Here is a 93874-nt window from a genome sequence, read left to right on the forward strand (position 1 = left end):
AATTACAAAAACCAGGTGATGATAATTCTAACCAGCTGAATATGTTTTAGTTATAGTTGGACACTAATGACAAATTTTATTTAATATACTGAGTGCGTAACATCAGTAAATAATTGACTCTTCCACTCAACATAACTTAGCTGAATGTACTTAGCCGGGTAAAGCAAAAGAGGCAGCACCTTTTGGCGCTGCCTCTTTTGCTTTAAGCACGTCAGAAAAATTCTACTACTCTTTGTCTATCAGCTCTACACTGCGCTTCACAAAAGCAGTGAGGGCGGAGCCGGAGAGCATGTTCTGCGAAAGCAGCGCCAGATCAAACGCCTGGCGGGCAATGCGCTCTTTGTTCTCTTCTTTGGCCTTCAGAAGGCGCTGGTGCAGGCTATGGTTTGCATTTACTGTTACGTTGTAAGTGTCTGGCATGTCGCCCATAAACATCATACCGCCACCACCGGCACGGCTCATGTCTTTCATGCGGCGCATAAACTCAGGCATAGTAATTACCACTGGCGCATCGTCTGGCGACATGGCGGCTACTTCTACCTGCATGTGCTGGTTGTTAATGGCCTGCTCGTATACTTTCTTGATTTCCTCTTTCTCGGTATCGTTGAGCACACTCTCCTTGGTATCGTCTTTCTGAATCAGTTTGTCTATTGTTTCAGAGTCTACGCGCTTAAGGGTAGTCTTCTCCAGCTTCTGCTCCAGCAGGCCTATAAAGTGGCTGTCAATTACCGTATCCAGCTTCAGCACATCGTAGCCGCGGTTTAGGGCTGCTTCTACGTAAGCGTGCTGCTTATCGGCATCGGTTGTGTACAGCAATACCAGTTGCTCTGTTTTGTCGGTCTGGTTGGCCTGTGTCAGGGCTTTGTATTCTTCAAAGGTGTGGTTCTTGCCTTCGGTGTTCTGCAGGAGCACAAAGTCTTTGGCTTTCTCATAGAACTTGTCGTCGGAGAGCATGCCATACTTAATAAATACGTTTATGTCGGCCCAGTTCTTCTCAAACGTCTCGCGGTCTTTCTTAAAGATGTCGTTGAGCTTGTCGGCTACCTTTTTCGTGATGTAGGTATTGATCTTCTTCACGTTAGCGTCGGCCTGCAGGAAGCTGCGGCTCACGTTCAGCGGAATATCAGGCGAGTCGATAACACCGTGCAGCAGCATCAGGAACTCCGGCACCACGTCCTTCACTTCATCGGTAATAAACACCTGGCGCGAGTACAGCTGAATTTTGTTGCGCTGCAGCTCAAACTCATTTTTAATTTTAGGGAAGTACAGGATACCTGTCAGGTTGAAAGGATAATCTACGTTCAGGTGAATCCAGAAAAGCGGGGCTTCTGAAAACGGGTAAAGCTCTTTGTAGAAGTTTTTGTAATCTTCGTCTGTCAGTTCAGATGGCTGCTTTGTCCAGATCGGGTTCGGGTTGTTAATAACCTGCCCTTCGAACTCCACCTCTACCGGCAGGAACTTGCAATATTTGTTCAGCACCGTCCGAACGCGCTCTGTCTCCAGGAACTCTTCCGAATCTTCGGCAATGTGCAGAATAATGGTAGTACCACGATCTTCCTTGGTGGCTTCTGTAATAGCGAACTCTGTGCTGCCATCGCATACCCAGCGGGCTGGCTCTGTTCCGTCGCGGAACGATTTCGAGATAATCTCTACTTCGTTGGCTACCATAAAGGCAGAGTAGAAGCCCAGACCGAACTGACCGATAATCTGGTTTTTCTCACCGCCCTGGTCTTTGTAGCGCTCCACAAACTCGGTGGCGCCAGAAAAAGCAATCTGGTTAATGTATTTCTTTATTTCCTCGGCTGTCATGCCGATGCCACGGTCGGTAATAGTAATGGTTTTTGCCTCTTTATCTACGCTTACTACCACTTTCAGGTCGCCTTGCTCTCCTGTAAACTCACCAATACCGCCCAGGCGCTTTAGTTTTTGGGTGGCATCTACGGCGTTACTTACCAGTTCGCGTAAAAAGATCTCATGATCGGAGTACAGGAACTTCTTGATGATCGGAAAAATGTTTTCGGTGTGAATCGAAATATTACCTCTTTCTTCCATGTTTTTACCTTTAGTATATAAAATAAATGCTGTTGCTTAAACTTGCTTTCAGTTATCGCGTTTCAAATCCTGTTCCAGAGCTGCATTTGCTCCTGCTTCGTGACAGCTTGTCAGAATTTAGGATAAATGATTTTTTTTCTGACTCATTCTTCATGCTAAAACCTCCAGAATGGCACATTTATAGCTTATAACAGAGGTACTAGAGCACGAACAGCCGTTTTTAACACTTGTTCGTAAATGCAACAATGGTGAATTTATATTATATTTGCATGGTTTAACCAGATAAGTGCAACAAGTCAAATCCTATATCGCCCTTTTTCTACTGCTGCTCTTCGTGCGGGTATTGCTACCCGACGGACTGTTGCTGAGCCTGCACACCCATGAGCACACCTCACACGAAGTGCCCTGCGACGCTCATAAAGCTCAGGTAGATAAAAAGCACACACACTGCGATATAGAGGATTTGTTTGGGGCTCCGTTTCAGCCCGGCGTTGTGGCTGTTGAGTTTTTGCCACTTATACATGCCAGTACACAGCCCGGTTCGCAAGCAGCTAACTGGCAGCGCTGTGCCGTTTCTCATGCTTACCTGCGTGGCCCGCCTCTTGTTTAGGCGGAGTAACTTCTCCTTCTTTTCCTTCTAATTTTTCCGGGCTGTAGCTCCAGACCTTCTGGTGCCTATGTTGCTGCCCCTTTTCAAATTGTTATGCGCAACCTGTTTCTCTTCCTATTCAGAAGGAGAGGTTCCGGCTGTTGCCACCTGTTTACTATAAATTAGCTTACGTGTTTAAACTACCTGTTATTGGTAAGAACCTGCTGTTGCTGGTGTTGTCGCTCTTTTTGGCGCACGCCGGCCTGGCGCAGGATATGTACCTGGATCCGGAAGCGGACCTGGTGGAGCAGGACTGTGGCCTTACCTTTTCTGGTAAAGTTATAGATCACGATTCGCGCGAGCCGCTGATTGGCGCCACCGTGCTTATAACTGAACTGCAAAAAGCCGTTATTACAGATGAGTACGGCAACTACCATTTTCACCACCTCTGCCGTGGCTCCTATACGGTTACCACTACTTATATTGGCTATGAGGTTATCAGCACCTCGCTCAGGCTTACGTCTTCAGTGGTTCGGAACATGACCCTGCACGTAGATGCCAAAACGTTTGGCGCTGTAGAAGTAGTAGGCGGCAGAATGATAAAGCATACACAGGAAACAGAAACCCTGACCGGCAGAGAGCTGGAAGAGACCAAAGGACTATCGCTGGGCGAGTCGCTCAAAAAGCTGACTGGCGTAAGCTCTGTGCAAACCGGCCCAACGGTTTCGAAGCCTGTCATTCATGGTTTGTTTGGCAACCGGGTACTGATCCTTAACAATGGTGTGCGGCACGAGTCGCAGCAATGGGGAAACGAACACGCCCCCGAAATAGACCCGCTTAATGCCCAGGAGCTAAAGGTAGTAAAAGGAGCCGCCGGCGTACGCTATGGTTCTGACGCGATAGGAGGTATTGTGATGGTAAACCCCAAGCCGCTTCCCGACTCGGCAGGCGTAGCCGGTGAGGTGAACCTGATCGGGAGCACCAACACCCGCATGGGTACAGTGGCCGGTATGGTAGAAGGGCGGCTAAGGCAGGTGCCGCTAAGCTGGCGCCTGCATACTTCTCTTAAAAAAGCCGGAAGTGCCCAGGCCCCAGACTATAACCTGAACAACACTGGTTTTGAGGAGCAGAACCTGGCAGCCACTGTCGGCTATCAGCAGGAGCGCTTCGGAGCAGAACTGTACTACAGCTACTTCCATAGCAAACTTGGCTTTTTATCTTCGGCGCACATCGGCAACCTGACAGACCTGGCCAATGCCATTGGCCGGGAGCAACCCGAAGAGACGGGCAGCTTTACCTATACCATCGCGCGGCCTTACCAGGACGTAACACACCACCTGCTGAAGGCCAGAGGTTACTACAAAACAGGGGACCTAGGGGAATTACAGTTTACGTACGGGCTACAGGACAACAGGCGACAGGAGTACGACAGGCACCGCAACACCGGCGACACCCCGCAACTGGACCTCGACCTGCAAACGCACACCTCGGAGCTGGTGTGGGAGCATGAACCCATAGGTAACCTCTCCGGAACCATTGGTGCCACCACCATCTGGCAGAATAATACTTATGCTCCAAATACCAGAGCGCTTTTACCATTCTTCAAAGGACTTACCGTTGGTGCTTTTCTGGCAGAGAAGTGGCAGAAGAACAGGCTGCAACTGGAGGCCGGGCTACGCTACGACCAGAAAGCGCTCGACATTCAGCGGTGGGATGGTACCCGCGAGCTGCTGAAGCCGTCTTACACCTTCCATAATTTATCCGGAAGCTTTGGCGCCCTGTATGAGTTAGGCTACCATGTAACATTGAGTGGGCAGGTAGGCTATGCGTCGCGGGCACCGCATGCCTACGAACTTTTTGCCCGGGGGCTGCACAACAGCGCCGCCACCTACGAAGTAGGCGACCCAAACCTGGTCTCAGAAGCGGCTGTGAATACCATGGCAACCTTCACTTACCATTCTAACCCCCGGCTAAACGGGGAGCTTAGTCTCTACCACAATACCATTAACAATTACATTTACCTGCAAATTGCTCCGGAATATGCGTTAGGCGTACAAGGCGCTTATCTATATGCCAAGTACCAGCAGGCCGATGCCCGTTTCTGGGGTGCCGATATTATGGCAGATTATGCCCTCACCAGCCGTTTAACACTAATCAATAAAACATCGCTGGTGTATGCCATTAACCGCGAAACAGGAAACTACCTGCCATTTATAACCCCAAACCGAACAGACAATACGCTGCGTTACAGCTTCGATGACAACGGAAGTTCCTCTAAGCTAACAAGCAGCTACCTGGCACTGGGAGGCTTGTACGTAGCGCGGCAGAGCCGTTCAGATGCGCAGTCAGATCCTGTACTGCCCGCACCTGATGCCTACTTTCTGCTGCATGCCGAAATAGGGACATCGATACAACTAGGCAAGCAGCCCGTGGAGCTGGGGCTGGTAGGCAACAACCTGCTCAACACCACTTACCGCGATTACCAGAACCGCCTCCGGTATTTCTCCGATGAGATGGGCCGCATGCTGCTCTTTCGTGTTAAATTCCTGCTGTAGCCTTTGGTGCTAAAAGGCTTAACCTAACGCGCTGTGAGCACCGCTTTAAAAACTATTTTAAACTTAAAACTAAAACCACAACCATGAAAAAGTTATTCAGACCATACCTCGCATTTTTACTGATGGGCAGCCTGCTTGCAACCACCGCTTGTAAAGAAGACGAAGAGCCGGAGCCGGACCATGACCACGAGCTTATCACCACTGTTACGTTAACACTAGTTCCAACAGACACCAGCAAGCCCACCGTAACTGCTACCTGGGAAGACCTGGACGGCGTAGGCGGCACCCCTGCTACCATAGACGACCTGGTGCTCAGCGCAAATACCATTTATACCGGCTCTATTAGCTTCGAGAGCGAAGAAGACCACGGCGACCACAGCCATGGCCACGACCTGACAGACGAAATAAGAGAAGAAGGAGATGCACATGAGCTGTTTTATGTTGTTACACCACAAGGCCTTGTCTCTTTTGAAAAAACAGATGTAGATGACAATAATCGCCCGATTGGTTTAGAGACACGAGTAATTACAACAGGTGCCGGAACCGGTACCGTACGTGTGGTGCTGAAACATCAGCCTGGCCTGAAAAGCAACAACAGCGATATAAACACAGGCGAAACGGATGTAGACATTACCTTCAATACAACTGTGCAATAGCATTTGCTACACTACAATCAACAAAAAAGAGACGTTCTGCCAGAGCGTCTCTTTTTTGTTACAACTGTACCGAGAATGCTCTCTTTTGCACTTTTTTTATTATATTGCTAATAAAACATAGTATTAATCAGTTGTATTAAGCGTTACTTATTTACACAACCTATTCCATATGAACCAGACTTACTTTCTCAGCCGTTTATTCCTGTTTATACTTTCTGGAGTAGTTTTGCTTTCAGGATGCAAAAAAAGCAGCCCGGCGCCAACACCCGAGGATGAAAAAGAAATTATAACAACAGTGGTTTTGCTGCTGGTACCGGAGGGGAAAGGCCAGAATGCATCTGCCACCTGGAAAGATCCGGACGGACCTGATGGACAGGCTCCTTCTATTGAAAACCTTGTGTTGAAAGCGAACACCACCTACCGCGGCACTCTTACCTTGCTAAACGAAAGTAGCCCCAATACCCCTGTAGATATAACTGCAGAAGTAAGAACAGAAGGCCATGACCATGAAGTGTTTTATGTAGTAGATGGTGCCAGCCTTGCCATAACCAAAACTGACCTCGACCGCAATAACCGACCCATTGGCCTGGAAACTACTATGGCCACTACCTTACCAAGTGCAGGCAGCCTGCGCATCGTACTCAAACACCAGCCAGGTCTGAAACGCGGCAACAGCACTATCGAAACTGGCGAAACCGACGTGGATGTAGTTTTCCCTGTCTTAATTCAGGATTAGAACATTTAAGATGTTAGACGCTAGATGTTAGGTACTAGACCCGTTACAGGATCGGAGTCTTACGTAAGTTGATGGTTCATTTAACTTCACCCATTGAATCTCTGTTTTCCAAAGTAGCCATTAAGCAACTTAACAGTTAGAAGCCAGTGATTATTCTAACCCCATTTGTCTGTAGCTACTCCTTCTACTAATTGCGGCAGGAAACCACAAAGCGGACACATCTGCCAGGTGAACAGTTTGGAAATAAAATGGCTGAGCGTTCCGCGAGTGCGGGATGGGGCCCTCGATTTCTATTTTCTTGATTTTTTGGTTCTTTTTTTCTTGATACAAAAAGAACTAAAAAAATCAGGCTATGAAATAACTTTCCTATGCAAGTATGTTAAAAAGTACCTATGCGAACTTAGACTAAACCGCCAGTAGCCTCTGCTAACGGATTTTGCTCACAAGATCTTTCCAAGATGACAAAAAGTGGAGGTAGTACAAGTAAAAACAAGTATTTGTTGGCTGCCGCACTAAACCAATTATTCTAATCAAAACAGCCTTCCAAAGGCTGAATAGGCTATGGAAGGCCAAGGGTAGGAGCCATTATAAACAATATTTGCCTACTCCGGCTTCTCCCGTTTGTCGGAGAAAGGAGCAGGAGTGGTGGTGAGCCATTGCGGTTCGCTTTTGAAACCGTTATTTTCGTTGTGGTCGTCGTAAGGCACTTTTATGCCGTGGTAATAATCCTGCAGCTGGTAATCTTTGCGGAGGGGGTGGCCTTCCCAGTCGGCGGCGCAAAGAATACGGCGCATGTCGGGGTGCCCTGTAAAGCTGATGCCTACTAAATCGAACACCTCGCGCTCGTGCCAGTCGGCGGTGCGCCAGATGTGGCTTACGGTAGGCACCTGCGGCAGCGGCTCTGCCTCCTGCTGGTTGCGTGGCACGAGCACCTTCAGCATCAGGTGGTGGTCGTAAGGAATGGAGTAAAGGTTATAGATAACTTCCATGGTACCTGCTTCAGGGCCATTGTCGAGGCCGGTGAGGCAGGAGAGAAAGTCGAAGTAGGTTTGCTCGTTGTCGTGCAGTTGCAGACATACCTCGGCCAGGCGCTCGGTCTGCAGCACCAGGTAGGGCTGCAGGTTATCCTGCTTCTCAGCCACCACAACCTCCTGCCCAAACAGCTCCACAATCAAATTCCTGATTTCTTCGAACAACATAAGAGACGCTAGATGTTAGATACTAGATTTTAGATTTTTCAAGTGGTTAGAAGTCCCTCCGTATCCAAAAACTAATTTCTAATTTTGAATTTTGAATTTCTAATTTTGAATTAAACGCGTAGCGCCGCCTCCTGCTCCTTGCTTAGCTGGCGTTTTGCCATTAAAGCCTGTACGGCACGTGGAGCGCGTATAGTTTCTTTTCTGATGATCTCCTGCAGCTTCAGAAAGCCTCCTATCAGCGCTTCGGGGCGGGGCGGGCAACCTGGCACATACACATCAACAGGTATAATGCGGTCTACGCCTTTTACCACATGGTAGCCATGCTCCCAGTAGGGGCCGCCGCAGTTGGAGCACGAACCCATCGAAATAACGTAACGCGGCTCCGGCATCTGCTCATAAAGCCGCCGCACCCGGTCTGCCATTTTAAAGGTAACAGTGCCAGCCACAATCATCACATCCGACTGCCGGGGTGAGGCCCTGGGTATTACGCCAAAACGGTCTATATCGTAACCGGAGCTGTAAGCACCCATCATTTCGATGGCGCAGCAGGCAAGGCCAAAGCCCATCGGCCAGAGCGCCGTTAAACGCGCCCAGTTCAGCAGGTCATCTAACTTTGTAATTACAAGTCCGCCTTCTCCTGTCTTCTCTTCCATGGCATATTTTTAGATGCTAGTCTAGCGTAGAGCTAAATTAAAAATTAGAAATGATACCGAGTTTATACTTTAGAATTGCTGTTGGCGACTTATCATAAGCACAAGTACTCGCCCCATTACAAAACTTATGAATTAACCATTTAACCATGAAGCAATTTAACCATTCAGCCATTCAACAATTATTCAAATGAAAATGGCCTTCCGAAGGCTTTTGGGTAAAAAAGGTTACAGGCTCTGCTTATCGTTAAACCGCTGATACATTTCCATTGGTATTTTAGAGCGGCTTTTCGGAATTATGGGGTTCGGTTTAATCCAGTCGAGATGGCCTTTGGCCCAGGCATAGGCCAGCCCCAACACCAGCACCCCGATAAAAATGAACATCTCTATTAACGAAAACCAGCCCCACAAACCATCTGTAGCTGCCATTAAATCGCGACGGCCAAACACCACCGCCCACGGAAACAGAAACGCCAGCTCCACATCGAAAATAATAAAGATGAGCGCCACCACATAAAAACGTGGGTTAAATTGTATCCAGGAGTTCCCGACCGGCTCCTCCCCCGACTCGTAGGTTGCCAGTTTCTCCGGATTAGGGTTGTGCGGACGCAGCAGTTTGGCCGTAAACAAACCGATCACCACAAAAATAGCCCCGCCGATCAGGTATAGTAAAATGGTTCCGAAATCAGAATAGTACGTTTCTGCCATAGTGTTTGCAGCTGTTTGTACAAAGTTACAACGAAATTCTGGTTTCATGCCCAAATCTTACCAGTTGCCCTGGGCTAAGTACGTGGAGGTAAGTAGTATGAAACGAGTTGGAATCGATTCAAGAACCAGATTATGAATTATTCTAATGGAAATAGCCTTCAAAAGGATTTTGCCAAAAATTTCGCCAAGGGTCTTTGCAACAGATTTTATGTGTCTGAACTTAGTAGGCGTACCAATATAAAGCAAGCCGTAAATCGCACGTAACAAGGGCATATAAAACCACGTTCAGCTTGCAGGTTAGCAGCAGCCATAGTTTGAGTTCCCCAATTTTGAAGAGAAGCCACAAGCGCAGAAAAGCTTTACAAGCTGCTCTAATGGCTCGTAAACCCACTTTTCTTAAGAAATTTAATTTTCTCCTTCGCACAAAAAACTGCCATTATTGAATCTTATTTAAAAAGCCGCGTTCTACTTTTAGTTCAACATCCGTAAACAGCCTCATGCAATTATCCGGAGACAGTATAAAAGCAAAAGTAATTATCGGGTTTGGCCTGGCCATATCGGTGGTGGCAGTGGCCGTGTACCTGTTTTACGCCAGCTTTACGCAGCTACTCGGCTCAGTAGATGACCTGGCCAAACCAAATTACAAGCTGGCCAAACTCCAGCACATTCTCGCCGATATCGCCACAGCCGAAAGCTCCATCAGGGCCTACACCCTCACCACCGACGAAAAATATTTCAAGGCTTACATTAAGGAGCTTGAAGGCATAGACAATGAGGTAGACTCGCTGCGCCTGCTCATGAACCACAACCCGGCTGAGTTGGCCCAGTTAGACTCTATTGCGGCCCTCCTGCAGGAGAAGGAACTGAGCATGCAACGCTATGTTGCCCTCCGGAAGCAGGAACAGAAGGCGAGCTACTCCGACCAGGCACTTCGGAAAATAAATTCCAGGGCCAAAGCACAACCTGCTACCACCATTATAAAACGCCACACCACCACCACCATTTCTGATAAAGCTCCAGAGCCAGAAGTAGTTGAAACCAAGCCAGCCCAAAGCAGTAGCCGGCGTGGCCTGTTCAGCAAGATTTTCTCTAAAAAACAAGACGATAAAGAGGAAGAAGTTAAAGAGGAAGTGCCCCTGAAGCCGATCTCGGTGCCGCAGCTGCAGGTTAAAATGGATGTGTCGGTAGATACCAGTTCGGCTGCCTCATCGCAACAGGTGGCACAGGTAACCGAAATCAAGAGCATTCTGCAAACGCTTAAGCAGGAGGTAAGCAAGCAGGAGGCCATGCTTACGGCAAAAGAGCTGGCGATGCTGCAGCAAGACAAAGTGATTATGGACCGCATCAGGACGATGCTCTACAACCTCGAAAAAAGTGAGACGCAGCAGGCAAGCCTTAATGCAGAGAGTGCCAAAGCGGTGGTACACAAAAACTCCATGGTGCTGCTGCTGGTAGGTATATTTGGCCTGATTAGCAGTATTTCTTTTATTCTGATTATTCTGCGCGATATTACCCGCAGCAATGCTTACAAAGCCCAGCTCATTCGAGCTCAGAAAGAGGCCATTCAGCTTGCCCGTGCCAAGGAGGCTTTTGTAGCTAATATGAGCCACGAAATCCGGACGCCGCTGAATGTGGTGCTTGGTTTTTCGGAGCAGCTGCGCCACACGCCGCTCCAAACTACGCAGCAGGAGCACCTGCAGGCCATTAGCAGTGCCGGCGAGCACCTGCTGCATATTGTAAACGATGTACTGGATCTTTCGAAGCTCGAAGCTGGCAAGCTGCAACTGGATGTGGTGCCTTTCTTTCCGCAACAGGTATTGCAGGAGCTGGAGCAGGCCTTTAAACTGAAAGCCGAAACAAAAGGAATTACCTTTAGTTGCCAGACAGACCAGAAGCTACCGCAACAGCTGCTCGGCGATTCGCTCCGCCTGAAGCAGGTGCTCTTTAACCTCGTAGACAACGCCATTAAATTTACACACGAGGGGCAGGTAACCGTGCTGTGCAAGCTCAAGTCTCACCGCCGAAACCGGGTGGCGGTACAGCTGGAGGTGTCTGATACCGGCATTGGCATACCCATGGAACAGGCAGAACACGTGTTCGGAGAGTTTAACCAAGCCGACGGCTCTATTATCAGGAAATACGGCGGAACCGGTCTTGGCCTTTCTATCAGCAAGCAACTGGTAGAGGCGCAGAACGGTGTTCTGTCGTTGCGCAGCGAGGTAGGGAAAGGTACTACGTTTACCGTGGTATTGCCTTTCAGGGAGCTGAAAACCATTGAAGTGCCAGATACTGCTGATGCCACAGAAGATAACGATATACCGCAGCCGGTTCTGAAAGGAAAGCAAGTGCTGGTGGTAGACGACGACCCCTATAGCCGCACCCTCTGCGAACTTATGCTGAAGCGTTGGGGTATGCAGGGGCGCCTGGCCAACGACCCGAAACAGGCACTGAAACTTCTGGAACAATACACCTTCGACCTGGTACTAACCGATATTCAGTTGCCGGGCATGAGCGGCAAAGCGCTCGCCAGGATAATCCGTAAGAAGAATCCTGATCTCCCAATTCTGGCATTAACGGCTAACATTATGAGCCGCAACAAGGAGTTTTTTGCTAAAACCGGCATTTCCGATTACTTACTGAAACCCTATTCAGAGCAGGAACTCCATCAGAAGCTGAGTAAAGCGCTTCAGATAGTGAATCCTGCACACGAGCCGGAACCCGTTGCACAGGAACCTGCACCTGCCAGTATCTTAACTGCTGAAGCAACAACAACTGCTGAAGCAACAACGCAGCCTCTCTTCGACCTAACCGAAATAAAAGTTTTTGCCGGAGACGACAGTGCCGCCATGGCTGCTATTCTGGAAGTGCTTGTCGCTGATAATCGTCAGAATCTGCAATTGCTGCTAGCCGAGGCTTTGGCTGGGAACTGGCAGCAGGTGGGTAATATAGCTCATAAAATGCAGACTGCCTTTAAGCACCTGCACGCGCACTCGGTTACAGGGGCCTTGCAGGAACTGGAACAAGTCTTACACCAGTCTAAGCCAGCACCCGCTAATTGCCAGAAAGCCGTGGAGCATCTGCAGGACCAGGTACCTTTGCTACTGGCGGCGCTGGAACAGGAACTACCGGTTCCACAGGAATAGGTACTAACTACTCGCCATGCAGCTAATCAGGCAGCAGGTGTTCTGCCCGTAATTTCTGCCACTCCTGAAATACAACCAGCATGCAGCTACTTGTATTTCAGGAGAATTGCTTAACTTATGCCGCTAATGCGCATAAGTTAAAAAGTTGCTGCGCCTGCAGAATCCTGGTTTAGCTAACAACAAAATCCGCTATATGAATAAACTGTCAAGAAGATCATTTTTGGGAAGCAGTGCATTTTTGTCGCTCGTCGGCGTTTTTGGCCTTGTGCCCTCTCTGTACAAAACCAGACAAAAAAAGAAAAATATGTTTGTACACCATGTTTATTTCTGGCTTAAAAATCCAGACTCCGCAGCAGATAAGGCCAAGCTAATCGAAGGCCTGAACACCCTGAAAGGTATTAAGCAAATAAAAATGGCGCATATTGGTGTGCCTGCCAACACGAACCGCTCTGTTATTGAACGTGGCTATGCTGTGTCGTGGCTTCTATTTTTCGATAACCAGCAGGAGCAGGATGTGTACCAGGAGCACCCGGTGCATTTGAAATTCGTGGAAAACTATTCGCAGCTGTGGGAGAAGGTAATTGTGTACGACTCAGTAGACGCCTGACACAACATACCCTTGACTCAAAAGGCCTTCCGGAAGCAAAAAATACTTTCGGAAGGCCTTTTTCATTTGAATAATTCGATCGGACTGGCAGCAAAAGATCAAGCTTCTAATGCAGCTAAGCTATCTTTCCTGCTACGCCTCTATGTTATACTGCCGCAGCTTATTGTAGAGCGTTTTACGATCTATGTTCAAAAGCCGGGCTGCTTTCGACTTGTTATATTTTACCCGCTCCAGCATCGCCAGAATCAGTTCCCTCTCGCTTTGGCCGGTAGCGCTGCGAAGGTCGGTAGCCAGTTGCGGCTCTGGTTCTGCTGTAAAAGATGTAGGAGCAGCAGCTACAAACGTAGGAGCCGGCTCTACAATTTCAGGAGGCAGTTGCTGTAAGGTTATCTGATTGGATGTTGCCAGTAATACGGAGCGCCTTACCACATTGCGCAGCTCACGCAGGTTGCCCGGCCACGCATAATTCTCCAGTACAATAGTCGCTTCCGCATCAAAGCCAGTAACATTTCGCTCCAGTTCCTGGTTAGCCTGTTGCAGAAAATGTTCGGCAAACTGCATAATATCCTGGGTTCGTTCACGAAGTGGGGTGGTGTTTATTTTAAATTCGTTCAGCCGGTGGTATAGGTCTTCTCTGAATTCGCCACGGCTAACTGCCTGCACCAGGTCCTCGTTTGTAGCCGCTATTATGCGTACATCTACCTCGGTGTCGGTGGTGCTGCCAATCTTCTTTACCTTCCGCTCCTGCAGTGCCCGTAGCAATTGCACCTGCACCTCATACGACAGGTTCCCGATCTCATCCAAAAACAGGGTGCCGCCACTGGCAGCTTCAAACTGGCCTTCTTTGTTGTTCAGGGCTCCCGTAAAGGCTCCTTTTACGTAACCAAACAATTCGCTGGCTGCCAGGTCTTTAGACAGTGCGCCACAATCTATGGCTACATAAGGTTTGTCGTGGCGTTTGCTGCTAAGGTGTATTTTTCGGGCTACAAATTCTTTACCGGTTCCGCTCTCACCCTCTATTATCACCGACATGTTGGTGGGCGCTATCAGGGCAATGTAGTCTTCTATTTTGGCTGCTTCGGGGCTGCGGCCGCTTACAAAAGCAAAATTACCCGATACGCCTGCACGTGCTTTGCCTGCTGGCTCTTCAGCCTTTTTCTGCAGGGCCTTCTTTATGGTGAGCAGTGTTTCGTCTGGGTTTATGGGCTTTGTAATATACTCAAAGGCACCCATTTTAATGGCTCTCACTGCCGTTCGTATATCGGCATAAGTTGTCATGAGTATAACGGGCACAGTGGTAGAGTAAACTCGTATCTGGCTCAGCAGCTCTATTCCGTCGCGGTCGGGTAACCTAAAGTCGGTGAGCACCAGATCGAAGGGCTGGCCTTTGAGCAGCCGAAGCCCCTCTTCGGCTGTATAAGCCGTTTGAACGTTATATTGCTGCTTCTGCAGAAAAGTCCGCAGCATCAGGCAAAACGTTGGGTCGTCGTCGATTAAAAGTATGTTCGGCATAAATCAGCAGAAATATACGTATATCCGCAGGAAAGGACGTACGAATTTCGGTCTGGCCTAACTTTTTCTATTCAAATAAAGAACTGCTCTCTTCGGCAATAGTATTTTCACCCTTGAAGGAGTACAAGGCGTGTAGGCCCAAAAATGCTTTGGAAGGCCTATTTCATTTAAATAATTCTACTCAGAAACAAGAAGGGGGTGGTACGGCTATACCAGAGGTAAATTAAAAAAACGGATATTATAAAACAAGAAAACCTCCACAGTGGGAGGTTTTCTTGTTAGTTTGGGTTGGCTATTGGTTGGCTTTGGCTAAAAGCTGAAAATTAAGTAGGGTTGGGGCGGTTATTGTTTCGGCTCGTCTTTCAGAACGGCACCAGCTTCGTCTATACGAACGATACCTTTTTCCTGAGCGCTGTTAGTGCAAATCACTTCGTAAGTGTCTTTTTCACCTTCAGCATCGCCGGCTACTTTATATACTTCGTCAACTTTCCACTCCTGGAAGGCTTCCTGTGCTAATACTTCTTTTACTGGCTCTGGAAGTTGATCTTGTGTAACTTTCACTCTTTCTTTTTCCTGAGCTGTAGCAGCTGTTCCTTGCTCAGTAGTTGTCTGTTCTTCAGTAGTTGTCTGCTCCGTTGGAGGAGTCTGAGTTTCTGTCTGGGCGTTTGCATCTATAGATATAAATCCGAAAAGGGCGATTGCGGCTGCTAAAACGGTTACTTTTTTCATGTTTCTTAATTTTTCGTTTATTAAACATTTAAATTGTATTTGCCCTATTGAGATAACTGTGCCAGAAATAAAATTTATTTTAAACACTTGATATTCAGGTATTTAAATAATTTCATGCACCTCTACAGATTGGGGAACTGTGGGGCGGAGTGTAGAATAATTTCCACACTTTGTGGAGCTGGAGCAGAGATCCACAAAAATAGCCTGAAACTGTTTTCTTAAATTCCGTTTCTAGGAGTGCCGCCTTACACATGGTCTTAACATCGAAATCAGCGCTTACCTATAGTTGCAAATATTAACTAAATTGCCGCATGAGCGAACCAAGAAAAAAACTATTCCTGCTGGATGCCCTGGCCCTGATTTACCGGGCACATTTTGCTTTCAGTAAAACACCGCGCATCAACTCCAAAGGCATGAGCACCGGGGCTGCGCTCGGCTTTACCAACACGCTGGTAGAGGTGCTGACCAAAGAACAGCCTACACACATTGGCGTAGCCTTCGACTCACCGGCTAAAACTTTTCGCCACGATAGCTTCCCGGAGTACAAAGCAAACCGGCAGGCACAACCCGAAGATATTTCGATTGCCATTCCGTACTGTAAAAAAATTGTAGAAGCCTTTAACATCCCGGTGCTGATTATGGACGGCTATGAGGCCGACGACATTATTGGCACCCTTTCGTGCAAAGCCGAGCAAGCCGGTTTTGATGTGTACATGATGACACCCGACAAAGACTATTGCCAGATGGTGACCGAACACGTGTACCTCTACAAACCTGCTTTCCTGGGCAACGCCGTGGAGGTGTGGGATGTGCAGAAGGTGCTCGACAAGTGGGAGATAGAGCGGGTGGAGCAGGTAATCGATATTCTGGGTCTGCAGGGCGATGCTGTAGACAATATACCCGGCATACCTGGCATTGGTGAGAAAACAGCCAAATCGCTCATAAAGCAATTTGGCTCTGTAGAGAACCTCGTAGCCAGCACCGACCAGCTGAAGGGCAAGCAAAAGGAAAACGTTATAAACTTTGCCGACCAGGGCCTGCTCTCTAAAGAACTAGCTACCATTCACCGCGATGTGCCGATTGCTTTTAACGAAGAAGCATTGCTATATAACGGTCCGAACGAAGAGCAACTAACGGAGCTGTTTGCAGAGCTGGAGTTCCGGCAGCTGGCACAGCGCGTATTGGGTAAGTCGCTGGCATCGGCTACTGCGGCTGCACCGGCCATTGGTCGTAAGGCAAAAGCGGCAGACGCCTCGCAAACATCGCTATTTGGCGCTCCTGCCGCCTCCGAAACTGCCGAAGCACCTGCACCAGAAGCTGGCGAAGTGCTGCCGGCCCAAATGCAGACCATTAACACTACCCTGCACGACTACCACCTGATCAATACACCGGAGCTGCGCCAGAGCCTGGTGCAGTACCTGAAGCTGCAGGACGAAATCTCCTGGGATACCGAAACCACTGGCATCGATCCTATTACGGCCCGATTGGTAGGCATGTCGTTTAGTTACCGCCCCGGCGAAGCATACTATGTGCCGGTGCCGCACCAGAACCCCGACGAGGCACAACAGCTGGTAGAGGAGTTCCGGGAGGTGCTGGAAAACCCGAATATTGCCAAGGTAGGCCAGAACATAAAGTATGACATTACGGTGCTGAAGAAGTACAACGTGGAAGTGCAGGGGCCGATTTTCGATACTATGCTGGCGCACTACCTGCTGGAACCCGAAATGCGCCATAATATGGATGTGCTCTCGGAAACTTACCTGAACTACAGCCCGGTTTCTATTACAGCGCTCATCGGGCCGAAAGGCAAAAACCAGCTGACCATGGCCGACCTGAAGCCGGAGCAGGTAAGCGACTACGCTTGCGAGGATGCCGACATAACCCTTCGCCTGAAAAACTACTTTGAGCCGCTGCTGCAGGAACAAGGCCTCATGAAGCTGTTCCGGGAGGTAGAAACGCCGTTGGTACAGGTGCTGGCCGATATGGAGCACGAAGGCATTAGTATAGATGCCAATGCCCTGGCCGATATTTCGGTACAGCTGGAGCAGGAGATAGGGCAGATAGAGAAAAGTATTTTTGAAATAGCCGGCGAGAAATTCAACATCGGTTCACCAAAGCAACTAGGCGATATTCTGTTCGACAAGCTGCAGCTGCACGGCAAAAGCAAAATCAAAAAAACCAAAACCGGCCAATATGCTACCGGCGAAGAAATACTCTCGAAGCTGGCTGGGGAGCACGAAATCGTAAAGCTGATACTGGACCATCGGGAACTCTCGAAACTGAAGTCGACTTACGTGGATGCGCTGCCGCAGCTGGTGTGCTCACTCGATAACCGGGTGCACACTTCGTTTAACCAGGCAGTAACTGCCACCGGCCGCCTCAGCTCCACTAACCCGAACCTGCAGAACATCCCGATCCGTACTGAGAGAGGCCGCGAGATCAGGAAGGCGTTTGTGCCACGCAACAGCAAGCACCAGATTATTTCGGCTGACTACTCGCAGATAGAGCTGCGCATTATGGCCCATTTCAGCGGCGACGAAACCATGAAAACCGCTTTTAGAAATGGCCTCGATATACATGCCTCCACCGCCAGTAAAGTGTTTCATGTGCCGCTGCAGGAGGTGACTAGCGAGATGCGCCGCAAAGCCAAAACGATTAACTTTGGCATTATTTACGGCATTTCGGCTTTTGGTTTGTCGGAGCGGCTGGCCATACCACGGCGTGAGGCAGTCGATATTATTGAGGCTTATTTTCAGGAGTTCGATGCCGTAAAGGCGTATATGGATGGCGCTGTAGAGAAGGCACGTGAGCTGGAGTATGCCGAAACGCTGCTGGGCCGCCGCCGTTACCTCCGCGATATAAACTCGCGCAACGCTACTATCCGGAACTTTGCCGAGCGCAACGCCATTAACGCACCCATACAAGGCACCGCCGCCGACATCATTAAAATCGCCATGATCAACATTCAGGATTATCTGCGGCAGGAGAAACTGCAGACTCGCATGGTGCTGCAGGTACACGACGAACTCCTGTTCGATGCGCCGAAGGAAGAAGTGGAAATCGTAACGCCAAAAATAGTTGAGCTCATGACGAATGCGCTGCAGCTAAGTGTGCCCATGGAAGTAGGTTTAGGTGTTGGCAACGACTGGCTGGAGGCGCATTAGAAATTTTGATTGGATGAGTAATTGAGAGAATAGATTAACTTTTACCCTTGGCAAAAAAACGCCTGAAATCTTTCGGGAGGCCGTTTTTATTAGAATAATTGCTGGTTGACCTAAGTGTTAATTGTTAAATCGTTTTATGGTTAAATTGCTGATGTTGGGTGGGGTAAATTTTAATTAACTGATGAAGCGAAAGGAATTCAAAGCGCTTAACCCTTGACTGAAAAATGGCTAAAATCTCTCTGAAGGCAGTTTTCATTTGAATAATTTAACTTCTTTGCCATAAAAAAGGCTGCCAATAGTTGGCAGCCTTTTTTATGGCAAAGAAGTCATAGCTATGGCAGTAGCACTGCGCGGTACTTTGTTGCATCCACTGTCGGTATCTGAGCGCTATATTTTGCATTTATTGTTTTAATCATTTCGTTTGCAAGTATTGCATATCCTCTTGGCGTTAGATGAATGCCGTCTAAAGAGAATAAATTTCCTGTAACAAAAGTTGGAGCGTACGTTACTGCATCCATTACAAAGCCTCCTTTAATGGTATTAAAGTAGTTGTTAACATCAAAGAAAGCCAAGTTTTTAGCCGCCGCAATATTTTTGATTACCTGATTGTAGCTTGAGGTAAAGTCATTAATTTCATCAATCTCCCTCTCGCTTAAAAACAAGTTCCCTGGCAGAGGAACCTGTGACCCATACCCCTGCAAGGCTATTCCCTCTAAAGCAGGAAGTAACACTAGTTCAGTAGATTTGATTTGCCGAAAACCCGCGGGGGCATCAGGATCACGCACAATTAAAGGATTGGGCCCCAAAGTAAAAGTAATTCCCAAAGCGCCACTGCCGTATGCTGCATTTAAAGCATCTACCTGTGCCTGGGTGGTTAATGTAAGCGCATTATAGGGTACTGTTGTAAAAAATGGAACCGTCTTCACATCAGGAATATTTACTAAAATTCCTTCTGCGCCATTTGCAGTAAGATTATTTATAAAGTTTGTATAAATGTTTTCAAACGTCGCTTTGTTGGTCAGAGCCTGAGTAGGATTAGAAGGCTCTCCTCCTGCCAATGCATAACCTAAAACATCATTGCTGCCAAGCCACATAGAGAAGAAAGTTGGCTGAGACTCAAGAACTTCTTGTATGTATGCCTTATTTCCAACCTCAGCAGGTTCTAGAAGTCTTTCTAAATAAGGATTGCTGGCACCATATGCAGCAGATGCACTGGTCAAAACCGATATACCAGGAATGCCCAGGTTCTGCACGGGTTCTAAATATTTGGAAAGAGCTTTGGCTCCTCCGGGTAGTGTGCCTCCTCTTGTAGCCTGTGCCGCAACAGGTTCCGGAATAGGGATTCCTCCAACCAAGCTTCCTACTTTTATATACCCACTGCCATTTGCCTCAGCCTCAGAGAACAGCGGTTGTGCAAACTCGCCACCTCCTACTATTCTAAACTGTTGTGCAAGTATAGCAGGGTAAGAATTAAGCTGACCTTCGCGGTACAGACCGTTATCTTGAAAACCAGCTGTAAGCGAGTTGCCAACAGCCACATATTTAGTAAGATCAAGTTGGCTTCCTGCCGAGATACTTGGTACTTCTATCTCTGGTTCGCAACTGGCAAGGAACATACCGGCAGCAAGTGCCAGCATGACTGGTTTATAGAAAAACTTTTTCATATACATTAAATAACGAATCAAAATTTGTAGTTGAGCGCAATGCCAGGAATATAGGCCACAGACTTATAGGTTCCGGCTATGCCTCCAGATAAATCAGAAGCATCGGTTCTTTTCTTTTTGTTGATGTACAGAAAAGAGGCATCCACACTCAGGTCGTCAGATAGTTTGTAGCCAAAACCAACTGAAAGGCCACGTGAGTCAGAATCGGGCGTTTCGGGAGTCAGGTAACCTTCCTGCACCGGCGTACCGTCGTAGTAGGCACCAGCTCGCAGCGCAAACACATCAGACACATTGTATTCGCCACCTATGCGGTAAATGTAAGCATCTTTGTAATTACGGGCGTTTTCAGCAAAGTTGCTTCCGTTCACATCCTGGCTGTAGTCGAAACGCAGGCTCTTGTAAGCACTCCAGCCCACGTGGCTCACATCTACAGCAATAGTCAGGTCTTGGGTTGGCATAAAGCCAGCGCCTAAGGTAAGGGTTGCCGGCAGAGGCAAGGTAGCATCGAACTCAGTACCTGCCGGAAAGCGGCCTGCAATGGCTGGCGAAGTAGGAATGTTTGAGAACGTGACATCGCCCCCTGATACTTTCATATCTACTTTAGAGCGGTAGCTAAGGCCAAAAGAGAGCTGCTCAGATGGTTTGAAGAATATACCGGCGTTAAAGCCGACACCGTTTGCCTTGCCATCTAGTTCTGCATTAGCGTAAGCTCCTTCTGAATTTTGGAGTGGGAGGTCGCGCTGCAGGTTTACACCGCCAATGGCATATACAAAACCTGCTCCAATGCCTAACTGGTCGGTAATCTGGTAGCTCAGCGTTGGCTGAATAAAGATAGCCTGCAACGTAAGTTCCGATAAGGCAAAACGGCCATTCCAGTCGTTGCCCCAGTTTACAGTGCTGCCAAAGGGTGTATACACTCCTAAACCAGCCTTTAACTTATCGCTGATGCCAAAAACACCATACACATGAAAGGGAGTGCCCGTAGGGTTATCGGTCATGGCTGTTGCTCCGCTGGGCTCCGGGGCCTGGTAAGCAATTTTAGAGATAATGCCCGACGCACCAATGGTTACACCATTTTCGCGCAGGAAACTCATGGCTCCCGGGTTAAAGAAAATACTGGAAGTACCTGTTGTGATACCTGTACCAGTATGGCCCATACCAATCTGCCGCTGGCTCGCCAGGTTAACCTGGTAGCCGCCTGCCATTGCCGCACCTGATAGCAGAGAACCGACGATCAAAGCTAAAAATTTTTTTTTCATAAAAGTTTGTTGATTTTTTAAAGCACTTCGGGTAATTGTAAAGCCCATACTGTCAAGGCCTCATACAGGTTTCGTAAAACATTTTCAGACTTATTTTCTATTTCTGAGGAAATAGAAAATAAGTCTTAAATAGAATTAAACCTATATTTACAAACTACCTCCCATGCTGCCTTCTAACTAACAAACGTACTCAATATTTTAATCGGGTTGAGCAATCAGAGCAAATAAAAATTTCATAAAATACTGCTATACCAGCTCCGGCAGACATAAAGCCATCATCACTAAAGTTAAAATACTGGTAATGAGCTTTGTAAAATTAAAACAGTAAACTGTGCTGTTTATCCTATTCCCGTTGCCTCTCCTGCTTCATTCAGCAGGCAAACTGCTGTTCTGGTTTCGCATTGCAGTTGGCTTGGGCTTTACTCTTCCTGCTTAGCAAGAACCTGCTGAGAGGTGCTTTTGCAGCAGCAGAACCAGCAGACGAGTTGTTTAACCAGCTGTAGCGACAATTTATAGGTTCAGCCTTATCTTAAATGGCGACAATCCGTTTAACTAGTCTCAAAAGAAGACAGAAAGAACTGATGTACGATGTAATAATTATAGGTGGCGGACCAGCAGGTTTAAACGCTGCCATGGTGTTGGGGCGCTGCAGGCGCAAAGTGCTATTGCTAGACACAGGCAAGCCGCGTAACCGCTGGTCGCACAGCATGAATGGCTTTATTACCCGCGATGGCATAGATCCAAAAGAATTTCTGGAAATCGGAAGAACCGAACTGCAAAAATATAAGGTAGAGTTTGTTTGCAAGCTCGTGAAAACGGCCACCTACAGCAAAGGGCATTTTGTTGTGAACGACGAAGACGGTACTGTATACACCTCGCACAAGCTGCTGCTGGCCACCGGCCTGAAAGATAAATTACCGGAACTGCCAGGCATTGAAGAACTGTATGGCAAAACTGTACACCACTGCCAGTACTGCGACGGCTGGGAGTCTGGCGACAAAGCCATTGCCGTGTATGGCAAAGACAGGAGAGGAATAGGCCAATCGCTCGCCATGAAAACCTGGAGTGATAACGTTACCCTTTATACCGACGGCACCAACAAACTGGTACAAAGCGATTGGGATAAACTAAAGCTCAATGGCATAGCTGTTTGCACCGACAAAATAGACAGACTGGAAGGCGCAGACGGTAAACTGCAGCGAATTGTGCTTCGAAATGGCGATGTTCGGGAGCAGCAGGTTATGTTCTTTAGCACCGGCACCAAGCAACAATGCGACTTAGGGGTGCAATTAGGGTGCGAGTTCACGAACAAAGGCGTTATTAAAACCCGGCGGCTCCAGAAATCGAACATACCAGGGCTTTTTGTGGCCGGCGATGCTGCCCGCGATGTGCAAATGGTTATTGTAGCTGCAGCCGAAGGTGCAAAAGCTGGCGTTGCTATCAACATGGAGCTGGAGCAGCTTTACCTGGAACGCGAGCCTGCGTTGGCAAAGAGTTAGTGCACTGCCTGCCAGAGCCTACCTGTTCCTTTTATTCTGATGAGATGATGGGAGCCTGATCTGCTTTGGTCGGGGCTGCTGCAGCCGGAATAGCCTGGAACAGGTGCTCTTTAAGGCAATAGCGGTAGCCTTGCACCAGCAGGTGCATGATCAGGTGCTCCACGGCAATAGGCTCGTTTTCTTCTACCTGCCGCGTATTCGAGAACCGGACTTTACCCGCATCTATAATGGTTACCACACCTGTTCCAAACACTTCTACCTGGTCTCCATCTTTAATAATAATACCGGTTTCTTCGCTCAGGCCAATGCCGATGTACTCCTGGTCGTGGGCAACAGCGTGTGCCAACCGGCCAAAGCGGCCGCGTTCGGCAAAGTGCGTATCTATGTACACCTGCTGAATAAAGCCAAAGCCCTGAGTGGTTTTCATTTCGCCTTTAATGAGTGAGTAGTGCCCGTAGCCGTCGTAAATCATACGATCCGACATTACGGCTGCTCCGGCACTGGTACCAGCTATTATAATGTCGTCGTGTATGTAACGGCGGCGCATACTCTCCAGCAGCTGAGTACCTTCCAGAAACCTGGCCAGACGCACCTGGTCTCCTCCTGTAAAAAACACAACTTCGGCTATTTCTATCTGATGCAGGTTTTCAGGAGTGTCGGCTTCATTCGTTTCGTCTATGTGCATGAGCATCACATTGCTGCAGCCAAACTCTTCGAATGCTGCTATATAAGCGTTTCCCGAATCTTCTACTTCGGTGGCAGCTGTAGCAATAACCACAATATGCGAGTGGGCGCTGCAAATCTCGTTTCGGATTAACTTCAGCAGGCCATCATCGTCGCCGCCACCTAATGCTATCAGTCTCCCTTTTATCATACAGATTCGTTTTGTTCGTGTTCCCAAAGATATTATTATACTCAGGTAACGGCATCTGAGTTAAAACAATAATTAACCTGCCGTCGGCCAGGCCACAGGTTAACTACTATTTAACCAGGCAAAATTGAGTTACCCTGTCTAACCCTTGGCTGCTTTTTCCATTTTTTTCTTTGGAAGGCCATTTTCATTTAAATAATTTGGCCAGGAGTCAGTTATTTATGCAACGCTACCTTTTAGCTATCCTTTGCCTTCAGAAATATCAAAAATGAAATACGGGAAGTTTTGGGGCAGCCTATAGTACCGTACCAACCCTTGACAAGATTTCGGCAAAAAACCTTCTGAAGGGCTTTTTCATTTAAATAATTGCCGTTTAAGCTTTATCTCTTCTTTCATCTTACTTGCATAAAACTAGGGCAGCAATGGCAGGTGCCTGCCACTTTCAGAGGCTCGTTCAGGAGTGGTTCCGTCTGGCAGCTTCCAGGCACGCTGTTTCTGAAATGGCAGTTGCAGCAGCCAAAGCGGTGTTTGCTCCTCCAGGTTACGATAAGCCGGTGCACCTATGGTTATGTCCTCCTGCGGCACGTGTAGCTGCAGCGTACGATGCAGCCTGTCCCAGAAAGTAAAAATAACCGAGAAGTTGCTGTTCGTTTCCTGCGCCACAATAGAATGATGAATGCCATGCATGCGGGGCGTAACCACTACCTGCACCAGCTGTTGCTCGAGCTGCCAGGGCAGTCGCATGTTGCTGTGGTGAAAGGCGGTGCAGGCCTCGAAAAAGAACTCATACACCACCACCAGCCTGGCCGGCACCCCCAGCAACGCCATCATAGCGCCTCTAAACGGAACCGAGGCTATATTCTCTCCTATATGAAACCGCCAGGCAGTAGACACATCCAGGTCCAGGTCGATGTGGTGCACATTATGAAAACGCCACAGAACATCTAGCCGGTGCAGCAGCACGTGCCACAGGTAATTGCTGTAATCTAGCAACAGAAAGCCTGCTATATTGTTTAGCCAGCCTGGTAGCCGTAACAAAGGCAGCAGCCCTGCCCGGTGCTTACCCGACCACCTGGCTGCTGCATAAAGTGCGGGCAAAAGCAGCAGGCGCAGTGCAGGCAGGGCTAGCGCTGCCACCGATGCGTTCTGCAGGAGCCGCTCCTGTTTAGGTTGCGTTGGTTTCCGGAGTTGCCGCCGTGTTTCGAGCACCAGCAGCGCCACACCAAGCACCGCCAGCAGGGGCGCACCAACAGTGTCGAATTTAGGAAATCTGAATTTCATGTTTATAGCTACCAGCAAATTGCCGGTATGGTTGCAGAAGCCGGGTGTACCCTTGCCTCTCTGCTCAAAAGCACACCATTGTCCGCTTCCGGACAGCAGTGTGCAGGAATGTACACATTTTTCCAGGTTACCAGGTGCGCTGAAGCTGTTTAATACTTTATAAAGGAGATATAAGATATTGGCACAGAAAATGCTTTCAGCAAAATACCGGCTGAGACGAAAGAAACAGACTCAATATCTTGTTTATCAGCCAGGTATATTATGATCTTAAACCTAATTTAAAAAGTAAAACCATGAAAATCGTATCTTTGTTAGTAATCGTACTTATTTTATTTATCGGAATTATTAAGAAAACAGCCGACGACGTGCAGGAAATTGCTGTGAGAACTGAGCTGAAGCAGTACCCGAACCTACTGCCTACAGTAGAGGTTGTAGCCAAGCGCCTGCCACGCACCTAGCAGCCACTGCTTTACAGCCGGTGGCTTTGCCACCAGCACCCCTTTAACAGCTTTTCAGACTTTTTTGCGTATACAGCTTCACGGCATGTTACGCTGCCTCGTTTTAGCATGTTATTTTTTACGGCAGTGTACACCTGCACACCTTGTTTTCAGCTTAATTCATAGATTTTGCGGCTCAAGGCACATGTTACCATACCTACTTAATATTCCTTTTCAGAATAGAGGATCTTATGTAAATTTGTAGGTATTTTAGCGAGTAGGAGGTTAAATGATATTGTACTACTTTATATCATATGGGAAAGATACTTAGGCTCGGCAGGCAATATACTTTAGAGAGTTTTTACATTACCAGAGGCCTGTTACTATTCATTAAAATATATCAGGTAATAAAATATTTTTCGGCTAGTCGCAGTCCAAAGGCTGCAGGCAGCCGCTTATACACCACAACCTTTACCCGTTCTAAACCCAACACCTTAAGCCCCGATACCTTAGAAACCCTGGCTGTAACAGCGCTTCAGGCATGTGCGGCACAGCCCGCCAGGTTTCATGATTTATCGAAGCTGCTGACCCTTGAAGAAAAGAACAGGTCTTTATCATTCGACATTGGCGAGAACATGGCCCGCAATGGGTTAGCTGAGTTCTGTTTCAGGGCAAGCAGAATATGCATAAAAATAACACCGGAAGGTTTAAACTACTTAAAAGCACAGGAAAGCAGCCACTATAAACCCAAATTGGCTTAGGCACAGCAGTAACACCTCCTGCTAGGCTCATTAACCGCAACGGCCCCCACCGAAGCGCGCAAGTACAAGCCAGTAAAACAAGCTTAAATCAGGAATTATAACTGTAGCCAAAGTCAAGTGTTGCTTTCCGCAGAAGTCCGGCCCCCAGCCGGACTTCTGTATTTTAGCTCCGGCAAATTATTCTAATGAAAAAGCCCTTCCAAAGCCTTTAGAGCATAGTTAGTGCCAAGGCTTTGGAAGGGCTTTCGCCTGTGTATTTCCTTAATCTTCTTTTTTCTTAAAGATGTCGCGGAAGGTTGGTTTTTCTTCTACTTTGGGCGGTTCCTCTTTTTTAAAGATGCCGCGCAACCCTTTTTTCTTCTCCTCTTTTGGCGGCTCCTTCTTTTTAAAAATATCCAGAACACCCGGCTTTTCCTCTACCTGCTGCTTTTTCTTGCTTTTGCTCTTGGTGTCTTCTTCTTTATTCCCAAATGGCCACAAGCTTTTCTTTTTCTTCTTCTCCGCCAGAATAACATACCTGATCGAAATACCTGTAGACAAGGCTACCCAATCTTCGTGGTTCACATGAAAAGCAGGTTTTATGTCTGTTGAGATTAGAATAGGCAAGCCATTGACCTTATACTCCAGCCCCAGAATAGCGTCGAGGCCGGTAAAAGCACCACTGTCTTTCAGGTTGCCCACATGCGCGCCAGCTCCCAGGTAGTAGTTCAGGCGCCTGCCCAAAATGGGCCGGTGCCACTCATACAAAGCCGTAGCGCTTACCTCGCGGGTGCCCACTGCAAAAATGCCTTCTATGGTCGATTTCTCGAAAACCCGCTGCTGTATTGTTAGCCCCAGCCGCTCACCATCTAACCTGATACCGGCAGCAGTACGATACACCTGCGCCTGACCAACAGAGGCCGCACCCATAAGCAGGCAGCCAATTAAAAAGCTTTTTTTCATTCTATAAATATTCTACTGCTGCCCCTGCAAATACCTTACCTAATGTAGGGCTTTGCGCCGTGTGCAGCAGCTAACCAACTTGTTTTAAAAAAAATACTCTGAGTATGAGCTTCTAATGATTTTCAGGTTCTTGAAAGTAATCTTCTAAACATGCTTTTTCCGGCACCTGACAAATGCCCTTACTCTGCTTCGCCCCTGAACCTGCCCCTGCCCGACTTTTTGTCGCTCTGCTTGCGTTTGCTTTCAAGCCTTTGCTTTACGGAGCCATGCGTTGGCTTGGTGGCTTTTCGCTTTTTCTGTTTTGTAAGTGCCTGTTGCAGCAGCTCATAAAATTTCCGGATGCACGCTTCTTTGTTCTGCAACTGGCTCCGCTCTGCCTGGCACACCACCTGCAGGTAGCCATCGGAGGTAATACGGTTGGTCAGTTTTTCCTGCACCAGGGCTTTTTCATCGTCGGTGAGTAGTGCCGAGTTGGCCACCAGAAACCGCAGTTCCACCTTGGTAGACACCTTGTTTACATGCTGCCCGCCAGCGCCACCACTCCTCGAAACCTGAAATTCAAGTTCTCTTGAAAAATCTCTTTCGCTTAAACGCATACCTGTTCTGTTTCTTGTTAGGGCTGCTGCGCCACGCTGGCTACCCTCTGCTTATAACCATAAAGCTTGTAAATACCGTAAACCGGATACACGAGTTAAGGCAGCCAGCACTTTACCTATAAATTAAACCTGGTAAAGAGTAGTTCTGCCGCACAAAACATACGCTCAAAGTTAATTGTTCTGACCTATAAAGTAACTTAAAACCGCACCTATGATAAAAGAAACAGCCCCAGGAACATGTACTGCTCCTCTAATGCCCATACAAAAGAACAGCACCGGCCACCGTGTTAACCGCTTAAAATGAAAACTGCTATGCTAGAAAAAGACCATTGGTACAAAGGAGGCGTATGGTATGCGCTTGATGTAGAAACTTTTCAGGACTCTGATGGCGATGGTGTCGGCGATTTTCAGGGTCTCATCAGCCGCCTCGATTATTTGTCGACGCTGGGGGTAACCTGTATCTGGCTCCTGCCTTTTTACCCCAGCCCCGGCCTCGATAATGGCTACGATGTAATGGATTACTATAACGTAGACAAGCGACTAGGCTCTTTGGGCGACTTTACGGCTTTTGTGCGCGAGGCCCGGGAGCGGGGTATGCGTGTACTCATCGACCTGGTCGTGAACCACACCTCGTGTGAGCACCCCTGGTTTCAGGAGGCGCGGAAAAACAAAAATTCGAAGTACTACAAATACTACATCTGGCGGAAAGAAAAACCTGAAGACTCGCATGCGGAGCCTATGTTCGGTGGCGAAGAAGACGACATCTGGTCTTACGACGAAGAGGCACAGGAATACTACCTGCACCGCTTCTACAGCCACCAGCCCGACCTCGAAATTACGAACCCTGATGTGCACAAGGAGATCTTTAACATCATGGGCTTCTGGCTGGCACTAGGCGTTTCGGGTTTCAGGGTAGATGCCGCCCATATTCTGGTGCAGGACGACAGCGACGAAACAGCAGAACACTTTTACGAGCTGTTAGAAGACATGCGCTCTTACATTAACAACCATAGCACCGATGCCATTTTGCTGGCCGAAGCGACCGGCCCGCCAGAAATGATCGCCAATTTCTTTAAGGAAGAAACCCGCATGCACATGGCCTTTAACTTTCTGATGAACCAGCACCTGTTCCACGCCATGGCCATACAAGACGCAGCTCCTCTTAAAAAAGGCTTTGCCCTGCTGCCCGACAAACCCGAAGCCTGCACCTGGCTCAACTTTTTGAGGCACCACGATGAGCTTACTCTTGTAGATCTCGATAAAAAAGACATTGAAGAAACCTTTGCCGCCTTTGCTCCTGAAAAAAACATGCAGATTTTCGGGCATGGTATTCGCCGCAGGCTGGCTCCTATGCTGGGCAACAACAGGCAACAATTAGAGCTCTGCTACAGCCTGATGTTTAGCTTGCCCGGCACGCCGCTCATACAGTATGGTGCCGAAATAGGCATGGGCGACGATTTATCGCTGCCAGGCCGTATTAGTGTGCGCACAGCCATGCAATGGTCTTCTACCGAAAAGAACGGAGGCTTCTCTACCGCTCCTGCCGATCAACTGGTGCGCCCTGTTATTAGCGGTGGGCCTTACGGTTTCGAGGAGGTATCGGTGCGAGACCAGCAAAATAACAGTTTCTCGCTCCTGAACTGGATAGAGCGCCTGATCCGGATAAGGAGGCAGTGCCATGAGATAGGGCGCGGCAAATGGGAATTAATTGAAACCGGGCAGAAGTCGGTGCTCGCGCATAGCTGCACCCTGTACTCCACCCTCCTTGTGTTTCATAACCTCTCCGAAACGCCCTGCTCTTTTACTGTGCCATCGGCGTTACTGGAGGCAGCAGAGGCTACCGAGTATTTAAGCGACCAATCGTACAGCCGCCCCGATGCAAACGATAAGCTGCTGGAACTCGGCCCCTACGGTTACCGCTGGTTCCGGGTAAGACATAAGATGCTGTAAAGACAAAAAACTGAAAGAAGCAGAGAAAAACATGATACGGATAGGATACCAGGCATCGCATGAGCAGTATACGCCCAGTGCTTTACTAAAATATGTAAAAATGGCAGAGCAGGCCGGTTTTAAAGCCTGCAACTCCTCAGACCATTTCCACCCCTGGAGCCACGACCAGGGCGAAAGCGGTTTTGCCTGGTCGTGGCTGGGAGCTGCCATGCAGGCTACCTCACTCGATTTCGGAATTGTGAATGCTCCTGGCCAGCGGTACCACCCGGCCATAATTGCGCAGGCTGCCGCTACCCTGGCAGAGATGTTTCCGGAGCGGTTCTGGGTGGCACTGGGCACCGGGCAATACCTGAACGAGCACATAACCGGCACCGTATGGCCGCTAAAGCAGGACCGTAACAACCGCCTGAAAGAGTGTGTGGATATTATCAGAGCGCTTTGGGCCGGCGAAACGGTTACGCACCACGGCCTGGTTACCGTTGAAGAAGCCACGCTCTTTACCCGCCCTGCCACACCACCGCCTATTATAGGAGCTGCCATAACACCACCAACCGCCAAATGGGTAGGCAGCTGGGCCGATGGCCTTATTACAACAGCACGGCCTCCGGAAGAACTTAAAAAAATGGTAACGGCCTTTAAAGAAGGTGGAGGCGAAGGCAAGCCCATGTTCCTGAAAGTAGAAATCTCTTTTGCCAAAACCGAAGCAGAGGCTCTTGACGGTGCTTATGACCAATGGCGCTCCAATATTTTTACCAGCAGCGTGCTAACCGAGCTCAGAACCGCCAAGCAACTGCAGGAGGCAGCGCAGCTGGTTCCTAAAGAGATTATGAAAGAACATGTGCTCATTTCTACCGAGCCGCAGCAATACACCGAGTGGCTGCAGCAGTATGTAGACCTGGGCTTTACAACGCTGGTGCTCCACAACGTTAACCTGGAGCAGGAGCGCTTTATAGAGATTTTCGGAGAGAAGGTACTGCCACACTTCCACCAATAACCCTTGAGCCTTTTGAGCTTAAAAAGCTTCGGGAGGCTGTTTTTATTAGAATAATCTGATGGTTGCTTGTTAAATGGTTGTTAATTGTTGATTGCTGGTTGTTGAATGCTAGATATAGAAGATGTTATTTCAACTCATAACTTTTAACTAATCAAAAGTGCCTTTTCGTTTAAATAAAATTCGTAAATCCGCTCACAAAATAAAACATGATAGAAAAAGACTTCTGGTACAAAAATGCAGTACTGTATACCCTGGATGTGGAAACGTTTCAGGACTCTAACAACGATGGCGTAGGCGATTTCAGGGGTCTGATCAGCAGGATAGACTATTTGGCGACGCTGGGCATTAACTGCATCTGGCTGCTGCCGTTTTACCCATCACCTAACCACGACAACGGCTACGACATTACCGACTACTACAGCGTAGACAGCCGCCTCGGCAACCTCGGCGACTTTGCCAGCTTTATTCAGGCGGCCAATGAGCGGGGCATTCGGGTAATCGTAGACCTGGTTATAAACCATACCTCTAACCAGCACCCCTGGTTTCTGGAAGCCCGAAAAGACAAAAACTCTCCTTACCGCGAGTACTACACCTGGAGCAAAGAGGAGCCAAAAAACCCCGAGTACGAACCTGCTTTTAAAGGTGAAGACGACAGTATCTGGGAGTACGACGAAGTAGCCAAAGAGTACTTTCTGCACCGTTTCTACAACCACCAGCCCGACCTGAACCTGGCTAACCCCATGGTGCGCAAAGAAATTCACCAGATCATGGGTTTCTGGCTGGCCCTGGGTGTGTCTGGGTTTAGAGTAGATGCGGCTCATATTTTAGTTGAGAACGACGACCCGAAAGACCAGGGTGAGTTTCATGACCTGATAGAAGACATGCGTGAGTTCATTACCTCCCATAGCCGCGATGCCATTTTACTGGCAGAGGCCTCAGGCCCTCCCGAAGTAGTTGGCAAGTTCTTTAAGGGCAAAGAGCGCATGCACATGATGTTCAATTTCCTGCTCAACCAGCACACGTTCCATGCTTTAGCCATAGAAGAGGCAGAACCGATCCGGAAAGGCATTTCTATTTTACCTAAAAAAGATATGTCATCTGCCTGGCTTAACTTTTTGCGGCACCACGACGAGCTGAACCTCGAAGACCTGGAGAAAAAAGAGCAGCAGGCTGTTTTCGATAAGTTTGCCCCGAGCAAAGACATGCTGATTTTTGGTCGTGGTATTAAGCGCCGCCTTGCCCCGATGCTAAACGGAGACCAACGCCGGCTCGAACTGGCCTATAGCCTGCTTTTTAGCTCACCTGGCACACCGGTTATTCAGTATGGTGCCGAAATAGGCATGGGCGACGATATTTCGCTGCCCGGCCGCAACAGCGTTCGCACCGCCATGCAATGGTCGCCGGAGCGGAACGGAGGTTTTTCGGAAGCAGCTCCCTCCAAACTTACACGGCCAGTTATTAGCCAGGGCGATTACTCGTATAAGCGCCTGAACGTTATTCAGCAGCAGTGCCAGCCAGGCTCTTTACTCAACTGGATGGAGCGCCTGATCCGGCTGCGTCGCCAGTGCCCGGAGGTTGGAAACGGCGAACTGGAGGTGCTGAAGGTAAAGCACAAAGCAGTACTGGCCTGTGCCTACAAAATGGTTTTTGAACTGGTGGTGGTGCATAACCTGGGGTCGGAGGAATGTGAGGTGGAGCTGCCGCTGCTCCGGGAAGACAACGAGAGTCTGATCGAAATTTTTAGCGATAGTACTTATGATACCCCAAAAAAGGGGGAGATGAAGCTAAAACCTTATGGCTACCGTTGGTTCCGCATCCGGAAAAAAGAACTTCGGGACGAGACAGTTAAGAAGAAGAAAAAGACAAAATAACGGTTAACCAGCCGCGCCTGCACACCAGAACAGGTGCTTTGTAAACCTGCCATATGGAGTTCGTCAGCAACCGGGGAGAATAAGGGCTTGCTTCCTGTTGCTGATGGGCTCTTTTCTTTATACCGATAAAAATGCTGAACTTGCGCCTGTTTTACGATTAAAGCAGGCAAGCCGATTTATGCGCGAGAAAGTAGTACAGTATGTTTTTTTCTTTGCCGGATTAATATTTATCGCCTTCGGTAATGCACTCGCCGTTAAAGTTAAGTTTCTGGGCCTGAACCCCTGGGAGGCGCTGAATGTAGCACTTTTTCAGAAGTTTGGCCTCACTATTGGCGCCTGGAGCACCATTACAGGCTTACTCCTGCTGGTGGTGGCACTCTTTGTAAAACGCACCTACGTCAGCATCGGCACTTTCCTGAACGCCCTGCTCATCGGCCCCATCATGGACTTTTTCCTTTGGCTCGGTTTCCTCCCGAATGCCACGCATACCCCCCTCGATTATGTAATTTTAGCCTGTGCCATTCTACTGGCTGGCACGGGCGGCGGTTTATATGTTTCCGGAGGCGTAGGAGCCGGCCCAAAAGACGGTTTCATGCTAACAGTGGCCGAAATGACAAAGCTCTCGGTTAGCCGTGCCCGCATGGCAGTGGAGCTGGTGGTGCTGGTTATCAGTTATTTTCTGGGCGGGCCTGTATTTGTGGTCACGTTTTTCTACACGCTGCTCCAAAGCCCTATTTTCCAGGTAAGCCTGAAGTTTTTCGGCAGACTACGGGTATCGCTTACAGAGAAGTGGCAGACGCAGAGTTCCAATTAAAACGAACATCAGACACAGCATACAAGTTTTAAGACTATTTTTCAGAAAACTGCACCTGCTCAATAACAATACTCTATAAATTCTGCACCACCACTTCTTCCTTCCCGCCAGTGTGCAGGTCTACTTTAAAAAGCTGGTGGCTGTTGGTGCTGGTAACCCAGAGTATTCCATGCAGGTACATGATGTCGTTTGGCTCCGAAAAACCTTCGGCCAGCGTGCTGACGCGGTTCCGCTCCAGGTCGAGTATTTTCACCTTGCCGTTGTAGGTATCTGCAATGTAGATGTTGCTGTCTATTACCTCTACGCCTACACAATGCTGGAGCAAGGCATCGTTTACTGCACCGTCTACATCACCAAAATCAAAAAGCCCCCAACCAACCAGAGTCAGCACCATTTCCGACTCCAGGTTAAGCGTACGAATAGCACTAGCCTCAGCATCTGCTATGTACAGCACGTGCCCGTTTATAGCTAAACCACTCGGCTGGTTAAATGCAGCCTCCAGGAGCAAGCCATCGGTCAAGGCTTCGCGGCCGCTGCCGGCAAAGCGGTACACTTTTTCGGTGCCCAGGTTCATGCGCAGAATCTGGTGGTTGCCGGCGTTGGCTATGTACAGGTGGTCGTGTACGAGCAGCAAATCCCAGGGGCTGTTGGGGTTTATGGGTTCACCTATTTTATCGTTGATAAAGTAGTAGCCGAGTTCTCCGGTGCCAGCTGCTGTCGTTACCTGCCTTTGCTGCAGGTCTACCTTCCGGATAGCATTATTTTTGGAATCGGCTATGTAGAGCGTTTGCCTCTGCAGCGCCAGCCCATGCGGCTCCCGGAAAGTGGCGGAGGCAAAGTCTCCGTCCGAAAAGCCTGCTTCGCCAGAGCCAATTACCTCCAGCACCTGCCCCTGCTGGTTTAGTTTCAGGATGCGGTTGTGGCCGCTGTCGGAGAGGTAGATGTTGCCATCTTCGTCGCTGATAAGTTTTGAGGGGAAGGATAAAACAGTATTTTCGGGATGTTCCCCGTGGAAACCAAAGGATTCCAGGCTCAAGGTCTCAGCAAAGTCCTCCTTCATTTTCTGAATATAGGGCTGCGCCTTCTCGTATACCCCTTCCCCGGCATGCTGGCCAACTACTTTGCCGTTTGGGTCTATGAGCACTACTGTAGGCCAGGCTCTAATGCCGTACTGGTTCCAGAGGTAATAGTCAGCATCGTTTACCACCGGGTGCTCCACACCAAATTTTCGGATGGCTTGCCTGATGGTATCGTTGCTTTTTTCAGCTTCGAATTTAGCGGAATGTACGCCAACTACGACTAATACATCCGTAAATTCTTCTTCCAGCCGCTTCAGGTCCGGCACAATGTGCTGGCAGTTAATGCAGCCAAAAGTCCAGAAATCCAGCAGCACAATTTTGCCTCTGAAATCTTTGATAGACCAGTTCCGGTCTGTGTTGAGCCAACCAAAATGAGTGTTTAGTTCAGGTGCGTTTACGCGTCCGGTAAGCATAGGCGATGCAGCTTTTGAGGAGTTTAACTCGTTTTCTGTTACCGGAATAGGTGGGAGAAGGTTGTAGAAGAGACGCTAGACACAGGACGTAAGACACAAGACTTTTGCATGAAATGAAGAAACAGGAACTCACAGTCTAACTAGATAAAGACTTATCTTATTCGCTCAATCACTCATTCAAAATTCCCGTGCAACCAAATTATTCTAATGAAAAAGGCCTTTCAAAGCCTTATGATGCTCCGGAAGGCCAAGGGTCTTACCAGCTGCTGCTGGCGCCGCCGCCTCCAAATGAGCCTCCTCCAAAACCTCCGAAGCCGCCACCTCCGCCGCCAAAACCGCCTCCTCCGAAGCCACCGCCTCTGCCAAAGCCACCCGGAATAAAAATGGGGCCACCACCTAAGGTACGGGCACCTCTGCGGCCACCTCTGCCACCGCCGCCACCTCTCCTGGAGATGAAGAACACGATCAGCATGACAATAATAATGATGAAGAAAATAGAAGGACCTCCTTCCTCGTCGCCGCCTTGTTGCCGTGGGTCGGCCTGGTACTCGCCGCTGGCCAGGCTAAAGATGCGGCTGGTGGCCTCATCTAGACCTTTGTAGTAGTTGTTCTGCTGGAAGTTTGGTTTCAGAATATTTTCTGTAATGCGCTTGGCAATGCCATCGGTTATGAAGTGCTCCACGCCATAACCAGTAGCTATTGCTACCCGGCGTTCGTTTTTCGCAACTAATATTAGCAAGCCGTTGTCGTTGGCTTTGCTACCGACACCCCATTGTTCGCCTAAGCGAGCGGCGTAATCGTCTATAGCATAGCCGCCGATCGAGGTCAGGGTTACTATTGCGATTTGGGTGGAGGTGGTGTCGTTGTAGTTTACCAGCTTCCGCTCCAGGGCTGCCTCCTCTTCTGCGCTTAACATGTTGGCCAGGTCGTTTACAAGCCGTGGCGGGTTAGGGCGCGGCGGAAAATCGCTGTTCTGGGCAAAAGCCAGTACGCTGGCCAAACAAAAGTATATCGCAAAAATCAGGTGCTTCATAGTATTTATTCTCCGAAAGAGATATCGTCTTTGAGTTCGTTGATATCGCCTTTCTGGTTGTAAGGAAAGTGTACCTGCAGTTGCTCGCCTGCCATGAGTATGCCTTCAGACAAACCCTGCGCGTATCGTTTCTCCTTGAAATGTGAAATAACTTTTGCCGTTACGTCTTCCCAGAAATGCTCCGGCACAATGGCATTAATGCCGGCATCGCCCAGAATAGCGAACTGGTGATCGAGCAGGGCCACATAAAACAGCACCCCGTTACGCCCCTGCGTCTCGTGCATGTGCAGTTCGGCAAACACCTCTGTTGCACGGTCTAGAACCTTACCTTTGCAGTTGTTCTCTATGTGCACACGTATCTCACCAGAGGTATTTTTTTCGGCCTCCGCAATAGCCGCCACAATCTGCTGCTCGTCGGCTTCGGTTATGACATCTTTTGGCATTTCTTTGGTTGTTGGTTGTTTATTGTTGTTTGTTGGTTGCTAGTTGCTGATTACTAAACAATCAGTGTGTTTTTATACTTACAGGATCTGAGAACTTAACAATCAGCAACTAACAACCAACAATTAAAACTGTACCGTTGGGGCGCGTTCTGCACCTGGGTCAGCCTGGAAGTGGCCTTTCCGCTCAAACCCGTAAATGCCTGCCATCAGGTTATTGGGGAACGAGCGCACGGTGGTATTGTAGTCCTGCACCATCTCGTTATACTTGCGCCGCTCAGTACTGATGCGGTTTTCGGTACCCGAGAGTTCGGCCTGCAGTTCCAGAAAGTTATTATTCGCTTTTAGCTCAGGGTATGCTTCTGCTGTAGCCAGTAACCTCGACAGGGCTCCGCTTAGCTGGTTTTGCGCCTGCTGAAACCGCTCAATATTCTCAGGTGTCAGGTCATCGCTGCTGATCTGGATGCTGGTAGCTCTGGAACGGGCATTTATCACGGCTTCGAGGGTTTCTTTCTCAAAATTGGCGGCTCCCTTTACCGTATTCACCAGGTTTGGAATCAGGTCGGCACGGCGCTGGTAAGAGTTTTCTACGTTGGCCCACTGGCCCTGCACTGCCTCATCTTTCTGCACCATAGTGTTATAGCCGCAAGACGATTGCGAGGCTAGAATAACAAACCCGATCAGGTAAAAAAATAGCTTTTTCATAAATAAAAGTTAAATAACAGTTCTTCGCTTCTTGTAGTATAGGGCGCGATATCACTACGAAATTAATAAATCATCGTTTACTTTAACGCTAAACATATTAGAAATTATATACTAGCGGTTAAATGTTCCGCACATTCAACTAAAACACCTTGGATGAACCCTTGGCAGAATTCTGGCAAAAACCTTCTGGAGGCTGTTTTCATTCAAATAATTTAGATGCTACCACTGAAACAGGTTGAGTTACCTGGCAAGCCTTGCTTGTATGTAGCCTTCAGACGTTAACTTAACTCAAGTAGTGCTAAGATGGCAATAGTGGGGGTGGGGCAGTGGAAGTAGAAACAACCCTTTTGCTACCGTACAAATGAATTATTCCAATGAAATCACCCTTCAAAAGCAAAACCGGTGTTTTTGGCCTTAGGGTGTTACATGAACAGACAGGAATATAGAATATCCTTGTACTCCCTATTTTCAAATCTTCACATCTGCCGATCCTGATCTGCCAACTTCCTATCAAAAAGGTCGTATTTGCTGCTAAAATCATAGCAAATGCGTAGTTTTGGAGGTGCAGGTGTTATAGATTGAGGCCGAAAATTGATATATTGCCTCAAATTGCGATTTATGAAAGTAGTTATACCCGTTGCAGGAGTTGGTTCAAGACTCCGTCCGCACACGCATACGCAACCAAAGTCGCTGGTGCCTGTAGCAGACAATACGATTTTAGGTCATATTATAGAGCGATTGCTGGAGGCTGGTATACAAGACTTTGTCTTTATTATCGGGTACCTGGGCGAGAAGATAGAGAATTATGTGCGGCAGAAATACCCCAACATAAAAAGCGAATTTGTGGTGCAGGAGCCGCGCGAAGGTCTGGGGCATGCGCTTTGGGTAGCCCGCGAAACCTACCGCACAGAAAGCAGCATCCTGATTATGCTCGGCGATGCCATTGTGGATGTCGATTTTGAAGCCGTTATACAGGCGCCACACTCGGTGCTGGGCGTTAAGAAAGTATCGAAGCCTTCGCTTTTCGGCGTAACAGAGGTGGGGTCAGATGAGTTTATAACCAAGCTTGTCGAGAAACCCATGATCCCGAAGTCGAACTTTGCACTGGTAGGGCTTTATAAAATTATTCAGCCCGATAAGCTGGTGGAGTCGCTGGAGTATATTATTCAGGCCGACATCCGTACCCAAAACGAATACCACCTCACCGATGCCCTCATGCACATGATCCGGAACGGCGAGAAAATGACCACCTGGGGCGTAGATAACTGGTTCGACTGCGGCCGCAAAGAAACGCTACTCGAAGCTAATGCCACTTTACTGAGCCGGCCTGAGTTCCGCAAAAGAGACTACAGCCAATTCCCCAATACCATTATTATACCGCCGGTTAGCATCGGGGAAAATTGCCAGGTAGCCAATTCTATAATCGGCCCGTATGTGGCTATCGGCGATAACACCATTATTACTTCCTCCATCCTCAGCAACTCTATTATCGGATCCTTCAGCGAACTGCAGTATGCCGTTATGCGCGATTCCATTATCGGCTCCGACGCTTCTTTTAAAGGTCTCAGCCACAGCCTCAACATCGGCGACAGCACCGAAATCAATTTCGGACAGTAGCTGGTTAATGTGCTAATTTTTTAATTTTGAATTTTGAATGACTGAGAGAATGGAGGTGGATCTCTTTTAACTTTTAACTCTTAACTCATAACTCTTAATTAAAGTAAAGTCTAACATCTAGTATCTACTATCTATCATCTTACCCTACCATCTACAATGAAGAAGACATCTTTACTTTTGCTAACCGGGAGCATCGCTGCTTTTTCGGCCTGCAAATCATCTCAAACAGAAACCACGGCCTCTGGCATGAACGAAGAAAACACGGCAACCGTGGCTGCTGCACCAGCCGCCCAAACCCTGAAGTACCCCGAAACTAAAAAAGTAGACCATACCGACGATTATTTCGGCACCACAGTAGCAGATCCTTACCGCTGGCAGGAAACCCATGAGGAGGAGCTGGACCAGTGGATTGCCGCTCAGAACAAAGTAACACAGTCGTACCTGGGCAGCATTGAGTTCCGCAACAAAATAAAAGACCGCTTAACGCAAATCTGGAATTACCCGAAATTCGGTGCCCCGTTTAAAAAAGGCGGCAAGTACTATTTCTACAAAAACGATGGCCTGCAAAACCAGAGCGTGCTCTATGTGCAGAACTCACTGGAAGGCGAACCGCAGGTATTCCTGGACCCGAACAAATTCTCTACTGATGGCACCGTAGCCCTTACAGCACTGGCGTTCTCTAAAGATGCTAAATACGTAGCTTACGGCACTGCCAGCGGCGGCTCCGACTGGAACACCTATTCTGTAATGGAAGTGGCTACCGGCAAAAAGCTCGACGACCAGGTGGAGTGGGTAAAGTTCTCCGGCCCTAGCTGGTACAAAGACGGCTTCTTCTACAGCCGCTACGATGCCCCTACCGAAGGCAACAAGCTGGCCAACAAAAATGAGTACCATAAGGTGTATTACCACAAAGTAGGAACGTCTCAAAGCCAGGACCAGCTGGTGTACGAAGACAAGCAGCACGCACTCCGTAACTTCTACGGCGGCACCACCGAAGACGAGCGCTTTCTGGTACTGAGCGCTTCTGAAGGAGCAAGTGGAGCCAACGCCCTTTACTACCGCGACCTCACCGACCCTAAATCCACCATAAAACCGATTATCGATAATTTTGAGTCGGAATATGATGTGGTAGATAATCTGGGCGACAAGCTGCTGGTGCGTACCAACAAAAATGCACCACGCTACCGCCTCGTGCTCATCGACCCGAAGAAGCCGCAGGAAAGCAACTGGAAAGTTGTTGTGCCGGAAACAGATAATGTGATGAACGGCGTGTCGTTTGTAGGTGGCCGCCTGATTGCTTCTTACATGAAAGATGCCGCCAGCGAAGTAGTGGTGTTTGATACCAACGGTAAGCGCCTGAACCACGTGGAACTTCCGGCTATCGGCACTGTAGCTGGCTTTAACGGGGAGCGCAACGACAAAGAGGTTTTCTTTACCTTCACCTCCTTCACTTACCCCACCACCATCTACCGCTACGACATAGCCAGCAACAAGGCAAGCCTGTTCCGGAAATCAGATGTTGACATTAACACCGATGGCTACGAAACGAAGCAGATTTTCTACACCTCCAAAGACGGGACCAAAGTGCCCATGTTTATTGTGCATAAAAAAGGCCTGAAATTGGATGGCAATAAACCTACTTACCTGTATGCCTATGGCGGCTTTAACATTTCGCTTACACCAAGTTTCAGCATCTCTAATATGTTATGGCTCGAGAACGGTGGCGTGTATGCCCTGCCAAACCTGCGCGGCGGCGGCGAGTACGGCGAGGCCTGGCACAAAGCCGGTATGACTCCAAACAAACAAAACGTGTTCGACGATTTTATTGGCGCTGCCGAATATCTGATTAAAGAAGGCTACACCAGCAGCGAGAAACTGGCAGTGGCAGGAGGCTCTAACGGTGGTTTGCTGGTAGGTGCCTTTATGACGCAGCGCCCCGAACTGGCCAAAGTAGCCTTACCAGCTGTAGGTGTAATGGATATGCTCCGTTTCCACAAGTTTACTATCGGGTGGGCCTGGGTACCGGAGTACGGCTCATCAGACAGCGAGGCGCAGTTTAAAAACCTGTACACGTTCTCGCCGCTCCACAACATTAAAGAAGGTGTAAAATACCCGGCCACACTCGTAAAAACGGCCGACCACGACGACCGTGTAGTACCGGCACACTCCTTTAAGTTTATTTCGGAGCTGCAGGCCAAAGGTGCGCCAGGCAATCCTTATTTAATTAGAGTAGATGTTCGGGCTGGCCACGGTGCCGGCAAACCAACGGCACTGGTTATTCAGGAAGCTGCCGATACCTGGTCGTTTGTGTACCAGAACATGGGCGTAAATCCTTACCTGAACCAGTAACTGCTATTAAATTTATTTTACCAAAAGCCGCGCTACCTCTAACAGGTGGCGCGGCTTTTTTTGTTGCAGAAGAAAAAGAGCCGCATATTGATTCGCTGTGTGCCTGTAGAGGTTTTATTTTACAGTTGCAGGAGGAGCTTGTATTCGGATGATGCGAAGTAACAGGACACAATATTTCTTTAAGGTAATGTCTTTTATTATAGGCAGCGACACCCCTTACCGGAATTTGTGTCACCATTTATACAAATTATAAAAAATCGTTTGTCGTGATACGTGTGTCGTTTTTCTTAGTGCGATGCAATTTCTAATTCCGATAAGTTAAGACGCAGTCTATAATAATACTTTGTGTAATAAGTATTAGTATAGCATTGCATAAATATTATGTTCCGGTACTTAATTTAACTGGAAGCATTGCAATGGCGTACATTAAATTTCTATTCAGAAACAGGTGCTTATGAAGGAAGAAATAAAATGGCAGGGCGGCAGGAGCCAGTATGTAGTACGATCCAGCGAAATAGATGCCCGGGGTTTGGCTACACTGCCCTCGCTGGTAACTTACATGCAGGAAGCCGCCTGGGATAACACCTCCGTGCTTGGCATTTCGATATACGACTTGCTCCAGAAGGGCCTGACCTGGGTGCTGCAGCGCATGCGGGTAGAAATGTTCCGTTACCCGAACCACCGCGAAAAAATAACTGTCGAGACTTGGGCTTCGGGCCAGGAGAAGGTATTTCTGCACCGCGATTTCAGAATTTACAGCGAGGAGGGGCAACTGCTGGGGCAGGCAACAAGTGTATGGCTGGTAATGGATGTGGTAAAGCGCCAGATGGTGGCCGTACCCGATTTTATTACGGCTGTAGCGTTGGCACCTGGCCGTGAGCCGCTCCCTTTCGCGAAAGGAAAACTGCCTGTGCTGCAAGAGGCTACATACGAGCAACAGACAACGGTGCAGTGGCACCACATCGACCTGAACCGGCACGTGAACAACACCTGGTATTTGCGCTGGGCCCTGGCCGTACTGCCTGTAGAATTACTCGAGAAAAGCCATTTGCAGGAAATAGACATTCTTTACAAAGCCGAGAGCACAGTAGGAGACACTATATCAGCTACTGCCGCCCCTGCCTCTGAGCAGCACACGTATCTCCATAAACTCACAAACCTGAACTCCGGCAAAGAACTGGTGCAGGCCAGAACTAAATGGGCGCTCTAGCAACCCGACTTTTACCATAAGTACCAAACCCACATACCTATGACAGTTACTATCAGAAAAGGAATTTTAGAAGATTTGCCGCAAGTATACAACCTCATAAAAGAACTTGCCTTGTTTGAGCGGGCACCACAGGAGGTGACCAACACCATAGAAGACATGGAGCGCGACGGCTTTGGAGAAAATCATATCTTCAGCTTTTTTGTAGCTGAAAAGGCAGACCAGCTTATTGGCATTGCCCTTTACTACACCGCCTACTCCACCTGGAAAGGAAAAACGATTTACCTCGAAGACCTGATCGTAACAGAGAGCCAGCGGCGAACCGGCGTTGGCAGAAAATTATTTGATGCCGTTGCCAGCGAGGCAAAAGCTGTGGGTGCAAAACGATTTGCGTGGCAGGTGCTGGAGTGGAACGAGCCAGCTATTGCTTTTTACAAACAAATTGGAGCAACCCTGGATAGCGAATGGATTAACTGCCGCATGACCGAAGAGCAGATTCAACAGTATTCAGCATAGAACGGAAGCTTAACCCTTGGCAGTTTTAACTCAAAAAACCTTCTGAAGGGCATTTTTATCTGAATAATTTATTTGCACAACAGCAGCGCCAGGACCTTTGCTACTATTTGCGCTCTACATCGGTACCAATAATCTCCAGCAGCGACCGGAAAGAAAGAGCTTTTTCGCCGTAGCGCCTGGTATGCTTATCCTGCAGGGCCGGCGCATGGTCGCGTTGGTATTCCTCCAGATCTTCGAGGTTGCGGCAAAAGAACTGCACAGCGTACGTAACGCCTCCGTTCTCCACTTCGTTGAGCAACCGGCTAACCTGGTTGCGCAAAAAGTACCCGGTAGCCATTACTTCCGGAATGTGCACTTGTATCATCCAGTCCAGCCATTCTTCGGCTACACTATTTTCAACGTTAACAGTAATGTTGTATAAGATCATACACAAAGCTACGAAATTAGTACCGCAGAGGTAACCTTGTGCTTAAATTTACATAAACTTAACTACTAATCAGGCTGTTAAAAACGCGTTCGCACTTCTTTGCCAGGCAATGAAAATAGCTGTAAAACAACAAGCTCTCTGCTTTTGCCCACTTAGTACGGGCATTAGCAGAGAGCTTGCTTACAGGAGCACTTTCTTTATTTCAGGATGGCAGAAGCTGTTAAGTTACTTTCTGTTACAGCAACAGAATTGGCTTTGTCAGTTCCGGCATCGGAGGTTACAGGTTTCAGACACACTGAACAATATACCAGTAGAAGCATAAAAAGTGCAGCAATTATAGAAAGATCAGATTTGTTGGATATCGTGTTCATGGCCGTTAGATTTAAGGTTTTTAGACGTTAGCTTGCTGCATATTTTGTTTTTGTATCAGGATACCTATTATTTAAAATTATTAACTAACATTAGTTATTATCTTAAAAAGATCGTTCCTGCTTTATTAAACATTTTTGTATGTCGTAAGATATTTATTTTTCTTTAAAGCACAACAACCTCTTCTATTTTACTGATAAATATTTTATCAACAAGAAATAAACAGGTATTCTAATAGAAACTACTAATAGGCCTCCACAGCCTTTAAATTGGCTTTATAATAATTAAAACCAACTTTGTTACTAGTACTGAAACGTCTGAGACTTGCAGAAAGTTCGACTGTTGCCATGAAAATAGTTGAACAAACATCAATTAGTTTTAACAAAGCCGTATGCCTTCTTATTATAATTTTACTTACCGCCTGTGTTTAAAATTAGTGGCTGCCTTTAGTAACTTTGCCGGGTAACGCATAACTCCTTATCCTCTACCGCTATGCAGGAACTTGGCAAAAAATTACAGTTAAAAAAAACACAGCAGGTACTGCTATTTCACGCTCCGGCGCCATTTTTTAAAGCGCTTTCGGAACAGGGCTTTGCAACTACTGCCTATGCCGCTGAACCGGCACAGCAGGCAGATGCGGTGCAGCTGTTTGTCCGGAGCCAGGCCGAACTGGAAACCTGGTTACCGCCTGCGCTGGCAGCACTTAAACCGGAAGGATTACTTTGGATCGCGTACCCCAAAAAATCATCGGGCACGAAAACAGATCTTACCCGCGATGAGGGTTGGCGCTTGCTAGCTACTTTTGGTTATGAGGCGGTCAGGCAGGTGGCCCTAGATGAGGCTTGGTCTTCGGTGCGTTTCAGGCATTCATCAGAAAGGAAAACACCATCTAAATTCGGTGCTGTGTATGAGGGCATCGATAAGGAAACGCGCACTGTTACACCACCGCACGACCTGCAGGAGGCGCTGGAAGCAGCTAACCTCAGGAGTAGTTTTGAGCAGCTGGCTTTTACGCACAAAAAGGAAATGATAGTTTCGCTGCTGGAGGCCAAGCGCCCTGAAACACGCCTGAAACGTGTGCAAAAGGCCATTGAACTGGTGAGGAAGCTAGCCAAAAGAGCTTAACACGCACTTGCCCTGCCCCGGCACACAAAGTACCCTTGGCTCAAAACAGGCTCAAAAGCTTTTGGAGGCCGTTTTCATTAGAATAATTTGAGCTACAGTTTAAGATATGGTGCAGGCGTTTTATAGTTTGTTCTCTGATGCCTTCAGAGCAGAGAAGAATTAACACTTACAGAAGTTCTTCCTTTTTCCGTACTTTGTATATCTTTTCAGATTTCTTAATTCTGCTATATACTTGAGCACGTCAACCATCTACCAGAACTACCTGCTGCAGTCGGAGCCCAACAAGTTCGATGTGGCTAGCCTGAAGCCAGGCGAGATGATCATTAACATGGGGCCGCAGCACCCCTCTACCCACGGTGTGCTGCGCCTGGAGGTGATTACAGATGGTGAACTTATTACAGACGTGGTTCCGCACATTGGTTACCTGCACCGTTGCTTCGAGAAGCATGCCGAGAGCATGGCTTATAACCAAACCATACCCTACGTAGACCGCATGGACTACCTGGCTGCCATGAACTCGGAGCATGTGTGGTGCATGGGTGTGGAGAAGCTGCTGGGCATTACCGACCAGATTCCGAAGCGGGTAGAATACATCAGGGTGCTGGTGGCGGAGCTTAACCGGCTGGCCTCGCACTTTGTAGCTATTGGCACCTACGGCATCGACATTGGGGCTTTTACCCCATTTTTATGGCTGCTCCGCGACCGGGAACACATTCAGAGGCTGCTGGAGTGGGCATCAGGGGCGCGCATGCTCTACAACTACATTTGGGTTGGTGGCCTGTACTACGACCTGCCCATTGGCTTTGAGGAGCGCTGCCGCGAGTTCATAAATTACCTGATGCCGAAACTGGATGAGCTGGAAACCATCTTGTTCGACAACTCCATCTTTATTAACCGCACCGCAAACGTAGGCATTTTACCTTTGGATGTAGCCATTAACTACGGCTGCTCCGGCCCCATGCTGCGTGGTTCCGGCCTTAAATACGACCTGCGCCGCGTAGATGGCTATTCAGTATATCCGGAACTCGACTTTGAGGTACCCATAGGCAAAGGCACCGTAGGCACCACCGGCGACTGCTGGGACCGAAACTATGTGCGCATGCAGGAGTGCCGGGAGTCTGCCAAAATTATACACCAGTGCCTCGACCGGCTGCTCGGCGACTACAAACGCACCCCCGACTTCGATCCGCAGGCAGCCTGCCCCAAAAAGCTGCGCACCACCGGCAGCAAAGAGCTTTACTTCCGGGGCGAAACACCACGTGGCGAGCTGGGCTATTTCTTTCGCAGCACCGACCGCACCGATGTTCCTTTCCGCTGCAAAGGCCGCTCCCCCTGCTTCTCTAACCTGTCGGTACTGCACGAAATCTCCAAGGGCTGCATGGTGGCCGACCTGATTGCCATTGTAGGTTCTGTAGATATTGTGCTGGGCGAACTGGATAGGTAACAGTATTAAAAGACTGTTTAACTACACCTGAAGCGCCTGTTACCAAATTGTTACCTAAGTATAAAACATCAGTTTCGTATCGTCGTTCTGAATAATCTTTAAACGATACTTACAAGCTGATTAATTACTTTATGAATAAACTTCTTTCTGTTCACCTGCTCTGGCTACTGGTGCTATTTGCTCCTGCACATTCTATAGCCCAGATACAACCCATAGACAAAGATACAGCCAATGTGCTGCCGGCAGACACAGTACTGCCAGGCCAGAAAAATCCTTTTACCGATGCTCAGCGATTAGAGGCCAGCAACAGTCGTTTTCTGAAGCGGGCCGTTATACCATCTGCAGCACTGGTTGGTGCAGGCATTCTTACCATTCAGGGCAGAGGCCTAATCAGCAGTTTTGATACCCGCGACGTCCGCAACAGACACTTCCCTAATTTTAGCACCGAAGCAGATGATTTTATAATGCTTGCGCCGTTGGTCGGGCTGTATGGTTTTAATTTGATTTCGTCGCAGAACAGGCACGAGCTGGGGCGGCAAACCTTACTTCTTGGTCTTTCTGGTGTACTTGCTTCGGCGGTTGTCTGGCCAGTTAAAGGGCTTACCAACATAGATCGTCCTAACGGGAAGCCGCATGCTTTTCCATCGGGCCATACTACCTATGCCTTTACCATCGCCACTTTTATGGATAAAGAGTTCCGGCACAAAAGCCCCTGGATAAGTGTGGCCAGCTATGGCATTGCAGGTGCCACAGGCGTGATGCGTGTGCTGAACAATGCCCACTGGATGGCCGATGTACTGGCTGGTGCCGGTGTGGGCATTATATCTGTAAACACAGTGTATTGGGTGCATGCCAAGTTAACGCAGGGCGGAGGGCTCAACACTACATTTGTACCGGTTTTATTACCCGGAGGAGCAAAAGGCATGGCGTTTACACTAGCATTCTAATTCAAAAAAAGATTCAGGCAGCAACCATAAACAAACAGGACTTGTTAATTTGCACGGAAATCAACACCGTGACCTTGTATTGAAAGTACAGTAAATGGTCGCTAACAATCTTAAGATGTCCGGATTCCGCAGCTGCTTTTTGCTTTTTCTCGGTTTGCTTGTAGCAACGGCTGCTTTTGCGCAGCCTACTCATATACAAGTACAAGGCGTGGTGCAAGATGCCCGTACAGGCGAGAAGCTGGCTTTTGTGAATATTGTGGCAAACGACGGAGAAACTGGCACCACAACGAACCTCGACGGACAGTTTGTGCTCCGGCACAACCGCTCGATCCAGACGGTGCGTTTCAGCTATGTGGGCTACACTACCCAGTTTGCCACCCCCGACTCTAGCAGCACTTTACAGGTTTTTCTGCAGCCTGCCGCGGCACGACTAGCCGAAGTAATTGTTCGCTCCGGCGAAAATCCGGCGCACCGCATTATCCGGCTGGCCAACCGGCACCGGGAGCAGCACAAGCCAGAGAACCTCGCTGCCTACTCCTACCGCACCTATAATAAGTTTATACTAACAGCCGTAGGCAGCGCAGATGCAGCCGCAATACGCGCTAAACCAGAACTATCGCGGCAGGACTCCGCTTACCTAAAAATGGGTAAGTTGCTGGAGGAGCAGCACCTGTTCCTATCGGAAAGCATTACCGAGTTCGCTTTCCTGAAGCCTAATCAGCAAAAAGAAACCATTCTGGCTACGCAGGTATCGGGGTTGGAGCAGCCGAGTTTTGGCATTGTGGCCGCCGAAGCACGTGAATTTTCGGTGTACGACGACATGCCGGTATTTTTTGGTAAACGCTACCTCAGCCCCCTCAGCACTGGCAGCACCCGCAAATATAATTTCCTGCTGGAAGAAACCTCCGTCATCGGTTCCGACACGATCTACATCATCTCTTACAGGCCTGAAAACGGCAAAAACTTCGATGGGCTCACGGGCATTCTGTACATCAACAGCAAAGGCTGGGCAGTGCAGAATGTAATTGCCGAATCGGCGACAGACGACGATAAGCGAGGCATGAAACTCCAGCAGCAGTTTGAGCAGGTAAACGGGCATTGGTTCCCAAAGGAGCTGGATGTGGAAATAACTATTCCGCAGGTGCAAATGCGGGGGCACCAACCCTACGGCCACCTCAGAACTTACATTACCGACGTACAGCTGAACCCTCCACTCAGGCGGCGCGATTTCGACCTCATTGCGCTCTCGCAGGCACCGGAGGCGCACCGGCAACCGCTACGTTTTTGGCAGCAATTCCGCACCGATTCACTTAACCGGGTGGAGCAGCGCACCTACCAACAACTCGACAGCACCGGCAAAGCCGATAATCTGGACAAGAAGATACAGGTAATTGAGTACCTGTCAGCCCGCCAGATTCCGATCGGGAAAATCAGCCTGGACCTGAACCGTTTCCTGCGCATCAGCGATTTTGAAGGGCTGCGCCTGGGGCTGGGTGCACACACTAACAACCGGTTCTCGGAGCGCCTGATAGTGGGCGGCTACTGGGGCTATGGCTTCGGCGATAAAGAGCACAAGTACGGCGCCGATGCATCCCTGCTGCTGCACAAGCCATCGGAGCTGAAGCTGGCAGCAGAGCTTTTTGAGGATGTGCTGGAACCAGGCGGCAGACGACTTCCTTTTATGCCGCGTAGCTCTTTTAACAGTCTGCGACCGGCCCTGCTCACCCACCTCGACTATACCACCCACCGCAGCGCCTCGCTCTCAGGCCGCTTGCTGCGCTACCTACAGGTGCAGGCTATGCTACGGCAGGAGGAGAGGCGACCAACTTTAGCTGTGGAGATCCCGGAAAGCCCGGTGCGTTACCAGGTGGCAGAGGCCGTGCTGGGGCTGCGGTATGCCTATGGGGAGCAGTTGGTGCAGCTGTTCAATCAGACCAGGCCTGTACCAAACGCTTTTCCGGTGCTACGGGCGCAGTACTCACGTGGCTTACAAGGTTTTCTGGACGGCGAATACGATTACCATAAAGTAGATGCAAGGCTTTCAGCCTCTTTCCGGCATCGCACCACCGGCGAAACCAGCGTAACATTGATGGGCGGTTTGATAAAAGGCGCCCTGCCGCTGTTGGCGATGTACAATGGCTATGGCAGCTTCAACTCTTCTTATAAGGTATATGCCGGCGAAGGTTTCGAAACCATGGCACCATACGAGTTCTTCTCCGATCGCTATACCTCTCTCTTTCTGCAACAAGACATTGGCAAGCGCCTGCTGCGCACCAGGTTTTTTCAGCCCAACCTCGTGCTGCTCACCAACATCGGCTTCGGAGATATGAAGGAGCGGCAGTTTGCAGAGCAGGAGCAGTACTTCAACACCATGTCACGCGGCTTCTACGAATCTGGCCTGCTGCTCAACGATATTATCGCGTCTCCTTTTTCTGGTGTAGGCATTGGCTTCTTCTACCGCTACGGCCCCTACGCCTTAGAGAAAGCTTCGGATAATTTCAGGATTAAGCTAACGACTTCTTTGTTTTTTTGATGATGGTATAGTGGCCGCTAAACGTGCAATAGTTTAACTACTCTCATGAGGTGTAGCCTATAATTTTATTACAAACAGTCACTTCATTTAAAATAGTAACAGATAAACAATGTTTTATCTATTGCTACAGTATCTTCGCACCCAGCGCTGCTCCTGCGCTCAATCATTTAGTTTTTTAAATGAGCATCCATACTACTTTACAACAACGTGCGGATTTTTACCTGCTTCTGCTTTATATAGCAGTTTGTGCAACAATTGTATTAAGAGTAAGCGTAGAAGTAACAGGATATATGTCCCCGGATTCAGATTATTATCTTGAAGCCGCTTCTAGCTTAAAGAACGGGCATGGAGTTTATATAAGGGATCTTTATGCGCCACAAGGTCCATTTACTCCTAATAAAAGGATACCTTTTACCGCCTGGCCAATTGGTTACCCTTTCCTCATATTTGTAGTATCTGAATTAACCCCATTAGATATTTTCTGGGCCGGTAAAACTGTTAATCTACTGTTTATTGGGTTAGCTTTTTTACTGATCCGCCACATTCAGAGGGAGCACAGTTACATAATAGCGTCCATTTTTGGAGCTTTCACTATTTTAGAAGTTTCCTCCTACACCTGGTCCGAAAGTATATTTATGATTGGCTTGCTCTACCTATGCTACATATTTACAAACATATATGTAGACAAAAACAGGAGCTTTAGTATGCTAAAGATCTTATTAGCTTCGATTTTTATATTCTTGATTCGATATATAGGTATAATAGCCGCAGGAGCTATTTTCTTAGCCTTCGTATATTACTTCTGGTATAACAAGGATAGCAAGACCAGTAAACACTTCCTATATGTGTTATTAACATTAAGTTTATTTATCAGTTTGTACCTTTGCACAAATTACTATATAGCCGGGTATAACACAGACGTTCAGCGCTTAACAAAAGAAATGGAAAGCTTCCCGGAGGTTGTCTGGATGGCACTTAAAGGCTTAGCCGGTGAATTATTCCTCTTAAGAAGATACTATTTTAATGGTTTCCCTGACTGGTTAACAATAGCGGCTGCAAGCTTTCAACTGATACTATTTTACATGATCTATAGTAGCTTGCGAAAACAGCGGGGAATTTGGCAGGAGTTCCAAAAAAACATTTTTTCACACATGTGTCTTTTAATGGCTGGCTTATACCTACTGCTGCTAATTTCTCTAAGAAGCATATCGCAATTCGACCCTATCAACTATCGTCTGCTTTCGCCATTCACATTTTTGATGCTCACCGGCGTTATTCATTATATTGTGGCACTTCCTGATCACCATACAGATATCAAAAAAGCAAAACACCTCATTCTGGCCCTTTTTTTAATTTCGCTTATTATAAACCTCCCAAAAGAGTACATTTTAGGTAAATTCATAAATCTGATGTAGCGAAGATATGCGCAATTTTATCCTGTCTTTTTCTGCCGATAGACTGCTGCTGCTGCTCTTTATAATTTTAGTTACCGCACATGTATATAGGATAAACGCTGAGGCAACAGGTTATACTTCCCCTGATTCTCGTTTTTATCTGGAACTGGCGGGGAACCTGCAAAAAGGAAAAGGGTTTTATATTATTAACCGAACAACCAATGAGCCACAATTTTTCTATGTTTGGCCTGTTGGTTATCCTGTGCTCCTATATGTGGTGGCACAAATTACTTCGCTTAGCCTTTTCTGGTCTTCCAAAGTTTTAAACTTCTTATTGTTAGGGTTCAATTTCCTGATTCTGCGCCAACTAAGCCAAAGGTACTCTTTTGTGTTAGCCTCAATATTTTGCTCCTACACCTTAATGGAAGTTTATAGTTACACCTGGTCAGAAGCTCCCTTTATTACAGCTTTGCTGTTCCTAGCACTCCTGATAAGCAAGCCTTTGCCTCTTTTTGATAAGAATAGGTACGTCATTCTATTAGTAATGACATGCTTGTTTCTGTTCCTTGTGCGCTATATAGGTGCTTTTTCTCTTGGCGTTATAGCACTTCTTTCCATGTATAATTTGCTCAGGCAATGCAAACAGTTGGCAATTAAACTAGGGGTCGCTTCTGTTTTTTTGCTCTTCCTGATGCTCCTGTACTTAAGCATCAACTATTATTTTGGTAATAGCTTTACTGGATCTGGCAGGTTTGAAATAGAACGTGAACCCATTCAAGATTTTGTTCTAATGCTATACTCTGGGCTGTTTAATGAGTTTCTGATTGTAAGAAAATACCGTATATGGGGCGACTTACTTTTCATTTTCACTACACTCGTACAGGTAGCTATAGTAGTAGTTATATTTCTTCGTCTTAAGACGCAGCAAAGCTTTAAAGGATATATGAAGAATAGCTTTACAAATAGTTGTTTCGGTATAGGACTTCTATACCTGTTAGCCCTCATTGGGCTTCGTTTTATTTCGCACTTCGATGACTTAGATTACCGACTTCTTTCCCCCTTCAGCACCTTAATAATTGCAGGCTTGATGTATGCCATAGTGAAACTTCCTGACAATAAGAATACCATAATTGCTAAACTTCTGTGCTTTGGGTTTTATCTATTTTCTCTTTTCCTTAACCTGCCAAAGCAATACCTATTAGAGAAGTTGGGCTATTTGACCTTCTGAAAAGCAGCAGAAGCTATAAATACTGACAACCTGCCAAGCACGCTTTACCCTTGACTCTTAAAAGGCCAAACTACCTTTGGAAGGCCATTTCCATTAGAATAATTTGAGGATTAGCTGTTGCAGCCACTCTCTTCGCTAAACTACTGATCTATAAAAATGGCCTGTTGGTATAACAGTGGGCACGGTTGGTAGAAACCAGCTGTACTTTCTGCGCATTATTGCCTTTGCAGATAAGCCTTTTGCGCAGATTCTGTTAATTTTAAGTGATTTGGGCAGCTCCTTTCTACGAACTGCTGCCTTACAAACCTTTAACAACCTCTGCATGAAACGCATTGTATTCAGCTGCCTTTTGTGGTGCGCTGCCAGTATCGGGGCTTTGGCGCAAAGCAAGAGCAACAAGATCGATTTTACAGAATACACCCTCAACAACGGACTACACGTGATCCTGCACCAGGACAACTCAACCCCCAACGTGGCGGTAACGGTGCTGTACCATGTAGGCTCAAAAAACGAAGCAGAAGGCCGGAGCGGCTTTGCACACTTTTTTGAGCACCTCATGTTTGAAGGCACCGAGAACATTGGCCGGGGCGAGTACATGGGCATGGTCAGCAAAGCAGGCGGCACCCTCAACGCCAACACCTCCTTCGACCGCACATTTTACTACGAGCTGCTGCCCTCTAACCAGCTGGAGCTTGGCCTCTGGATGGAAGCCGAGCGTATGCGGGCCGCCAAAATAGACGAGGTGGGCGTAGAAACGCAGCGCAAGGTGGTGCAGGAAGAGAAGCGCGAACGAATCGACAACCAACCGTACGGCTCTATGGGCGAAAACATGTTTGGCACAGCCTTTCAGGTGCACCCTTACAAATGGATGCCGATTGGCTCTTTCGAAGATTTAAAGAACGCCTCTATTGAGGAATTCAGAGATTTCTACAAAACCTTTTACGTGCCCAATAACGCCACGCTTTCTATTGCCGGCGATATTGATATAGCGCAGACACGGAAGCTCGTGGCACAGTACTTTGCAACCATCCCGAAAGGAACAAAAGAAATTCCGCGACCAGCCGTGCAGGAGCCGAAGCAGACAGAGGAACGCCGTAAAACAGTGTACGACAACATACAACTACCTGCCGTTATACAAGGCTACCACATTCCGGCGCAAGGTACCGACGACTTTTACGCGCTCTCTATGCTCACCATGCTGCTCTCCGAAGGCGAGAGTTCACGCTTACCCAAAGCGCTGGTAGACAAGCAGCAGAAAGCCGTGGCAGCTGCCTCTGTGCCTTTTCCTACCGAAGACCCGGGCCTGTTCCTGACATATGCCATTGCCAACATGGGTGTAGACGTAGCCGACCTCGAAGCAGCCATGGATGCCGAAATAGACCGCGTAAAAAAAGAACAGCTCGAAGACCGGGAATTTCAGAAGCTGCATAACCAGATGGAAAGCCAGTTTGTGCAGCAAAGCACTACGGTGGCAGGCAGAGCCGAGCAACTGGCCAATTACCACGTGTACTTCGGCGATGCCAACCTGATTAACACGGAGCTGGAGCGCTACCGTAAGGTTACAAAAGAAGACATCAGGCGCGTTGCCAACCAATATTTAACAAAACAGAATCGCGTCGTGCTGCACTACCTGCCCAAATCAGCACAACCTAAATAAGCCTTTCAGACCATGAGAAAAACATATCACCTCCTCTTACTGCTGCTGGTTGTTGTGAGCACAGCTAAAGCACAAACCAGGCAAACACCCCCTGAACCAGGACCTGCCCCTAAAATTGAGCTAGGCAAATACGAATCGTTTACCCTGAAAAACGGGCTGAAGGTGTACGTGGTGGAGAACCACAAGGTGCCGGTTGTGTCTATGTCGCTGGTGCTGGACCGCGACCCTATTCTAGAAGGCGAAAAAGCAGGCTATGTATCGGCGGCCGGGCAGATGATGCGTACCGGCACCAAGAGCCGAAGCAAAGACGAACTAGATGAGGCCGTAGATTTTATCGGGGCGGAGCTTTCGTTTACCTCCACCGGCTTTAGCGCCTCCTCCCTTACCAAACACCTGCCTACCCTGCTCAACCTCTCAGCCGATGCCCTCCTGAACCCTGATTTTAAGCAGGAGGAACTGGACAAGGTGAAAAAGCAAATGCTGGCCAGCCTGGCGCAGGAAAAAGACAACCCGGATGCCATTGCCCGCAAAGTGCGCCAGGTACTGCTGTTTGGCAAAAATCACCCTTATGGCGAGCAGATGACGGAGCAGACAGTAGAGAGTTTTACGCTGGCCGATGTGCAGAACTACTACAGCAGCTACTTTAAGCCGAACATTGCTTACCTGGCTGTAGTTGGCGATGTAAAGGCAAAAGAAGTGAAAAAACTGCTCAACAAGTCTGCCTTTAAAAACTGGCAAAAAGGCGAAGTAAAGCAACTCTCATACCCGTTGCCACAGAAACCAGCCCAGACTGAAGTAGTAATTGTAGACCGACCAAGTGCCGTGCAAACATCGCTGGCGCTGGCAAACCCAGCAGATCTGAAACCAGGCAGCCCCGAATCTATTCCTACCCAACTTATGAACAATATATTAGGTGGCTCCAGCACCGCCAGGCTCTTTATGAACCTGCGCGAAAAACACGGTTACACCTATGGCGCCTATTCCTCCGTGTCATCAGACAAGTTGCTGGGCTACTTTGCTGCCTCCGGCAATGTGCGCAATGCCGTTACCGATAGCGCTGTTGTAGAGTTCAAAAACGAACTTAGCCGCATAAGGTCTGAGCAGGTAAGCGAGCAGGAGCTAAAAGATGCGAAAGCTTACATGACCGGCAGCTTCGCCCGTGGCCTTGAGAACCCGAACACAGTAGCTTTTTATGCCATTAATACCGCCCGTTACAACCTGCCAAAAGACTATTATGCCAACTACCTTAAAAAGGTAGAGGCTGTAACAGTAGCCGATGTGCAGCGCATGGCACAGAAGCATATTACACCAGACCAGCTGTACATAATTGCAGTAGGAAACGCCAGCGACATTGCCACCAAACTGGAGCCTTTCGACTCAGAAGGTGGTATTAGCTACTATAACACCTCGGGCGACAAACTGGAGCGCAGCACGGCCGCCTCGTTGCCGGCAGGCTTAACTGCCGAAGCAGTACTTACCAATTACGTACAGGCGCTGGGCGGCAAAGCCAACATCGATAAATTAAAAGATGTATCGATAATAAGCAGTGCTACTATGCAGGGCACGCAACTGCAATTTGTGCAGCAACAAAAATCGCCTGATAAATACCATGTAGCTATTCTGATGAACAACAACCCGATGCAGAAGGTGACCATAAATGGCAGTAAGGGCAAAATGGAAGCTCCCATGCAAGGCGTTAACCAGGAAATACCAGCCGACCAGCTCAACACGCAGCTACTCGAAGCAGCTATTTTTGGAGTGCTGCTCTACGACAAACTGGGCATAAAAACTGAACTGAAAGGCCTGGAGAGCATTGATAGCAAAGAGGCTTACGCCATAGAGGCAAAGCAGCCAAACGGCCAGCGCACCACCAACTATTTCGACAAGGAATCTGGTTTGCTAGTAAAAACCATTAATAGCATACAATCGCCGCAAGGAGTAATTACACAAACCAGAAGCTACAAGAATTACAAAGAAGTAAACGGCATTAAATTTCCGCATGCTGTTGAAACCAGTTTTGGACCTCAGACAATTAAAACAGAAGTTCAGTCGGTGGAGGTGAACAAGGGGATTTCGGATGATGTGTTTAAGCTTTAACTAGATGTTAGATGCTAGACATTAGATTTTAGAATATCTCTTATAATTAACAAGGGCGCTACCTATGAACAGGTCAGTGTCCTTTTTTATGTGGATAACCTTGAAGCAAAAATGGCCTGATTAGCTTTGGAAGGGCTTTTCCATTAGAATAATTCACCTTGATGCACGAAGTGTCGAACTAAATTTTCTCTGAGCCAGCCAGTAACTTTTCAACTTTTTGAAAGGCAAGAAACGTGTAGTTTTCAACAACAGATCTTATATCTGATGGCTCCTTAAAATAATTCCCCCTGCACTGCCTGCACAAACTTTTTGGGTGGTTTAACTTGTAAGCCGCAAACGGTGTTCAGCTTCTCGATCAGGTATATGGCCAGATCCGGTGCGGCGATGTTGTCGGGTTCATGCACAAAAAAGTAGAGTTGCTCCAAACCGGTTTCCAGCCACTGTTGCAGGCGCTCCACCCAGGCATCTATGCGGCTGTAGTCGGTGGGGTGGAGGCCGTTGCCTACAAAACGAACCATAGCCATAGGTGTGGTCAGGCGCATGTGCAGTACATCGCGGCGGCCAGCTACATCGGTGAGCACGGTGCCTACGCGGTATTTCTCCAGCACCTCGTACAGCTCTTGCGCAGCTGTGGCGTCTTTAAACCAATCGGGGTGGCGCAGCTCCACCGCCAGTGGCACCGACTCCGGCACAAACTGCACAAAAGCCTCCAGGTCGCGGAGCTGCCTCGGCCCAAACGATGGCGGAAGTTGCAGAAAAGATACGCCTAGTTTCTCTTCCAGACCTGCTATAGCTTCGCAAAATGTAGCTGTCAGATCCTGCGTATGCCGCAATTGGGCTTCGTGGCTGATGAGTTGCGGAAACTTTGGGCAGAACCTGAAGCCTTGGGGCACAGCATGCCGCCAGCGATCTATGGTATCGGGGCCGGGAATATGGTAATGGGTGCTATTAAGTTCGATGGTGTTAAACTGCTTCCCATACCAGAGCAAAGAATCTTTTTCGCGCATGCTGGCCGGGTAAATATGGCCGGTCCACGCTTTGTTTACCCACACCGGTAACCCCACAAAAATAGCGGGTGCTGCTTTAGCTTCAGCTGCATTTTTTTGCAAGGCAGAAGCAGTTCCTTCATGGTCTGGAGGCAGGGTAAAATCCACTCTGCTAATGTCAGCTAATTTTCCAAAATCCATAGTCTACATATTTTACAATTTATACGTTTCTGAAGCTGCTTTTGGCAAGGCGCCGGAGCAGGTTTAAAGCAAAAAAACGCTGTACTTATCTAACATTTATTTAGCAAATGAAAAATTTAACTAACAAAATCGAAAAAAAATTTTTATAATAATTTTTATATATATTTAAACATTAATAGCTACTAAACTAGCTTTAAACGCTGATTTTAGCAAATTTAAGCTTGTAGCAATTTTAATTAAAAGAGTGTATCCCCCTACACCTGAGGAGGCTCAATGGCTACAAAGGCTTGTTTTAAACATTTTTTGTTAACTTTGTGGCTTCACCAACTATTAAATGAGATGATTTTTAATAGAACAAACTGTTTTTTCTTCTTTATTACTATCATATTTATCGGCTTTAACAATCCTTCTTTTTCACAAAAAGCCACCAAAGCTCAGACCGGAACTGCCTCCTGGTACGGCAGCAAATATCACGGCAGAAAGACCAGCAGCGGCGAACGGTACAACAGGTTCGAGATGACTGCTGCTCATAAAAAACTCCCATTCGGAACCAAGGTAAAAGTTACCAACCTGGACAACAACAAATCGGTTATTGTGCGGATAAATGACAGAGGACCATTTGTAGGCAACCGTATAATTGATGTATCTGAGGCTGCGGCCAGGGTATTAGACATTAGAGGTGCCGGTTTAGGAGAAGTTAAAGTAGAGATTTTAGGCAAGCCTGGATCTGCACTGGCTAGTCTCGATGACGAGGAGCAGGAAGTAAACGAAGAACTGTACACCATAGAGGCTGGTTCGTTTCTGCAGCCTCAGTTTGCCAAAGCATTTTCTGAAAAACTTAAGGCTTTTGATAAGCACCTAAGCATTGAACTGAGCGAAGAGCAGTTTAATGGCATGACAATACACCGCATTAAGGCTGGCCGGTTTGAAAACAAACAACAGGCCGAAGCATTTAACGACCTGCTGGCCGAAGAGGGCCTCAACGGTACTGTATCGGCAGCTTAGGCAAGCTGTAACAAATAATTCCATAGCAGCACCTGCCCGAGGTTAACAGGTGTGCTATGGCTTATAAAACTTTGCAGCAAGCACAGTGGCAGCAAAGCTGCTTTGGCTTATCAGTTATCTGGTATTTGGCAGTGCTGCGTTTATGGCGCAAGAACTTTGGCTTTTGAAACTACCTGCCGCAGCGCCTACTGCTGCCAGGCAAGGGCTACATATTTCTAAGTAGCTCCCTCTCTAACTGCCCACTCTACAGGCAGTAACTTTAGGCATTTCCTGACAAGTACAATGGCTTCAGCCAGTTATTGGTGCTATTCCGATGTTTTATTTTCGTAATTTGAAAGATAGAAACTTTCTTTGGCAAGATTAATGTTTGAACGTTAACGTAAAACCGTGATGGCACAATAGCGCTACCGAAGCAGGATCAACCTGATGAACTGACTCTGGCCTCCAGTACACAACCAAATCTAAGAGGTATGCATGGCCTGCTACACGCAAAGGTACTGTTCCAACAGCCTGAGCACAGCAAGAGCATATTGCAACTGAAGTTTTACACTTACTGCAAGTCAAGTTAATATGAATGCAGCGAGTGGCTCTGGCAGCTTTTTTAAAAAAGTTAAAGGCAAGGCAAAAATTATTCTTCAAATGTCGCACCCTGTTTGCCGCCACCGCGTATTAGTAAACTTTGCTGCGATAGCCTGGAGGCGGTCTTTTTGCCAGGTAGAAGCTAGTACAACTGGCAATTGACTGTTAAAGGCTTTACTTGTGTTCAGCCTACAAATAATTTAAAAGGAATACGAAGGTGCAACAGTTAGAAGTAGTTAAAATCTCTGATAACCAGACTAAGATTCTGAGGCATATTCTGGGAGAGAGAATTTATTTCTTTTACTCAGACAAGCTCCAGGTAGAAGGCGACCACGGTCATTTTCTGTTTTGGGCCAATGGTTTTGCCATAGCTTTGTCTACTACCAACAACAGCCAGGATAATTTCAGGACCTACATTAACATTAGTGCCGACTACCGGCTGCTTAACCGCGAGGCTGCCATCTACTACGAATTCGATATTAACGTGAGCAGCGCCCCGCTCTGGCAGGAAGGCTCCTTGCAGTTTGGCAAACTCTCCAGCCTTCGCATTTTTTCCGACCCTATTCTTATGATTGAGGTGTACCAGGATTTTAACGAAGGAAATGAGAAAATAGCCCTGCATGATTGTGCCCTGGTATTTTATTCTCAAAGCCGTAAAATTATGGTAAGAGCACGCCCTGAGGTGATAGGCGGAGTAGATGTAGTTCTGGATGAGCCGTATATTGAGGCCTTACTTCGCCATCTGAAGTTAAGAACCACTATTGTATAAGAGCACATTCTACCAACAGGAGCTTTGCGAGTTGCTGTTCTGTTGCTCTTTAAATTTCTCACCTTGCCTGCCAGCGCCAACTGCCTGTAATTAACCCAGATATACCCTTAGCAGAAATCTGGTCATTTATCTTCTGAAGGCTTATTCCATTAGAATAATTGATCGGCTACAGTACCTGGGCACCTGCCGAAACTCAATTTAGCGAGCTTAGCTGTTTAGCAAACGTATCTACTAATCTACTAACATCAGGAATGCACTCCAGGTTAAGCGTGTGGCCTGCGTTTGGCAGCACTTCCAATTTTGCTTGCGGTATTGCTTTAGCCATAACTTCAGCAGCCCGTACTGGGCATAAGGGGTCTTCCTGGCCATGCACCAGCAGCACTGGCACCTGCACCTGGCGCAACTCCGGTATAAACTCTTTACTTGTTTTGATGGATAAAATCTGCTGCAGCAGGCTTTCTGAGGTGAGGCTCTGAGAGACTTTGTTCTGTTTTAGATGCTCCAGGCTAACCACAAATGGCTTGTCGAAATAACTTCGGCCAAGCACAAGCGGCAGCATAACATCCAACAGTAGAGGAGGGCCACCTGCCAGTACAGCTTTCTCCCAACTCTGCAGCACCGCATCAAAATAAGCATCTACCTGCGCAAAAGAAGAAACAAGTACACCCGCCACTGCCGCCTCAGGGAATTGCACCAGCAAGCGTTGCGCTACAGCCCCTCCCATAGAAATACCGACCACAATGGGCTTAGACAGCTCCAGCACACGAAGCAGACCAGCAATAGCTGCGGCATGGGCTTCTAAAGTACATACTGCTGGCGTTGTAGTCGACTTGCCTTGGTTTAGGAGGTCTACCAGCAGCAGCCTGTACGGTTTACTTAGCGCAAACACGACTCCTGCCCAGGCCGCCGTTGTCTGCGAAAAGCCATTCAGGAATACAAATGTCTGGTCTGCTTTCGGGTTGCCGTGCAGCTCGTAGTGCAGCGCTGCGCCATCAGGCAAAATGTGTTTCATGTGGTGTGCTGAAGAGGAGCCTTAACTTGCCCCAAAATTACCGTTGCTCTTTAGGAGAGTTGCCGGCCCTTGCTGTTTTTTGTTTCAGAAATCGTTGGAAGTCCATTTTCATTAGCATAATTCCGAAGTGGCCTTCTTAGCATTTACCCCGCCAAAATCTGTAAGTAAATGGTAATTAAGCAACTGTTAAATCATAGCTGCAACTGAATTATGCTAATGAAAACGCCCTTCCGAAGCATTTTTTCCTAAAAACCGTCAAGGGTTGGCACTCCCGTCTTTACTTCTTCCGGTACCTTTTATCAGAACTTAATGGTTGGTGCCAGTATTTTAAACTCGGTGCGGCGGTTCTCCTGGTGCTCCTCTTCCGAGCATTTTACGCCGTCAACGCAGCGGTTCAGGATCATAGACTCGCCGTAACCTTTGGCAACAATCCGGCTGCTCGGTATGCCTTTCGATACAATATAGTTTACAGCAGCCCGTGCCCGTGCATCTGATAAGATCTGGTTGTACCGGGCACTTTCGCGGCTATCGGTATGGGAGCTGAGTTCTATCTTAATGGTTGGGTTCTCCTGCAGTGTGCGCACCAGTTTATCGAGTTCGCGTGCCGCATCTGGCCTTATCTCAGACTTGTTCAGGTCGTAGTAGATGTTTTTCAGCAGAATAGGCCTCTCCGGGGTGTCTCTGTTAAAATCTACTTCCAGGTTCAACGTGTCTGTTCTGGCATTGCACTCCATCATCATGGTAACGGCATGTGTCAGGTAACCACCTTTGCTTCCCCGAATGGTATACTGCACGCCGCCCATCACATTAAAGAAGAAGCGCCCTCTGGCATCGGTAGCGACCTGCTCAAAAGTACCGGTTTCTTCGTTCAGCAGCTGCACGAGCGCGTTCTCTACAGGCACCTGCACTGTTTGCCTCGTTTTTCTGTCACGAATGGTTTCTGCTACCACTCCTTGCACATTACACGGAATAGAAATGTAGCTGAAAGCATAAAGATCGTCGGAAGCACCAGCCTGCTGGCGCGCTGAGGTAAGCAAGCCTGCCTTTCCGGTACTGTCTACCAGCATCCCAAAATCGTCGGTAAAGGAGTTGAGCGGAAACGCCATGTTCTCTGCTCCCTGCCACCTGGTGTGCACGCCAATGGCTTTAAATATATCCAGGCCGCCCATACCCAGGTGCCCATCCGAAGAAAAGTAAAGTTCGCCATCGGCTCCTATGGTCGGAAAGCTCTCGCGGCCTGCGGTATTAATAGCTTCGCCAGCGTTCACAGGTTTGCTCCAGGTGCCGTTTTCCTGCCGCTCACAAAAATAAATGTCTGTGGCACCGAAGCCGCCTGGCATATCAGATACAAAATATAAATAGCGGCCATCTGGCGTTACAGCCGGGTGACCGACAGAGTAGGCATCGGGGCGGTTGTAGCGGAAAGGCTTTACGTTGTCCCACGTACCGTTTTTGTACTCGACTGTGTAAATTTCTAACCGGTTGGTTTCGAGGCTTGTATTACTGGTAAACCAGCTGGTAGGATCTGCGTTTCCTTTTCGGCGAACTCGTTTTTTGGAAGCCACTCTTGTAAAAAACAATAAGTTCTCCTGCTCCAGAAAAGCTGCCGGTCCGTTATGAAAACCAGTATTAACAGGTGCCGGCAAGGCAACAGGCGAGCCCCAGGTAGAATCGGAGGTTGTTGGCGCAAAGTAAAGCTGAATATACCCATTGCCCGTCCAGGGAGAGCGTTGGGAGGAGTTAAGCCTGGAGGAAGTGGTATCGCCGGCGAGGCGGTCTGATGCAAATATAATCCCGCCCTTAAACTTTACCGGACTAAAATCTGCGCTGCCAGTGTTTACATTGTCGGCTTTCCTGATGGTGTAAGGTCTGGCTTGGTTTTGCCAGGCCAGAGCAGAGTCGCAGGCAGCTATTAATTTTGTGGCTACTTCTCTTTTACCGGTTGCCTTACTGCCATATGTTTGGTAGAGTTCCTTTGCCTTTTCCAGGTTGCCGTTATATTTGGCGGCATTGGCGTAGTGCAACAGGTTTACAGGGTCAGCATCCGGAAAGTTCACAGCCTGCGCATACCAGAATTCTGCCTCAGGGTTGTTGTTCATGAGCCGGTAACTGTCGGCGATGCGCTGTACCACCGGCAGGCTTGGTTCACCTGCACTCAGTATATTTTTATAAGCTGCTACCGCTAAGGTGTACTCGTATTTTTCGAAATGTTTGTTGGCTTGCTTCAGTGCATGCTGAGCCGCAACTGGTTGTGCAGCGGCTACGACTAAGGCAAGCAACATTATTTTCAGGAATGGAATGATCTTCATTTTTTACGGCAAGTATGAACTAGAAGAAGCGTGGAGATTGCGTACGCGTATCCTGCTTTTTAAAGAAGGTATACCCTACCGACACCTCATGACTCGGATACTCCCGCAGGTCGTTGAGCGTAATGTCGTAAGAGTACCCCAGTCGAAGGCTCGGCGTCAGGAACAGCTGCGCTATAAGGGCAAAGGCATTCTTTTTCTGCAGCTTATAATCTGCTGGCATTTTATTGAACAGGGGTACGGCCGTTCGGTAAGAACCTCCGAACCAAACCCGGTCATATACCATTAAAAAAGAATTTAGATCGACTTTGGAAGGTCCTTTAAAATCGTCTTGCAACAGGAAACTCGGTTTAAAACGAAGCGCCGGACTCAGGTCGAAAACATACCCTGATGATAGAAAATACTGACGGGCCGGTGTGCCAATAAGGGTGTTGCTACCTTTAAACGGCACCAGGTTGGCAGCCGAAAAGCCAGCATAAAAGCGCTCTGTATTAAAAAACACGCCTCCTCTTATGTCGGGCAGCAGCTCCGACTCACGGCCTGTCGGAATAGCTACATCCGGAATAATGGTACTGCCAGGCCGGAGTTTGGTGCCATCGAGGGTGTATTGCGCAAAGCCTCCTGCAAAGCCTACTGCAATTCTGGAAGTCTCGCTCAGGTTAAGGCGCACCGAGGCATTGCCATAGGCACTTAACTGTGTCTGGACTCCAATTTCATCGTTTAGTGCGCTAAAGCCAATGCCGAGTCTGCCGTTTCGGGTGAGCCCATCTATGCTGAGGGCCTGGGAGGTAGGAGAGCCTTCCAGCCCGGACCACTGGCTGCGGTGCGTTGCGTTTATGTTCAGCAACTCTTTACTACCCGTATAGGCCGGGTTTATGACCATTTCATTAAATATGTACTGGGTGTACTGTGGTGCCTGCTGGGCATATAGCACCGGAGCCAGCAGCACACCACAAAATGCCAGTACTTGTCGAATTATCCTTATCATTATGTTACTCCTATTATCTCATGATCATCACAAACCCTTTGTACACCTTGTCGCTGCCATCGCACTGTTTTACCCGAGCCATGTAGTAGTAAGTTCCCTCGCTCAGGTTATCGCCGGTCCAGTCGTTTTTGTAGTTGCTGCTTCGGTACACTTCGTTGCCCCAGCGGTTTATAATCGAAACTTCTGTGTTCGGGTAATTTCCTAAATTCTCGATGGCCCAGGTATCGTTGTTGCCGTCGTTGTTAGGAGAGAACACGTTCGGAAACTCCAGGTCGCTGGCTATCAGGCTCAGGTCTGGCGTTAACGAAACCGACTCGCTCAGGCAGGTACCATTGTCTATTACCACTGCTATGGCGCCTACACTATTTCCGGCAGCCGCTACCCGAATGCGGGTCGTACCTTGCCCCGACAAAACAGACCACCCCGATGGCACCGACCAGTTATAAGCGCTGGCTCCTGCTACTGATGCAACTTCGTAAATCAGGCCATCACACATAGAGCTTCTGTCGAGAATGGCGCTCGCACCCGCTATCTGCACTGCTCTTACATTCATGGTGGAGCTCAGGCTGGTGCCGCAGCTGTTGTTGGCTACCACCGAAACCTGGCCCGACCCGATGCCTGCCACAACTGTAACCTGTGTTGTACCCTGGCCATTAGTAATTGCCCAGCCAGTTGGGAAACTCCAGGTATAAGAGGTGGCTCTGCTTGCGCCCACTACCGTGTAAGTAAGAGTACGGCCTACGCACATTTCAATTTCGCCGCTAATCATGCCAGGAGCTGTCGGAACACCAGTTACAGGCCTTACCGCCAGGGTGCTGGCAGCGCTGGTGCCACAAGAGTTGGAGGCGATAACAGAAATGTTTCCCTGACTACTGCCTACCCGCACTCTTATGCTGGTGGTGTTCTGGCCAGCCTGAACAGACCAACCGGCAGGCACAACCCAGGTATATGCCATGGCACCTGCCACGGCAGGTATAGTATACACCACACCCGTACGGCCTGCACATGGTTCAATCTCACCGGCTATGGCTTCAGGCGTTTCAGGCCTTGGTTGTGCGTTTACTGCTAATACATTGGCGGCACTGGTACCGCAGCTGTTACCTGCTGTTACTCTAATTTCACCGGCCGTAGAGCCTGCTGTTACTTCGATGTCGCTGTTCCCTTGTCCGGCCGTAATAAGCCATCCTTCCGGCACTTCCCAGGTATAGGTAGTAGCACCTGGTACCGGATCAACACTTATAAGGGTGTTAGCGGTACCTGCGCAAAGCGGGCCGCTGCTGGTAATAGGTCCCGGTGTGGCCGGCGTACCCGGACGAAGCGAAACTGCCAGCGATCTGTTGTTAACACTGCTAAAGCAGGCATTCTCAGCACTCACCGAAACTGTACCCGGAGTTTCACCGGTTCTTACCGTAATTGCAGCAGTGCCTTCGCCATCTGTTATTACCCAACCTTCTGGCAACCGCCAATCGTAGGTTCTGTTAGAAAGCTGCACCACCGAATATTCCACACCTTCGGTATTAGGGCAAACCACTGTAGGTCCGGTAATTACACTTGGTTGTGCAGGCACGGTAAGCGGTGTAACCGTAATGGACCTGGACTCACTAGGGCAATTGCCTGCTCCTCTTGCTACTACTGTGAGTGTTCGGGTGGTCGTGTTGTTCGGAACATTATAAGTAATGGAGTTTGTAGTAGATGATGCTACAGCCGACCAACCTGATGGCATGGACCAGACATAGGAGGCGGCACCCTCTACAGGCTCTACACTAAATGTTACAGTACCTCCAGCGCAATATGGCCCACTTGCTAATATCTCTCCTGGCTGAGCAGGCACCACTAGTGGTGTAACGGCTCGGGTTCTCACATTGCTGGTACAACCTGTCGCGTTTGTTGCTGTAACAGAGACTGTTCCTTCTGTTGTACCAACTGTTGCTATAATGGTATTGGTAGTGGAGGACCCTTCCCAACCTTCAGGTAATTGCCAGTTATAGGTCATGCCAGCCACGGCAGTTACACTAAAAGTAACCTTGTTGCCGATACAGAGCAGCGCGTTCTGGAGTATGGCAATACTTTCTGGCTGGCCTGGAAGCGATGTTGGCACAACATTTAAGGTACTTGCCGTACTTAAGCAGCCACCTGCCCCCACCGCTCTTACAGAAATAACTCTTGCTGTTGTATTGTTCGGAACCGTAACGGTAATGCTTGTTGATGTAGACCCTGCCACAGCAGTCCAGCCAGTAGGTAAGGTCCAGGCATAAGAGGCTGCTCCTGCTACTGGCTCTATATTGAAGGTTACCTGACGCGTTGCACAGAAAGGCCCGCTTGCAGTTATTTCGCCAGGTGCTACCGGAGTAGCCGGGTTAACATTTAAGGTACTTGCAGCGCTGGTACAACCACCTGTGTTTACGGTTACAACAGATACCGTACCGGCTGTTGCTCCTACTGTTACTGTTATTGTTCTGGCAGTAGAGGTTCCGGTCCAGCCATCAGGCAACGACCACCTGAAGGTGACTCCTGTAATAGCCCGAACACTTAAGGTAATCTGGCTGCCTACGCACAGGTTGCCGCTTGCTGAAATTGCTTCTGGCGTAGCCGGTGCTGCTAACAAAGCAGCAGCCAACGTGCGTGCGGGGCCGTTGCAGCCTTCACCATTTGCAGCGGCCACCGAAATGGTTCCGCCAGCAGTACCAACAGTTGCTGTAATACTGGCTGTACCGTTGCCCGAAACAATGCTCCAGGTAGCCGGCAAAGACCAGTTATAGCTTAAACCAGCTACAGCCAGCACACTTAGCGTTACTTCGCGGCCAGCACAGAAAGCTCCGCCTGGAGTAATTGCACCGGGTTGTGCAGGCGCCGCTACTGGCGTAACCGGTAGCGTAGCTGATGGGCTAGGGCAACCACCTGCATTTGCTACTACCGATATAGTACCTGATGCGGCACCAACTGTTGCCGTTATCGTATTTGTGGTGGAGGCACCGGTCCAGCCGGTTGGCAGCGTCCAGCTATAAGATGTAATGCCAGGTCGGTTTTCTACGGTAAAAGTTACCTGGTTCCCAACACAAAGGGAGCCACTGGTTGTTATGGCACCTGGCATAGCCGGAGCCACAGCCGGATTTACATCCAGAGAGCGGGCTGTGCTGCTACAGCCACCAGCATTTGTTGCACTAACAGAAACAATTCCTGCCGATGAACCTACAGTCACTGAAATGGTATTAGTGGTGGAGCTTCCGCTCCAGCCATCGGGCAAAGACCAGTTGTAGCTCATGCCTGCCACAGAAGGTATACTGAAGGTAACTTGCTGCCCTACGCAAAGAGGCGAATTAAAAGTAATAGCAGCTGGTTGGGCAGGAGCTGCAATCAAGGTTGCTGATAGGGTGCGGGCTGTACTGAGGCAACCAGCTGCATTTGCAGCTGTTACTGAAATGGCACCTCCGGCAGTACCTACTGTTACCAAAATGCTGTTTGTGGAAGAAGAACCTACCCATCCGGCAGGCAAGGTCCAATTGTAGGTCATCCCTGCTTCAGCCGGGACACTTAATGTTATCTCACGGCCTATACAAAACGCACCACTCGCCGCAATAGCGCCTGGCTGAGAGGGTAAGGCAACAGGAGAAACCGGCAATGTTCTGGCTGCGCTGGCACAAGAGCCTATATTCCCTGTACCTGCTGTAACCGAAACTACACCAGCGGTTGTTCCTACTCTGGCAGTTATGCTTGTAGTACCCTGGCCGGCTGTAACTGTCCATCCTGCGGGCACTGACCAATTGTAGTATGATGCCCCTGCAACCGTTGCTACACTAAAGGTCACTACCTGCCCAATACACTGCGCTCCGTTTGCAATAATGGCACCTGGTTGAGTTGGTGCAGCAAAAGGCGTTACGTTAAGGGTTCTGGCACTGCCGGTGCAACCCGAAGCATTTACTGCCCGCACTGATATGGCACCACTAGTGGCACCCACTGTTACGCTAACAGAAGAGGTCCCTTGCGGTGAATCTATTCTCCAGCCGGAAGGTACGGCCCAGGTATAGTTCAGGCCCGCTACGGCTGGCACGCTCAGTGTAACCTGGCTCCCTGCGCAAAAAGCAGCATTAGCAGAAATGGTACCTGGTTGCGCTGGCAGGGCAACCGGTGTAACGGGTAAGGTGCTGGCGGCACTGGCGCAGGCGCCGGCAGCACCAGTGCCTGCTGTTACAGCTACTGTTCCGGTCGCTGCACCTACCCTGGCTGTAATGGTTCTGGTGCCCTGGCCTGCTGTTATAGACCAGCCAGCGGGCAGGCTCCACCTGTAATAGGTGGCACCAGAAACTGCCGCTATGCTAAAGGTAGTTGTCTGCCCCACGCATTGTGTACCCGAAGCTATGATTGCCCCTGGCTGCTCTGGCGTTACAAAAGGTCTTGCGTTTAAGGTTCTGGTGGTGCCGGTGCACCCCGAGGCATTTACCGCCCGCACCGAGATCGCACCATTGGTGGCACCCACTGTTACGCTAATAGAGGAGCCGTCTTGTGGCGAGTCAATAGTCCAGCCTGAAGGAACAGCCCAGGTGTAGCTCATGCCCGCTACACCTGGCACACTCAGTGTTACTTGGCTCCCTACGCAGAGTGCACCACTCACCGTAATTCTGCCTGGCTGTGCTGGCAGGGCAACCGGTGTAACGGGTAAGGTGCTGGCGGCACTGGCACAGGCACCGGTTGCACCTGCACCTGCGGTTACGGAAACTGAACCGGCTCCCGCGCCAACTCTGGCCGTAATGGTAGTAGTACCTTGCCCAGCGGTAATAGACCAACCCGTTGGCAGGCTCCACCTGTAGTAGGTGGCTCCTGTAACTGCCGCTACACTAAAGGTAACTGTCTGCCCCACACACTGCGTTGTAGCTGTAGCCGTGATGGCCCCTGGCTGCGCTGGTGTTACAAAAGGTGTTGCATTTAAGGTTCTGGTACTGCTGGCACAACCTGAGGCACCAGCGGCTCGCACCGAAATGGCTCCGGCAGTACCGCCTACTGTAACGGTAATAGAAGAGGCCCCTTGTGGTGAATCTATTCTCCAGCCGGAAGGTACGGCCCAGGTATAGTTCAGGCCCGCTACGGCTGGCACGCTCAGTGTAACCTGGCTCCCTACGCAGAAGGCACTGCTGGCTGTAATGGCACCTGGCTGTGCTGGCAGGGCTGCCGGCGTAACCGGCAAGGTGCTGGCAGCGCTCGTACAATTCCCTGACCTGCTGCTAACAGCTAGTGTACCCTCTGTTGAACCAACTGTTACTGTAATGCTTCTGCCCGTAGAGGCGCCTACCCAACCTGCAGGTAACGACCATACATAAGATGTTGCTCCAGCAACGGCATCTACAGTGAGAACGACCTGCTGCCCTATGCAAAATGAACTGCTGGCTGCAATAGTCCCCGGCTTAGCTGGAGTAGGAGCAACGACAATGGGAGTACTGGCCGCCGTTAAAGCATTGCAATTATTTATAGCTGTTACACTGATGTTTCCGGCACCAGCCACAAGCCTGATAGAGGAGGCATCCTGAGCAACTAATGTCCAGGTGGCAGGGTAGTTCCACTGGTAAGAAATTCCTGCCTGAGGTGCTGCCACCCTGAACAATACTTCTGAGCCAGCACATAAACCTCCTTCGTTAAGTATAACAGGTGTTGCTGGAGGCACATTATCTGAAATAGTGATGGAATTGCTGAAGTCGCTTTGGCAACCTGCTGTAGTTGTCGGTACTGCTGTTGCTCTTATGGCTCCTGTTCCGACTGTTAGCCTGATAGTAGAAGCAGTTTCAGATAAGAGTACCCAGTTTGAAGGGTAGTTCCACCTGTAAGTAGCACCAGCCTCAGGACTAACCACTCTAAATGTTACCTCTCCGCCAGCACAAAGGCCCCCTTCGCTGCTGATAACCGGAGCAGCTAATTGTCCTTCTCCGGGTACTACTGTAATGGCATTGCTGCCGGCACTCTGAATGCCGCATCCGTTAACTGCACGTGCTGAGATAGCACCTGCTCCAACAACTACCCTGATAGAGGCAGCTCCTTCAGATACAACCGCCCAGGCGGAAGGGTAAGTCCACTGATAGGCTAAACCCGGTTCCGGATTACTAACTCTGAAGGTTACGGTTGAGCCTACACACAAACCTCCCTCATGTGCTATAACTGGTGCGGCTGGTTGCGTGTTATCTGAAACGGTAATGGCATTGCCGGCCTCACCTGGCGTACCACAGCTAGTTAAAGCCGTTGCCGTTATGGCTCCCGTACCTACTCTGAACCGGATAGAGGTACCGTCATCTGAAAGAATGGTCCAGCCGGAAGGGTAATTCCATTGGTAAGAAGCTCCTGCTTCGGGACTAGCGACTCTGAACGTAACTTCTGATCCTATGCAGAGTGTACCTTCGCTCACAATCAAGGCTGGCATGGGCTCTTCCGGACCAGAAACCACAATGGCATTACTTGTACCACCTGCAGCGCCACAGCTATTTAGGGAAGTTGCTGTTATGGCTCCCGACCCTATTCTTAGCCTCACAGAACTTGCATCTTCGGTCAGCAGTGTCCAGGTAGTTGGGTAATTCCATTGGTAAGTTAAGGCAGCATCAGGGTTTGTTATTTTAAACGTTACTTCTGAACCTACACACAAGCCTCCTTCACTGGTTATGGCAGGGGCAGCAGGCAATGTTTCGGTTATAGTAACGGTGTTGCTTGGCCCGCTTTCGCATCCGGAACCGCTCTGAGCGCTGGCTGTAATGTCGCCTACACCTATTATTAACCTGATAGAAGAGGCACTCTGTGACACAAAAGACCAACTGGAGGGGTAAGTCCAGTTATAGTTAACTCCTGCAACGGCATTCTGTACTGTAAAAGTTTTTTCTGTGCCCGGGCATGCGTCTGCGGCATTGCTCATAGATATAACAGGCACCGCCGGCACTTCCGTAACAACCAAAGCCTCACTCTCCTCGCCTGGGCCACAATCGCCACCGGTTGTACGTGCCGTAATCTGACCTGCAGCTACTGTTAGTGTAATTGATGTGCTACTTTCTGAAACGACTACCCAGGTGCTAGGGTAAGTCCAGGAGTAAGACTGCGCTGCATCAGGGTTTGAGATTTGGAAGGTAACCTGATTGCCTACGCACAAGGCTCCCTGGTTGCTGATAACTGGTATGGCCGGAGCTGCCGGCACCTGAAAGCTGTTACTTACTCCGCTTTCGCAGCCTGCACCGTTCTCAGCTCTTACAGCTATCTGTCCTGCAGCTGGCACTAGTTTTATAGAGGCATTATCCTGCGAAACAAATACCCAATCAGAAGGGTAGCTCCAATTATATAGCAGCCCTGCTACCGGACTCTCTACTTTAAACTCTGTTTCGGTGCCCGGGCAAAGTGGGCCTTCATGTGTTATAACAGGTGTAACCGGCAGTTCTAAGACTGTAACTGGCTCACTTGGCTCACCTGAACAGCCAGCTGCGTTACTGCCTCTTGCTGTTATCTGGCCCGCTGCCACTCTAACCTTAACGGTACCGGCAGTTTGCGAAACAAGTGTCCAGGAGGTTGGGTACTCCCACTGGTAGGTTACACCTGCTACCGGGTTTTCGATCCGGAAGGTAGCCTCAGCACCTGGGCAAAGGTCTCCGTCTGTGCCTATAGTGGGGGCCTGGGGGCGTTCTGTAACTGTAACAATATTGCTTGGGGCGCTAACGCAACCAGATGCGTTTACAGCCTGTGCAGTTACCTGGCCAGCTCCTGCCACCAGGGTTATAGAAGCAGCTCCTCTCGATACAAAAGTCCATTCTGCCGGGTAGTTCCACTGATAGATTAAACCTGCCGGAGGGTTAGCGACGCTGAAGGTAATTTCATCGCCTGCACAGGGAGTGGCATTGCTTTGGATGACCGGAGCGGCTGCCGGCACACCTGAAACCGTTATCGGTTCGCCTGGTTCGCTGGTGCAGTTCATAGCATTTGCTGCCGTAACGGTGGCACGTATCTCACCGGCACTGTTGGCCACTACCCTGATAAACGAATCGCCTGTTTCAAGCACCTGCCAGCCTGCCGGGTATACCCAGCGGTATATCATGCCGGCCACTGGCTGCACCACCCTGAACGTAATATCGCCCCCAATGCACAAATTGCCTTCGCTAGCTATAACAGCGGCCGCAGGTACCGTAGAAACCATTATCTCGTCGCTTACACTTGTCCTGCTGCAGGCATTAGTTGCTGTAACACTTACGGCACCTGCACTTGACGTTATAAAGGTTATGGAGCTGGCGTTCTGGTTCACCACCGTCCAATCGGCCGGACGATTCCAGCGATAACTGATGCCAGCCTCCGGGTTAGTAAGCCTGAACGTGATCTGGCTACCGGTACAAAGGCTGCCTTCGCTGGTAATAACCGGTTTTACAGGAATTGCCGACGGGCTAACCGAAATATAGCTTCTGGGAGTAGCTCCAGGTCCGTTTCCACAGGCATTGCTCCCAAATACACTTATATCTCCGGTGCCGGTTCCTACGGTTACTTCTATAGATGTTTGCGCTGCGTTAAGAGCTTGCCAGGTCCAACCTTGCGGAACCTGCCAGTTATAGGTGATCGCCCCCTGAATGGTGGGTATGCTGAACCTTACTTTACTTCCTTCGCAAAGGTAATTACCAGCTACATTAGAAGAGATAGCGCCAGCAGCAGGAGGAGTAACGCAAATGGTCTGCGTGGCAGTGTTATTAGCAGGGTTATTGTCTGTTCCATTTCCTGCTGCTGAAATGCTCACCACAGAGGCCCCCGGTATATCTAACCGGATGTTAACAGTGAATGTAATTAGTTGCTCGCTGTTTAGCGTACCGATGTTCCAGCTATAACTGTAGCCAGGATCGTTGTTTATGCCAGGTATCGTTAGTTCGGCTGTAACATTTGTCTCCTGATCAGGGCCACGGTTTTCGACCAGGTAGGTGTAGGTAAGTATGGTGCCATAGGGTATGGGCTGCCCCGGCGTAACAGGCACTCCGTTTTGTGTAATCTGCAACCTAACACCAAGATCGGCGGCAAGCGTGTTTTGTGTGCCGGCAGCTTGAGCAGTTCGGAAGGAAATCGCTTCTACACTACCAGCCGTACTAAGGTTTGCCTTGTTTCTGGGGGTAATTATATTGGCTGGCAATTTGGCATCACCAGCGGTACTTACATCGCCCTCCACAATCCAGAAAACATTGCCGGCCAGTGTGCCAGCTGCTGTTTTAACACTTCCGTTTCCTGTTACCAGTAGGTTACCTGCTACCTGTATGAGGGTAGTTGCAGCGGTTCCGCGTGTTATAGTAAGCGGACCGTCTAAGGTAGCGTTACCATCTATTTTGTAGGTGCCGGCTACCAATGTGGCGTTACCAAGCCGAGGGTTTGTTAAAACCTCCTGCCCCGGAATTCTTACAGTAGTATCTGCGATCTGCTGCGAAAGCTTTTTAGAAGAAACAGAAGCCTGTGAAGCCTCAACCATGTCTATATTCTGTTCCTCTAATACACTTGCTGCCAAAAATACATCTGCGTAAGCACCTATAAACTCTGGCACCACATAGGCGTTGCCAGCTAAGGAAGCTAAACAGAGACCTACTATATAGAAGAAGGCCTGCTTTTTAAAAATTTTCATGAAAAATTGTAAATTTTTATAATATATTAGTCTTTATGGTTGAGTTTAATTTGTCTTCGATTTAAGCTCTGCTGTGCCAGATGCTTCTATGGCAAATTAGATAATTGAATTGAATCGCAATATTATGTGAAAATGATGCAATATGAAAAAAATAATTTTTTATGGTGATTTCCTATCTTCCTGAAAAGTATATTTTTTTTATATATGCCTATACAACAATGATCAGATTATTAGTTCATTTGTGCTTTAAAATAAGTTAACAAGTTGTACCAGTTAAAATTATAGCGATCGAAAGAAGAAGAAACATATGTAAGTAGCTGCTTCACGAACGTAGAATTTTTCTTATAATCTGATTTATCAAAAAAATACTGCACCGAGTGGTTTACCGGATATGGGTGCAATTTTACCTAACTGTTTTGCACCAATAAAGGTAAGAAATTAGCTCAGGCTTTTAGCATGAATCAAATTGCATTTATAGGATAATATTTGACGAAAATAGAGAACATAAAAACTTGATTTGTCTTGCGTTCAAGGCCCCCTAGTGGTTAATTTAATGTATGGAACCCTTGACTTAAAATGGCTACTTTTACTTTGGAAGGCTATTTTTATTTGAATAATTGGCACATCGTATTTTCATGCGCAATTAGCAGTGGCGGAGGTTCTACCCATACTGAATTATGCGAATGAAAATGGCCTTCAGAAGGCATTTCAACTGCATCTTTGCCAAGGCTTAACTACTTAAAGAGTTTCCTCTTCTCTGTTACAGACGATGTCATACACTTATCGGAACCAGTCAATAGTATCGCGTTAAGAAAAACGACACACGTACCACGTATTACGACAAACGATTTTATATAATTGTATAATTGGTGACACAGACTCCGGTAAGTTGTGTCGATGTTTATACAGGCTGACAAGAGTTTCTTTGTAAACTTTTATCGTAGTCTTCAACAGAAGAAATCAATAAAAAAACCTCTGCCTCAGGAAGTGCTGAAACAGAGGTTCTGAAAAAGGATAGTTTCTATATGCTGACGACGGCAACAGTGGCTACCACACCCACTGCGGACATATAATGCGGCGGTCGTTGAACAACTTAAAGCCGACTACAATCTCGTGGGTTCCGGCACTTACGCGGTTAATATTGGAGGTGGTGGCATCGTAGGAGTAAGACACATCGAGCAACGGACTTACGTAAACGCCAACCAAGGCAACAATGGCATCTTTGTGGCGATACGAGCCTCCTACCCAGAAACGCTGGTCGTACATTACCCGCAGGTTGGCATCAATGGCAGATGGACTTGGGCCAGCCAGTTTTACCATAACCGAGGGGATGAGATCTATTTTGCTGGTGGCACTATAACGGTAACTGCCTGTGGCAAAGTAGTGCCGCTGCAAACCAAGTGTAGCCTGTTCTTCATCGGCCAATCTAAAACCTGCTGCATTTTCTAACAACTGGGCTCCGGCGAAACCAACAGAAAAGTTTTGGGCATACACCCACATACCCAGGTTCAGGTCGAGCATGTTGCGGTTTATGTTGCCGCCTCCTATTAAGGGGTCGTTCGGGTTGGTAAACTCCAGCTCGCTGGCGTTAAGCGAGTTGCGAATGAGCCCTGCCGATGCTCCTGCCGATACATTTATTTTGTTTGTAATAGGCAGGTGGTAAGCGTAGGAGCCCGTAAGGCCGGTGCGGCGCAAAGGCCCGGTTTGGTCGGTGTGCATGAGCACGCCAACACCGTGGTGCGCCAATGCCTTGTGATACTTGTTACTGGCCGCCCCTTTGTTCAGCGGCATGTGCCCCGATACATAGTAGGTTACGGGTGCACCGTCTAAACCCATCCATTGCCTTCTGTTACTAACCCGTATATCGGCATAGTCTTCTATGCCTGTTAAAGCAGGGTTCAGAATATAGTTGTTAACCATGTACTGGCTGTACTGGGGGCGTTGTTGTGCTACAGCCTGCACTGCAAGCGCTGCCCAAACGATTAAAAGCAGGAGTGGCTTCCTCATCTTCATTATCTGATAATTGTCACGTTGCCAGAGATTGGCCTCTCTGAGCTGTTGAGGTAAATAATATAGTAGTAGGTGGCCACTGGCAGTTCGGAGCCTTTGTAGGTGCCGTCCCAAGGTATGCCATAACCGGTTGAGCTGAAGATCAGGTTACCCCAACGGTTAAATACTTCCACGCGGGCATCGGGGTAATTACTTATGTTTTCGATTTCCCAGACTTCGTTTACACCATCGCGGTTAGGCGAGAAGGCATTAGGTGCTTTAATAGCCGGAATAACAGTTACAGTTACCGTATCGGTATCGACACAACCCAGCTCTGTGGTAATTGTCAGAACATAAGTAGTGGTTTCCTGCGGGCGGGCAATCGGGTTACGGATAGCCGGGTTGTTAAGCCCTTCGGCCGGCTCCCAGAGGTAAGTACCATTGGTGCCTGCTCCTGAACCTCGCAACTCAGCAATACGGCCCTGTATAACAGTTATATCGTCTCCGGCATTAGCCTCTGCGTTGGTTACTGTTACATTTACAGGTATGCGCTGGCTGGGGCAGCCTGCACTGTTTACGGCTTCTACATAAATGACTGAGCTACCTTCTCCACGCACTTCAAAGGAGGTGCCTTCGCCGCGTGGGGTGCCTCCGGTGGCTACATCGTACCAGCGGTAAATGAGGCCTGGCTCTGGCAGCACCTGCACCACGGCTACACTATCTAAACAAACCTGTACATCTCTGCCACCTTGCACAGCAGGCGTTCTGGGCGATTCCTGTACATTTATTTCAACTACGTTAGAAGGAAGTTCGCAATCGCCGGATGTTACCACTCTTCTGAACCAGGACCTGCGCGAGAGGTTGGTTACCTGATAATCTTGTTCTATATTGGTGCCCGGAGCTGCACTAAAACCGGTAGAGTCGCTGGAGGTGCTTACCTGCCAGAGGTAAGTGTAGCCGGAGTCGCTGTTGCCCAGTATAAAAAAGCTACCCTGGCCGGAGCACACGTTGCCGCTGTTGTCTGGCTCAATTACGTTCTGGATCGGTGGCGTAACGGTTATGTTCAGCTCGGCGTACTCGTCGCTGAGGCAGCCGATCTGGTTTATGGAGCGCACATAATAGGTGGTGCTGTTGGCAGGAGCTGGTATGGTTAAAACCAGTCCCGGAGGTGCCACGGGCGTTGTTGTATTGTTAGGCGAATCGAACACCACATAGCCTGGGCCACCGCCTGTTGGCCTTACGGTTATAACACCGCCTTCGCAGGAGCTTACGTTGGGGTTGGCAATTACAGGCCGGCCTGGAATGGCAAAGATAGTTACCCTTTGCGGTTGAGGCGCCTGCGGCTGATCGCTGTTGCCGCACTCGTTCGTGACCCGTGCGCTTACGGTGTAGGTGCCTGGATTAGGAAAGTTAATAGATGGAGCCTCCTCGGTAGAAACCAGGTTGCCGTTCACAAACCATTCGTAAGAAACGGTGTTCCCGAAATTTGGATCTATCTGGACCCCGCTCGACTGATTGTACACAATAGTTGTATCGCCACAGGCCTGAATTTCGGCTGGCAGCTGCACCGATGGCCAGCCAACAATAAAGCTCTGCTCAGTGGTGTCGCGGCCGCAGCCATTCGACACGATAAGCTGAATCTGGAACTGCCCAGGTATTTCGAACCGCACCCCCAGCGTATCCTGATCGAGGCCGCCATATACAATTTCCCAGCCGCCTATATTGCCCTGATCCAGTACCTCCCACTCGTAGGTTAAGCCTGCTCCGCTGGAACTATCGCCCACCGATACAATAACAGGCGTACAGCTTTGTGGTGTACCTTCGGGCTGCTTATCGAGGGTGAAATGGGCTTTCGGGTTTTGGGTATAGTTGAACACCTGCTCAAAGGTGGCAGGGCATCTGTTCGGGTCTGAGCTGGTGCTGGTAATTCTAATGGTATAGCTCCCGAACTCGCTGTAGGTGGGGCTCTCTAACGGAAAATCGGCCGGGGATTTGCGTTCTACAGCGCCTCCATTTCCCCAATCTACCAAATAGCCATCTACTACAGCCAGGTACTCCGGCGCGGTGGTGTTTACAATTGTAAAGGTAGTATCTGTAGCGGTTACGCTATCGGGCACGCATATCTGGAAATTTTGATCAGTATCTTCATCAGCAAACGATATTTCCGGTGTCTGCCGCACATACACAGTGCGCTCAAAAGGGTCAGAATCAACGTTATTGGCGGTGGCTCTAACCGAAACTGTAAAAGGCTTCGCATCAAGGTCTACACCAGGCTGGTTATACGCGTGTTTAATAGTAGTGCCAAACCGGATAGGGGAGTCATCGCCAAAGTTCCAGGAGTAGACGGTACCTGCTTCCGGGGCAGTAATGGCAAACTCTATGGTATCTCCAGAGCAGACACCTTGTGCCGGATCCGTTGCTCTGGGAGGGCTTATGACCTGAAAATTGGGCGGATCAACAACAAGGGTTTCTGCTACCAACTGCACCACAGCTGTAAGCATCAGCAACAAAAGTAAATAAACAGGCTTAGGTAATAGTAAGCGCATCAGGCCAGAATTAAAGATTGAATTATAAGCTGCAACGATTCCATAACGCTGAATTGAAGAAATTATGATGGTCCTGAAACAAAGAATCTAATGCTCTTACCTGGCTGCTAACCCTCTTGATTTCAGTTTATTACAATTCCGTATTTCAGGCATAAAATAATTGCACGTACTTTCTGTTAAGCAATACTAATTTAATGAAACTTTAAGTATGCACGCTTACGTGCGCACAGGCCTCACTACCAGAGGCAAAAATTATGAAATTTTGGCCGTATTAGCAACATCTTTAAAAGCAGAGGCCTTTTTACTGCAATTTTTTACAAGTTCCTGCCTATAAATCAGGCTCCTGCCACACATAACTACCAGCCAATACATGGGTTAATTTCTTGAGTCCGAAGTTCAGCGTCCGGAGTATAAAATAAGAATAGTGCACAACGGCAGCACCCCCGGCTGCTTTTCACCAGAGGTTGCCACGACTGGCGCAGCAATGGCACTACATTATCTGGCTGCAGGCGCTCAGCTTCGTTGCCGGGCAAAGGTGCCACGTTATAGCTTGCCTGCGCCACAAATTATTCTAATGATTTTGCCCTTCCAACAGAAAAACAGGCAAAAATGGCCAAGGGTTCTCCAAGGGCTCTGGGCTAGTGGTGCTTATTTTATAAGCTGGCACCCGTTCAATTATTAGAATGAAAATAGCCTTCAGAAGGGTTTGAAGCACATTTCCTGTCAAGGGTTCGATAAACCAGAGCTGTTTTTTGCTGTTCTGGCAGGGCTGCTACTCAACGGTAAACAAAAGAGCCCCTGCTGCAGTATGTAAACCCACAGCAAAAACCACAGATGATACCTTTAAGCTTTTTACTACATCTTTTCCTGCACGTAGCCGTACCGCTGGCTGTTGCCTGGCTTTTTTACCGCGAACAATGGCAACGGGCCACCCTGCTGATGCTGGCTGGCCTGCTCATCGACCTCGACCACCTGGCCGCTACTCCCATTGTAGATCCGGACCGTTGCAGCGTGGGGTATCATTTTCTGCATAGCTACTGGTTAAGTGCCGTGTATGTAGTGCTTGCCATTATTCCTAAAACCAGGCTTATCGGGTTAGGGCTCGTTATTCATATTGTACTCGACACACTGGAGTGCCTGAAGCAGGGTAACCTGAACTGGTAGCCAGTTCTCGAAAAGCCGTCATGCCATTTGGCTGAAAATCGCCGTTCCCCATCGTTGAGAGCACATAACCCGCAAAGTAATATCTTTCCCAGGAACGTGTAACTTCATCTGACTTACTAATAAGTACAGAGTCGGGTGCAGACTCGAGTAGCAGAAAGAACCCAATCCTAAACCTCAGCACCCACATCACGAATATAATCATCAGGATTAAGTAGCCAGCATGTGGCAGCAGGCTCGATTTTCTGTTACCTCCTGCCAGTTTTAAAAATACCTTCCAGATGATATTCGAAACAGCATTGATGATAAACCCACCTCCCTGCAGTGAGAACGTTGTTTTTTGATAATACCCTGCAAAATGATGCCTAGCAATAAGACATCACCAATCTACGCTATCCTATGTTTTACTTCGTAAGAGGGTATATCTCTCCCCAAAAAAAGCTCGTGCAAGCATCCCTTTTTTCAGCATCAATAACTCCCTTAGCTCCAAAAAGTTTTTGAAACAGAAAGCGAATGCCGTTGGGGCGCAGGTTAACAGCAGAAGGAGTATTTCCGGAGTTACCCGTTTACGCATGCATGCGTAAACGGGTAACTCCGGACACAGCAGCGTACTCTCAGTAAACAGCTTAACCTAACAGGAGGAGGCTTTAGGCTGCCTGCCCTCCTGTAAAAGAAGATTAACCTGGGCAGCCTATTTTGGGGCATAAAAAAAGGCCTTCTAGAGGCCTTACAAGTGATTTGTGCCGAAGCAGCTACTAAATGATGGTAGAGAGCAAGGTAGCCACCAAACCTTTAACGGCTATAAGCAAAGGTGCTGCAGGAGCGGCTGTGGCCTTGTCATCGTCGTTGTCGGCATCTGAAGCCATCATGTCTTTAAAATAAGTAATAGGGCTTTCTAATGCTTCTGCATCTAGTACCGACCTTTGTTGCGACTTAGCAGCAGGTTTGCTGCAGGTGGCCAGTCTCTCGTGGCAGGCTTCGAGGTTACAGGTTACGGTGGCAGGGGTATTTAACCGGGCAGATGCCAGAGGAGATGCCAATGCCGAAACTAACAGCAACAGCAACACTGGCATAACATATCGATTAAGTTTCTCTGCGTAGTTCATGCTCAAATTTACATTCAAATTTTGAATAAAACAAACCTAATTAGGACATTTCTAGGAAATATATAATTTCCTAAATCTGCAACTATTTGGCTGTGCGGTACATCTTTAACAGTTAAAGCGGGCACAGTTGTACTACCTGGGGCTGGCAGCACGCACTACTTTAACTTTAACCGGCACCACACCTGCCTGCACCGAGTTTAGCCGATTTGCAGCACTCCCCGACAAATCTATTATCCGGCCTTTTACAAATGGACCGCGGTCTGTTATGGTCACTTTCACAGTTTTGTTCGATTTGAGGTTTGTAACCTTTACTCTGGTGCCAAACGGCAACGTACGGTGCGCGGCTGTAAGTTTGTTGTGCCGGTAAGGCTGTCCGTTTGCCATTTTACGCCCCTGAAGCTTTTTGCTGTAGTACGATGCCTGCCCCTCTTCGGTGTAGCCGCGCTGCCCAAACTGAGCTGTGCTGGTAGCGCAAGAAGCCATTCCGGTGAGGAGCAGTCCGCTTATAAACCAGGTGGCGCTTTTTTGTACTGCGCGTGCAGCTAAACCTGCAAATGTTTTCTTCATGTTAGCGTAACGTAGGTAAGGGCTCTCATTTTATAATCAAGTTTCCAATTATTCAAATGAAAAGAGCCTTCCAACGCATATTAGATAAAATTTAGCCAAGGGTGCGCCAGGCAGTTTTGTTCTCTTGTACCCTTGTCAACAGCATACTACCTGCCTCTACTATTCATAGAAACCTACTATTGCGACCGCTCACTGTAATACCTCCTTCAGGTGCAGGAACTGCACAGGCAGCCGCCACACAACCACAGATCAGGTGCCTGCACAGTTCTCCATATTATTGTTGCAGCCCAACCGGTTAATTCCTGATTTCGTAATTATAAACTTCCATTGCCTGCTGTAGCTTGTCTTTCTGGAAGAGTTGTATAATAAAAGGAGTTACAATAAGAGCGGCACCACCATACACAGCCGGCGATATACTGGGCACTCCACCGTTCTGGGAGCTATTAGCAGACGAGATAGCACCATAGGCCAATACACCTGCACCTGCTATAGACATACCCGTATGAATAATTTTATTTCTGCGGTACTGCTTTAACAATGCCATGCTGGAAGCATTGTCGGAAAGGGCTTGCTGCAGGTTGTTGTAATTGTACTCATACAACGGACCATAGTCTTTAGAGAAATAATACAGGCGCCGCCGGCTGTGGCCTGGCATACCCATTCCGTAGCCATAAGCCCCATAGTTGTAGTAATTTCGGGTGGAATAAAATTTAGATAACCGTGGCCCTTCGCTGATACGTTTGGCAAAGGCATCGGTATTGCTGCCCGGAGCTATTCGGGTAAAGTAGCCCTGGTTGTTCTGGTAAGTATCCACTATCTCGATGTTGTACTGCAGGCTGTCGTCCAGCAAAAAGTAGTCTGATTTAAAGATCGGGGATTTGATTTGCACCTTGTTGGCATACACTACCTCTCCGTTTCGGAGCTGCACAAAATACTGCCGGGGCTGGCCTAAGGTGCTCTGTGCCTCTACTTTAAGGCTTATAACCAGCAGCAAAAAGCCAAGACAGAGTATATTTTTAAGATAATTCATGAAACTATAATAAGTAAAATGATACAAATAACGCTACTACTACCTGCTCCTATTACTTGTAGCAGGACATAAACTGTACAAAACTCATACCAATACAGCACCTCCAGTAACAGTTGCTCTTACTTTACAAATCTGCCGCTATTGTTTTGTAGAAGTGGTAACTCTTTATGTGGTACCCTTCACGAAAGTAGAATTTATGCGCAGCACTGTTAGGCACGTAAGCATCCAGCATAATGGTGTCGCATTGGTGCGCGCGCGCCTCCTGCTCCATCCAGTCAGAGAGAGCTTTACCCAAACCACCTGAGCGGTGTGTAGCGTCTATCACAAAGTTATCTACTTCCAGGTATTTTCCGCTGTATAGTTTTGTATTGATCCAGAAACCTGATAAGCCCACACATGCATCTGCTACAAACACACCAACCATGCGGTAGCCATTTGGCAGCATTTGCGCCAGAAGCTGCGCATAACGGCTCTTGCTCATTGCCGGATTTAGTTGTGCTATCAGGTGGAACTGCTCCAGCATGGCTCCAATACCTTGTATTTCCTGAATCTGGTAAGGAGCTTTTGGTTTGCTTGCTACGTTATCTGGCTTCATACATTAGGGCAAATAAATGGTACAGGCCCTGACAGGCAGCTCAAAATTAAGATTTCTATTTATACCAGCCCTATTCTACTGGAGCTAATACCAGCACTTTTAGTCACAAATATGTGCAACAATTTAAAAAGCATCACTTTAGGCACCTGCTTCCGGTCTGCCTCATCCTATTCCAAACAGAGGAGCTCAGGATGATGTATGGGCTTCATGACTCAGCACACCTACCTTTTTGAGATATAAACTTTACGTTAATTTATCAGGCGTTAGAAATAAAGATTTCTTCTTACTTACAGCTTTAAGGTAACCAGGAAATATAAGCAAATCATGAAGCGGCACAGAAAGCGGCTTAGCAGCCTATTTTATGTTGCAGCAACCGTTGCTACAGCTACCTTCATTCACATACTTATCGTGCTGAAATAAGCGAGAAGAAGGTACTTCAGCAAGCACCCTTATTTTATACAGTACAGGATCTATAGTATTGATTATCAAATTGAATTAAATAAAATAGCGTTTAAACATTTGATTCCGTAGAACAAGAAAGGCCGCTTGAGGAGAAGGAGAAGCCACATAGCAAAAGTACTATATCAGCAGCATCAGCATACTTTTATAAACTTCTGAATATCAGTAATGTAATTTTTAAAAGAATATATTTGCAACTTACTAATATAGTGAAACAATGCAACCCTCAAACAGCGTTTAAACAGTATTAAGTAGTTGAATTATGAAATTAAGAAAAAATATTGGTTTAGATTATTTTAAGTTTGGCAAGGGCGAGCCTCGTAAAATCTATAGCATAGGTTACGAAGATCTTACGACGCTAATCTACTACCAAGATAAAGATAATAAATACTACCTGGTAATTGCCAAGGAAGATGACAAGCCGTTGGTGCTCGAAAAGAAAATAACAAGAGCCCAGGCATTTAGATTAATGAATACCCGCCCCTAGTAGCGGGTATTTTTTTTACCTCTTTCCCCGTAGTTCCTCCTGCTCCAGTCTTTACGTTCCACGCCTTCTCCTGCCTTAACCGAAACAACCTGTAGCCAAGCCTGGGCACGCACCGTAGTAGTACTGTATGAAAAAGCGAAACAACTACTACACCATAGCTTTTGCCGGGGCAGCTATTACTCTTGCCGCTCAACTTATAGCAGCCTTTACCATCGATCCTTATCTGGCCGCTGTATTTACACCCTTCTACTCTGTCTGGCTTATTCTGCTGGTAGTTGGCTGGCGCAAAGACCACCCCCAACGCTAGCTTCTCAGAAAAGCCCCCCTTGACCAAAATATGCTCATTTTACTTTTGGAGGCTGTTTTCATTAGCACAATTTGATGGGCCGCGGTTTAGGTAAAGGTTGGAGGTCGCACACGTACTCAGTTATGCACACGTCGCTTTAGAGCAGCCAAAGCCTTTCTTGTTTACATCAATTTTCCGGCAAAATGGCACTTTTATAGGTACAATATTGCTATTATAATAATCAAATTGCTGATACTTATGTCTGATGAAAAAATAATGGCCGACACCAGCTATGTAGAACACATGTTTCTGCAGGTAGAAAGCAGTGATGCCGTTTGCGTATTGAACATAGCCGGGCACCCTTACCGGCTCCGTGAGTTGATTTTTATGATGATCGAAAACGGTTGCCGTGTTATGAAGACCACAGCCGATAGCTACAACACGTTTTCGTTCGACAAAGAGAGGGTGGAAGTATATGATTACCTCACTACCATTATAAAAGCGAAGTTTTTGTAGGGCAACTCAGTGCAATTTTAAGAAAGGCGGGAAACGAAGGTAGTATATAACAGAACAGGGTGCCTGATGGAGGCACCCTGTTCTGTTATAGCTGTTGAATTTCAATTTCTTTAGGATACGTTGCCGCATCGTGGTAAGGCAGCTTTATTTGTAGCTGACCATGTTTATGAATTGCCTCGATACGGGTAAGATCTACCTGAGGAGGCAACATATATGTTCTGTTAAAGAGCGGAATAGCCACTTCTGCATCGCCACTGCTGTGCAGCATCGACAAAATAGTGAGCTGGTTATTGTGTAGCACAATCTTAAACGACTTAGAGTCTACACCAGCAGCCCATACCTGAATAGCGGCTCCCTTTCTATGCTTTTTAATATTAACATAGGTTTCACTAACACCACCTCCTATTGTATTAAACAGGTTAATGTGGTGTGCGATGTTGCGTAAAAATTCTTTATCTTTTATCATTTTCATGTCTTCACCTCTTATCTTGTTCAAACATAACAGTGCAAATTAAGTGCCATTTATAAAGAATTATTTTCAGGATAATTTACCTTATTTTACCTCACAGTCATTTTGACTCCTTTTTAATCTCACAATTTAAATCTTAAGCCAATGTGGCAGTATTTCATTCTGCAACTCTATTCTGTTGGTTAACACCATGTTAGCTTACAGAGACAGAAGAGACTGCTGTCTGCTTGCGGTTAAAAATGCACGTATTGCCTGTTTCTGTGAACATGACCTATACCTGTTCGTATAGAAACACAAGGGTCAGGTTATAGTTTTGTTTTTCCGGCAGCTCTTTCAGTAGCAGCTTATATGCTGCTCAATACCTTGTTCATCTTTTAGCGCGGGTTAACATATTATTCTGCACCACATCCTGAAGCTTAAGGTTAAGCAGTTAATGAACCAGATTTTTGCCTATGTCAACTGTATACTTTCAAAACCATGTGGTCACCATTACCTTCGACGAAGAATATAAACTAGGAGAAGCGATTTGGAACGGCTTTCTAAATACTAAAGATTTTAGAGAAGCTACTACTACATGCCTGCAACTGGTTGAGGAGCATCAGCTGTTGAGGTGGCTCGGCGACAACCGTAAAATGAAAGCCATCCGCCCCACTGATCAGGAGTGGTTTGTGGAGCAGATTCTGCCGCAACTGCTTGCTTCTTCGCTACGGCGTAACGCCACTTTAACCTCCGAAGATTTTTTTAATCGCACGGCAGTAGAACAAATTCACCAGAAAGCAACCGGAAAAGGCGAAATGGTCATCAAATCGTTTAGCAGCAAAGCATTGGCGCTGGCCTGGCTCAAAGAACCAATTTCCGAACCGACTTACTAAGAAAACAGACTTTTTAGTGCTGCGCCAGTAGTAGTTCTGTAGCTGCAGGCAACTCGGCTCTACCCGCTTATTTTGTCATTCGTTATAAAGTAGTTCCCATACGATTGGTTTAAACCTATTAGCACATTTTAAGGAAACATTAACAAATACAAGGACATTTATCAGCTTTTACACAAACATCCTCCCAAGATTTAATCAAGTTAAAACTATATATACTGCACCTATTAAAAATTAAGTATTTGCCACCTGCACTTTACCTTATAAATTAATTTTGAGCTTTTACATAATCCAAAAGCTACTTTGTCTAAGTATTTTTGCGGGTTTTCATGTTAACATATTTGGCAAAGATGCAATTGTTATAAGCACGCTATTAATTTATTTTTATATTTGTACTTTTTAGAGTGCTTATGATGAAAGTATATTTCCAGAACAGTTTTGTGAGCCTCGAATATGACAACAATGCTCAGTTGGGCAAAGCTGTTTGGCGAGGACACTTAAGAGGAGCTGAATTAAGAGAAGCCTATTTGCTATCGTTAGACCTGATAGAACGTTTTTACCTGACCAGTTGGTTAGGCGATGATCGCCTGATGCAATCTATTGCACCAGAGGATCTGCAGTGGAGCCTGGATGTGTTTATACCAAGGCTGGTGAATAGTTCGCTTTTACGGCTGGCCCGCCTCCCTTCTTTTTCTGAGACAAACCGCGATGGCATTCGCGAAATGATTATCAGGGGCCATACGTATGATATTAATCTGCGTGTTCGTGATTTTATAGAGGAGCAGGAGGCCCTGAACTGGTTGTTAGAAAAACCCGAAGCACCTTACCACCTATAGCACCTCCCCCTTTACAAGCCCCGACCCTTGAAAGGTTTTTAGAGAAATGCCTTTGGAAGGGGTATTTCATTCGATTAATTTAACACTGCAAGGTTTATCAGCCAGATTTCATAAACTGTGTTTTCTTAAGTTTAAGAAGAAAACTGAAGCCAATTTCTCTCTCAAAGCTTGAAGAGCGCATGTGGTATTGCAAACCTGCTGAATTTTAAGTAACTAGGAGCACAATGCCTTTGCAGCTAACCTACCATCCGCAGCATGAAAATATTTACAAATGCAAGTCTATTGGCGCTGGCTGTCTTGGCGCTCCTTTTATTTTCAGGATGCAACCAAACGCAACAGGAACCTATGCGACACATTGTAGTTTTTAAGTACAAACCCTCTGCTACTCCGGAGCAAATAGAACAGGTAACCAAAGCCTTTGGCGAACTAAAAGATAAAATTCCGGGCATTGTTGTCTTTGAACACGGTGTTAACGACAGCCCCGAAAACAAGAACCTGGGCTTTACGCACGTATACCAGATGACGTTTGAAGATGCAGCCGCCCGCGACACGTATCTGCCTCACCCGGAGCACCAGAAGTTTGGGGAGCTGCTGGGGCAACTCAATATCCTGGAAGATGCCTTTGTAGTTGATTATGCGCCAGTAGGGGAGTAGGAGAGGCTTTTAACGTTTGGCCCAGACACTCGCAGGAGCTGCGCACGCTGCGAGGTCTTCTGGTTGTGGCGACGTTTGCACCGTATAAGGTTTATGCAAAAGTCAGTTTCGTTAGAGCCAAACAAGTATTACCACATTTACACCCGGGGCAATAACAAAGAAACGTTATTCAGGCACCCGGATAACTATCATTTCTTTCTGCAGCTGTACAAGAAATATGCGGCCTCATTTGTCGATACGTTTGCTTATTGTTTGCTGCCTAACCATGTGCATTTTCTGGTGCAGGTGAAGCAGGAAGAAGCCTTGAAGCTACAAGCGGTACCGGAGAATTCAGCTAAACTGATAAGTGTACAGCGACAATTGGCTCATTTGCTTAATGCTTATGCCAACACCATCAATAACCGCTACGACCGGGCTGGCCGCTTATTTCAGCACAGGTTTGGCAGAAAAGAAGTGACTTCCGAAGCCTATTTTACCCGGCTTATCTACTACATTCACTTCAACCCACAGCACCATGGCCTGATCAGTGATTTCAAAGCGTGGCCTTACTCGTCTTACCACAGCATCCTCTCCAAAAGCAAAACTGCCTTGCAGCGGGAAGAGGTGCTAACGTGGTTCGGTGGTCGTGAAGCCTATCAGCAGCAGCACAAGGAGCATGCCAACGACTTCAAAACCATTTCCCCTTTCCTGGAACAAGACGAGCTATAACACGAAGACCTCGCAGCGTGCGCAGCTCCTGCGAGCGTCTGGGGGATTTTCCCTGCACTCAAGTCATTAAGTCTACCCGAATTGAATAATCTCCTATTTTTCATTATTCCTACAAATGAAAAGGGAGGCTAATTAGCCTCCCTTTTCATTTTTCTTATTTTATGCTTAACTACCGCAAGCCTCGCAAGAATCCGGATCATCCAGAGAGCAGGCCATATCGCTTCGATTCTGGTTTTGGTCCTGGTATACTGGCGATAGTGTTTCGGCAGCCTGTTTCTCTACTGTAAACTTGATGGCGTCTACGGCGGCTTTGGTGCGCAGATAGTACATACCGGTTTTCAATCCTTTTTTCCAGGCGTGGAAGTGCATGGAGGTCAGCTTACCGAAGTTTACGTTCATGACGTGCAGGTTCAGCGACTGGCTCTGGCAGATGTAGGCACCACGGTCGGCACTCATATCAATTACTGTACGCTGGCTGATCTCCCAAACCGTTTTGTACAGGTCTTTGATGTTCTGCGGAATATTCGGAATATCTTGTACCGAGCCGTTGGCTGCAATGATGGCATTCTTCATCTTGTCGTTCCAGATACCCAGCCCGATCAGGTCTTTGAGCAGATGCTTGTTTACGACCATAAACTCGCCACTTAGCACACGACGCACATAGATGTTAGAAGTATAAGGCTCAAATGACTCGTTGTTACCCAGAATCTGTGCGGTAGAAGCAGTTGGCATAGGTGCCAGCAGCAGCGAGTTACGAACACCGTGCTCCATAACTTCCTGGCGTAGCTCTTCCCAATCCCAACGGCCAGACTCAGGTGTTACGCCCCACATATCGAACTGGAATCTGCCTTCTGATAGCGGAGAACCTTTAAAGGACTCGTAAGCACCATTCTTCTTCGCCAGGTCTTTAGAGGCCGTCATGGCAGCGAAATAGATCGTCTCGAAAATATCTTTGTTCAGGCCACGCGCTTCTTCGCTCTCGAACGGCATGCGCAGGTGAATAAAGGTATCGGCCATGCCTTGTACACCCAAACCAATAGGGCGGTGGCGCATGTTCGAGTTTCGTGCCTCAGGCACCGGGTAATAGTTTATGTCAATAACCTTGTTCAGGTTTTTGGTAACGTGGTAGGTTACATCAAACAGCTTCTGGTGGTCGAACACCTTATGTCCGTTTTCTTCTTTTACAAAGCGAGGCAGCGCCAGCGATGCCAGGTTACACACGGCAACCTCGTTTTCATCGGTGTACTCCATAATCTCGGTGCAGAGGTTAGAGCTCTTAATGGTGCCCAGGTTCTGCTGGTTGCTCTTGCTGTTAGCGGCATCTTTATACAACATATAAGGAGTACCAGTCTCTATCTGCGATTCCAGCACGGCAAACCACAGGTCTTGTGCTTTCACAGTTTTGCGGGCACGGCCTTCGCGCTCGTATTTTTCGTAGAGGCGTTCAAACTCAACACCCCAGCAATCGGCGAGGCCTGGTGCTTCGTGCGGACAGAACAGGCTCCAGTCGCCGTTCTCTTCCACGCGCTTCATAAACAAGTCTGGTGTCCAGAGGGCATAGAACAAATCGCGGGCACGGTTCTCCTCTTTACCGTGGTTCTTCTTCAGATCCAGGAATTCGAAGATATCGGCGTGCCAGGGCTCCAGGTAAATAGCAAAAGCGCCTTTACGCTTGCCACCACCCTGGTCTACGTAGCGGGCCGTGTCGTTAAACACCTTCAGCATAGGTATAATGCCGTTGCTGGTGCCGTTGGTGCCTTTAATATAAGAGCCAGTCGCACGCACATTGTGGATGCTCAGGCCAATACCACCAGCACTCTGCGAAATCTGTGCGCACTGTTTCAGTGTGTCGTAAATACCCGGAATGCTATCGTCTTTCATGGCCAGCAGGAAGCACGAAGAAAGCTGAGGCTTTGGTGTTCCGGCATTAAAGAGTGTTGGCGTGGCGTGCGTAAACCACTTCTCCGACATCAGGTTGTAGGTTTCGATAGCAGATTCAATATCTTCTTTATGAATACCAACTGCCACGCGCATGAGCATGTGCTGCGGACGCTCTACTATTCTGCCATCCAGGCGCAGCAGGTACGAACGCTCCAGTGTTTTGTAGCCGAAATAGTCGTAGTTATAATCGCGGTCGTAAATAATGGTAGAGTCGAGGGTAGCGGCATGCTTCCTGATAACCTCGTACACATCTTTTGCGATCAGCGAAGCGTTCTCACCAGTTTTCGGATCTACATAGGTGTAGAGGCGTTTCATGGTGTTAGAAAACGACTTGCTGGTAACCTTGTGCAGGTTAGAGATAGCAATTCGTGCTGCCAGCACGGCATAATCGGGGTGCTTGGTGGTAAGCGAGGCAGCTGTTTCAGCAGCCAGGTTATCCAACTCCACGGTGGTTACTCCATCGTAAATGCCGTCAATCACTTTCTTGGCCACCTCAATCGGCGACACATAGTCCATGTTTAAGGCGTAGCACAGCTTCTCGATGCGTGCGGTAATTTTATCGAATTTTACGGATTCGCGACGGCCGTCTCTTTTAACTACTAACATAGCGTATACATTTAGCGGGGGTAAAGGGCCCGAGTTATCAAATAAGTATATGTGTATATAAAGCTCCTGCCGAAGCAGAAGTCGAGGTTTACTTTACACAGCCATACGAGAAAAGCCTCGTAAGCCGTTGGAGTACAAATGTTTATAAGGAAATAAAAATGATTTTGCTATATACGGAGATGCAGATACCTGTCAGACACGGGTGTGGCATCTGAAGCCTGGAACCTGATGCCTGCTCTGGGCAAAAGCATGGTTCTTTGTATAGCTTTTATGGATAACCTGCAGGCACAATGTATGGCTCAAGCCCAATGTGCCTGCAGATTATTATATATTAAAAGTCTTCGTCGAGCGAGAACATCTTTTTATCCTTGTCGCCACCTACACCAGCTTTCTGGTATTCGCCTACACGTTTCTCGAAGAAGTTGGTCTTGCCTTGCAGCGAGATCATTTCCATAAAGTCGAATGGATTGGTGGAGTTGTATACTTTGCTGCAGCCCAGTTCGCCCAGCAGGCGGTCGGCCACAAACTCAATGTACTGGCTCATCAGCTTGGCATTCATCCCGATCAGGTCTACCGGCAGCGCATCGGTTACGAACTCCTGCTCAATAGTTACGGCATCGCGTATAATTTCGTGCACCCGCGCCTCAGGCAGTTTGTTCTCCAGCATCGAGTACAGCAGGCAGGCAAAATCGCAGTGCAAACCTTCGTCGCGGCTTATCAACTCGTTCGAGAAGGTAAGTCCTGGCATCAGGCCACGCTTCTTCATCCAGAAAATAGAGCAGAAAGAACCCGAGAAGAAAATGCCTTCTACAGCAGCGAAAGCAACCAGGCGTTCCGCAAAGTTCTCACTCTCGATCCAGCGCAGGGCCCACTCTCCTTTTTTACCAACGGCCGGCACGGTTTCCAGTGCATTAAACAAGTGGTCTTTCTCTTTCTGGTTTTTTACATAAGTATCTATCAGCAGGGAGTAGGTCTCAGAGTGTATGTTTTCCATCATAATCTGGAAACCATAAAAGCAGCGGGCTTCTGGTATCTGTACCTCATTCATGAAGTTTACGGCCAGGTTCTCGTTCACAATTCCGTCTGATGCAGCAAAGAAAGCCAGCACATGGCTGATAAAGTGCCTTTCGCCATCGTTCAGGTTCTCCCAGTCTTTAATATCCTGCGAAAGATCGATCTCCTCTGCTGTCCAGAAGCTGGCTTCGGCTAACTTATACATCTTCCAAACGGCATCGTGCTGTATCGGGAACAGGACAAAGCGGTTTGGGTTTTCTTTTAGTATTGGCTCCATAAACTCGTAAGCTTTATAGTTAAGGCACCCCTCTTGAGGCGACTTGCCTCGGAGCGCTAGTGATTTTAAAAGGAATAGATGGTTGCCATTTCGGCTACCCTGCTATATCAGGAGTTCAAATATATGGAATAGAACTTGAAATCGGGGGCTAAAGTTTTTCAATTTCTCCACACTTTTTCAACACATTGATTTACTGCTTCTTACACCCCAATAAACAGGTTTATAAACATCTATAATTGTTTATATATTCATGCATGAATGCCTCGATGTTGCACTTTTAAAGTTAAGTCAACTATAAAAAATCCTATATTCATTTAATAAAAGGTTAATGTACCCCGTCAGGGCCCATCCAAAATACAAATTGCTTTGGCAGTTTTGCCGAGCATGCAAACAGAAGCAAACCAGCATAAAACACAACTGTGTGGAAAACCCAAAACTCAAAATATCACTCTATACACCTATTGTTCAGATCGTTACACCCATGTTTCAGATGCCTCAATTTTTCTATCGTGGATTTCAACATCGTTATCCACATAGGTGTGTATAACAGAGGAAAACTTCCATAAAACAAATTAAGGCACAAGTGTTTGCATAATAAAAATTAGCGCCGTACTTTTGCAGACTAAAATTTTAAATATACATTGAAGCTGATGTACGCAATTGTAGAAATCGCAGGTCAACAGACCAAAGTAGAAAACGGCAAGTTTATCTACGCTAGCAAGCTTTCCGGCAACGATGGTGACGCCGTTGAGTTCACCAATGTTCTTCTTACTGATGATAACGGAACAATCACTTTAGGTGCCCCTTTCGTAGACGGCATTAAAGTTACCGGTAAAATCCTTGGCAACGTGAAAGGCGATAAAGTTATCGTATTCAAGAAGAAGAGAAGAAAAGGATACAGAAAGAAGAATGGTCACCGCCAGCACTTCACCAAGGTCCTGATCGAAAGCATTGGGTAAGCAAGTAGTAAGAAGAATTTAATCGTTTCGAAAATTTTCGGGTCTGGCAACAGCCTGAACTAAATAGTTAAAGAAAATGGCACACAAAAAAGGAGCTGGTAGTTCTAACAACGGTCGCGAATCGCATTCTAAACGACTTGGTGTTAAGATTTATGGTGGCCAGGATATCATTGCTGGTAACATCATTGTAAGACAAAGAGGCACTGCGCACCACCCGGGCCAGAACGTAGGTATCGGCAAAGACCATACTTTGTTCGCTCTGGTAGATGGCGTAGTTGAGTTCAGAAAAGGAAGAAAAGATCGTTCTTTCGTATCTGTACTTCCTAAGGTACAAGCAGAAGCTTAATTCCACGCTGCTCCGGCAGTTATAGTATCAGAAAAGGGATGCCGTTCGGTATCCCTTTTCTGTTTTTAACGAGCCCTAACCCTTGGCAATCTATAGCCCAAAATTCTTCTGGAGGCCATTTTCATTAGAATAATTGAGGCAGCTATCGATTAAACCTCACAGTGTCTTCCGGACCTGTGAGCGTTTTGGGGACTATGAAAGCAGGAGCATGCCAAACTGCCGAACAGGCACTGCCTTATAAGTTCAGGCTGGAGAGATTCCTCCGCGAATCCAGAATTCTGACTACTTCGATATGCTTTTCCTGGATCAGGTAAAAAATAAGGTAGTGACTAACTATTCTGATTCTGACATTTCTATAATCTGTTTTCTTACCTGATGCCGGATTTCTGGCCGCACTGTTCAATGCCCTGTCGAACAATCTATCCAACTTCTGGCTATAGGCTTTCGATTTGTTCCTGTTCATCCAGTAATCCAGGATAGCAATTTTGTCCTGAATAGCCTTCAGAGACCATCTTATTTCTTTGCCATCCATTCATTAACAATTTTCCTGGCCTCCTCATCAGAGTATGATCGTCCTTGAGCAAGATCGTGCATGCCTTCATCTATAGCCGCTTTTTGTTCGTCAGTTAACTGGACAGTAGCTTCAGAAAGATTTAGCTCCAAATCAATTATCTCCAGCAATTCCTCCAACACCGACTCATCGTCAATTTGATTGATTCGCTCAATTATTTTCTCCTTCGTTTTCATAGTGTTAATATACGCAATTTCAGATTTAGTGCATGTGCTCCAGATAAACTAGCAGCAGCAAAACCTTCCAGAAGGCGATTTTCATTAGAATAATTGAAGCAGTTATCGATTAAACCTCACAGTGCCTTCCAGACCTGTAAGTGCTTTGGGGAAGCAGAAAAGCCCTAAAATGAAGCATTCCAGTAGATCAAGTCTTCCGTAGCCATTGTGCTTCTTGCTGATGTTCTGGCTAAGACACTCACAGGTCTGGAAGACACTGTGAGGTCTACACCTGCTCTACCTATAAAACCCTCCGGAAGGCCAAATTCATTAGAATAATTCTATTGAAACATCTTATTTATCCTTAAATCAAGGTTCAGACAAAAAAATTTGTGTCCTGTATCTATTTTATTGCAATTTGTTAGCCCTGAAATTTTATTTCCTACAAATATCTCCTTAACTTGCAG

The 93874-nt window shown here is 47.9% G+C and carries 72 protein-coding genes; 38 read left to right on the forward strand and 34 right to left on the reverse strand.

Annotated elements, in window-relative coordinates:
* Positions 1-225: 225 nt before the first annotated feature.
* On the reverse strand, positions 226-2052 hold the full coding sequence (gene htpG, locus FVR03_RS02350) for a molecular chaperone HtpG (RefSeq protein WP_147920159.1): 1827 nt from the start codon (positions 2050-2052) through the stop codon (positions 226-228).
* Positions 2053-2338: 286 nt separating this feature from the next.
* Here htpG and FVR03_RS02355 point away from each other — a divergent pair, with 286 nt between their 5' ends.
* From FVR03_RS02355 to FVR03_RS02370, 4 genes are all read left to right on the forward strand, one after another.
* Positions 2339-2662 (forward strand): hypothetical protein, encoded by a 324-nt coding sequence (locus FVR03_RS02355; protein WP_147920160.1) that lies wholly within the window; start codon positions 2339-2341, stop codon positions 2660-2662.
* 170 nt (positions 2663-2832) lie between these two features.
* A complete protein-coding gene (locus FVR03_RS02360) occupies positions 2833-5196 on the forward strand; it encodes a TonB-dependent receptor (RefSeq protein ID WP_147920161.1) in 2364 nt (787 codons plus the stop codon).
* An 83-nt stretch (positions 5197-5279) separates the two neighbouring features.
* Entirely contained in the window at positions 5280-5852 is a 573-nt protein-coding gene (locus tag FVR03_RS02365; protein WP_147920162.1) for a hypothetical protein, read from the forward strand.
* Positions 5853-6021: 169 nt separating this feature from the next.
* Positions 6022-6588 (forward strand): hypothetical protein, encoded by a 567-nt coding sequence (locus FVR03_RS02370; RefSeq protein WP_147920163.1) that lies wholly within the window; start codon positions 6022-6024, stop codon positions 6586-6588.
* 602 nt (positions 6589-7190) lie between these two features.
* Here FVR03_RS02370 and FVR03_RS02375 read toward each other — a convergent pair.
* From FVR03_RS02375 to FVR03_RS02385, 3 genes are all read right to left on the reverse strand, one after another.
* Positions 7191-7787, reverse strand: a complete 597-nt coding sequence (locus tag FVR03_RS02375) for an NADH-quinone oxidoreductase subunit C (protein ID WP_147920164.1) — start codon at positions 7785-7787, stop codon at positions 7191-7193.
* Between the two features lie 110 nt (positions 7788-7897).
* Positions 7898-8440: an NADH-quinone oxidoreductase subunit NuoB gene (nuoB, locus tag FVR03_RS02380; protein WP_147920165.1), complete on the reverse strand. Its 543-nt coding sequence runs from the start codon at positions 8438-8440 to the stop codon at positions 7898-7900.
* A gap of 225 nt (positions 8441-8665) precedes the next feature.
* Positions 8666-9145, reverse strand: a complete 480-nt coding sequence (locus FVR03_RS02385; RefSeq protein ID WP_147920166.1) for an NADH-quinone oxidoreductase subunit A — start codon at positions 9143-9145, stop codon at positions 8666-8668.
* A gap of 497 nt (positions 9146-9642) precedes the next feature.
* Here FVR03_RS02385 and FVR03_RS02390 point away from each other — a divergent pair, with 497 nt between their 5' ends.
* Positions 9643-12288, forward strand: coding sequence for an ATP-binding protein (locus FVR03_RS02390; RefSeq protein WP_147920167.1), 2646 nt, complete (start codon positions 9643-9645; stop codon positions 12286-12288).
* Positions 12289-12592: 304 nt separating this feature from the next.
* Positions 12593-12895, forward strand: a complete 303-nt coding sequence (locus FVR03_RS02395) for a Dabb family protein (RefSeq protein WP_255474029.1) — start codon at positions 12593-12595, stop codon at positions 12893-12895.
* Between the two features lie 132 nt (positions 12896-13027).
* On the opposite strand, the gene FVR03_RS02400 is transcribed toward FVR03_RS02395, so the two are convergent.
* Together FVR03_RS02400 and FVR03_RS02405 are read right to left on the reverse strand one after the other, a co-directional pair.
* Entirely contained in the window at positions 13028-14407 is a 1380-nt protein-coding gene (locus FVR03_RS02400) for a sigma-54-dependent transcriptional regulator (protein ID WP_147920169.1), read from the reverse strand.
* A gap of 342 nt (positions 14408-14749) precedes the next feature.
* Complete coding sequence (locus FVR03_RS02405) at positions 14750-15136, reverse strand: hypothetical protein (protein ID WP_147920170.1); 387 nt, start codon at positions 15134-15136, stop codon at positions 14750-14752.
* A 311-nt stretch (positions 15137-15447) separates the two neighbouring features.
* Between FVR03_RS02405 and polA the strand changes: the two genes are divergently transcribed.
* Complete coding sequence (gene polA, locus FVR03_RS02410) at positions 15448-18300, forward strand: DNA polymerase I (protein WP_147920171.1); 2853 nt, start codon at positions 15448-15450, stop codon at positions 18298-18300.
* Positions 18301-18632: 332 nt separating this feature from the next.
* Here polA and FVR03_RS02415 read toward each other — a convergent pair whose 3' ends face one another.
* Together FVR03_RS02415 and FVR03_RS02420 are read right to left on the reverse strand one after the other, a co-directional pair.
* Positions 18633-19964 carry an SGNH/GDSL hydrolase family protein gene (locus FVR03_RS02415; protein ID WP_187270012.1) on the reverse strand — a complete coding sequence of 444 codons (1332 nt, stop codon included), beginning with the start codon at positions 19962-19964 and terminating at the stop codon, positions 18633-18635.
* A 17-nt stretch (positions 19965-19981) separates the two neighbouring features.
* Positions 19982-21223: an OmpP1/FadL family transporter gene (locus FVR03_RS02420; protein ID WP_147920173.1), complete on the reverse strand. Its 1242-nt coding sequence runs from the start codon at positions 21221-21223 to the stop codon at positions 19982-19984.
* Positions 21224-21804: 581 nt separating this feature from the next.
* Between FVR03_RS02420 and FVR03_RS02425 the strand changes: the two genes are divergently transcribed.
* On the forward strand, positions 21805-22722 hold the full coding sequence (locus FVR03_RS02425; RefSeq protein ID WP_147920222.1) for an NAD(P)/FAD-dependent oxidoreductase: 918 nt from the start codon (positions 21805-21807) through the stop codon (positions 22720-22722).
* A 31-nt stretch (positions 22723-22753) separates the two neighbouring features.
* Here the strand turns inward: FVR03_RS02425 and FVR03_RS02430 are convergent, their stop codons facing one another.
* A complete protein-coding gene (locus tag FVR03_RS02430; RefSeq protein ID WP_147920174.1) occupies positions 22754-23596 on the reverse strand; it encodes a cyanophycinase in 843 nt (280 codons plus the stop codon).
* Positions 23597-24004: 408 nt separating this feature from the next.
* Positions 24005-24874 (reverse strand): sterol desaturase family protein, encoded by an 870-nt coding sequence (locus FVR03_RS02435; RefSeq protein WP_147920175.1) that lies wholly within the window; start codon positions 24872-24874, stop codon positions 24005-24007.
* A 293-nt stretch (positions 24875-25167) separates the two neighbouring features.
* On the opposite strand from FVR03_RS02435, the gene FVR03_RS24220 reads away from it, so the two are divergent.
* Positions 25168-25332 carry a hypothetical protein gene (locus FVR03_RS24220; protein WP_187270013.1) on the forward strand — a complete coding sequence of 55 codons (165 nt, stop codon included), beginning with the start codon at positions 25168-25170 and terminating at the stop codon, positions 25330-25332.
* Positions 25333-25625: 293 nt separating this feature from the next.
* Entirely contained in the window at positions 25626-26072 is a 447-nt protein-coding gene (locus FVR03_RS02440; RefSeq protein WP_147920176.1) for a hypothetical protein, read from the forward strand.
* Positions 26073-26333: 261 nt separating this feature from the next.
* Here FVR03_RS02440 and FVR03_RS02445 read toward each other — a convergent pair whose 3' ends face one another.
* Together FVR03_RS02445 and arfB are read right to left on the reverse strand one after the other, a co-directional pair.
* Positions 26334-27014, reverse strand: coding sequence for a hypothetical protein (locus tag FVR03_RS02445; protein WP_255474030.1), 681 nt, complete (start codon positions 27012-27014; stop codon positions 26334-26336).
* Positions 27015-27193: 179 nt separating this feature from the next.
* A complete protein-coding gene (arfB, locus tag FVR03_RS02450; protein WP_147920177.1) occupies positions 27194-27610 on the reverse strand; it encodes an alternative ribosome rescue aminoacyl-tRNA hydrolase ArfB in 417 nt (138 codons plus the stop codon).
* 312 nt (positions 27611-27922) lie between these two features.
* Here arfB and FVR03_RS02455 point away from each other — a divergent pair, with 312 nt between their 5' ends.
* The 4 genes from FVR03_RS02455 (at position 27923) to FVR03_RS02470 (ending at position 33239) form a co-directional block, all read left to right on the forward strand.
* Positions 27923-29560 (forward strand): alpha-amylase family protein, encoded by a 1638-nt coding sequence (locus FVR03_RS02455; protein WP_147920224.1) that lies wholly within the window; start codon positions 27923-27925, stop codon positions 29558-29560.
* 31 nt (positions 29561-29591) lie between these two features.
* A complete protein-coding gene (locus FVR03_RS02460; RefSeq protein WP_147920178.1) occupies positions 29592-30554 on the forward strand; it encodes a TIGR03885 family FMN-dependent LLM class oxidoreductase in 963 nt (320 codons plus the stop codon).
* Between the two features lie 206 nt (positions 30555-30760).
* Entirely contained in the window at positions 30761-32425 is a 1665-nt protein-coding gene (locus tag FVR03_RS02465; protein ID WP_147920179.1) for an alpha-amylase family protein, read from the forward strand.
* 178 nt (positions 32426-32603) lie between these two features.
* On the forward strand, positions 32604-33239 hold the full coding sequence (locus FVR03_RS02470) for a YczE/YyaS/YitT family protein (protein WP_147920180.1): 636 nt from the start codon (positions 32604-32606) through the stop codon (positions 33237-33239).
* A gap of 73 nt (positions 33240-33312) precedes the next feature.
* On the opposite strand, the gene FVR03_RS02475 is transcribed toward FVR03_RS02470, so the two are convergent.
* The 4 genes from FVR03_RS02475 to FVR03_RS02490 all read right to left on the reverse strand — a co-directional run bounded on the left by FVR03_RS02475 (position 33313) and on the right by FVR03_RS02490 (position 36909).
* Positions 33313-34731 (reverse strand): thioredoxin-like domain-containing protein, encoded by a 1419-nt coding sequence (locus tag FVR03_RS02475; RefSeq protein WP_147920181.1) that lies wholly within the window; start codon positions 34729-34731, stop codon positions 33313-33315.
* Positions 34732-34987: 256 nt separating this feature from the next.
* A complete protein-coding gene (locus tag FVR03_RS02480; RefSeq protein ID WP_147920182.1) occupies positions 34988-35764 on the reverse strand; it encodes a TPM domain-containing protein in 777 nt (258 codons plus the stop codon).
* A 5-nt stretch (positions 35765-35769) separates the two neighbouring features.
* A complete protein-coding gene (locus tag FVR03_RS02485) occupies positions 35770-36207 on the reverse strand; it encodes a TPM domain-containing protein (protein ID WP_147920183.1) in 438 nt (145 codons plus the stop codon).
* Between the two features lie 123 nt (positions 36208-36330).
* On the reverse strand, positions 36331-36909 hold the full coding sequence (locus tag FVR03_RS02490) for a LemA family protein (protein WP_147920184.1): 579 nt from the start codon (positions 36907-36909) through the stop codon (positions 36331-36333).
* Positions 36910-37527: 618 nt separating this feature from the next.
* Here FVR03_RS02490 and FVR03_RS02495 point away from each other — a divergent pair.
* From FVR03_RS02495 to FVR03_RS02510, 4 genes are all read left to right on the forward strand, one after another.
* Complete coding sequence (locus FVR03_RS02495) at positions 37528-38526, forward strand: sugar phosphate nucleotidyltransferase (RefSeq protein WP_147920185.1); 999 nt, start codon at positions 37528-37530, stop codon at positions 38524-38526.
* 156 nt (positions 38527-38682) lie between these two features.
* Positions 38683-40875: a prolyl oligopeptidase family serine peptidase gene (locus FVR03_RS02500; RefSeq protein WP_147920186.1), complete on the forward strand. Its 2193-nt coding sequence runs from the start codon at positions 38683-38685 to the stop codon at positions 40873-40875.
* A gap of 454 nt (positions 40876-41329) precedes the next feature.
* A complete protein-coding gene (locus FVR03_RS02505) occupies positions 41330-42085 on the forward strand; it encodes an acyl-[acyl-carrier-protein] thioesterase (protein WP_255474031.1) in 756 nt (251 codons plus the stop codon).
* Between the two features lie 39 nt (positions 42086-42124).
* On the forward strand, positions 42125-42598 hold the full coding sequence (locus tag FVR03_RS02510; protein ID WP_147920187.1) for a GNAT family N-acetyltransferase: 474 nt from the start codon (positions 42125-42127) through the stop codon (positions 42596-42598).
* 103 nt (positions 42599-42701) lie between these two features.
* On the opposite strand, the gene FVR03_RS02515 is transcribed toward FVR03_RS02510, so the two are convergent.
* Positions 42702-43025, reverse strand: a complete 324-nt coding sequence (locus tag FVR03_RS02515) for a DUF4286 family protein (RefSeq protein ID WP_147920188.1) — start codon at positions 43023-43025, stop codon at positions 42702-42704.
* 197 nt (positions 43026-43222) lie between these two features.
* Positions 43223-43396 (reverse strand): hypothetical protein, encoded by a 174-nt coding sequence (locus FVR03_RS24225; RefSeq protein ID WP_187270014.1) that lies wholly within the window; start codon positions 43394-43396, stop codon positions 43223-43225.
* 490 nt (positions 43397-43886) lie between these two features.
* On the opposite strand from FVR03_RS24225, the gene FVR03_RS02520 reads away from it, so the two are divergent.
* From FVR03_RS02520 to FVR03_RS02555, 8 genes are all read left to right on the forward strand, one after another.
* Entirely contained in the window at positions 43887-44519 is a 633-nt protein-coding gene (locus FVR03_RS02520; RefSeq protein ID WP_147920189.1) for a YdeI/OmpD-associated family protein, read from the forward strand.
* Positions 44520-44751: 232 nt separating this feature from the next.
* The gene (locus FVR03_RS02525; RefSeq protein ID WP_147920190.1) at positions 44752-45963 is read left to right on the forward strand and encodes an NADH-quinone oxidoreductase subunit D; all 1212 of its coding nucleotides are present in this window, start codon (positions 44752-44754) and stop codon (positions 45961-45963) included.
* Positions 45964-46094: 131 nt separating this feature from the next.
* Positions 46095-46910: a phosphatase PAP2 family protein gene (locus FVR03_RS02530; protein WP_147920191.1), complete on the forward strand. Its 816-nt coding sequence runs from the start codon at positions 46095-46097 to the stop codon at positions 46908-46910.
* 115 nt (positions 46911-47025) lie between these two features.
* Positions 47026-49443: a DUF5686 and carboxypeptidase-like regulatory domain-containing protein gene (locus FVR03_RS02535; protein WP_187270015.1), complete on the forward strand. Its 2418-nt coding sequence runs from the start codon at positions 47026-47028 to the stop codon at positions 49441-49443.
* A gap of 179 nt (positions 49444-49622) precedes the next feature.
* Positions 49623-50858, forward strand: a complete 1236-nt coding sequence (locus tag FVR03_RS02540) for a hypothetical protein (protein WP_147920193.1) — start codon at positions 49623-49625, stop codon at positions 50856-50858.
* 7 nt (positions 50859-50865) lie between these two features.
* Entirely contained in the window at positions 50866-52065 is a 1200-nt protein-coding gene (locus FVR03_RS02545) for a hypothetical protein (RefSeq protein WP_147920194.1), read from the forward strand.
* A gap of 322 nt (positions 52066-52387) precedes the next feature.
* Positions 52388-53722: a M16 family metallopeptidase gene (locus FVR03_RS02550; protein ID WP_147920195.1), complete on the forward strand. Its 1335-nt coding sequence runs from the start codon at positions 52388-52390 to the stop codon at positions 53720-53722.
* A gap of 12 nt (positions 53723-53734) precedes the next feature.
* Positions 53735-55819 carry an insulinase family protein gene (locus FVR03_RS02555; protein WP_147920196.1) on the forward strand — a complete coding sequence of 695 codons (2085 nt, stop codon included), beginning with the start codon at positions 53735-53737 and terminating at the stop codon, positions 55817-55819.
* Positions 55820-56091: 272 nt separating this feature from the next.
* Here the strand turns inward: FVR03_RS02555 and FVR03_RS02560 are convergent, their stop codons facing one another.
* Complete coding sequence (locus tag FVR03_RS02560; protein ID WP_147920197.1) at positions 56092-57006, reverse strand: DUF72 domain-containing protein; 915 nt, start codon at positions 57004-57006, stop codon at positions 56092-56094.
* A gap of 339 nt (positions 57007-57345) precedes the next feature.
* Between FVR03_RS02560 and FVR03_RS02565 the strand changes: the two genes are divergently transcribed.
* Positions 57346-58011: a septal ring lytic transglycosylase RlpA family protein gene (locus tag FVR03_RS02565; RefSeq protein ID WP_147920198.1), complete on the forward strand. Its 666-nt coding sequence runs from the start codon at positions 57346-57348 to the stop codon at positions 58009-58011.
* A 796-nt stretch (positions 58012-58807) separates the two neighbouring features.
* Complete coding sequence (locus FVR03_RS02570) at positions 58808-59359, forward strand: hypothetical protein (protein ID WP_147920199.1); 552 nt, start codon at positions 58808-58810, stop codon at positions 59357-59359.
* Between the two features lie 193 nt (positions 59360-59552).
* Here FVR03_RS02570 and FVR03_RS02575 read toward each other — a convergent pair whose 3' ends face one another.
* The 6 genes from FVR03_RS02575 to FVR03_RS02600 all read right to left on the reverse strand — a co-directional run bounded on the left by FVR03_RS02575 (position 59553) and on the right by FVR03_RS02600 (position 77795).
* Positions 59553-60371: an alpha/beta fold hydrolase gene (locus FVR03_RS02575; RefSeq protein ID WP_147920200.1), complete on the reverse strand. Its 819-nt coding sequence runs from the start codon at positions 60369-60371 to the stop codon at positions 59553-59555.
* A 299-nt stretch (positions 60372-60670) separates the two neighbouring features.
* The gene (locus FVR03_RS02580) at positions 60671-62680 is read right to left on the reverse strand and encodes an OmpA family protein (RefSeq protein WP_255474032.1); all 2010 of its coding nucleotides are present in this window, start codon (positions 62678-62680) and stop codon (positions 60671-60673) included.
* A gap of 19 nt (positions 62681-62699) precedes the next feature.
* A complete protein-coding gene (locus tag FVR03_RS02585; protein ID WP_187270016.1) occupies positions 62700-63665 on the reverse strand; it encodes a PorP/SprF family type IX secretion system membrane protein in 966 nt (321 codons plus the stop codon).
* 13 nt (positions 63666-63678) lie between these two features.
* On the reverse strand, positions 63679-73260 hold the full coding sequence (locus FVR03_RS02590) for a PKD-like domain-containing protein (RefSeq protein WP_147920201.1): 9582 nt from the start codon (positions 73258-73260) through the stop codon (positions 63679-63681).
* 1047 nt (positions 73261-74307) lie between these two features.
* Positions 74308-75267 (reverse strand): PorP/SprF family type IX secretion system membrane protein, encoded by a 960-nt coding sequence (locus tag FVR03_RS02595; protein WP_147920202.1) that lies wholly within the window; start codon positions 75265-75267, stop codon positions 74308-74310.
* A gap of 5 nt (positions 75268-75272) precedes the next feature.
* Positions 75273-77795 (reverse strand): Ig-like domain-containing protein, encoded by a 2523-nt coding sequence (locus tag FVR03_RS02600; protein WP_147920203.1) that lies wholly within the window; start codon positions 77793-77795, stop codon positions 75273-75275.
* A gap of 834 nt (positions 77796-78629) precedes the next feature.
* On the opposite strand from FVR03_RS02600, the gene FVR03_RS02605 reads away from it, so the two are divergent.
* Entirely contained in the window at positions 78630-78959 is a 330-nt protein-coding gene (locus FVR03_RS02605) for a DUF6122 family protein (RefSeq protein ID WP_147920204.1), read from the forward strand.
* A gap of 752 nt (positions 78960-79711) precedes the next feature.
* On the opposite strand, the gene FVR03_RS02610 is transcribed toward FVR03_RS02605, so the two are convergent.
* From FVR03_RS02610 to FVR03_RS02625, 4 genes are all read right to left on the reverse strand, one after another.
* Positions 79712-80062, reverse strand: coding sequence for a hypothetical protein (locus FVR03_RS02610; RefSeq protein WP_147920205.1), 351 nt, complete (start codon positions 80060-80062; stop codon positions 79712-79714).
* A gap of 132 nt (positions 80063-80194) precedes the next feature.
* The gene (locus FVR03_RS02615; protein ID WP_147920206.1) at positions 80195-80629 is read right to left on the reverse strand and encodes a septal ring lytic transglycosylase RlpA family protein; all 435 of its coding nucleotides are present in this window, start codon (positions 80627-80629) and stop codon (positions 80195-80197) included.
* Between the two features lie 295 nt (positions 80630-80924).
* Positions 80925-81659 (reverse strand): hypothetical protein, encoded by a 735-nt coding sequence (locus FVR03_RS02620; protein ID WP_147920207.1) that lies wholly within the window; start codon positions 81657-81659, stop codon positions 80925-80927.
* Between the two features lie 124 nt (positions 81660-81783).
* Positions 81784-82254 (reverse strand): GNAT family N-acetyltransferase, encoded by a 471-nt coding sequence (locus FVR03_RS02625; RefSeq protein WP_147920208.1) that lies wholly within the window; start codon positions 82252-82254, stop codon positions 81784-81786.
* A gap of 721 nt (positions 82255-82975) precedes the next feature.
* On the opposite strand from FVR03_RS02625, the gene FVR03_RS02630 reads away from it, so the two are divergent.
* From FVR03_RS02630 to FVR03_RS02640, 3 genes are all read left to right on the forward strand, one after another.
* On the forward strand, positions 82976-83200 hold the full coding sequence (locus FVR03_RS02630) for a hypothetical protein (RefSeq protein ID WP_147920209.1): 225 nt from the start codon (positions 82976-82978) through the stop codon (positions 83198-83200).
* 127 nt (positions 83201-83327) lie between these two features.
* A complete protein-coding gene (locus FVR03_RS02635) occupies positions 83328-83507 on the forward strand; it encodes a hypothetical protein (protein ID WP_147920210.1) in 180 nt (59 codons plus the stop codon).
* 237 nt (positions 83508-83744) lie between these two features.
* Positions 83745-84002 carry a hypothetical protein gene (locus FVR03_RS02640; RefSeq protein WP_147920211.1) on the forward strand — a complete coding sequence of 86 codons (258 nt, stop codon included), beginning with the start codon at positions 83745-83747 and terminating at the stop codon, positions 84000-84002.
* An 85-nt stretch (positions 84003-84087) separates the two neighbouring features.
* On the opposite strand, the gene FVR03_RS02645 is transcribed toward FVR03_RS02640, so the two are convergent.
* A complete protein-coding gene (locus tag FVR03_RS02645) occupies positions 84088-84474 on the reverse strand; it encodes an Hsp20/alpha crystallin family protein (RefSeq protein ID WP_147920212.1) in 387 nt (128 codons plus the stop codon).
* A 449-nt stretch (positions 84475-84923) separates the two neighbouring features.
* Between FVR03_RS02645 and FVR03_RS02650 the strand changes: the two genes are divergently transcribed.
* The 4 genes from FVR03_RS02650 (at position 84924) to FVR03_RS02665 (ending at position 87538) form a co-directional block, all read left to right on the forward strand.
* Entirely contained in the window at positions 84924-85343 is a 420-nt protein-coding gene (locus FVR03_RS02650; protein ID WP_147920213.1) for an STAS/SEC14 domain-containing protein, read from the forward strand.
* Positions 85344-85750: 407 nt separating this feature from the next.
* Positions 85751-86176: a hypothetical protein gene (locus tag FVR03_RS02655; RefSeq protein WP_255474033.1), complete on the forward strand. Its 426-nt coding sequence runs from the start codon at positions 85751-85753 to the stop codon at positions 86174-86176.
* A gap of 345 nt (positions 86177-86521) precedes the next feature.
* Positions 86522-86830 carry a Dabb family protein gene (locus FVR03_RS02660; protein WP_187270018.1) on the forward strand — a complete coding sequence of 103 codons (309 nt, stop codon included), beginning with the start codon at positions 86522-86524 and terminating at the stop codon, positions 86828-86830.
* 93 nt (positions 86831-86923) lie between these two features.
* Entirely contained in the window at positions 86924-87538 is a 615-nt protein-coding gene (locus tag FVR03_RS02665) for a transposase (RefSeq protein WP_147920215.1), read from the forward strand.
* Positions 87539-87703: 165 nt separating this feature from the next.
* On the opposite strand, the gene FVR03_RS02670 is transcribed toward FVR03_RS02665, so the two are convergent.
* Positions 87704-90085, reverse strand: a complete 2382-nt coding sequence (locus FVR03_RS02670) for a ribonucleoside-diphosphate reductase subunit alpha (RefSeq protein ID WP_147920216.1) — start codon at positions 90083-90085, stop codon at positions 87704-87706.
* Between the two features lie 331 nt (positions 90086-90416).
* On the reverse strand, positions 90417-91376 hold the full coding sequence (locus tag FVR03_RS02675) for a ribonucleoside-diphosphate reductase small subunit (protein ID WP_147920217.1): 960 nt from the start codon (positions 91374-91376) through the stop codon (positions 90417-90419).
* 650 nt (positions 91377-92026) lie between these two features.
* Between FVR03_RS02675 and rplU the strand changes: the two genes are divergently transcribed.
* Positions 92027-92335 (forward strand): 50S ribosomal protein L21, encoded by a 309-nt coding sequence (gene rplU, locus FVR03_RS02680; RefSeq protein WP_147920218.1) that lies wholly within the window; start codon positions 92027-92029, stop codon positions 92333-92335.
* A gap of 76 nt (positions 92336-92411) precedes the next feature.
* Positions 92412-92681 (forward strand): 50S ribosomal protein L27, encoded by a 270-nt coding sequence (rpmA, locus tag FVR03_RS02685; RefSeq protein WP_147920219.1) that lies wholly within the window; start codon positions 92412-92414, stop codon positions 92679-92681.
* 235 nt (positions 92682-92916) lie between these two features.
* On the opposite strand, the gene FVR03_RS25155 is transcribed toward rpmA, so the two are convergent.
* Together FVR03_RS25155 and FVR03_RS02695 are read right to left on the reverse strand one after the other, a co-directional pair.
* Complete coding sequence (locus FVR03_RS25155; RefSeq protein ID WP_147920220.1) at positions 92917-93213, reverse strand: type II toxin-antitoxin system RelE/ParE family toxin; 297 nt, start codon at positions 93211-93213, stop codon at positions 92917-92919.
* The gene (locus FVR03_RS02695; RefSeq protein WP_147920221.1) at positions 93195-93428 is read right to left on the reverse strand and encodes a hypothetical protein; all 234 of its coding nucleotides are present in this window, start codon (positions 93426-93428) and stop codon (positions 93195-93197) included. The genes FVR03_RS25155 and FVR03_RS02695 overlap by 19 nt, the downstream gene beginning before the upstream one ends.
* Between the last annotated feature and the right edge of the window lie 446 nt (positions 93429-93874).

Source organism: Pontibacter qinzhouensis (assembly GCF_008017455.1).
GTDB classification, from domain to species: domain Bacteria; phylum Bacteroidota; class Bacteroidia; order Cytophagales; family Hymenobacteraceae; genus Pontibacter; species Pontibacter qinzhouensis.

Coding starts and splice junctions, on each gene's coding strand:
- htpG (WP_147920159.1), bottom strand. CDS start 2,052: ATGGAAGAAAGAGGTAATATTTCGATTCACACCGAAAACATTTTTCCG.
- FVR03_RS02365 (WP_147920162.1), top strand. CDS start 5,280: ATGAAAAAGTTATTCAGACCATACCTCGCATTTTTACTGATGGGCAGC.
- FVR03_RS02370 (WP_147920163.1), top strand. CDS start 6,022: ATGAACCAGACTTACTTTCTCAGCCGTTTATTCCTGTTTATACTTTCT.
- FVR03_RS02375 (WP_147920164.1), bottom strand. CDS start 7,787: ATGTTGTTCGAAGAAATCAGGAATTTGATTGTGGAGCTGTTTGGGCAG.
- nuoB (WP_147920165.1), bottom strand. CDS start 8,440: ATGGAAGAGAAGACAGGAGAAGGCGGACTTGTAATTACAAAGTTAGAT.
- FVR03_RS02385 (WP_147920166.1), bottom strand. CDS start 9,145: ATGGCAGAAACGTACTATTCTGATTTCGGAACCATTTTACTATACCTG.
- FVR03_RS02390 (WP_147920167.1), top strand. CDS start 9,643: ATGCAATTATCCGGAGACAGTATAAAAGCAAAAGTAATTATCGGGTTT.
- FVR03_RS02395 (WP_255474029.1), top strand. CDS start 12,593: ATGTTTGTACACCATGTTTATTTCTGGCTTAAAAATCCAGACTCCGCA.
- FVR03_RS02400 (WP_147920169.1), bottom strand. CDS start 14,407: ATGCCGAACATACTTTTAATCGACGACGACCCAACGTTTTGCCTGATG.
- FVR03_RS02405 (WP_147920170.1), bottom strand. CDS start 15,136: ATGAAAAAAGTAACCGTTTTAGCAGCCGCAATCGCCCTTTTCGGATTT.
- polA (WP_147920171.1), top strand. CDS start 15,448: ATGAGCGAACCAAGAAAAAAACTATTCCTGCTGGATGCCCTGGCCCTG.
- FVR03_RS02415 (WP_187270012.1), bottom strand. CDS start 19,964: ATGAAAAAGTTTTTCTATAAACCAGTCATGCTGGCACTTGCTGCCGGT.
- FVR03_RS02420 (WP_147920173.1), bottom strand. CDS start 21,223: ATGAAAAAAAAATTTTTAGCTTTGATCGTCGGTTCTCTGCTATCAGGT.
- FVR03_RS02425 (WP_147920222.1), top strand. CDS start 21,805: ATGTACGATGTAATAATTATAGGTGGCGGACCAGCAGGTTTAAACGCT.
- FVR03_RS02430 (WP_147920174.1), bottom strand. CDS start 23,596: ATGATAAAAGGGAGACTGATAGCATTAGGTGGCGGCGACGATGATGGC.
- FVR03_RS02435 (WP_147920175.1), bottom strand. CDS start 24,874: ATGAAATTCAGATTTCCTAAATTCGACACTGTTGGTGCGCCCCTGCTG.
- FVR03_RS24220 (WP_187270013.1), top strand. CDS start 25,168: ATGAAAATCGTATCTTTGTTAGTAATCGTACTTATTTTATTTATCGGA.
- FVR03_RS02440 (WP_147920176.1), top strand. CDS start 25,626: ATGGGAAAGATACTTAGGCTCGGCAGGCAATATACTTTAGAGAGTTTT.
- FVR03_RS02445 (WP_255474030.1), bottom strand. CDS start 27,014: ATGAAAAAAAGCTTTTTAATTGGCTGCCTGCTTATGGGTGCGGCCTCT.
- arfB (WP_147920177.1), bottom strand. CDS start 27,610: ATGCGTTTAAGCGAAAGAGATTTTTCAAGAGAACTTGAATTTCAGGTT.
- FVR03_RS02455 (WP_147920224.1), top strand. CDS start 27,923: ATGCTAGAAAAAGACCATTGGTACAAAGGAGGCGTATGGTATGCGCTT.
- FVR03_RS02460 (WP_147920178.1), top strand. CDS start 29,592: ATGATACGGATAGGATACCAGGCATCGCATGAGCAGTATACGCCCAGT.
- FVR03_RS02465 (WP_147920179.1), top strand. CDS start 30,761: ATGATAGAAAAAGACTTCTGGTACAAAAATGCAGTACTGTATACCCTG.
- FVR03_RS02470 (WP_147920180.1), top strand. CDS start 32,604: ATGCGCGAGAAAGTAGTACAGTATGTTTTTTTCTTTGCCGGATTAATA.
- FVR03_RS02475 (WP_147920181.1), bottom strand. CDS start 34,731: ATGCTTACCGGACGCGTAAACGCACCTGAACTAAACACTCATTTTGGT.
- FVR03_RS02480 (WP_147920182.1), bottom strand. CDS start 35,764: ATGAAGCACCTGATTTTTGCGATATACTTTTGTTTGGCCAGCGTACTG.
- FVR03_RS02485 (WP_147920183.1), bottom strand. CDS start 36,207: ATGCCAAAAGATGTCATAACCGAAGCCGACGAGCAGCAGATTGTGGCG.
- FVR03_RS02490 (WP_147920184.1), bottom strand. CDS start 36,909: ATGAAAAAGCTATTTTTTTACCTGATCGGGTTTGTTATTCTAGCCTCG.
- FVR03_RS02495 (WP_147920185.1), top strand. CDS start 37,528: ATGAAAGTAGTTATACCCGTTGCAGGAGTTGGTTCAAGACTCCGTCCG.
- FVR03_RS02500 (WP_147920186.1), top strand. CDS start 38,683: ATGAAGAAGACATCTTTACTTTTGCTAACCGGGAGCATCGCTGCTTTT.
- FVR03_RS02505 (WP_255474031.1), top strand. CDS start 41,330: ATGAAGGAAGAAATAAAATGGCAGGGCGGCAGGAGCCAGTATGTAGTA.
- FVR03_RS02510 (WP_147920187.1), top strand. CDS start 42,125: ATGACAGTTACTATCAGAAAAGGAATTTTAGAAGATTTGCCGCAAGTA.
- FVR03_RS02515 (WP_147920188.1), bottom strand. CDS start 43,025: ATGATCTTATACAACATTACTGTTAACGTTGAAAATAGTGTAGCCGAA.
- FVR03_RS24225 (WP_187270014.1), bottom strand. CDS start 43,396: ATGAACACGATATCCAACAAATCTGATCTTTCTATAATTGCTGCACTT.
- FVR03_RS02520 (WP_147920189.1), top strand. CDS start 43,887: ATGCAGGAACTTGGCAAAAAATTACAGTTAAAAAAAACACAGCAGGTA.
- FVR03_RS02530 (WP_147920191.1), top strand. CDS start 46,095: ATGAATAAACTTCTTTCTGTTCACCTGCTCTGGCTACTGGTGCTATTT.
- FVR03_RS02535 (WP_187270015.1), top strand. CDS start 47,026: ATGTCCGGATTCCGCAGCTGCTTTTTGCTTTTTCTCGGTTTGCTTGTA.
- FVR03_RS02540 (WP_147920193.1), top strand. CDS start 49,623: ATGAGCATCCATACTACTTTACAACAACGTGCGGATTTTTACCTGCTT.
- FVR03_RS02545 (WP_147920194.1), top strand. CDS start 50,866: ATGCGCAATTTTATCCTGTCTTTTTCTGCCGATAGACTGCTGCTGCTG.
- FVR03_RS02550 (WP_147920195.1), top strand. CDS start 52,388: ATGAAACGCATTGTATTCAGCTGCCTTTTGTGGTGCGCTGCCAGTATC.
- FVR03_RS02555 (WP_147920196.1), top strand. CDS start 53,735: ATGAGAAAAACATATCACCTCCTCTTACTGCTGCTGGTTGTTGTGAGC.
- FVR03_RS02560 (WP_147920197.1), bottom strand. CDS start 57,006: ATGGATTTTGGAAAATTAGCTGACATTAGCAGAGTGGATTTTACCCTG.
- FVR03_RS02565 (WP_147920198.1), top strand. CDS start 57,346: ATGATTTTTAATAGAACAAACTGTTTTTTCTTCTTTATTACTATCATA.
- FVR03_RS02575 (WP_147920200.1), bottom strand. CDS start 60,371: ATGAAACACATTTTGCCTGATGGCGCAGCGCTGCACTACGAGCTGCAC.
- FVR03_RS02580 (WP_255474032.1), bottom strand. CDS start 62,680: ATGAAGATCATTCCATTCCTGAAAATAATGTTGCTTGCCTTAGTCGTA.
- FVR03_RS02585 (WP_187270016.1), bottom strand. CDS start 63,665: ATGATAAGGATAATTCGACAAGTACTGGCATTTTGTGGTGTGCTGCTG.
- FVR03_RS02590 (WP_147920201.1), bottom strand. CDS start 73,260: ATGAAAATTTTTAAAAAGCAGGCCTTCTTCTATATAGTAGGTCTCTGT.
- FVR03_RS02595 (WP_147920202.1), bottom strand. CDS start 75,267: ATGAGGAAGCCACTCCTGCTTTTAATCGTTTGGGCAGCGCTTGCAGTG.
- FVR03_RS02600 (WP_147920203.1), bottom strand. CDS start 77,795: ATGCGCTTACTATTACCTAAGCCTGTTTATTTACTTTTGTTGCTGATG.
- FVR03_RS02605 (WP_147920204.1), top strand. CDS start 78,630: ATGATACCTTTAAGCTTTTTACTACATCTTTTCCTGCACGTAGCCGTA.
- FVR03_RS02610 (WP_147920205.1), bottom strand. CDS start 80,062: ATGAACTACGCAGAGAAACTTAATCGATATGTTATGCCAGTGTTGCTG.
- FVR03_RS02615 (WP_147920206.1), bottom strand. CDS start 80,629: ATGAAGAAAACATTTGCAGGTTTAGCTGCACGCGCAGTACAAAAAAGC.
- FVR03_RS02620 (WP_147920207.1), bottom strand. CDS start 81,659: ATGAATTATCTTAAAAATATACTCTGTCTTGGCTTTTTGCTGCTGGTT.
- FVR03_RS02625 (WP_147920208.1), bottom strand. CDS start 82,254: ATGAAGCCAGATAACGTAGCAAGCAAACCAAAAGCTCCTTACCAGATT.
- FVR03_RS02630 (WP_147920209.1), top strand. CDS start 82,976: ATGAAATTAAGAAAAAATATTGGTTTAGATTATTTTAAGTTTGGCAAG.
- FVR03_RS02635 (WP_147920210.1), top strand. CDS start 83,328: ATGAAAAAGCGAAACAACTACTACACCATAGCTTTTGCCGGGGCAGCT.
- FVR03_RS02640 (WP_147920211.1), top strand. CDS start 83,745: ATGTCTGATGAAAAAATAATGGCCGACACCAGCTATGTAGAACACATG.
- FVR03_RS02645 (WP_147920212.1), bottom strand. CDS start 84,474: ATGAAAATGATAAAAGATAAAGAATTTTTACGCAACATCGCACACCAC.
- FVR03_RS02650 (WP_147920213.1), top strand. CDS start 84,924: ATGTCAACTGTATACTTTCAAAACCATGTGGTCACCATTACCTTCGAC.
- FVR03_RS02655 (WP_255474033.1), top strand. CDS start 85,751: ATGATGAAAGTATATTTCCAGAACAGTTTTGTGAGCCTCGAATATGAC.
- FVR03_RS02660 (WP_187270018.1), top strand. CDS start 86,522: ATGCGACACATTGTAGTTTTTAAGTACAAACCCTCTGCTACTCCGGAG.
- FVR03_RS02665 (WP_147920215.1), top strand. CDS start 86,924: ATGCAAAAGTCAGTTTCGTTAGAGCCAAACAAGTATTACCACATTTAC.
- FVR03_RS02670 (WP_147920216.1), bottom strand. CDS start 90,085: ATGTTAGTAGTTAAAAGAGACGGCCGTCGCGAATCCGTAAAATTCGAT.
- FVR03_RS02675 (WP_147920217.1), bottom strand. CDS start 91,376: ATGGAGCCAATACTAAAAGAAAACCCAAACCGCTTTGTCCTGTTCCCG.
- rplU (WP_147920218.1), top strand. CDS start 92,027: ATGTACGCAATTGTAGAAATCGCAGGTCAACAGACCAAAGTAGAAAAC.
- rpmA (WP_147920219.1), top strand. CDS start 92,412: ATGGCACACAAAAAAGGAGCTGGTAGTTCTAACAACGGTCGCGAATCG.
- FVR03_RS25155 (WP_147920220.1), bottom strand. CDS start 93,213: ATGGATGGCAAAGAAATAAGATGGTCTCTGAAGGCTATTCAGGACAAA.
- FVR03_RS02695 (WP_147920221.1), bottom strand. CDS start 93,428: ATGAAAACGAAGGAGAAAATAATTGAGCGAATCAATCAAATTGACGAT.